Annotated in this window: 94 protein-coding genes, 1 tRNA gene and 1 pseudogene (2 of these 96 cut by a window edge); 32 read left to right on the forward strand and 64 right to left on the reverse strand. The window is 40.2% G+C overall.

Going from position 1 to position 115,343, the window contains the following annotated elements:
* From chrA to A33Q_RS10615, 3 genes are all read left to right on the forward strand, one after another.
* Window positions 1-546: the 3' end of a chromate efflux transporter gene (gene chrA / locus A33Q_RS10605; protein WP_009033945.1), read on the forward strand. The gene continues 651 nt to the left of window position 1, outside the view; 546 of the gene's 1,197 nt are visible here — the last part of the coding sequence; the start codon falls outside the window, past its left edge; it ends in the stop codon at window positions 544-546.
* Between the two features lie 121 nt (window positions 547-667).
* Window positions 668-742 (forward strand) — tRNA-Val (locus A33Q_RS10610).
* Between the two features lie 204 nt (window positions 743-946).
* Window positions 947-1,156 carry a hypothetical protein gene (locus A33Q_RS10615; protein WP_009033946.1) on the forward strand — a complete coding sequence of 70 codons (210 nt, stop codon included), beginning with the start codon at window positions 947-949 and terminating at the stop codon, window positions 1,154-1,156.
* A 32-nt stretch (window positions 1,157-1,188) separates the two neighbouring features.
* On the opposite strand, the gene A33Q_RS10620 is transcribed toward A33Q_RS10615, so the two are convergent.
* Window positions 1,189-3,117 carry a hypothetical protein gene (locus A33Q_RS10620; protein WP_009033947.1) on the reverse strand — a complete coding sequence of 643 codons (1,929 nt, stop codon included), beginning with the start codon at window positions 3,115-3,117 and terminating at the stop codon, window positions 1,189-1,191.
* Between the two features lie 219 nt (window positions 3,118-3,336).
* On the opposite strand from A33Q_RS10620, the gene A33Q_RS10625 reads away from it, so the two are divergent.
* Window positions 3,337-5,862 carry a M14 family zinc carboxypeptidase gene (locus A33Q_RS10625; RefSeq protein ID WP_009033948.1) on the forward strand — a complete coding sequence of 842 codons (2,526 nt, stop codon included), beginning with the start codon at window positions 3,337-3,339 and terminating at the stop codon, window positions 5,860-5,862.
* Window positions 5,863-5,961: 99 nt separating this feature from the next.
* Here the strand turns inward: A33Q_RS10625 and A33Q_RS10630 are convergent, their stop codons facing one another.
* The 3 genes from A33Q_RS10630 to A33Q_RS10640 are packed head-to-tail and all read right to left on the reverse strand — an operon-like array spanning window position 5,962 to window position 9,858.
* Entirely contained in the window at window positions 5,962-7,317 is a 1,356-nt protein-coding gene (locus A33Q_RS10630) for a dicarboxylate/amino acid:cation symporter (protein ID WP_009033949.1), read from the reverse strand.
* A 17-nt stretch (window positions 7,318-7,334) separates the two neighbouring features.
* Entirely contained in the window at window positions 7,335-8,411 is a 1,077-nt protein-coding gene (aroC, locus tag A33Q_RS10635; RefSeq protein ID WP_009033950.1) for a chorismate synthase, read from the reverse strand.
* Window positions 8,404-9,858, reverse strand: a complete 1,455-nt coding sequence (locus A33Q_RS10640) for a BatD family protein (protein ID WP_009033951.1) — start codon at window positions 9,856-9,858, stop codon at window positions 8,404-8,406. Before A33Q_RS10640 ends, aroC begins: the two co-directional genes overlap by 8 nt.
* A 118-nt stretch (window positions 9,859-9,976) precedes the next feature.
* Between A33Q_RS10640 and A33Q_RS10645 the strand changes: the two genes are divergently transcribed.
* Window positions 9,977-10,168 carry a hypothetical protein gene (locus A33Q_RS10645; protein ID WP_040490356.1) on the forward strand — a complete coding sequence of 64 codons (192 nt, stop codon included), beginning with the start codon at window positions 9,977-9,979 and terminating at the stop codon, window positions 10,166-10,168.
* A gap of 53 nt (window positions 10,169-10,221) precedes the next feature.
* Here the strand turns inward: A33Q_RS10645 and queG are convergent, their stop codons facing one another.
* Together queG and ruvB are read right to left on the reverse strand one after the other, a co-directional pair.
* Window positions 10,222-11,151, reverse strand: coding sequence for a tRNA epoxyqueuosine(34) reductase QueG (queG, locus tag A33Q_RS10650; RefSeq protein WP_009033953.1), 930 nt, complete (start codon window positions 11,149-11,151; stop codon window positions 10,222-10,224).
* 376 nt (window positions 11,152-11,527) lie between these two features.
* Complete coding sequence (ruvB, locus tag A33Q_RS10655) at window positions 11,528-12,559, reverse strand: Holliday junction branch migration DNA helicase RuvB (protein WP_009033954.1); 1,032 nt, start codon at window positions 12,557-12,559, stop codon at window positions 11,528-11,530.
* Between the two features lie 150 nt (window positions 12,560-12,709).
* Between ruvB and A33Q_RS10660 the strand changes: the two genes are divergently transcribed.
* From A33Q_RS10660 to A33Q_RS10715, 12 genes are all read left to right on the forward strand, one after another.
* Entirely contained in the window at window positions 12,710-13,768 is a 1,059-nt protein-coding gene (locus A33Q_RS10660) for an FAD:protein FMN transferase (RefSeq protein WP_009033955.1), read from the forward strand.
* 10 nt (window positions 13,769-13,778) lie between these two features.
* Entirely contained in the window at window positions 13,779-14,558 is a 780-nt protein-coding gene (locus A33Q_RS10665) for a ZIP family metal transporter (protein WP_009033956.1), read from the forward strand.
* 134 nt (window positions 14,559-14,692) lie between these two features.
* Window positions 14,693-15,115 carry an IS1/IS1595 family N-terminal zinc-binding domain-containing protein gene (locus tag A33Q_RS10670; protein WP_009033957.1) on the forward strand — a complete coding sequence of 141 codons (423 nt, stop codon included), beginning with the start codon at window positions 14,693-14,695 and terminating at the stop codon, window positions 15,113-15,115.
* Between the two features lie 141 nt (window positions 15,116-15,256).
* Window positions 15,257-16,702 carry a hypothetical protein gene (locus A33Q_RS10675; protein WP_016255092.1) on the forward strand — a complete coding sequence of 482 codons (1,446 nt, stop codon included), beginning with the start codon at window positions 15,257-15,259 and terminating at the stop codon, window positions 16,700-16,702.
* A 20-nt stretch (window positions 16,703-16,722) separates the two neighbouring features.
* A complete protein-coding gene (locus tag A33Q_RS10680; protein WP_009033958.1) occupies window positions 16,723-16,986 on the forward strand; it encodes a DUF4212 domain-containing protein in 264 nt (87 codons plus the stop codon).
* Between the two features lie 13 nt (window positions 16,987-16,999).
* Window positions 17,000-18,685 (forward strand): sodium:solute symporter family protein, encoded by a 1,686-nt coding sequence (locus A33Q_RS10685; protein WP_009033959.1) that lies wholly within the window; start codon window positions 17,000-17,002, stop codon window positions 18,683-18,685.
* Window positions 18,686-18,791: 106 nt separating this feature from the next.
* On the forward strand, window positions 18,792-19,001 hold the full coding sequence (locus A33Q_RS10690) for a hypothetical protein (protein WP_009033960.1): 210 nt from the start codon (window positions 18,792-18,794) through the stop codon (window positions 18,999-19,001).
* Window positions 18,994-21,753 (forward strand): ATP-binding protein, encoded by a 2,760-nt coding sequence (locus A33Q_RS10695; protein WP_009033961.1) that lies wholly within the window; start codon window positions 18,994-18,996, stop codon window positions 21,751-21,753. Before A33Q_RS10690 ends, A33Q_RS10695 begins: the two co-directional genes overlap by 8 nt.
* Complete coding sequence (locus tag A33Q_RS10700; protein WP_009033962.1) at window positions 21,728-22,084, forward strand: response regulator transcription factor; 357 nt, start codon at window positions 21,728-21,730, stop codon at window positions 22,082-22,084. The genes A33Q_RS10695 and A33Q_RS10700 overlap by 26 nt, the downstream gene beginning before the upstream one ends.
* Before the next feature lie 30 nt (window positions 22,085-22,114).
* Window positions 22,115-24,007, forward strand: a complete 1,893-nt coding sequence (gene acs, locus A33Q_RS10705; RefSeq protein WP_009033963.1) for an acetate--CoA ligase — start codon at window positions 22,115-22,117, stop codon at window positions 24,005-24,007.
* A gap of 90 nt (window positions 24,008-24,097) precedes the next feature.
* Window positions 24,098-26,044 (forward strand): DUF294 nucleotidyltransferase-like domain-containing protein, encoded by a 1,947-nt coding sequence (locus tag A33Q_RS10710; protein ID WP_009033964.1) that lies wholly within the window; start codon window positions 24,098-24,100, stop codon window positions 26,042-26,044.
* Window positions 26,034-26,717, forward strand: a complete 684-nt coding sequence (locus A33Q_RS10715; protein ID WP_235062795.1) for a 3'-5' exonuclease — start codon at window positions 26,034-26,036, stop codon at window positions 26,715-26,717. Before A33Q_RS10710 ends, A33Q_RS10715 begins: the two co-directional genes overlap by 11 nt.
* A gap of 4 nt (window positions 26,718-26,721) precedes the next feature.
* On the opposite strand, the gene A33Q_RS10720 is transcribed toward A33Q_RS10715, so the two are convergent.
* The 20 genes from A33Q_RS10720 to A33Q_RS10810 form a co-directional block, all read right to left on the reverse strand.
* Entirely contained in the window at window positions 26,722-27,309 is a 588-nt protein-coding gene (locus A33Q_RS10720) for an HD domain-containing protein (protein WP_009033966.1), read from the reverse strand.
* A 6-nt stretch (window positions 27,310-27,315) separates the two neighbouring features.
* Window positions 27,316-28,218 carry a YitT family protein gene (locus A33Q_RS10725; RefSeq protein WP_009033967.1) on the reverse strand — a complete coding sequence of 301 codons (903 nt, stop codon included), beginning with the start codon at window positions 28,216-28,218 and terminating at the stop codon, window positions 27,316-27,318.
* A gap of 39 nt (window positions 28,219-28,257) precedes the next feature.
* The gene (locus tag A33Q_RS10730; RefSeq protein ID WP_009033968.1) at window positions 28,258-29,298 is read right to left on the reverse strand and encodes an adenylate/guanylate cyclase domain-containing protein; all 1,041 of its coding nucleotides are present in this window, start codon (window positions 29,296-29,298) and stop codon (window positions 28,258-28,260) included.
* A gap of 4 nt (window positions 29,299-29,302) precedes the next feature.
* Window positions 29,303-29,680, reverse strand: a complete 378-nt coding sequence (locus A33Q_RS10735) for a response regulator (protein WP_016255093.1) — start codon at window positions 29,678-29,680, stop codon at window positions 29,303-29,305.
* A gap of 68 nt (window positions 29,681-29,748) precedes the next feature.
* Window positions 29,749-31,518, reverse strand: a complete 1,770-nt coding sequence (locus A33Q_RS10740; protein WP_009033970.1) for a patatin-like phospholipase family protein — start codon at window positions 31,516-31,518, stop codon at window positions 29,749-29,751.
* A gap of 21 nt (window positions 31,519-31,539) precedes the next feature.
* Window positions 31,540-32,901 carry a sensor histidine kinase gene (locus A33Q_RS10745; RefSeq protein ID WP_009033971.1) on the reverse strand — a complete coding sequence of 454 codons (1,362 nt, stop codon included), beginning with the start codon at window positions 32,899-32,901 and terminating at the stop codon, window positions 31,540-31,542.
* A 61-nt stretch (window positions 32,902-32,962) separates the two neighbouring features.
* Complete coding sequence (locus A33Q_RS21545) at window positions 32,963-36,622, reverse strand: two-component regulator propeller domain-containing protein (protein ID WP_016255094.1); 3,660 nt, start codon at window positions 36,620-36,622, stop codon at window positions 32,963-32,965.
* 336 nt (window positions 36,623-36,958) lie between these two features.
* Window positions 36,959-37,390, reverse strand: coding sequence for a hypothetical protein (locus tag A33Q_RS10755; RefSeq protein WP_009033973.1), 432 nt, complete (start codon window positions 37,388-37,390; stop codon window positions 36,959-36,961).
* A gap of 168 nt (window positions 37,391-37,558) precedes the next feature.
* Complete coding sequence (locus A33Q_RS10760) at window positions 37,559-38,665, reverse strand: sensor histidine kinase (protein ID WP_009033974.1); 1,107 nt, start codon at window positions 38,663-38,665, stop codon at window positions 37,559-37,561.
* Window positions 38,666-38,892: 227 nt separating this feature from the next.
* Complete coding sequence (locus tag A33Q_RS10765) at window positions 38,893-40,032, reverse strand: FIST signal transduction protein (RefSeq protein ID WP_009033975.1); 1,140 nt, start codon at window positions 40,030-40,032, stop codon at window positions 38,893-38,895.
* A gap of 4 nt (window positions 40,033-40,036) precedes the next feature.
* Window positions 40,037-41,200 carry an FIST signal transduction protein gene (locus A33Q_RS10770; RefSeq protein WP_009033976.1) on the reverse strand — a complete coding sequence of 388 codons (1,164 nt, stop codon included), beginning with the start codon at window positions 41,198-41,200 and terminating at the stop codon, window positions 40,037-40,039.
* Window positions 41,197-43,275: an ATP-binding protein gene (locus A33Q_RS21550; RefSeq protein WP_009033977.1), complete on the reverse strand. Its 2,079-nt coding sequence runs from the start codon at window positions 43,273-43,275 to the stop codon at window positions 41,197-41,199. Before A33Q_RS21550 ends, A33Q_RS10770 begins: the two co-directional genes overlap by 4 nt.
* Window positions 43,276-43,280: 5 nt before the next feature.
* Window positions 43,281-52,079, reverse strand: coding sequence for an ATP-binding protein (locus A33Q_RS10780; protein WP_009033978.1), 8,799 nt, complete (start codon window positions 52,077-52,079; stop codon window positions 43,281-43,283).
* 34 nt (window positions 52,080-52,113) lie between these two features.
* Complete coding sequence (locus tag A33Q_RS10785; protein ID WP_009033979.1) at window positions 52,114-52,497, reverse strand: response regulator; 384 nt, start codon at window positions 52,495-52,497, stop codon at window positions 52,114-52,116.
* 221 nt (window positions 52,498-52,718) lie between these two features.
* On the reverse strand, window positions 52,719-52,853 hold the full coding sequence (locus A33Q_RS22495) for a hypothetical protein (RefSeq protein ID WP_016255095.1): 135 nt from the start codon (window positions 52,851-52,853) through the stop codon (window positions 52,719-52,721).
* A 43-nt stretch (window positions 52,854-52,896) separates the two neighbouring features.
* Window positions 52,897-53,787, reverse strand: coding sequence for an alpha/beta hydrolase (locus A33Q_RS10790; protein ID WP_009033980.1), 891 nt, complete (start codon window positions 53,785-53,787; stop codon window positions 52,897-52,899).
* 12 nt (window positions 53,788-53,799) lie between these two features.
* Window positions 53,800-54,579, reverse strand: a complete 780-nt coding sequence (locus tag A33Q_RS10795; RefSeq protein WP_009033981.1) for a hypothetical protein — start codon at window positions 54,577-54,579, stop codon at window positions 53,800-53,802.
* Between the two features lie 2 nt (window positions 54,580-54,581).
* Window positions 54,582-55,358, reverse strand: coding sequence for a hypothetical protein (locus A33Q_RS10800; RefSeq protein WP_009033982.1), 777 nt, complete (start codon window positions 55,356-55,358; stop codon window positions 54,582-54,584).
* Window positions 55,359-55,362: 4 nt separating this feature from the next.
* The gene (locus tag A33Q_RS10805; RefSeq protein WP_009033983.1) at window positions 55,363-55,806 is read right to left on the reverse strand and encodes a DUF4440 domain-containing protein; all 444 of its coding nucleotides are present in this window, start codon (window positions 55,804-55,806) and stop codon (window positions 55,363-55,365) included.
* Between the two features lie 44 nt (window positions 55,807-55,850).
* The gene (locus A33Q_RS10810) at window positions 55,851-57,155 is read right to left on the reverse strand and encodes an APC family permease (protein ID WP_009033984.1); all 1,305 of its coding nucleotides are present in this window, start codon (window positions 57,153-57,155) and stop codon (window positions 55,851-55,853) included.
* Window positions 57,156-58,108: 953 nt separating this feature from the next.
* Between A33Q_RS10810 and tnpA the strand changes: the two genes are divergently transcribed.
* The gene (gene tnpA, locus A33Q_RS10820; RefSeq protein WP_040490359.1) at window positions 58,109-58,555 is read left to right on the forward strand and encodes an IS200/IS605 family transposase; all 447 of its coding nucleotides are present in this window, start codon (window positions 58,109-58,111) and stop codon (window positions 58,553-58,555) included.
* A 440-nt stretch (window positions 58,556-58,995) separates the two neighbouring features.
* Here the strand turns inward: tnpA and A33Q_RS10825 are convergent, their stop codons facing one another.
* From A33Q_RS10825 to A33Q_RS10880, 13 genes are all read right to left on the reverse strand, one after another.
* Window positions 58,996-59,436: a nuclear transport factor 2 family protein gene (locus A33Q_RS10825; RefSeq protein WP_009033987.1), complete on the reverse strand. Its 441-nt coding sequence runs from the start codon at window positions 59,434-59,436 to the stop codon at window positions 58,996-58,998.
* 84 nt (window positions 59,437-59,520) lie between these two features.
* On the reverse strand, window positions 59,521-60,471 hold the full coding sequence (locus A33Q_RS10830) for an alpha/beta hydrolase (protein ID WP_009033988.1): 951 nt from the start codon (window positions 60,469-60,471) through the stop codon (window positions 59,521-59,523).
* A gap of 59 nt (window positions 60,472-60,530) precedes the next feature.
* Window positions 60,531-61,700 carry a DmpA family aminopeptidase gene (locus A33Q_RS10835; RefSeq protein WP_040490384.1) on the reverse strand — a complete coding sequence of 390 codons (1,170 nt, stop codon included), beginning with the start codon at window positions 61,698-61,700 and terminating at the stop codon, window positions 60,531-60,533.
* 84 nt (window positions 61,701-61,784) lie between these two features.
* A complete protein-coding gene (locus tag A33Q_RS10840) occupies window positions 61,785-62,297 on the reverse strand; it encodes a hypothetical protein (protein WP_009033990.1) in 513 nt (170 codons plus the stop codon).
* A 111-nt stretch (window positions 62,298-62,408) separates the two neighbouring features.
* Window positions 62,409-62,549 (reverse strand): hypothetical protein, encoded by a 141-nt coding sequence (locus tag A33Q_RS22185; RefSeq protein ID WP_016255099.1) that lies wholly within the window; start codon window positions 62,547-62,549, stop codon window positions 62,409-62,411.
* Window positions 62,550-62,570: 21 nt separating this feature from the next.
* Window positions 62,571-63,080, reverse strand: a complete 510-nt coding sequence (locus tag A33Q_RS10845; RefSeq protein ID WP_009033991.1) for a YybH family protein — start codon at window positions 63,078-63,080, stop codon at window positions 62,571-62,573.
* A 214-nt stretch (window positions 63,081-63,294) separates the two neighbouring features.
* Window positions 63,295-63,831: an ester cyclase gene (locus tag A33Q_RS21555; protein WP_009033992.1), complete on the reverse strand. Its 537-nt coding sequence runs from the start codon at window positions 63,829-63,831 to the stop codon at window positions 63,295-63,297.
* A 364-nt stretch (window positions 63,832-64,195) separates the two neighbouring features.
* A complete protein-coding gene (locus A33Q_RS10855) occupies window positions 64,196-65,689 on the reverse strand; it encodes a S9 family peptidase (RefSeq protein ID WP_009033993.1) in 1,494 nt (497 codons plus the stop codon).
* 38 nt (window positions 65,690-65,727) lie between these two features.
* Complete coding sequence (locus A33Q_RS10860) at window positions 65,728-66,204, reverse strand: TolB family protein (RefSeq protein ID WP_152527402.1); 477 nt, start codon at window positions 66,202-66,204, stop codon at window positions 65,728-65,730.
* Window positions 66,205-66,284: 80 nt separating this feature from the next.
* The gene (locus A33Q_RS10865) at window positions 66,285-66,473 is read right to left on the reverse strand and encodes an alpha-hydroxy-acid oxidizing protein (protein ID WP_152527403.1); all 189 of its coding nucleotides are present in this window, start codon (window positions 66,471-66,473) and stop codon (window positions 66,285-66,287) included.
* A 478-nt stretch (window positions 66,474-66,951) separates the two neighbouring features.
* The gene (locus A33Q_RS10870) at window positions 66,952-67,890 is read right to left on the reverse strand and encodes an NAD-dependent epimerase/dehydratase family protein (RefSeq protein WP_009033996.1); all 939 of its coding nucleotides are present in this window, start codon (window positions 67,888-67,890) and stop codon (window positions 66,952-66,954) included.
* A 187-nt stretch (window positions 67,891-68,077) separates the two neighbouring features.
* Complete coding sequence (locus A33Q_RS10875) at window positions 68,078-70,021, reverse strand: tetratricopeptide repeat-containing sensor histidine kinase (RefSeq protein ID WP_009033997.1); 1,944 nt, start codon at window positions 70,019-70,021, stop codon at window positions 68,078-68,080.
* A 447-nt stretch (window positions 70,022-70,468) separates the two neighbouring features.
* Window positions 70,469-71,236, reverse strand: coding sequence for a hypothetical protein (locus A33Q_RS10880; RefSeq protein WP_009033998.1), 768 nt, complete (start codon window positions 71,234-71,236; stop codon window positions 70,469-70,471).
* Between the two features lie 514 nt (window positions 71,237-71,750).
* Here A33Q_RS10880 and A33Q_RS10885 point away from each other — a divergent pair.
* Window positions 71,751-72,485 carry a response regulator gene (locus tag A33Q_RS10885; RefSeq protein ID WP_009033999.1) on the forward strand — a complete coding sequence of 245 codons (735 nt, stop codon included), beginning with the start codon at window positions 71,751-71,753 and terminating at the stop codon, window positions 72,483-72,485.
* 22 nt (window positions 72,486-72,507) lie between these two features.
* Here the strand turns inward: A33Q_RS10885 and A33Q_RS10890 are convergent, their stop codons facing one another.
* Together A33Q_RS10890 and cysQ are read right to left on the reverse strand one after the other, a co-directional pair.
* Window positions 72,508-72,714: a sensor histidine kinase gene (locus tag A33Q_RS10890; protein WP_009034000.1), complete on the reverse strand. Its 207-nt coding sequence runs from the start codon at window positions 72,712-72,714 to the stop codon at window positions 72,508-72,510.
* Between the two features lie 57 nt (window positions 72,715-72,771).
* A complete protein-coding gene (gene cysQ / locus A33Q_RS10895) occupies window positions 72,772-73,548 on the reverse strand; it encodes a 3'(2'),5'-bisphosphate nucleotidase CysQ (RefSeq protein ID WP_009034001.1) in 777 nt (258 codons plus the stop codon).
* A 226-nt stretch (window positions 73,549-73,774) separates the two neighbouring features.
* Between cysQ and A33Q_RS10900 the strand changes: the two genes are divergently transcribed.
* Entirely contained in the window at window positions 73,775-74,860 is a 1,086-nt protein-coding gene (locus A33Q_RS10900; protein WP_009034002.1) for a serine hydrolase domain-containing protein, read from the forward strand.
* Window positions 74,861-75,392: 532 nt separating this feature from the next.
* Here the strand turns inward: A33Q_RS10900 and A33Q_RS10905 are convergent.
* The 3 genes from A33Q_RS10905 to A33Q_RS10915 form a co-directional block, all read right to left on the reverse strand.
* Window positions 75,393-76,154 carry an SDR family NAD(P)-dependent oxidoreductase gene (locus tag A33Q_RS10905; RefSeq protein WP_009034003.1) on the reverse strand — a complete coding sequence of 254 codons (762 nt, stop codon included), beginning with the start codon at window positions 76,152-76,154 and terminating at the stop codon, window positions 75,393-75,395.
* Window positions 76,155-76,224: 70 nt separating this feature from the next.
* Window positions 76,225-76,527, reverse strand: coding sequence for a DUF6922 domain-containing protein (locus A33Q_RS10910; RefSeq protein ID WP_009034004.1), 303 nt, complete (start codon window positions 76,525-76,527; stop codon window positions 76,225-76,227).
* Window positions 76,528-76,806: 279 nt separating this feature from the next.
* A complete protein-coding gene (locus A33Q_RS10915) occupies window positions 76,807-78,210 on the reverse strand; it encodes a DUF4403 family protein (RefSeq protein ID WP_009034005.1) in 1,404 nt (467 codons plus the stop codon).
* A 102-nt stretch (window positions 78,211-78,312) separates the two neighbouring features.
* Here A33Q_RS10915 and ytxJ point away from each other — a divergent pair, with 102 nt between their 5' ends.
* Window positions 78,313-78,651, forward strand: coding sequence for a bacillithiol system redox-active protein YtxJ (gene ytxJ / locus A33Q_RS10920; protein WP_009034006.1), 339 nt, complete (start codon window positions 78,313-78,315; stop codon window positions 78,649-78,651).
* Window positions 78,652-78,764: 113 nt separating this feature from the next.
* Here ytxJ and A33Q_RS10925 read toward each other — a convergent pair whose 3' ends face one another.
* Window positions 78,765-82,040, reverse strand: coding sequence for a TonB-dependent receptor (locus tag A33Q_RS10925; protein ID WP_009034007.1), 3,276 nt, complete (start codon window positions 82,038-82,040; stop codon window positions 78,765-78,767).
* A gap of 360 nt (window positions 82,041-82,400) precedes the next feature.
* Between A33Q_RS10925 and A33Q_RS10930 the strand changes: the two genes are divergently transcribed.
* Window positions 82,401-83,102 (forward strand): lysoplasmalogenase, encoded by a 702-nt coding sequence (locus A33Q_RS10930; RefSeq protein WP_009034008.1) that lies wholly within the window; start codon window positions 82,401-82,403, stop codon window positions 83,100-83,102.
* Window positions 83,103-83,269: 167 nt separating this feature from the next.
* Here the strand turns inward: A33Q_RS10930 and A33Q_RS10935 are convergent, their stop codons facing one another.
* Window positions 83,270-83,836: a fasciclin domain-containing protein gene (locus tag A33Q_RS10935; protein ID WP_009034009.1), complete on the reverse strand. Its 567-nt coding sequence runs from the start codon at window positions 83,834-83,836 to the stop codon at window positions 83,270-83,272.
* Window positions 83,837-83,966: 130 nt separating this feature from the next.
* Between A33Q_RS10935 and pheS the strand changes: the two genes are divergently transcribed.
* Window positions 83,967-84,995: a phenylalanine--tRNA ligase subunit alpha gene (gene pheS, locus A33Q_RS10940; protein WP_009034010.1), complete on the forward strand. Its 1,029-nt coding sequence runs from the start codon at window positions 83,967-83,969 to the stop codon at window positions 84,993-84,995.
* 254 nt (window positions 84,996-85,249) lie between these two features.
* Here the strand turns inward: pheS and A33Q_RS10945 are convergent, their stop codons facing one another.
* The 4 genes from A33Q_RS10945 to A33Q_RS10960 are packed head-to-tail and all read right to left on the reverse strand — an operon-like array spanning window position 85,250 to window position 87,387.
* Complete coding sequence (locus tag A33Q_RS10945; protein ID WP_009034011.1) at window positions 85,250-86,014, reverse strand: phosphoglycerol geranylgeranyltransferase; 765 nt, start codon at window positions 86,012-86,014, stop codon at window positions 85,250-85,252.
* A complete protein-coding gene (locus A33Q_RS10950) occupies window positions 86,007-86,375 on the reverse strand; it encodes a hypothetical protein (RefSeq protein WP_009034012.1) in 369 nt (122 codons plus the stop codon). Before A33Q_RS10950 ends, A33Q_RS10945 begins: the two co-directional genes overlap by 8 nt.
* On the reverse strand, window positions 86,372-86,722 hold the full coding sequence (locus A33Q_RS10955; RefSeq protein ID WP_009034013.1) for a phage holin family protein: 351 nt from the start codon (window positions 86,720-86,722) through the stop codon (window positions 86,372-86,374). Before A33Q_RS10955 ends, A33Q_RS10950 begins: the two co-directional genes overlap by 4 nt.
* A 53-nt stretch (window positions 86,723-86,775) precedes the next feature.
* The gene (locus A33Q_RS10960) at window positions 86,776-87,387 is read right to left on the reverse strand and encodes a YkgJ family cysteine cluster protein (protein WP_009034014.1); all 612 of its coding nucleotides are present in this window, start codon (window positions 87,385-87,387) and stop codon (window positions 86,776-86,778) included.
* Window positions 87,388-87,583: 196 nt separating this feature from the next.
* Between A33Q_RS10960 and A33Q_RS10965 the strand changes: the two genes are divergently transcribed.
* From A33Q_RS10965 to A33Q_RS10995, 7 genes are all read left to right on the forward strand, one after another.
* Complete coding sequence (locus tag A33Q_RS10965) at window positions 87,584-88,318, forward strand: LOG family protein (RefSeq protein WP_009034015.1); 735 nt, start codon at window positions 87,584-87,586, stop codon at window positions 88,316-88,318.
* A 2-nt stretch (window positions 88,319-88,320) separates the two neighbouring features.
* Window positions 88,321-89,271: a lytic transglycosylase domain-containing protein gene (locus tag A33Q_RS10970; RefSeq protein WP_016255107.1), complete on the forward strand. Its 951-nt coding sequence runs from the start codon at window positions 88,321-88,323 to the stop codon at window positions 89,269-89,271.
* Window positions 89,272-89,423: 152 nt separating this feature from the next.
* Entirely contained in the window at window positions 89,424-91,223 is a 1,800-nt protein-coding gene (locus A33Q_RS10975) for an AsmA family protein (protein ID WP_009034017.1), read from the forward strand.
* A 97-nt stretch (window positions 91,224-91,320) separates the two neighbouring features.
* A complete protein-coding gene (gene uvrA, locus A33Q_RS10980; RefSeq protein ID WP_407635782.1) occupies window positions 91,321-94,167 on the forward strand; it encodes an excinuclease ABC subunit UvrA in 2,847 nt (948 codons plus the stop codon).
* A 93-nt stretch (window positions 94,168-94,260) separates the two neighbouring features.
* Window positions 94,261-95,313: a sensor histidine kinase gene (locus A33Q_RS10985; protein WP_009034019.1), complete on the forward strand. Its 1,053-nt coding sequence runs from the start codon at window positions 94,261-94,263 to the stop codon at window positions 95,311-95,313.
* Window positions 95,314-95,326: 13 nt separating this feature from the next.
* The gene (locus tag A33Q_RS10990) at window positions 95,327-96,064 is read left to right on the forward strand and encodes a LytR/AlgR family response regulator transcription factor (protein ID WP_009034020.1); all 738 of its coding nucleotides are present in this window, start codon (window positions 95,327-95,329) and stop codon (window positions 96,062-96,064) included.
* Window positions 96,065-96,212: 148 nt separating this feature from the next.
* A complete protein-coding gene (locus A33Q_RS10995) occupies window positions 96,213-96,971 on the forward strand; it encodes a LytR/AlgR family response regulator transcription factor (RefSeq protein WP_009034021.1) in 759 nt (252 codons plus the stop codon).
* A 69-nt stretch (window positions 96,972-97,040) separates the two neighbouring features.
* Here A33Q_RS10995 and A33Q_RS11000 read toward each other — a convergent pair whose 3' ends face one another.
* The 11 genes and pseudogenes from A33Q_RS11000 to rfbC form a co-directional block, all read right to left on the reverse strand.
* Window positions 97,041-97,391 carry a hypothetical protein gene (locus A33Q_RS11000; protein WP_009034022.1) on the reverse strand — a complete coding sequence of 117 codons (351 nt, stop codon included), beginning with the start codon at window positions 97,389-97,391 and terminating at the stop codon, window positions 97,041-97,043.
* A gap of 371 nt (window positions 97,392-97,762) precedes the next feature.
* Window positions 97,763-98,269, reverse strand: a pseudogene (locus A33Q_RS11005) (nitrilase-related carbon-nitrogen hydrolase); the annotation flags it as partial.
* A 208-nt stretch (window positions 98,270-98,477) separates the two neighbouring features.
* Complete coding sequence (locus A33Q_RS11010) at window positions 98,478-99,824, reverse strand: PhoH family protein (protein WP_009034024.1); 1,347 nt, start codon at window positions 99,822-99,824, stop codon at window positions 98,478-98,480.
* Between the two features lie 287 nt (window positions 99,825-100,111).
* On the reverse strand, window positions 100,112-101,362 hold the full coding sequence (locus A33Q_RS11015; RefSeq protein WP_009034025.1) for a pyridoxal-dependent decarboxylase: 1,251 nt from the start codon (window positions 101,360-101,362) through the stop codon (window positions 100,112-100,114).
* A 25-nt stretch (window positions 101,363-101,387) separates the two neighbouring features.
* The gene (locus A33Q_RS11020; protein WP_009034026.1) at window positions 101,388-102,128 is read right to left on the reverse strand and encodes a shikimate dehydrogenase family protein; all 741 of its coding nucleotides are present in this window, start codon (window positions 102,126-102,128) and stop codon (window positions 101,388-101,390) included.
* Window positions 102,125-103,060, reverse strand: a complete 936-nt coding sequence (locus A33Q_RS11025; protein WP_040490389.1) for a polyprenyl-phosphate transporter — start codon at window positions 103,058-103,060, stop codon at window positions 102,125-102,127. The genes A33Q_RS11020 and A33Q_RS11025 overlap by 4 nt, the downstream gene beginning before the upstream one ends.
* 70 nt (window positions 103,061-103,130) lie before the next feature.
* Window positions 103,131-103,901, reverse strand: a complete 771-nt coding sequence (locus A33Q_RS11030; protein WP_009034028.1) for a phosphosulfolactate synthase — start codon at window positions 103,899-103,901, stop codon at window positions 103,131-103,133.
* 32 nt (window positions 103,902-103,933) lie between these two features.
* The gene (locus A33Q_RS11035) at window positions 103,934-105,349 is read right to left on the reverse strand and encodes a tetratricopeptide repeat protein (RefSeq protein ID WP_009034029.1); all 1,416 of its coding nucleotides are present in this window, start codon (window positions 105,347-105,349) and stop codon (window positions 103,934-103,936) included.
* Between the two features lie 147 nt (window positions 105,350-105,496).
* A complete protein-coding gene (locus A33Q_RS11040; protein ID WP_009034030.1) occupies window positions 105,497-106,456 on the reverse strand; it encodes an NAD-dependent epimerase/dehydratase family protein in 960 nt (319 codons plus the stop codon).
* Complete coding sequence (locus A33Q_RS11045) at window positions 106,453-107,202, reverse strand: tyrosine-protein phosphatase (RefSeq protein ID WP_009034031.1); 750 nt, start codon at window positions 107,200-107,202, stop codon at window positions 106,453-106,455. Before A33Q_RS11045 ends, A33Q_RS11040 begins: the two co-directional genes overlap by 4 nt.
* The gene (gene rfbC / locus A33Q_RS11050; protein ID WP_009034032.1) at window positions 107,202-107,753 is read right to left on the reverse strand and encodes a dTDP-4-dehydrorhamnose 3,5-epimerase; all 552 of its coding nucleotides are present in this window, start codon (window positions 107,751-107,753) and stop codon (window positions 107,202-107,204) included. The genes A33Q_RS11045 and rfbC overlap by 1 nt, the downstream gene beginning before the upstream one ends.
* Window positions 107,754-107,862: 109 nt before the next feature.
* On the opposite strand from rfbC, the gene hflX reads away from it, so the two are divergent.
* Window positions 107,863-109,128 carry a GTPase HflX gene (gene hflX / locus A33Q_RS11055; RefSeq protein WP_009034033.1) on the forward strand — a complete coding sequence of 422 codons (1,266 nt, stop codon included), beginning with the start codon at window positions 107,863-107,865 and terminating at the stop codon, window positions 109,126-109,128.
* An 83-nt stretch (window positions 109,129-109,211) separates the two neighbouring features.
* On the opposite strand, the gene A33Q_RS11060 is transcribed toward hflX, so the two are convergent.
* The 3 genes from A33Q_RS11060 to A33Q_RS11070 all read right to left on the reverse strand — a co-directional run bounded on the left by A33Q_RS11060 (window position 109,212) and on the right by A33Q_RS11070 (window position 113,337).
* Window positions 109,212-110,105, reverse strand: a complete 894-nt coding sequence (locus A33Q_RS11060) for a hypothetical protein (RefSeq protein ID WP_009034034.1) — start codon at window positions 110,103-110,105, stop codon at window positions 109,212-109,214.
* Window positions 110,106-110,369: 264 nt separating this feature from the next.
* Entirely contained in the window at window positions 110,370-110,879 is a 510-nt protein-coding gene (locus A33Q_RS11065) for a hypothetical protein (protein WP_009034035.1), read from the reverse strand.
* Between the two features lie 13 nt (window positions 110,880-110,892).
* The gene (locus A33Q_RS11070) at window positions 110,893-113,337 is read right to left on the reverse strand and encodes a CHAT domain-containing protein (protein WP_009034036.1); all 2,445 of its coding nucleotides are present in this window, start codon (window positions 113,335-113,337) and stop codon (window positions 110,893-110,895) included.
* A 532-nt stretch (window positions 113,338-113,869) separates the two neighbouring features.
* On the opposite strand from A33Q_RS11070, the gene A33Q_RS21560 reads away from it, so the two are divergent.
* Window positions 113,870-115,343, forward strand: the 5' portion of a protein-coding gene (locus tag A33Q_RS21560) for a glycine-rich domain-containing protein (RefSeq protein WP_009034037.1). It continues 746 nt past the right edge of the window; the window shows 1,474 of its 2,220 coding nt (coding positions 1-1,474); it begins with the start codon at window positions 113,870-113,872; its stop codon lies off the right edge, out of view.

The following is a 115,343-nucleotide window of genomic DNA, read 5'->3' on the forward strand; positions in this document are numbered from 1 at the left end:
AACCAGTCTGTCTTACTTTTCGAAAATTTTTATCGAAATGGATCTTTGATTTTTGGTGGGGGGCAGGTATTGGTACCTTACTTATATACTGAATTTGTAGAGTTCAAAAAATTCCTCAGTTCCCAGGAATTTCTGACAGGATATGGAATCGCTCAAGGTATTCCTGGGCCTACTTTCAGTATAAGTTCCTACGTAGGCGCATTGTCTATGCGTGAATATGGCATTCCAGGCTTGTTGACAGGCGGATTTATTGCTGCGGCAGGAATATTTCTTCCCGGTACATTTTTGATATTCTTTGTGATCAGATTTTGGGATCAGCTCAAAAAATACAGACCTATTCGGGCTGCCTTGGAAGGCATCAATGCAGTGAGTTGCGGGATGCTGATTGCGGCTGCTTATCTGCTTTTTGAACCTTTGGACAATAACCTTTTCAATGTCCTGGCCATTTTTGGCACTTATCTATTACTTCAATTCAGCAAGCTGCGTTCACCTGTAATTATCATTATCGGGGTTCTTGCCGGAATTGGGTATAATTGGGTATTTTGAAAGTATTCCCACTGAGGATATACAAAAATCATTTTATCAAAATTGTCCTTTTAAAATCCGAAAGCATTTGTCATTTTAGCAGCCTGAAAGGGACGTTTTCGAAGCGTCGCTTTATTCTATTGGAACTTTAGCTCAGTTGGTTTAGAGCGCTGCCTTGACAGGGCAGAGGTCGTGGGTTCGAATCCCTCAAGTTCCACAACAAATTTGTTAAGGAAATCGATAATCTTTCATCTATTTTTCGCTGCTTATGCAATGCATGAGCCTTATTGGTTTCATAATATAAAAGCTTTTTCTGGGACGAAATTGTATTGGCAGACCAAATTACCCATGGAAAACCACAACAATAATAACTCATATCAGTAAACATTAAGGAGAACTAAACTTTAAACTTTTAATCATTATGGATATTACAAAAAAAGCAAAAGATGAAATTGATGCGAGACTCGACAAAATCGAAGACTTTATCGCTAAAAACGGAATCGGGTCCAAGTATCTTCAAAAAGCAAAAAAAACTCATAGAGACGTAAACCTGGCACTTGCCGCAAGCAGTATTTTGGCGGTTGTTGGTATTGCCCTCTGGTTTAAATTAAAAAGTAAAGAAGAAGAGTAAGATCAATATTATTTCTAAATTAATCAAATCAACTAGCCTGGCAAAAGTCCAGGCTTTTTTGGGGAATCAGTTTTAAAATCCATTGTTTTTTTCTTCAATAAGGCAATCAACTCGGAAGCCTCCTCAGGCATTGGAGCATCATTGCGTACAGGAACAGAAGGGTTAAATTCATTCCCAAATCCTGAACATCCTATTAAACAATAAAACTCTTCACCCTTCCCAGCAGCTGTCTGTCTATAGTACCCTTTATGGATAAAATCTTTTGCCCACAATCGGATCTGTCTATGATTATAAGAAAGATGTCCAATTAGATCACTGCTTAAGATTTGCTGATCTCCAAACTGCGTCTGAAGTGTAGTCGGATAATGCCTGTTTGATTTATAAATCAAGAATGCAGGTTGCTCAGGCAGATCTCTTTCTACCGGTTCAATTTCAAATTCCAGCCAACCTTCCTCGATTGGAAGTACTTTATCCAAAGTAGCAATTAATGCATGTGCTTTATACATGTCATTCCCGTTTAAAAAAGATGCCCATTCCATTGAAGGTGATCTATCTTTAGCAATAACAGTGTAACGAATCCCTTGATGAAATAAAACGTCTCCTGCATGTAATTCCTGATTTTTTGAATAAATGGAGTTTTTTGATCTCACCAGATATTTTCCTCTTGATGGATTTAATCGCAGTTGAATGGTTTTGCCATTGATAACCGAAGAAGGTCCGTCAATTTGGTATGTAAACCTGCCAATATGAAGAATTGTAGAAAGATTACTACCAATCCCAAACTCATTTGTGAATATTTGGAAAGCAGTTTGATCACTTGTTATATGAAATTGATTGCCCAAAACAAACCCTGACACCTTAAAAGAAGTATTTCCGAATTTTTCTTCAGGTTCAAAATCAGTTCTAACATTTTCAAAAACAGCGGTAATATTTCTTCCGTAGGGGGACTTAAAATCCATAAACGAACCTCCTGAATGGACTATATTTTTCCCAACAATAACTGTTTCATTATCATAATGAAAGCCAAATCCCCAGCCACAAATATTTTCTGAAGGATGCCCCTCCTTAAGAGAATTCGTATTACAATCCATCAATATGATCTTGTATGGCTGGGGATTTTGTTGCCCTCTGAAAATTGGGGTCATTATCGGGTTTGCATCAGGTACTCTCCTGAATGGAGGGCATATATTTACCCTTAGCCCTACTTTTGTTTTTGCAGATCCAACCACCATCAGACAATCGCCTTGTTTTATGGTTTTCTTTTCAGACCATCTAAAGTAATCTTCTCTACCTATTAATAAATTACATCTCTCTCCAATCACAAAAGTATCATTAGTGATTTCTATACTTTCATAATCTGGGATAACAAAAGTTTTATCCATGCCTAAGAGTAAGGTATCATCTGAATTTTGCTTTGATTGAATATGTCTTACCGCTCTTTTCCAAGCCAGAGAATTATCAAAAAAAACATAGGCCGGACCACTGGACTGGTTAAAATCAAAATCAACCTCTATTTCGTTTTCGGAAATTACTCTTAAAATTTTTGCATAACGAGAGCCCTTTATCCCTGGATAAAATAGGTCATTCTCAGGAGTCTCAGGATTTTTATGGAAGAAAAGTCCACAAAAAGTTTTTCCTAAATCAGAATTTTGAAACAAACCGTTAGGCGATCTAATCAATTTCCCATTGAAAGCAAGATTCTCAAAGTATCTAAAATAGGCCTCCCCCCCAAACCTTTCTAGAGTTACTGTATTTTCAGAAATTATTTGATCTGAAATTATTGAAGCCCCAATTTTTGATGTTGAAAAAGTATCAGCCTTGCTTTGAAGTGATTGCTCTATTGCAGGAATTAAGATGGTTGTATTAATATGCTTAACAATTGCATTTAGATCTATTTCCCCATTTTCATGGAATTCTTCAATTTTCAATGTACCTGAAAAACTAATTTTAATTTCTTTCATAGACTTTAAATTAAAAAACCTCTAACATTTGGTTTTTCAACCTCATTTAAATTAATAACTAAATCACCCTCTTAATGTACTGAATTAGAATTGACTTCTGAAATCCAAATCCAAAATAATCCATTTAACTACCTGTAGAAACAAACCTGGACCATTTACATCTAGCTCTTGTAGGCTATAACAATTCCATTTAAATTGCCTTCTGGAAAAATTAGAATTATGAAAAAAATATACTGTTTACTGGCTTGCTTCCTAATTCTTGGGGCAGCCTTAGCCCAAAAAAGCCCAGAGGAATTTCTTGGGTATGAATTAGGAGAGCGGTTTACACCACATCATCGGGTACACGCTTATTTTGAGCATCTCGCAGAAACACTCCCAAACGTGGAATTGGAATACTATGGAGAAACTTATGAACATAGACCACTATTCATAGCCATCCTCTCTTCCCCGGAAAACATGAAAAACCTTGAAAACATCCGCAAGGATAATCTTCGGAGAACCGGTATGGAAGAAGGAACCCCATCAACCAAAGCTGCCATCAACTGGATGCAGTATAATGTACATGGAAATGAGGCTGTAGCTACTGAAGCCGCCATGATGACTTTTTGGGAAATGGCAAATCCATCCAACGGACAAGCTAAGGAATGGCTCCAAAATCAAATCCTAATCATAGATCCCTGCGCCAACCCTGATGGAAAAGACCGCTATACCATGTGGTACAACCAAAAACAAAACAACAGGCTACAACCAGATCCGCAATCTGTGGAACATTTTGAACCTTGGCCAGGAGGCAGACCCAATCACTACTTGCTTGACCTCAACAGAGATTGGGCATGGCAAACACAAAAAGAAACCAAACAGCGTCTGGAGCTTTATCACAAGTGGATGCCACATCTTTTTGTAGATTACCATGAGCAAGGAATCAATGATCCATTTTATTTTGCCCCGGCAGCAAAACCTCTGCATGAGCTGATATCTCCTTTCCAATATGAATTTCAGGAAATTTACGGTAAAAATACAGCTGAAAAGTTCGATGAACAGGGATGGTTTTATTTTACAAAAGAGAGATTTGATTTGTTATACCCTGCTTATGGAGACACTTGGCCAACTTACAATGGTGCCATAGGAATGACCATAGAAAAAGGCGGTTCAGGAAGAGCCGGACTCGGCATGTTGGACGCCATGGGTGACACTGTGACCCTAAGAGAAAGAATTGAACACCAACATATTGCAGGAGTTTCTGCTGTGGAAGTTACTGCTAAAAATGCAGAAAGACTTGCTGATGAATTTGCAAAATACTTCAAAAATAACAGTAGTAACCCTTCAGCCAAATACAAAAGCTTTGTCATCAAAGGAGACCAACATCCTGAACGGGTAAAAGCATTGCTCAGCTTGCTTGACAAGAATAAAATCCAATATGGTATGGCCGGAAACAGAAGCGGGCTAAAAGGTCTGGACTACGAAACAGGAAAGTCTGCCAACTTCAGCACTTCTGACAAGGACATCATTGTCAATGCCTACCAACCCAAAGCTGTATTGACTGAAATTCTTTTTGAGCCGGAAGCCAAGCTTCAGGACAGCTTGACTTATGACATTACAAGCTGGGCACTTCCCTATGCCTACGGTGTAAAAGCTTATGCTATGGAGAGTAGACTTGACGCAGCTAAGCCTTTTGAAGCTGCGGTTTTTGAAGAAAACAAAGCACCTGGTAAAGCACTGGCTTACATCGCACCTTGGAATGCAACAGTACATGCCAGGTTTCTGGCTGCACTGCTCAATGAAGGCATAAGGCCGAGATTTGCCGAGTTTCCATTCGAGATAGGAGGTAACAAATTTGAAGCAGGTACATTGATCATACACAGAAATGGCAACCAGTATGTAGCAGACTTTGATCAGAAGGTAGCCGATCTTGCCAACAAATTTGAAATCAGGCTTACTGCTTCCAATTCAGCCTATGTGGATGCCGGAAAAGATTTTGGGTCCCCTGATGTAAGGCCTATCAAAGCCCCAAAAGTAGCATTGATCGGTGGTTCAGGTGTTTCATCCCTTAATTTTGGGGAAATCTGGTACTTTTTTGAGCAAGAGCTGGACTACCCGTTATCCATATTGGAAGCCGAAAACTTGGGCAGGTTTGACCTGAGCCAGTATGATGTCATGCTGTTGCCATCCAGCTGGGGTTCTTCTTTGAACGGATCTGCCAAAAGTAAAGTAATGGACTGGATAAAAGCCGGAGGTAAGTTGATTGCCTTTGAAAACGCCCTGAATGCATTTGCAGATCAGGAAGGTTTTGATCTACGCAGGTATGATACTGAAGAAGAGAAAAAAGCAGCCGAAAAAGCCAGCCAAGAGATTCAAAGTTCAGAAAGGTTAGAGCCTTATCAGGAAAGAGAGCGTCTTTACATTTCCAACACCGCAGCAGGAGCCATCTATGAAGTAAAAATAGACGGCACCCATCCTCTTGGCTTTGGAATGGGAGGTAAATTCTACACCCTCAAAAACAACGGATCAAGATATGCCTACCTCAATAATGGGGTCAATGTAGGAACCATACCTTCTACAGATGCATATAGATTTGGCTATATAGGAAAAAATATTAAGCCTAAAATGGCCGACACCATGGTGTATGGCTTAGAAAATCAAGGAAGTGGACAGGTAATTTACATGGTGGATAACCCGATGTTCAGGGCTTTCTGGGAAAGTGGGAAACTTCTTGTTGCCAATGCGGTATTTTTGGTAGGACAATGATCTGAAAAATCATACAGTTTCTAAAAAACGTAAAAGCCCGATGAGCCTGTGAGTTCACCGGGCTTTTCTATTTTGATCCATTGATCAATTCTATTGGAATCAATCCTTCTGAGCTTCCACTACCTCTGCTTCAGTATTGGTAAATGGATTGCTCTGACGGATCAAGCCATCCGGCAATTCACCTTCAGTACTTGCCACCACGCAGCAAACCGTAGCATCACCGGTCACATTGACCACAGTCCTGAACATATCCAATATCCTATCCGGTGCAATAATCAATGCCACACCTGCACCTGGTACTCCAATGGCCTCCAATACGATGATCAACATGATCAGTCCCGCACCCGGCACACCTGCCGAACCAATGGCCGCTAATGTAGCGGTCAAAACGATGGTCAATTGCTGAGAGAGTGTCAGGTCCATTCCCAATGCCTGTGCAATAAAAACTGCCGCCACTGCCTGGTAAAGACTGGTACCGTTCATATTGATTGTAGCACCCAATGGAAGTACAAAACTGCTTACTTCTTCAGATACGCCCAATTCTTCTTCAACCAACTTCATGGTAACAGGAAGTGTTGCCGAACTTGATGAGGTAGAAAAACCCAGCAACATAGCAGGCCTCAGAGCTTTTAGAAATTCTCCAAAAGGGATTTTGGTAAATGACTTAAGCATGATGGAATAAACGCCTACTATAATCAATACCAAGCCCCCCATTACTACCAAAGTGTACTTCAGAAGAGCCAAAAGCAATTCAACAGCAGAATCCGGATTATCTCCGGCTATTTCTACAATCAGAGAAGCCATCAACGCAAAAACACCATAAGGAGCAATCATCATGATATATTCCACGATTTTGATAATGACATCATTCAATGCATCAAAAAAATCCGTAAAAGTCTTTGCTTTGTCCTTAGGAATCTGGAGCAATGCTATTCCTGCAATGATGGCAAAAAACACCACCTGTAGCATACTGCCATTATCTGCTGCTGCTGCGAAGAGGTTTTCTGGGACTATGTCTACCAAAGGCTGTAATGGCCCTTGGTCCTTGATGGCAGCCGCAGTATCAGCTTTAGAGCCTGCCTGGGAATCAAACTGAGCCATCAATTTATCTCTTGTATCCTGAGGTAATTGCTGACCAGGTTTGAAAAAATTCACCAAAAGAAGCCCCATCGTAATCGCAATCACTGTAGTGATCAGATAAGCAAGTATGGTTTTCCCCCCAATTCTGGAAAGCTTAGAAATATCCCCAAGATTGGCTACTCCAACAATCAAAGAAGCCAGTACCAAGGGTACCGCAATCATCTTCAAGGCATTGATGAAAATGGTACCAATCGGTTTGATGTAGAATACCGTAAACTCCGGAGAAAATCCAAACTGGATGATCACTAATCCGAAAACCAGACCTAAAACCAGCCCTGCAATGATTTGCGTGTGCAGTGGTATCTTTTTAAACATATAATTCGGGTTATATTTTACAATTTATTTGTCCTGCTGATGAGCAAATAATCAGCAAGTACCAAGGCACACATAGCCTCTACGATTGGCACTGCTCTGGGTACTACACAAGGATCATGTCTTCCTTTCCCAGATACCAAGACTGCATCCCCGGATTCATTTACAGATTCCTGATCCTGCATAATCGTAGCTACGGGCTTGAAAGCAACATTAAAGTAGATGTCTTCTCCGTTGCTAATCCCACCTTGAATCCCGCCTGAATGGTTGGTTTTGGTTCTGACCTTGTCTCCATCTCTGTAAAAGGTATCATTGTGGTCAGATCCTCGCATTTTTACACCTTCAAAACCAGAGCCATATTCAAACCCTTTCACTGCGTTGATGCTGAGCATGGCCTTACCCAATTCAGCATGTAGCCTATCAAATACCGGTTCTCCAATTCCTGGAGGTACACCTTGAGCAACACAGGATACTATGCCGCCAACTGTATCACGGTCTTTTCTTACGCCATCAATGAAGGAAATCATTTCTTCTGCCATTTGAGGATCAGGGCAACGTACAATATTGCTTTCTGTCAGAGTCAAGTCCAAGTCTCTATAGTTTTTCTCAAGCTTCAGATCACCAACCTGACTTACATAAGCATGGATAGAAATCTCAAAATGTTTCAACAACATTTTGGCTATAGCTCCTGCGGCTACTCTGGCAGCAGTTTCTCTTGCACTGCTCCTTCCTCCACCTCTATAATCACGAATACCATATTTTTCGAAATAGGTGTAATCTGCATGTGAAGGTCTGAACTTATCTGAAATATGGCTGTAATCTTTACTTTTTTGGTCGGTATTCATGATGACCATTCCTATAGGAGTGCCTGTAGACTTACCTTCAAAAACCCCCGAAAGAATTTTGAAATCGTCTTCCTCTTTCCTTTGGGTTGTGATTTTGGATTGGCCAGGCTTCCTTCTCTGCATTTCTTCCCGGATAAAGTCCTCATCGATAGCTACGCCTGCCGGACAACCGTCTATTACAACCCCTAGGCCTAAACCATGGGACTCACCAAAGGTGCTTATTCTGAATATTCTTCCAAACGAATTACCCATTATTACTTTTTCTGATAATCAACACGGCCAGCAGAATTACTGAAGCCAGCAATAGTAAATTAATAAAGATCGAAAAATAATACTTATATCGCTGGTATGAAAGTTTATTGCTTTCTACCTCTATCAAATCATAAAGACCACCCAGCCTTTGTCTTGAAATCGCCTGATTGACTTTGGACTCTCCCACCACATTGACCACTGCCGAAGGCCTCAATGTGTCATACTTGGCAAGTGCAGGGTTAAAATAAATCCATTCAAAATGATCCTTGAGGTTGACTTCGCCAGGTTCGTTCACAGTGAGGTAATAATTAAACTCCTTGATACCTGTGATCTTTCCTGCACCCCTATTGATTTGTTGCCTTACGTTGGGGTCAAATGTATTCAACTTGTGGATTTGCTGAGTCTTAGGAGGAGAGATGGAATTGATATTCCCTTCTCCGCTGATTCCAAAATTGTAAGAGAAACCTTCGCCTGTCTGTGCTTCAAAGTCCTTGATATTTTCCCTAAGTTGAAATACACCAACACTCACCTCATTTCTAAGTGGATGTGGAGGAAGAGGTTTTACCTTTACACTTTTGGCTGAGGAGTAGAATGTTTTGAAATCTTCCATTCTATTACTTCCAAAAAATGTAGGATTTCTTGCTACTCTATATTTAATCATCTCCCATGCAATAGAGGGAATGGTAATTTCTCCATCAGAAAATGGAAAAAATGTAGCTTCATAAACTTTATATTTTACCCAGTTTTTACCATTAAGAGTTACCCTTTCCGGTTGAATATTGGTGATGTTAAAATTTTCTTCCCAGGCATTAGAGGGCTTCATCTTTTTCAGGATATCATCCAGCTGCCTTCCCGGTTCGTAAAATTGAAAAGGAGCCTGATTGGTTTCAGACATGTAAAATGCCAAACTTACATTGAACCCTTCTCCTACAAAAACCTCGGATTTGTCTACAGAGGAAGCAAAAAAAGCATCATCTTCAATTTCAATAAACTCCGGCTCCTCTCTGGTTTCCCTCCCAAAAAGATCATCAAAAGCATCAAAAGCTCCGGAACGCCTTTGACTACTTCTGGGGTCTACTACGTTGACTGTTTTGCCTGGGTGACTTACATCATTTCCATTGATTTTTACAATGAATGGATCAATTGTAAAAGTACCTTTTCTATTAGGTTTGTAATATTGAATTATACTATTGGTACTTGTTACCTGACCGTTGATCACATTCATGGATGATGATTGTGAAAGTCCTTGTTTCTGAAATCCAGTGATATCAGGAAACTCATCGTATGACTTTATTTTATCATTCGAAATAGTTACTTTTATACTGAAAGTCTCATTGAGCCCGATCTCATCGGGTCCCAATTCTATAGTCACTTCCTGTGCCTGAACATTTACAGAAATAATGTATGTAAGGCATACAAGAAATAGGGTGACAGTCGTTCTAATCATAACTAGGTTTTAAACTTAGTGCCGCAAATTAACTTTATATTTTAAACGCAACAAACCATTCATAGTATCGTAACTAGGATAGTTGTTGTTTTAACTAACCTTAATAATTCTTTAAGATATGCTAGAGTACGTAAAGACCATTTTAATGAAAGTAAGTTTCGACCGAAGACTCTTCGAGAAAGAGTTGCGCAAGGCACTGAATCTTCTTGTTCCTGCAGAAATTCAGTTATTCAAAGAATGGTGTTACAGCAAGTTTTCCAGCAAGTATGAACCTGTCCTAAACAAATATTTCATTGGACTGGCAGGTTGAAAAAAGCTCCGCAAAGGAGCTTTTTTTATTACCTGGATTTTAAGCTTTTTAAACTATCCCTCCAAAAACTTGATATTTCTCTTCAAACCTTCAAACTTAGTGCGCTTTAAAGCTGATTTTTTAAAGACCTTCCCAAAGGTCTCTGCAGTCATTTCCTGCCAATCACTTTTCCCAAAACCCAACAATTCCGGGTTTGGCAAAAATTCTGGCTCAGAATGGTTTTGGGAAAATCTATTCCAAGGGCATACATCCTGACAGATATCACAGCCAAAAACCCAATTTTCCATTTTACCCCGAAAGTCCTCCGGAATGGCATCTTTCAACTCTATAGTAAGATAAGAAATGCATTTAGAAGCATCCACTACTCCATTTTTCACTATGGCATCTGTGGGACAAGCATCTATGCATTTGGTACAGGTTCCACAATAATCCTTTTGCAATGGAGCATCAGGACTGACTTCCAAATCAATAATCAGTTCTGCCAAAAAGAAAAAACTTCCCATCTCCCTGTTGAGTAAAAGACTGTTTTTCCCCAACCAGCCCAAGCCTGCTTTCTGTGCCCACTGTCTTTCCATCACGGGTGCGGAATCTACAAACACCCTTCCCCCAAAATCTCCAATCTCCAGCTGAAGATTTGCCAAGAAGCTTTTTAATTTATCCTTAACCACAAAGTGATAATCTTTACCGTAGGCATATTTGGCCAGCTTGAAATCATCTTTTGCCTCAGGTAGTTTTTTCTCTGGATAATAATTATAAATCAGGCTTACCACGGATTTGGCGCCTTCTACAAGTTGGGTAGGGTCTAGCCTTTTATCAAAATGATTGGCCAAATAGGCCATTTTCCCATGGTAGTTTTGTTTTAACCAGTTTTCTAACTTCGGAGCTTCTTCCTCGAGAAATTCAGCTTTTGCTATACCACAAAAATCAAAGCCCAAAAGCCTAGCCTGGGATTTTATGATCTGGGCATATTTGTCCTTTTTCATCAATGGTATTTTTTTGGGAATTACGAAGTACGATATACGATTTACGTGGCCTTTCGATTATCAAACCCTTTTCTACCTACTCCAACCTGTCTCTTGTCTCAAATCTCACGTCTCATGTCTGGACAATTTACGAAGTACGATATACGATTTACGAGGCCTTCCGATTATCATACCCTTTCTAACTACCCCAACCGTCCTAAATCTTAAATCAATGTCGTTTAGTTTAGGGTAACTTTTCCAAAGTTCAGATTTGAAAACAATGTTTATTTTTACTTTTAATCCAACTTTGGAAAAGTTTAAATTCAACTTGTAGTCTTATCTAAACGACATTGAATCTTAAATCATAAATCTATGTCTCATATCTCACCTCTCGCCTCTAAAAAAGACTTCCAGTCTCTCCTCCCATATTGGGTTTGAGTTTAAGGTGTTTATATGCCAGTTCGGTGGCCATTCTTCCACGGGAGGTCCTTTTCATATAACCTTCCTGAATCAGAAAAGGCTCGTAAACCTCTTCTATGGTTTCAGCTTCTTCTCCACAAGCAGTGGCTATGGTACTGAGACCGACAGGACCTCCTTTAAATTTTTCAATAATGGTCAAGAGAATTCTGTTATCCATTTCATCCAGCCCATTTTCATCTACATCTAAGGCCTCAAGAGCAATTTTGGAAATATCCAGTGTGATCTTGCCATTTCCTTTGATTTCTGCAAAATCCCTTGTTCTGCGTAGCAGCATATTGGCAATTCTTGGTGTTCCTCTACTTCTTCTGGCTATTTCATAAGCAGCCACATCATCTATAGGAGTTCCTAAAATCCCAGCTGACCTACCTACAATATCTGTAAGCAATTTGGCATCATAGTACTCCAGTCTGGAATTGATACCGAATCTCGCCCTAAGAGGAGAAGTCAGCAAACCTGACCTAGTGGTCGCACCGATCAGCGTAAATGGATTCAATGAAATCTGAACTGAGCGTGCATTTGGACCTGAGTCCAACATGATATCAATCCTGAAATCCTCCATCGCAGAATAAAGATATTCCTCCACCACAGGATTAAGCCGATGGATCTCATCAATAAAAAGCACATCTCCTTCTTCAAGATTGGTCAACAATCCTGCAAGATCCGAGGGCTTGTCCAATACTGGTCCGGAAGTGATTTTGATTCCTGCCTCGAGTTCATTGGCTATAATATGGCTCAAGGTAGTCTTGCCTAAGCCTGGAGGACCATGTAAAAGTACATGATCCAAAGGTTCATTACGCCGCTTTGCAGCCAACACGAAGACTTTAAGATTTTCCACAATCTTAAACTGTCCAGTAAAATCATCAAAACTCAAGGGTCTAAGTGCTCTTTCAATTTCTCGGTCAGAGGAATTCATGTCTTCCCTTTCACCACTCAGATAGTCTTCTCTCATATAATTTCTTGCTCTCTCACAAAGATAGAAAAATAGACCAAGGCATAAAGGGATACAAATACATCATGATTTTGCAATTTTGTTGCATTTTAGGGAAAATGGAACTTTATTTTGAAAATAAGCTTTAACTTTCGAAAAAATTGCCAATTCATGCAAAGTAACGCCAGTAAAAACATCATATATTCTATTGTTCTTCTATTACTAGTTGCAATAGTCTACCTCTACAGGCAAAATCAACAACAACCTGAAGTGAAAGTAGAAGAGGTGGGTAGCGGAAAGGTGACTTTTTCAGGCAATACCATGGGTACTAGCTATAGAATTGTGTACTTGGACCCAAATGAAAGGGACTTTAAAAAAGAAATTGATTCGCTTTTGGCGGTTTTCAATAATTCGCTTTCTACTTATATTGAGGATTCTGAGATAAGCAGGTTCAACAGGCAGGACACTTTACAGTTTGAGTCCGCATATTTTTATCCGATTTTAAAATCAAGTGATAAAGTTTACAATGAAACCCAAGGGGCATTTGACCCTACCGTTGGACCTTTGGTCAATCTATGGGGCTTTGGTCCCGGAGGACCTCAGCTCAAAGACAGTGTAAATATTGATAAAATGCTGCCTTTGGTCAATTTCAAAGCAGTGAGCTATGATTCCTTGGAAGTGAGAAAAAAAGAGGGAATGTATTTAGATTTCAGTGCCATTGCCAAAGGCTATGGGGTAGATATCATTGCTGATTTTCTTTCAAGTCAGGGGATTGAAGATATGCTCGTGGAAATCGGTGGTGAATTGGTAGCAAAAGGGGTAAATGATAAAGGTGAGCTTTGGAAAGTAGGCATTAACAGGCCTGAGGAACTGGGACGTGCAGACCAGCTTGTCAGCATCATAGCGCTCGATAATAAGGCACTGGCTACTTCAGGTAATTACAGGAATTTTTATGAAGCGGACGGTATGAAAATTTCCCATACTATAGACCCTGCAACGGGCAGACCTGTAAAACATGGTTTGCTCAGTGCGACAGTCATCGCCAATGATTGTATGGCAGCAGATGCTTATGCAACTGCCATGATGGTCATGGGAACTGAGAAATCCGTTGCTTTCCAAAAATCCTTGAATGATATAGAGATATTTCTGATTTACAACAACGAAGATGGTGAACTGGACTTTTATGCCAGTGAAGGTATCAAGCCCTACCTCTCTTTTATAGAAGAATAATCATAACAACATGGCATTAAACTTTACTCTTTTGTTTTTCACAGCCCTTTTGGCTGGCGGTATGGCTTATTTTATACCCAATTGGGAAGAAAGACTCTTCAAACTGGTTCTAGTGTTTGCGGGCTCTTACCTTTTTGCGATAACGGTACTTCATATCCTACCTGAATTATTTGTAGAGTCAGTCAGTCCTACTAGAATGGGGTTGTATATTTTATTGGGATTTTTGTTGCAACAGATACTGGCACTCTTGTCTACCGGCGTAGAACATGGGCATATTCATCACCCGAGCCATGTACATCAAGGTGCTAACTTGGGTGTTTGGACCATAATGATCGGATTGTTTATGCATGCTTTTTTGGAAGGAACACTTCTTTCACATGACGGCGCATTGATGCACCATATGCATGATCATGGGGACCATGGCCATCACCACCACCATCATGGAAACAACAATTTGCTTTTCGGTATCCTCTTACACAAAGGGCCTGAAGCTTTTGCCTTAGTCGCTGTTTTGATGACAGCCCTCAAAAAAAGATGGGTTTTTGTCCTGTTGGTAGTATTTGCACTTGCTTCTCCTTTAGGTATGTTACTAAGCAACTTTCTCTATGAAAGTAAGCTGTTGGGAGGCGAGACTTTGAATGTTTTCTATGGCATGGTAGCAGGGGGATTCTTACATATCTCAACCACTATTTTCTTCGAAAGCAGTCCAGATCACAGATTTCATTTCAACAAAGTACTGGTCAGTATCTTGGCTTTCGGCCTAGCCATTTCGCTGGAAATGCTTTTGTAGGTTTTTAACTAAGGTATTTTAATTTTTTCCCTTATATTATTTGGAATTGAAATTCAATGAAGCTAAGTCAGTCTATTTATTGCTAATATGGTATACTTTCGCTAATTTGATATATCAAACCCAAAATAAGCCTTATGGAAAAAGCAATTTGTCCAAAATGCGAACATACTAAAGTTGTAAAAAGTGGAATCATAGGAGGTAGACAAAGGTTTAAGTGCAAAAAGTGCGGCTATCATTTCACTGTCAATAAGCTCGGGAAATCCATCGATAAATACTATGTAGTAAAAGCTTTGCAGCTCTATATCGAAGGAATATCTTACAGGGAAATCGAAAGAATATTAGGTGTAAGCCATGTTTCTGTCATGAACTGGGTAAAGCAATATAAAATTAAAGCTCCAGAAAATTACGATTACAGACCAACCTATAAAGTGCTCAATCATACCGAATTGGTCAAATTTATGGCTCAAAAGGAAAATCTGACTGATACGGGAATGCTTATTACAGAACTCGGTGACAAGTTTATGATCATCAAGTGGGAAAGGTTCAAAAACCGGTAAAACAGAATTTTATTCTTTTTGCTATATTTTTTTAACAAATATATATGCTCACTTTTTGTTTTGAAAAATGAGCTTCCAAATTGGGTCATGCTTGAAGGAAATGTTTTTCTTTCAGGTGATTAACAAAGAACCCAAATACCCATGTTGCTCAAGTCCAAATGGTCTTTCCTGCTATTTTACAGTCTTGTCATTAGCCTTCCGGCCAAAGCACAGGACACTTTGGCAAATTTTATTTCTGCCAAGGATGAAATGATGGCAGACCACTCCTACAAACCGCTCACCTTATCCCTTTCGGATGACGGAACCAAATACGTGAGATTTTTGGTCTGGAACCAAATATGGGCACGGGCCACACAGAACAACCCCGGCACACTCAATGTCAATGGTAATGCTGCTCCAAGAACCTCCGACATTGGAATCAGAAGAGCCAGATTCCTAGCCTATGCACAGGTATCTCCCAGGTTTTTGGTTTTGACCCATTGGGGCATCAACAATCAGACATTTACCAACGGAGGAGTACCTGGCGGCGGACTTACAGGAAACCCCGGCCAAATCCCTGTTAATGTGGATCCTGAATCAGGATTAGGTTCTGCCTCGGGCATGTCAGCCAAAAAACCACAAATGTTTTTTCATGACGTATGGACAGAGTTTAAAGTAAGCGAAGCCATTTATCTGGGAGCCGGATTGCATTACTGGAATGGTATTTCGAGAATGAGTAGCCACAGTACACTTTCATTCATGACCATTGATGCACCAATTTTCAACTGGCCCTTGATTGAACTTACAGATCAGTTTGCCAGACAGTTTGGATTTTATGCCAAAGGTCAGTTTTCAAAATGGGACTATAGATTGGCTTTGAACAAACCCTTTTCAGTAGGAGCTGGAGGACGTTTTGATGAAGTGAGGCAAACTCCACAAGCCAATAACCTCGTCAATGACAATTGGGCAACACAAGGCTATATTGCTTATCAGTTTCTGGAAACTGAAAACAATAAGCTTCCCTTCTTTGTCGGCTCATACCTGGGCACCAAGAAAGTATTCAACCTGGGGGCCGGCTGGCACTACCATCCAAAAGCTACCTCATCCAATTCCGTAGACGGAACACAAAATTTGCACGATATCACACTTTTGGGAATGGACGCTTTTTTGGACCTCCCTATCAACCCGATCTCAGGAACAGCTCTTACTGCCTATGCGGTATTCTACAATTATGACTTTGGTCCCAATTATATCAGAAACGTTGGAATTATGAATGTTGGCTTTGGTGCAGGCAGCAGTCAAAATGGGGCAGGCAATGCACAGCCTACAATTGGGACTGGAAATATTTTCTACACGCAAGCCGGCTACTTACTCCCGAAAAGTATCTTGGAAGATCATGGTAGGCTTCAACCCTTCGCAGCTTTTACCTACAAAAACTTCGACTACTTCGACACCGGGAGTTCTCAATACGACTTTGGTATCAATTACTACATCAATGGGCATCAGGCCAAAATAACCGCTCAATATAGCACGCGTCCTGTTTTCCAAAACTATAGAACCAATGGTTCAGCAGGAGAATTTATTCTGCAAACCCATCTCTTTCTCTAAACACAATAACCCAAAACAATATGTCAGCACACAAAGACAAAATGAAAGCCTATTGGAAGCGCAACCTAAAGTTGCTGCTTGTATTGCTCAGTGTATGGTTCACCGTCTCCTTTGGATTCGGAATCCTCTTGGTAGACCAGCTCAACCAATTTAGGATTGGAGGATTCCAGCTAGGATTCTGGTTTGCTCAGCAGGGTTCTATTTATTCATTTGTCATTTTGATTTTTGTCTATGTATATGGAATGAATCAATTGGACAAAGAATTTGATGTAAACGAAGAATAACCACTAAGAAATCATGGAAATATTAACCTGGACATACATTTTAGTAGGAGCTTCGTTTGCCCTATATATTGGGATCGCCATTTACACTAGGGCAGGATCGACCAAAGAATTTTATACTGCTGGAGGCGGAGTGTCTCCGTTGGCCAACGGCATGGCAACTGCCGCTGACTGGATGTCGGCTGCTTCATTTATCTCCATGGCCGGGATCATTGCCTTTTCTGGTTATGATGGCTCAGTCTATCTAATGGGTTGGACTGGCGGCTATGTTTTACTCGCTCTTTTATTAGCTCCTTATTTGAGAAAATTCGGAAAATTTACTGTTCCCGATTTTGTAGGGGACAGGTATTACTCAAACAAAGCCCGTGTGGTAGCTGTAATTTGTGCTCTCTTCATCTCCTTTACCTACGTTGCCGGCCAGATGAGAGGAGTAGGTATAGTTTTTTCGCGCTACCTGGAAGTGGATATTGAATGGGGAGTGGTGATAGGGATGTGCATTGTGTTCTTTTACGCCGTATTGGGTGGAATGAAAGGAATCACCTACACGCAGGTCGCACAATATTGCGTGTTGATCTTCGCTTATATGGTTCCTGCAATATTTATCTCCATGCAACTTACGGGGAATCCTATTCCTCAGTTAGGACTGGGAGATACAGTAGCTGATGGTACTTATCTTTTGGACAAACTGGATGGGGTACTTTCCGAGTTGGGGTTTGCCGCCTACACAGACGGCAGAAAAGGCACTGCTGATATTTTCGCCATTACACTGGCTTTGATGGTGGGAACTGCAGGACTGCCACATGTGATTGTGAGATTTTTCACCGTACCAAGGGTAAAAGACGCAAGACTTTCAGCTGGGTATGCCTTGGTATTCATCGCTATTTTGTACACCACTGCACCGGCAATTGCAGCTTTTGGAATTTATAACGCCATAGATACTGTAGCAGGTCAACCAGTAGACCAACTGCCGGAATGGGTTGCCAATTGGCAAAAGACAAACCTGATCAGTGTTGAAGATAAAAATGCGGATGGGATGGTTCAATATACTCCATACAGTGACACGAATGAGTTGAATATAGACAAGGATATCATGGTTCTGGCCAGTCCTGAAATCGCCAAGCTCCCCAATTGGGTAATCGGGCTGGTAGCTGCCGGTGGGATGGCAGCGGCGCTTTCAACAGCCGCAGGTCTGCTTCTAGTCATTTCCACTTCAGTATCCAGAGATCTATTCAGGACTTTCAAACCTGATATGACTGAAAAAAGAGAGCTGGCTATCGCAAGAATTTCGGCAGCCGGAGCAGTAGTACTGGCAGGCTATTTTGGCATCAACCCTCCTGGGTTTGTCGCTGAGGTAGTTGCATTTGCATTTGGATTGGCAGCGGCTTCATTCTTTCCGGTCATCATCATGGGGATTTTCTCTACTAGGATGAATAAGGAAGGAGCCATCGCAGGGATGATTTCAGGGTTGCTCTTTACCATGGCATACATTGTCTTTTTCAAATTCATATCTCCCGAACTGAATAGCATAGAAAATTGGTGGTTTGGAATTTCTCCAGAGGGTATTGGCACTGTAGGTATGCTCATCAATTTTATCGTTTGCTATGTGGTATCCAAAGCAACTCCTGCCCCACCTAAAGAAGTACAGGGAATGATAGAAGAGATAAGGATTCCAAGAGGCGCCGGAAAGGCACATGCACATTGATCCAATCATTCAATAAACAAGGGCATACTCCGGCGAAGTAATTGTCGGAGTTTCCCTTTTTTCCCTCAGCCAAATGAAGTAATTTGAATAAAATAAGCATTCAGAAATGAAAGAAACATTGAAAAGTCAATATTTATGGACTACCTTTTTCATGGGGTTATTCCTTTTGAATTATCCGGTATTGGCTCTTTACAATTTAGAAAAAAAACTCATGGGCATACCACTCTTATACCTTTTGGTATTTTTCATTTGGGTATCCCTGATTTCAGCCACTTATTTCATCATCAGAAAAACAAAAGGACAGAAAGATGCTTGAGAGTAGTCTCATCATATCGTTCACTTTTGGATACTTGGCTATTTTGTTTGCCATTGCTTGGTTCTCTGAAAAATCTGCCGAGAAAGGGAACAATCTTGCTTCCAGCCCTTACGTTTACGCACTTTCCCTAGCTGTATATTGTACAGCCTGGACCTATTATGGATCGGTAGGAAGAGCTGCCACCAATGGTCTGGAGTTTTTAACTATATACATAGGACCCAGTTTGGTAGCACCACTTTGGTGGATAATCATGAGAAAAATCATTCGCATCAGCAAGGTGCAACAGATATCCTCCATAGCTGACTTTATCTCAAGCAGGTATGGGAAAAACATCACATTGGGAGGATTAGTGACCGTTTTTTGCCTTCTGGGCATACTTCCCTACACCAGTATTCAGATCAAAGCCATTGCAAGCTCTTTTGAAATACTTCAAAATGATCAAATTGGTGCCCAATTGCTAGAACTACCTTTTTATCAGGATACTGCATTTTACTTGTCATTGGGCTTGGCACTTTTCACCATTCTATTTGGCACCAGAAAGCTAGAAGCCACAGCCCAACACGAAGGGATGGTGATGGCTGTAGCATTTGAATCAATCTTCAAACTGTTGGCATTTCTGGCGGTAGGCTTATTTGTGACTTATTTTGTATTTGATGGATTCCAGGACATATTTCTACAGGCTGAATTGCGGGATTTAGGGCATTTGTTTGTGATGTCTGAAGAAAACAGTGCCTCCGAGTGGTTTTGGCTAAGTGTTTTATCTATGATGGCCATTATGTTTTTGCCGAGGCAGTTCCAAATGACAGTCATTGAAAATAATGACGAAAAACATTTGGATAAAGCCATGTGGCTCTTTCCTCTGTATTTGCTTTTGATCAATGTTTTCGTCATCCCTATTGCTCTAGGGGGCTTAGTCCATTTTGATTCGGCATCAGTAGATGCTGATACTTATGTACTGGCATTGCCCATTGCTTATGATCAAGGTTGGCTGGCGCTTTTGGTTTATTTGGGAGGGTTTTCTGCTGCTACAAGTATGATCATTGTTTCCACCATCGCATTGAGCAATATGGTAAGCAACAATTTGGTCATGCCAATTATTCTCTTCAATGATCAACTCAAAAACAAATATCAACACAAGCTTGGAGATATAGTAGTGATTATCAGACGGGCTACCATCATATTGATCATACTAGCGGCATATTTGTATTACAGGGAAGTCTCAGGTTATTTTTCATTGGTTTCAATTGGCTTGATTTCATTTGTAGCGATAGCCCAATTTACCCCTGCAATCATTGGAGGTATATTTTGGAAAAAAGGAGCCCGGCCCGGTGCATTGGCAGGAATAGTCGCTGGATTTATCATCTGGTTTTTCACACTTGTAGTCCCAACCATGGTCATGGCAGGCTTTTTACCTCAGACTATAATGGATGATGGGTTATTTGGCATTGCTGCCTTGAAACCCTACAGTCTCTTGGGAATGGAAGGGATGAGTTATGTCACGCACGCCTTGTTTTTCAGTCTTTCTGCTAATACCATCCTTTATGTAGTCCTTTCTTTATATTCCAGACAAAGCTCAAAAGAACACAATCAAGCTGTGGTTTTTGTGGATATTTTCAAATACAGCACCACCTTAGACAGCTCGATTATCTGGAAAGGACAGGCTTATCTTCCTGATATCAAATCCCTTTTAGATAATTTTCTGGGGACTGAAAAAGCAGAAGAAGCACTTAGAAATTTTACAGTAAGAACAGGCCGGGAACCTGGACAGAACAACTATGCAGACCCTGAGCTTGTCAATTATTCTGAGCGGTTGCTCTCAGGCATTATTGGAGCAGCTTCTGCGAGGGTGATGGTAGAGTCAGTCGTCAAGGAAGAAGAAATCAGTATGGAGGAAGTACTCAGTATCTTGAAAGAAACCCAAGAGCTGAAAAACCTTAATTTAGAATTGAAAAAGAAAAGTAAGGCCCTAAAAAAAGCATCAGAAGACCTTCGGGAAATGAACGAAACCCTGCGGCTCAATGACATGCTGAAAGATGAGTTCATTTCTACTGTAACTCATGAAATGAAAACTCCAATCACATCCATCCGGGCTTTTTCCGAAATACTGATGGATGAGGATCTTCCCGAAGAAGAAAAACATAAATTTCTGGATATTATCATTCAAGAAACCAAACGAATGAGCCGATTGATCGATCAGGTGCTGGAATTGGAGAAATTTGACTCGGGAAGACAAAAACTTAATATGGAAAATACCGAAGCCCGCATTTTGATCCTTCAATCAGCGGAAAGTATGCTTCAGGTATTCAAGGAAAAGTCCCTAGAATTTGAACTTGACTTACAATTTGAAGAACTTTATCTCAATTTGGATGAGGATAGAATCAAGCAGGTAATCCTAAACCTACTTTCTAATGCCTCCAAATTCGCAGTTGACAAAGTAAAACTAAGCTCCTTCAAAAAGAACCAACACTGGATCCTTCAGGTCTGCGATGATGGAAAAGGAGTTCCTAAAGAGGAAGTTCCTTTTATTTTCGACAAGTTTTTCCAAGCTAAAAATCAAACAAGTAAGAAGCCCATCGGCAGTGGTCTTGGGCTGGCTATTTCTAAAAAAATCATAGAATATCATGGAGGAGAAATAGACATAATTCAAGAACCAGGGAAAACTTGTTTCCAGTTTTCCCTTCCCATAAACGAATCTGAATCATTAAACCAATATTCCACAACCACACATGAACAAAATATTGATCGTAGATGACGAACCCAACATCTTGCTTTCTTTGGAATTTCTATTCAAAAAAGAGGGCTTCCAGGTATTCATTGCCAGAGATGGGGAGGAAGCCTTGAGCATCATTGAAGAAAGCATCCCTGAATTGGTGATTCTGGATATCATGATGCCAAAAGTAGATGGCTATGAGGTCTGTCAGCACCTCAAACAAAACCACAAGGAAGTGAAGGTGATTTTCATCTCTGCAAAAAGCAAACAACAGGATATCCAAAAAGGGTTGGCCATGGGTGCAGACCTTTACCTCACCAAACCATTTTCCACAAGAGAGCTTGTCCAAAAGGTCAAAAATATAATGAATTAATCCAAACAAAAACCTATAAATAACAATAACATGAGTGATAGAATACATACCCTTAGCGGTTACTTTCATGAATATCAAAAATCGGTAACAGAGCCCGAAAATTTCTGGGCCAGGATTGCGGATTCATTCCATTGGCAAAAAAGATGGGATAAAGTCCTGGACTGGGATTTTGAAGGGCCTGATGTCAAGTGGTTTGTCAACGCCAAACTCAACATTACCGAAAATATCTTCGAAAAGAACCTTTTCACCCACGGAGATCGGACTGCCATTATCTGGGAGCCGAATGACCCAAATGAAGAAGGCAGAAAAATCAGCTATAGAGAGTTGTATGAAGAGGTTTGTCAGTTTGCCAATGTATTAAAATCAAAAGGAATCAATAAAGGTGACAGGGTAATCATTTATATGCCTATGATCCCCGAAGCTGCTGTAGCCATGCTGGCCTGTGCGAGAGTTGGAGCAATTCATTCTGTAGTCTTTGCAGGATTTTCTGCCTCAGCATTAGCGGACAGGGTCAATGATTGTGAAGCCAAGGCCATTTTGACTGCTGACGGAAATTTCAGAGGAAACAAAAAAATAGCAGTCAAGGCAATCGTCGATGAGGCTCTGGAAAAATCATCCGTTGAGACTGTGATAGTTTGCAAGAGGACAGCCCAAGATGTAGAAATGAAAGATGGCAGAGATCATTGGTGGCACGATTGCATTGAAGGGGTATCTACAGAAAACAAAGCAGAAGTGGTGGACAGTGAAGACCCATTGTTTATTCTCTACACATCCGGTTCCACCGGAAAGCCAAAAGGAGTGGTCCACAGTACGGGAGGCTACATGGTGTACACCAAGTATTCCTTTGAAAATGTGTTTCAATATTCTCCAGGAGATATCTATTGGTGTACTGCCGATATTGGATGGATTACAGGTCACTCTTACATTGTTTACGGTCCTTTACTGGCAGGTGCTACTTCAGTGATGTTTGAAGGCGTACCGACCTTTCCGGATGCAGGTAGATTCTGGGCTGTAGTTGAAAAATATAAGGTCAATCAATTTTATACTGCTCCAACAGCTATACGTGCACTTCAAGCCCATGGAACAGATCCTATTGAGCCATACAACCTGGATTCTTTGAAAGTATTGGGCTCTGTCGGTGAACCTATCAATGAAGAGGCTTGGAGATGGTACTATACTCACATTGGGCAATCCAGATGCCCTATAGTAGATACTTGGTGGCAGACAGAGACGGGTGGCATTATGGTTTCCCCAATTGCGGGAATCACTCCAACCAAACCTGCCTATGCAACACTTCCGCTTCCAGGTGTACAGCTCTGCATTGTAGACCCGGAAGGTAAGGAACTAACGGGAAATTCCGTAGAGGGTAATCTTTGCGTAAAATTCCCTTGGCCTTCCATGATCAGAACTACTTGGGGTGATCATGACAGATGTAAGCAAACTTATTTCTCCACCTACAAAGGCATGTACTTTACAGGAGATGGTGTGAAACGCGACCATGATGGCTATTATAGAATATTAGGCCGTGTGGATGATGTCATCAATGTATCTGGACATAGGCTAGGTACGGCAGAGGTTGAAAATGCCATCAATGAACATCCATTAGTAATAGAATCTGCCGTGGTGGGGTACCCTCACGAGGTCAAAGGACAGGGCATCTATGCCTATGTAATCTGCGACATGACCAACAGAACAGAAGAAAACCTTGTCAATGAGATCAAGGATACTGTCAGCAAAATCATCGGGCCAATAGCAAAACCGGATAAAATCCAGGTAGTATCAGGGCTGCCAAAAACAAGGTCAGGAAAAATCATGAGAAGAATCCTAAGAAAAGTAGCCGAAGGTGCCACAGACAGCTTAGGAGACACTTCTACTTTGCTTGACCCTGAGGTAGTCAAGGAAATAATTGATGGCCGAAAATAAAGTGAACCCAAAAGAAATTGCGGTTTTGGAAAATTCCAGGACCGCAATTCTTATTTTACATTTTCCATCCAGTTCATAATCTGAAAAAGCATGTCCAACGTCATTGTCAATAGGGTCAAAGAGTTCTTGAAAAATTACCCACCCTTTTCTTTTTTGACAAGTACTTCCTTGGAAGAAGTGGCAAAGGCTGTGGATATTAAGTTTTATGGAGAGGGGGAAATGCTTTTTGAAAGGGGAGAACCGGCTCAAGACTGTTTTTTTATTTTAAAGGAAGGTTCTGTAAGCCTTTACGACTTAAAAGAGGGTAGGGAAAATATCATAGAAGTCTGTGACGAAGGGGATGTATTTGGGGTATTGGCATTATTGGGGAAAAGACCCTACATCCTCAATGCCAAAGCCAGTGAAGATGCGCTTGTATATGCAGTTCCCGTAGCTATTTTCGAAAAACTGGTTCAGGAAAACAGCAGGGTAAGCCTCTATTTTGCCGCAGGATTTGCTTCGGGTCAAGTTGTAATCAGGAATGACCTTTCACAATCCCAAAAAGCCCGTTCAGTATTCAACCAAGGTTCCGAAGACAATGGACTGCTGATTTTTACCGGTCAATCTGATTTCAACTATTCTAAAGAAGTACTCACCTGCCCCGAATCTACGGGAATTCAGGAGGCTGCTTTCTTGATGTCAAAAAAAGGTGTCGGGTCTATTGTCATTGTGAATGAGCATAGGCATCCATTGGGAATCCTGACGGACAAGGACCTGAGAAATAGACTGGTCGCTGCAGGATTACCCTATGAAACCCCAGTAGTTCAGTTGATGTCCACGCCTGTGATGACCAAGAGTCCATCTGCCGATTTCTCTGACCTCTACCTCACTATGGTCAAAAACCGTCTGCATCATTTGATCTTTACAGAGGATGGAAGCTCAAAAAGTCCTGTAACGGGAATTTTATCAGACCATGACATTTTACTTTCTCAGGGAAACAGCCCTGCAGTGCTGATCAATGCCTTGATGAATACCTGGGAAGTCCCTGCCATGGCGAAAATCAGAAACCGGGCAGAATACTTGCTAAAATACTATCTGGAAAATGAAGTCTCCATGGATTTCGTCGCCAATATAGTATCCGAAATCAACGACATCATCATCCAAAAAGCTGTCCAGATTTCTCAAAAAAAACTCGAGGAATTATATCCCACAATACCCGCTGTGAAGTTTTGCTTTGTATCCTTGGGTAGTGAGGGTCGGGAAGAACAATTACTTAGAACTGATTTGGACAATGCCTTGATTTTTGAGGATGTTCCCGAAGCAGAATTTCAATCCACACAACAATATTTTCTGGATCTGGGAGCTGAGGTGATAGAAATCCTGCTTTCCTGTGGATTTCACCCTTGTCCTGCCAAGATGATGGCCAATAATCCTAAATGGTGCCAGCCTATTTCTATTTGGAAAAAATACTTTTCTGATTGGATTCTCACACCCAATCAGGAAGCTTTAATGAACGCTACCATATTCTTCGACTTCAGGGCTATCTACGGCCAAAAGCAATTGGTACAGACACTCACAGACCATATCTACAATGAGATCAAAGGAAAAAGCATTTTTCTGAATTTTCTTGCAAAAAATGCACTCCTTAATCCTCCACCCTTGGGTTTTTTCAGAAATTTCATCCTTGAAAAATCAGGAGAACAAAAGGATAAGTTTGATATCAAATTGAGAGCGATGATGCCCTTGGCTGATATTGCCCGGATTTTGGTACTCAGTCATAAGGTGGTAGGAATCAATAATACATTCAAAAGGTTTGAAAAACTAGCAGAACTGGAGCCAAACCATGAAGAATTATTGAGAGAAGCAGGAAAAGCTTACGAGATCCTCATGCGTGTCAGAGCAATTGAGGGATTGAAAAGTCAAAATTCAGGAAGGTTTATCAGTCCCGAAAACATTGGAAAATTACAAAGACAATTATTGAAAAATACCTTTTACCCTATTGATGAATTGCAAAAAATCATCCGGGTAAGGTATCAGTTAGATTATTTTGGAAGTTGATATGGGCTGGTTGGACTTTATTTTCAAGAAAAAGGATAAAGCTGAATTTGTTCAGCTTTATGAAGAATACTCTAAGGAAATTATTCCCGCCCAACGGCCTATAAGCCAGTTAAGTTTTATAGTATTAGATACAGAGACAACTGGTCTCAATCCCGAAAAGGCTGAAATGGTTTCTTTCGGAGCAGTGAAGATTACACGGTCCAAAATTCAGGTGGAGTCGGCCAAAGAGCATTATTTCGATACCTCAGCCAAAAATCAGGAAGCTTTAAAAGTCCACGGAATTTTATACCCTCAAAATCCCACAAAACCTGAAGTCTTTGCAAAGGAGCTTCTACCATTTTTGCATAACCACATCCTTGTTGGCCATCATATTGGATTTGATCTGAAAGTTTTGGGGAAATTTCTTGCCCCATTCGGATTAAAAAAAATAACTAATCCTGTCTTGGACACCCAATATCTGGCAACAAGGCTGGAAAAGGGTTATCACTACGATGTAGGAATGGGTAAACCAGGAGAATACACTTTGGATAGTCTGTGCGAAAGGTACGGCATACAGCTAGACGACAGGCATACAGCTGCAGGAGATGCGTTTCTCACTGCGCAACTCTTACTCAAATTATTAAAAAAAGCAGAAAAGATCGGTATTGCCGATTACAGAACATTGATGAGATAGGCTGCTAAACCAAAGTCTCTAGTTCTCTTCTGAGTCTTTGGAGGTTTTCCTTTTTTTTGGGCTCTCTATTTTGAATACAAAAGTCCGTATGATAATGGTGTGCGGAAATAAAGCTTATTTGTATTTCAAGCCATTTTTTCCTGGAAAGGTCAGCGCTGAAGTGCTTTAATTCTCTGTATAGCCGATCACTTCCAATATCAAAAAGGTCTGTTCCCAAATATTCCAAATCAGCGTCTGCTATAATTTGTTCCAAAAGGGTTTGAGGATTCTGAGGAATTTTCGTTGCCATGATCATCCCGCAAATGGTATCAATTTGCTTTTTATGGAAACCCAAATCTGGAAATTCCCTATTTACTATCTGGCAACCTACTTTTTCATGCTCTTCTTTCTGAATCAAAAACCCGGCATCATGGTATAAAGCTGCATACTTGACCAGCAAAAGCTCCTCCCCTAAAACACCCTCTTCCCTAGCTATTTCGACAGCCCTATTGACTACATATTGGGTATGGGCAGCATTGTGATAGGTAAGATATGCCGGAAGTTCAACTTCAAGTTTTTTCAAAAAATAGGATTTCTGTTCTTCAAATTCCATTTTAGGTCAATGTTGTCCACTTTTACGTTTGATTAAACCGCCTTTAACTTCCTTGATGCTCTGCACATAAAAAAAAGCTTTTGGATCGATTTCAATTACAGCTTCCCTGATTCTGTGAATTTCTAGCCTTGTCACAATCGTCATGATTATATCTACATCTGACTTTACCTCGAAAGCACCTGGAAGATATCCTCTTTCACCTTTATACACAGAGATTGCTTTTCCAAAGTCATTTACGATCAGTTTTTTGATATCTTCAAAATCCTTGGAAATAATAGTCATAGCAGTATACTCTTCAAAGCCATCCACTACATAATCCGAAGTCTTCATGGCAGTGAAGTACACTAAAATAGAATACATCCCTGTTTCTATCCCAAAACGATATGCCGCTCCTAAAATGATCAAGGTATTTAATGCCAAAATGATCTCCCCTGAAGTAAAACCTGATTTTTTCTGGGTGTAATAACCTATTACTTCCAATCCGTCTATTACTCCACCTCCTCTGATGACAAAACCAATTCCCAAGCCGATAAAGAATCCTCCGAAAACAGCTATGAGTACTTTATCTTCTGTCACGGGCGGTATATCTATCAAGTACATGCCCAATGCCAAGAGCAAAACAGCAATCAGGGCTTTTAGACTGAAAGTTTGACCTATTTTACTATATCCTATGACCAGAAAGGGAAGATTGAAAAAAATCAATAACAAACTTATGTGAATGTTGGAAAAGCCCTTCACCAATATGGAGATCCCTGTAACTCCACCGTCCAAAAAGTTGTTGGGTACCATAAACCCCTGGAGTCCTACTACCGCAAAAAGAACACCTAGTATTGTGTAAATGATAGACTTAAGTGAAAATACTGATTTCCAGTTTATTTTTTTGAAGGTGCCATGGATTGGATTTAGCAATTGAAGTTAGGCTTTATTTTGGTTTTGCAAAAACTAAATCTACTCAAGTACCTCATAGGCCATCAAAGGTGTTTGTTTGTTTTTAAGCTTGAGTAAGCCCACCTCTTGACATTGAAATGAATCTTTAACAAGGGAATAACTCTTATCTGAAATCAAGATCTGGTTTCTATTGGCAGCAGCCTGAAGTCTTGCTGCAACATTTACTGTATCTCCTATCACTGTATAATCCAATCTCTTAAGTGTTTTGGAGCCAATATTTCCCCAAACCATATCTCCTGTATTGATTCCTATTGAAACTTCCGGATGATAACCTAGAGAATTGCCTTCCATACCACTTATTTTGATCTTATTCCGGATTGAAAGACAGGTCTCTATGGCCCTATCCAAGTGATATTCCCCTTTGAAGGTAGCCATTACAGCATCCCCCATAAATTTGTCCACCACTCCGTTTTCCTTGATAATCTCCTGTACCATGATGTCAAAATAAGCATTCAGCATATTCACCACCACATCAGCGGGTTCATTTTCACTGATCGAAGTAAAACCACAGATGTCAATAAAGCAGACTGTTCCTTCTTGGATTTCACTTTCTGTCAGTGCCCTTTCAATCTCCTTCCCTCCCATAAAATTCAGAACAGTCTCATCCACATACATTTTTAAGATATTGTTTTCTTTGACTGCCCTTAGAGTTTCCCGGATCTGGTAAACATGCTTGATGGTCTTTTCAATTGTGATTTCCAAATCGGAAAAATTCACAGGTTTGGTTACAAAATCAAATGCACCTCTATTCATGGCGGTCCTGATATTGTCCATGTCACCATAAGCCGAAACAATTACTGACTTCATCAGGGAATTCTGCTCACCCAATTTACTTAACAAAGTTAATCCGTCCATTTCAGGCATATTGATATCACTCAACACCATATCAATATCTTTGTGAACTTCTAATTGTTCCAAAGCGTGCCTACCGTTCATAGCAAAAATAAATTCGTACTCCTGTTGCCTTATCTTTTGCCTGAATTTTTGCCTGATCAAAACTTCCAAATCCTCCTCATCATCAACAACTAATATTTTCGCCATTTTTTTATTTATTAATCAAACGGTTGATTTCTTCTTTTAAAGAAACAAAATCGATTGGTTTGGTAAAAAAATCCTTTGCTCCTGAATTAATAGCCTTTTCATAATTTTCTTTATCTCCGTAAGCAGAGATCATGCTTACCTCAATCTGAGGAAACCTCCCTTTGATCTTTTCAAGCAATTCCAGTCCTGTCATCCCTGGCATATTGATATCTGAGAAAACATATACAAATTGGGGCGGGTCTTCAGAGCCCAAGATATCCAAAGCTTCATTACCGGAGAAAGCAAACTCTAGGGTCAAATCTCCCTTTCTTATTTCTTTGCGGAATTTTTGCCTGAACAGCATCTCCACATCTTTCTCATCATCTACAATCAATATTTTCATATTCATACTTTCGCATAGTTGGAGAAGTCAAAAAACCAGCCTACTTGACATCAGGCCGGATAGCATTTTTAACTCCAAAATTTCTCTTCTTCTTTTAGCTCAGTCAAAAAATCCCGGGTTTGATCATATCCTTTTTTGACTACTTTTTCCCATTTGCTGTCATCCAACAAACTTACCGCCCCCAAATTCATTTCAAAATATAAAGAAACCTTTGATTTGGTAATTTCCTCTTTTTGCCTGCTATTAAAAGTCATAGAATTGACCATCACCGAGGTAAGGGCAGGGCTATCGTATTTCTTCTTTTTGGCAAAAGTCTCCTTCAACTGTGACCAAGCTGAAGAAACATCTTTGGCTTCTACCTTTTGAGGCTCAGAACCTGTCAAAGAAATCGCAACAATATGCTTGATCGGGTATCTATACATGGGATCCACAGGGATGTTGTCAGAGACTCCCCCATCTACATAAACCTGATTGTCTATGACAACAGGAGGGAAAATCCCAGGTAAAGCGAAACTCGCCTGAACCTGCTTCCAGACTGGGCCTTTGGTATGTACCCTCACTTCGGAGTTGGAAATACTGGTAGAAACACAATAGGAATTGATCCAAAAATCTTCCAGTTGGGTATCTTTGAAAATATTTTCTACAAAACCGGCAATATCCTTTTCAGAGTCTTTGGAAAAGAAATTCAGGAAAAAGTCATTGATACCTTCTTCATTTTCCACTGATTGCCTACAGATGGTATCCACTTTTTCAAAATCGAAATCTGCATAGGTCATGGCCATTCCGTAAAGCGCACCTGCGCTGGTGCCTCCTACAAAATCTATTTCCATTCCTGATTTGAGCAAAGCTTTGACTGCGCCTACATGAGCGTAACCTTTGATGCCACTACCTCCCAAAACCAACCCAACCGCTCTATTGGTAATGATCCTGCAAAGCCTTCTAAGGTCTTTTGCATTCGTTTTTCTGACGTGAATGTGCAAGTTCACATTTCTAGGTTCCAGCCATTTGATGGTTCCTCTCGGTGACTTGCTATCTTCATCGTGAAGCAGTACCAAATAGGTCTTTTTGTTTAGAACTGAATCTCCATACAATTCTTGCGATTCTTCTACCGGGTGCAAACTTGGATCAGCTTCCGCATCAGCAAGCAATACAATCAAATCTGCATGAAGCAGACATTGCTTGGTCCAAGCTTGATCTTTGCCACTGCAAAGCATCAGATTGACTCCTTTGTGATTCTCCAGTTCTTCTGTTAATCCGTCTGGGCCATACTTTTCCTTGTGGAAAACTTTGGTGGAAATAAAATCCTTACCCAAAAACTCCTTAAGACCTTCTGCAAGCTCTCCGACAGGATTACTGTCATGCATATTGATCAAAGCAATGTTGGATGGAGCAGCTTGAAGGTTTTGTTGAAGAAGATTTCTTCTCAGCCTATTGATCACAAATCTTGTCAATGATGCTGCAAAGCCAGGATTATTCCTGACAATTTCCCCATACATTTCCTGGCTGATTTCAAGTACCAAAGATTTTCTCATAGCAACAATTGATGCCATCCTAGGTTCATTGGTGAAAAGGGCAATCTCTCCTACCGGCTCACCGGCACCTATATCACCAAGAATCGCTGTTCCCGCGCTATCTTGGTTCAAGGCTCTCAACCTTCCTGATAGCACAATAAAGAGCTCATTGTTACCATCGCCCTGTTTGAAAAGGTAGTCCCCTGAATTTAACTCGGTCTTTTTACCGGATTCAAAAATCTGCTTCAACAAAGCCTCATCCATATCCCCGAAGAGGTTTTTGAGAAGCTTTTTAAAGTGGTCATCAAAATTGTATGTGGGTTCCATGATTGATTTTTGTATAAGTTATTATGAATTTTCTAAAAAAGGTAGTCTAATAATAAAAACGGTCCCCTCTTCCCTGTTACTTTTCACTCTAAAATCTCCTCCATGTGCTTTGATGATGTCATAGCTCAGAGACAAGCCCAGTCCAGTGCCCTGACCCGTAGGTTTTGTGGTGAAAAAGGGTTGGAAAATCTTTTCTTTAATGTGATCAGGAATTCCTTCCCCATTGTCAGAAACTGTGATTTCCACGTACTTTTCTTTTGTCCTGGTACCTATTTTCACTTCGGGCTTGTAATCAGAAGATTCACCTTCTTTCTTTTTCCTTTCTGCACAGGCATAAAAAGCATTGTTGACAAGATTGAGAAACACCCTTCCAAGATCCTGTGGAACAACTTTTACTTTGGGCAGATCTTTTTCAAAGTCTGTGGAAAAATTGGCATTGAAAGACTTGTCCTTGGCCCGAAGCCCATGGTAAGAAAGTCTTAGAAACTCATCTGCCAGTGCATTGATATCAGTCAGTTCCTTATCACTTTGACTGTTTCTGCTGTGCTGTAGCATACCCTTGACAATCCCATCTGCTCTTTTCCCATGGTGATTGATTTTCCCCATGTTCAACTTCAAGTCTTCAAATATAGCTTTGACCTCTTCTAAATCTCCTTTAGCCAACTCTTCCTCCATCTCTTCAATCAACTCAGTACTTACTTCAGCGAAATTATTGACAAAATTCAATGGATTTTGAATTTCATGGGCAATTCCAGCAGTAAGCTCTCCCAAACTTGCCATTTTTTCGGCATGTATCAACTGGCTTTGAGTGGCTTTCAGCTCTGCAAGTGTTTTTTCCAGTTCCTCCTTTTGGTGCATCAAAGCTTCAGTTCTTTCAGCTACATCCTTCTCTAATTGCTTTTTGATCTTTTGGGTGATTTCGAATTCTCTCTCTCTTTCTATCGCCACCAACCTTTCAGCTTCCCTGATTTTTCTTTGCTTTCTGTAAGTGAAATACATCACTATAGCCCAGACAAAAGCAAAAAATGAGGCTACATCAAAAACGGTTTCCACACTATTATACCAGGACTTATTGATAGACTCCAAGAAATCTCCCAAAACCGAGATTGCAATCAAAGGAATGACCGCAAAAAACAGGGGTTTAGTCTTCTGAAATTCTTCAAAATTCAAGACTAGGTATGCTACACCACCCACCAAGGTCAAACTTAAGATGGAAGTCAGCCAAAGTGGAATCAAACTAGAGCTTCCTAGAATTAACAAAAGAATGGCTCCAATAAACCCGAACCAGATATATTTTTTCCATTCTGCGGAAACCTGGGCATCCTTGGCATTTCTATGGAGATAATAAAGAAGAACAATAGTAATGATGTTTTCTAAGCCCATTTGCTATTGAAATTTAGTGCTGGATAAGAATGAATAGGTTAAGTAACTAAATTAATGCGAGTTAGTCTAGCATTTTTGGAAGAGTGATAGAAAAACATGTGAAAGTTTGTTTTTTCTCATTTGAATCATCTCCATCACTTTCCGCAAAACTGTCTACTTTTATGTTGCCTCCATGCGCCTTCACAATATCATAGCTCAGGCTCAAACCCAATCCAGTCCCCTGACCAGTAGGCTTGGTAGTGAAAAATGGCTGGAAGATTTTGTCTTTGATGGAATCGGGGATGCCGGGACCGTTATCCGAGATCGTGATTTGAATTTTATCGCCAAGATTTTTGGTGGAGACGGTGACTAGTGGCTGAAAACTTTCCCAAAGTTCAGAACTTTGGGAAAGTTGGCCCTTTTGCTCAGCACAAGCATAAAATGCGTTGTTGATCAAATTGAGCAGCACCCTGCCGATATCCTGTCTTACAATCTCAATTTTTGGTAAGGTGGGGTCAAAATCATTTTGGGTTGTTCCTGTAAAATCCTTGTTTTTGTTCATAAAACTCTGATAGGCAATTTTCAGGTATTCTTCCGCCAAGGTATTGATGTCGGTCTGTTCTTTGACCCCGGAACCAGTCTTGCTGTGCTCGAGCATTCCTTTGACAATCAAGTCGGCTCGCTTGCCATGATGCTGGATTTTCTCCAGATTTTGCTTGATATCCTCCAATATCTCATCCTCCAATTCTTCACTTTCGCCCACTTGATTCTTGTCTCTCATCTCTCGCTTCCCCTTATTAGCCTCTCGTCTCTCGCTTCTCGCTTCCCGTATCTCATCTATCAACTCCGCACTCACCTCAGAAAAATTATTCACAAAATTCAGCGGGTTCTGAATCTCATGAGCAATGCCGGCGGTGAGTTCTCCTAGTGATGCCATCTTTTCAGATTGGATAAGTTGGGCTTGGGTTCTCTGTAGTTCTTTGTAAGCTTTTTCTATTTCTTTGGCTTGTTCCAACTCCTTCTGTCGGGACCGTTCTCTTTCTTTGCGGATTGTTTTGTTTTTCTGATAAACATGTATCCATTTGATGGCCATTAAGAAAATGATGAAGTAAATGAGATATGCCAACCAGGTTCTGTGTACAGGGGGAAGAACAGAAAATGCGTAAACTGCTTCTTCAGACCATTCTTTTCCGTCTCCTTCTGATGGCCCTGTATATCTCGCAATAACTTTAAATACATAATTCCCCTCTCTGATATTCCCGAAAGTGGCACTGGTTTTCCTGATAGAAGGACTCCACTCTTTGTTATACCCTTCTAGAATATACCTGTACTCCATTAAGTTGGGCCTGACCAACTCATCTGTACCAAAATCTATCGCAATCTGATTTTGGGTATATGGTAGGGTTAGATTTTTAGGGAAATTTTCAAACCTTCCAATTTCTGAATATTGAACTTTGGAGTATTCTTTAATTTGTGATTCTCGCTCCTCAGCAGTGAGTTCCCTCCCGAATACCCGAACTTCATCAGCAAGGAATTCACTGACTTTTGAATTACTATTGACATTTTTTACGTCGGAATTACTGTGCAATGACATCCAACTGATAGGCTTTTCATAAATGCTGATGCTTTTAATTTTGATCTGCGGCTTTTCTTTCTTTTTTCTCAAAGCTCTGTAATTCATTTTTACCAACCCTGTTTTATCACTCCCATTTCCAGCCCAAATATTCCCTTTACTGTCCAAAAAAATTCCTTTGTTGACATCTTTAATAGGAAACCCATTAGAAGTATTGTAATATTCTAATTTCCCTCTCATTCCTTCGAAAGAAAGGGGGACTACATGTGCCGGAACTACAGTATAGCCCCTATTGGTACCTATGAATACGTTTCCGGTTTCATCTTCTAATAAATCATAGACTGTATCATCAATCAGTCCCTCTCTTGTCGTTATGGCTTGGAAAGATTGTCCGTCAAATCTTGATACCCCGCCGCCTTGGGTGGCAAACCATAAATTACCTGTTTTATCTTCTAATATGCTCCAAACAATATCATTTGAAAGTCCATGTTCAGTGGTGTAGTTGGTGAAGGATTTACCATCAAATTTGGAAATACCTCCTCCACCTGTACCTATCCAAATATTCCCTTTACTGTCTTCTAGGATGCTGTAGATATAATTATTGGCCAAACCCTGATCTGTAGTGTAAGCAGTAAATCCTGCCTCACTTTCAGGCAATGTGTTCCAATCAAATTTGACCAAACCGCCACCCCCTGTACCTAACCAAAGGTTGCCAAACCTATCTTCTGTTATGGCATAAATGATCTCGTTTTGCAAACCATGTTGGGTATTGAAAGTGGTAAAGCTTGCTTTTTTATTGCCGGGAGACACTTCCTTGTAAAGTGCCAGGCCACCACCGCCTGTCCCAAACCAAAGCTGATCTTTTTTGTCTTTAATAGCACTGATTATCAGTGGATGGGGGAGTCCCTGATCTGTGGTATAATTTGTAAATGATTTGCCATCGTATTTTGAAACTCCTCCGCCATCTGTTCCAAACCATAAGTTGCCGTCTTTGTCCTCAAGAATACCATATACCCCATTATTAGCCAAGCCAACATCTGGGGTGAAGTTGGTGAAAGCAGCGCCATTGTAAAGGGCAACACCTCCTCCGGCTGTTCCAAACCAGATATTTCCTGATCCATCTATTGAAATACTATAAACCACATCTTCGGGCAACCCTTGAGCTGTGGTATAGCTGGTGAATTTTTTACCATCAAATTTCGAAACTCCATTTCCGCCTGTAGCAAACCAAATATCTCCTTTTAAGTCTTCCTTGATATCCCAAACATCATTGTGACCAAGTCCCTCTGCTACGGTGAACTTTTCGAAGTATCCTTTTTTTGTCAAATCAACATTATCTCGATACTTAAAAACCCCGCCACCATCTGTACCAAACCAAATGTTTCCCGCTTGATCTTGGGTAATACAATGAATTGGATTTTCGGCCAAGCCATCTTCTAGAGTGAAATGCAGGAATTTGCTACCGTCAAACCTAAAAACCCCATTATCACCTGAGCCAAACCAGACAAAACCATTTTTGTCTTCTACAATTTTTATAATTGAATTGGCTTGCAAACCATTTTCTTTATTGAAATTGATGAAATCAACGCCATCATATTTAGATGCGCCACCATTGCCTGCTGCTATCCAAATATTTCCTTTGCTGTCTGGTGAAATTCCATAAACCACATTATTGGCCAACCCGTCGGACTTGGTTTTAGTAGAGAAAGAAAATCCATCATAAATGGATAGTCCACCTCCTTCCGTACCAATCCAAATGTTGCCATTTGCATCCTCTGCCAGACAATGAACCAAATTGTTGGAAAGTCCATGAGCGGTGGTGAAACTGGTAAAGGATGTACCATCAAACTTAGAAATCCCTCCACCCCATGTGCCAAACCATAAGTTTCCTGAACTGTCCAGTATTGAAGATGTAATGTTATCCAAAGCCAACCCATCGTCAGTGGTGAATGTTGAAAAATGGGAAACGCCGCCATCTCCGAAATAGTAATAATCTCCTTTTGGGTCTAAAACAGGTTCACCCTTTTCGTTTTTGAGGTAAGGTCTTTGGATTATAATAGGAGAGGAAATAATCCTGATTTGATTTTCCTCATCTCGATAAATGTATTTTTCCTGCTGATTTCGTGGGATATTTCTTGGAACAGGATGTTGAAATTCATGGAGAAACACCTTACGGGGTTGAATAGAATCGCTGAGGCTATCTAGAAATATAATAGTAGGGTGGGTAAGCGTTTTTAGTTTTGTATTTATCGGAGTTTCTGTTTTAATACCATCTTTACAAGACAGAGTAAATATCAGAAAGCAAAATAGGCCCAGAGTTGAAAATGTACATTTATTTACATCAACTTTGGACCTATTTCTGAATGCTATTTTTTTAGCAAGCATATTATTAAGATTGGAGCATAGATATTTTCAACAAGACATTTTTCGCTCTCACTTTCTGTATATTGGAATAAAATTTAAACTTACCCGGTCAGAAATACCCAACCGAATGAGTTCTACTGTTCAGTTTGTGACAATAATTCTAGGTGGTGACTGTCCCCTTGCATATGTCATAGATTCGTGAATAAATACAGAATAGGCAAAAGTACCTTTTGGACTATTTGCTGATACAGCCATGACAAGTGGATTGCCCGCCCTTACTTCTCTTGTTTCATGACCAAAAATACGTGAGTCGGGAAAAGCAAAAGAAGCATCAGAGCCTTCCACTACCCAACGAATACGATCTCCTCTTCTCAGTCTGACATCACTTTTAGAATCATCACCTTCTAAAACAACCCTCCATTCATCGCCTATAACTTTAACTACTACTCTATATTCCGTTCTACCCTGATCCGTTTGAGCTAGAAAGAGGTCACTGGTATTTTGGAAGTCTTGACCAGAAAAGAATAGAAGGGGACTTAGCAATACGAAAACTAATTTTTTTTTGAAGTACATAATCTGTGTATTTAGGTTAAGGATGGATTGGATGATCTTTCATTAATGATGAAATATTGGGAAAAGCTATTGTCTTGATTATCATAAATATACTTAAACAAATTGTTTTAAATCATGTAAAATGTAATTTATAAGTCAATTAAAGTAGGTGATGAATACTCCTTATAATCATGGACTACTGGGAAGTTTGATTATAAAATTTGATCCAATATCCTTGGATGATTCAATTTCCAACACGCCCCCATGGGCTTTGATAATATCGTTGGTAATACTAAGGCCAAGCCCCGTTCCCTCCGTACCCTTTTTAGTGGTAAAAAAAGGCTGAAGGATTTTGTCCTTGATCTCATCCGGGATACCGGGGCCGTTGTCCTTAAAAGATACCTGAACCCTACCATTTTCGAGAATAGTGGACACCCTCAATTTTGGAACATAGTTTTCACCAACAATTTCCCCATCATTGTACTTGGTACCTGCCTTGCCGGCAGGCAGGCTTTGTACTTCGTACTTTATCCCCCGCATGGCATCAAAGGCATTATTACAGAGATTCACGATTACCCGCGAAAAGTCTTCCGACACCAACGGTACATTACCGATGGATTCATCCAATTCAAATTTCAATTCTACATCAATCGGATTCTTCCCTGCCCGCATCCCGTGAAAACTCAGGTTGACATATTCCTTGATCAGCGCATTGAGATCTGTAGGTTCTTTTTTCCCCGACCCTCCCCGTGAGTGCTGCAGCATGGAGGTGACGATGCCATTGGCACGCGAACCGTGTTCATGAATTTTCTGCAAGTTTCCTTTTATATCCTCCAAAATCTCATCCTCTTCACCTCTCAGATTCACATCTTGTGTCTTGCGTCTTATGTCTTGTATCTCTTCAACCAATTCCAAACTCACTTCCGAAAAGTTATTGACAAAATTCAGCGGATTCTTGATCTCATGGGCGATGCCTGCTGTCAGTTGACCGAGGGAGGCAAGTTTTTCCTGTTGGATTAATTGATCCTGAGCAGATTTTAAATCCTCAAGCGATTTTTGCAGGGCCAGATTGCTCTCTTCAATGGCTTGCCTTTTGTGCTCCAGCTCCTCGATGGTTTCTTCAAGTAAAATGGCAGTGGTACGCTTTACTTTTTCCGTCCGATCCAGTTTGAATTCCAAAATAGTTAACTCTTTATCCGCATCCTTCAACGATTTGGTGATGGCGGCTTTCTCTTCTTCAGAAAGGTTCTCTATCTGTGGAAGGGTGTCTAGGATATTTTGAAGGTTTGCGTTCATTTATTTGTCATTTTGCTCTGCGTGATTTGCCTTTGGCGTCATTAGCTTCGCGTGATTTTGCTTCGCGTCATTGGTTGTCATTTGCCCATCGCGCGTTATTAGCTTCGCTGTCATTGGTGGTTATTAGTGCTATGCGCATCATTTTTGGTCATTTGCTTCGCGGTATTTATAGGTAATGACCCTCAATGACTATAAATTACCACAAATGACCATCAATAACCACCACTTCACTTCTCCTTCAGCGCCACACAACAGGTAGTAAGATTGTGCATTTCCAAATTTCCTCCGGCCATTCTTCCGAGTTCCGCATAGGAAAACATGCCTGCCATCGGCACATTCCAAACCTTATTAACCCCTTCAATTTCTGCGTTCATCATCGGGCCAAATGATAGCAACCTGCCGCCGCAACTGAACACCACCAGGGCATCTGCTTCTGGCATTTCGGTTTCTTTGAGATTTTGTACACCTTCGACCACCTTTTCCATCACATCCCAATCGGGTGGCAGGGAAAACCGTACTTTTGATCCTTGCGGAACCGTACCGCTTGTGTAAAATGAGTGGTCAGACCAGTCTACGACCAGGCCAGGGCGCATCACTGGGTCACCTTTTTTACGCTGCAATTGCAAAGGGAAATTGGTAGCGAGTTCCAATAATAAATCTTTGTTGTCCGGTGTGATATTTTCAAGTCCCCCATATTTGGTAGTTACATCAAGTGCCGGTTCATTATCAATAGTGAACACATGATTCCCTTTGCTTTTGGTTACCGTTTTTTCGGTCCCCATGGCTTTCCAGCCACAAGTGGCGATGCCTGCGACCAATACTTTCTCTTCATCAATAGCAATACATACCATCCCATGATCGCTTTCCCAATCGTTTGTAAAAACAAATGTTTTATCAAAAGACAAGTCATCACCGGCAGCTCCACCAAATGCATTTACCTCTTCACCCGCGATTTCCTGAAGTCCCAGCAACACTTCTTCACCATCAGTTGCGGCATTGCTGACTGCCAAAAGGAAAGCAACTTTTTCAAAGTCCTCTTTGGCTTTCAAGGCGATGGATGTTGATGTTTCCCGATAGTTGTTGTTCTGAAATTTCGCTGTATGGATTCTGAAATGTTCTTTTTTCATATCCAGCAGAAGGATGGCCGCAGCACCTGATTCAGTCTCTTCATCAATAAACTCCCCATTGGTGGTAGAGCCAAAGACGGCGATTCCTGCTTCGTCAAGCAACCTGCAAATTGCATTGCGGTCTTGTGCTACAGACAGGAACACGATAGCAAGGGTGGGCTTAAAACCATCTGCCATACTTTCAGCGAGGGCCGTTTTGATTTCTGCCGTTGATTTACCTTTTATTGATTTTGCTTTCATAACTTCAATGTTTTTTGGTAAAATTATTTTCTTTAAGTGTTACCCAGCTACAGGTGGTGCCCTGAAAAGTGGCTTTGCCTCCCTTTGTTGCGCCAAACTCTCCGAGACTGAAATAACCGATCATCGGTACTTTCCAAACTTCATTCAGCCCATTGATCTCGTCTTCGATCATGGGTCCTAGGGACATTTGTCGCCCTATACAGGAAAAAACGAGTAAAGCGTCGGCCTCTGGTAACACCTGTTCTTTCACATCACGGGCACTATCAATAACAGTTTCAACTATATCGAAATCAGGGGGCAGGGAAAATCGGATTTTTGCCCCTTCAGGAATTTGACCACCACACAATACAGCACCGGTCTCCTTGTTAAACATAAGAGGAGGCTTCATGGCCGGGCTTCCTTCGTTCCCGATAACCTGCAATGGATACGTTCCGATTTGCATCAGCAGATCATCGCTTTCATTCATATCGACTTTTGCACCGGTAAAACGTAAAAGAACATCCAATGCTGGTTCGTCGTCGATGGTATACACCCAGTTACCTTCACTGCGGGTAACCGTTTTCGGAGTTCCAACGGGTTTCCATCCGGAGACCGCAAGCCCATGAACTTCTACTTGGTCCTGATCAACGATGAGGCATATTAGGCCTTGCTGACTTTGTTCCTTATTGGTAAAAACGGCATGATCCGACCAATATGGTTTTCCACCCGAAAACCCTCCTATAACTTTTGCATCATCACCGGCGCCCGACAAAAACCCTTCCGCCAAAGCTTCACCGGGCACTTCGGCCTGGGCTACGGATAATATAAAGGCTGGCCTTTTGAACTGTGAACATCCGGTTTGGCCAATTTTCCGGGCTGTATTTACTCCAGCTTCATAATCACTTACAGGAAGTGATTCTATAACAATTCGGAAAAATGTGGGGTCTAGATCTAATAAAAGAATGGTAGCTAGTTCATTTTCCATGCCCTGATCAGTAAACTTATCGGGCGTATTAGCCCCGAAAATGGCGATGTTGTGTTCATCAAGTATATCTACGATGCCATTGTATTGAAAGTGAGTGGGCACGAAAATAAAACCGAGGGTAGGCTTGAATCCATCGGCCATACTTTGAGCGAGTGCCGTTTTGATTTCTTCCGTTGACTTTCCTTTGATTGATTTTGCTTTCATGGTTTTAGCGTAATTATGAATGTTGAACCAGCTCCCGAAGTTGAATTAATTGACAATTCTCCCCCGTGCGCCTTCACAATATCATGCGTAATGCTCAGGCCTAGCCCCGTTCCTTCCGTGCCTTTCTTCGTGGTAAAAAAAGGTTGCAGGATTTTGTCTTTGATTTCATCGGGTATCCCTGGCCCATTGTCCTCAATGGACAATCTAACCTTACCATTATCTAGAAAAGTGGACACCCTCAATTTTGGCACATAGATTCCATTATCAATTTCCCCATCATTGTTCTTGGTACTTTGTACTTCGTACTTTTTCCCCCGCATGGCATCAAAGGCATTATTACACAGGTTGATGATTACCCGGGTAAAATCCTCTTTGATCAGTGGGACGTTGCCCAATTCAGGATCCAGATCTAATTCTATATCCACATCGATCGGGTTCTTTCCTGCCCGCATTCCATGAAATGATAAATTGACATATTCCTTGATCAAGGCATTGAGATCTGTAGGTTCCATTTTCCCTGAACCACATCTGGAATGTTGTAACATCGAGGTCACAATGCCATTTGCCCGCGAACCATGCTCATGTATTTTCTTCAAGTTTCCTTTTATATCCTCCAAAATCTCATCCTCTTCACCACTCAGATTCACATCTTGTGTCTTGCGTCTTATGTCTTGTATCTCTTCAACCAATTCCAAACTCACTTCCGAAAAATTATTGACAAAGTTCAGTGGGTTCTTGATCTCATGGGCAATTCCTGCTGTGAGCTGGCCTAGAGAGGCAAGTTTTTCTTGTTGGACGAGTTGGGCTTGGGTAGATTTGAGGTTTTCATAGGATTTTTCAATAATAGCTTTGTTCTTTTTTTGTCGGATGTTGTTTCTATAGATAATCATACTTATTAAAAACAATACACCGATTCCGGCGGCCAGCCCATACATCCGTATGCGACTCTGAAGCAATACCTTTTCGGTTTCCATTTCATTAAGCCTTAACTGCTCATTTAGCCCCAGAACTTGGAATTCTTTTACTCTTTCTTCCCTGTTCATTGCCGATTTAAGCGCCGTTTCTTTTTTCATATAGTAATAGGCGCTATCAATTTGACCCCGTGCATCAAATACTGCAGCAAGAGTTGAATACGAATTCATGAGGCCTACTGAATCGTTTATGAGCATGTATGTTGATAGGCCATTATGGGCTGACTGATAACCTGAGTCAAGTGAACTTTTCTTTATATATAAATTAGCCAAAGCCAGATATGCCTCTCCAAGAAAATCAGGACTATCAGATTCGATATTGGTAGCTACACTCAATTCATAATACTTTTTTGCTTCTCTATAATTATTTTCTTTTTCATAGATCTTGCCGATATCCCAGTAAATAAGTCCTCTGTATTTATCATAACCGGAAGACTGTGAGTAATCAAGTGCGGTTCTTAATTCGGTTTTTGCCAGATCATTTTTCCCCAAGGGAAAATAAGATTCCCCTTTGTTCATATGCAGCAATACAAACATTACTTCATCCTGAATGACTGAATTCAATTCGGCCGCTTCTTGATAGTAGGCAATGGCTTTTTCAAAATTGCCAACGAAATAATTAAGTACTCCGAAATGGTTGATGTTATCTAATAGGATTGTCAACCGAGCACTGTTTGCAATACCATCATCAGTCAGTAAATGAACTCCCCACATGTTCAAACTGGAATTAGGATCTGAGGCAATTTCACGGGCTGCGAGAAGGTAATTTAATGCCCCCGGATAATTTTGACTCAAACTTGAAATATAACCTAGCTGGTTTAATGCGCCAGCTTCCCATATTTTTTGTTTCAGGTTTTTAGCCTGTAGTAATTGTGCTGTAAAATATTCGAAAGCAGTATAACGGTTTCTTTCCTGATAAAACCAACCTAGTTGCCAGTTGATATACATCTTTACTGAATCATTTTCAGTGGATTGAAGCAAAATCTTGAGACTGTCGGCTTCAGCTGCTGTAGGTTCTTGCCAGTATGGATTTTTTTGACCCAACACCATCAATGAATTAGTCAGGATGAAAAACAGAATGATATTGATTTTAAAAATTTTCATAGACTTCATTTTGGCAGTTGAATGATAAATGTGGAACCCTCACCAGGCGAACTCTTAATCTCCAACTGCCCCCCGTGCGCCTTCACGATATCATGCGTAATGCTCAGCCCAAGTCCCGTACCTTCTGTGCCTTTTTTCGTGGTGAAGAAAGGCTGTAGGATTTTGTCTTTGATGTCGTCGGGTATCCCCGGCCCATTGTCCTCAAGTGATATCCGAACCCGACTCATTTCAAGCATTGTGGTCACCCTCAATTTTGGTATATAGTTTCCATCAACAATTTCCCCATCATTGTACTTGGTACTTTGTACTTCGTACTTTTTCCCCCGCATGGCATCAAAAGCATTATTACACAAATTGATCACCACCCGGGTAAAATCCTCTTTGATCAGTGGGACGTTGCCCAATTCAGGATCCAGATCTAATTCTATATCCACATCGATCGGGTTCTTTCCTGCCCGCATGCCATGAAATGAAAGATTCACATATTCCTTGATCAGCGCATTGAGGTCCGTAGGTTCCATTTTCCCCGAACCTCCTCGCGAGTGTTGGAGCATGGAAGTCACAATACCGTTTGCCCGCGAACCATGCTCATGTATTTTCTTCAAATTGGCTTTAATATCCTCCAAAATCTCATCCTCAATTTCATCAGCCTCAGTCTTGTGTCTTGTGTCTTGTGTCTTGAGTCTTGAGTCTTGTATCTCCTCAATCATCTCCATCGACACCTCCGAAAAGTTATTCACAAAATTCAGCGGGTTTTTGATCTCATGGGCGATGCCGGCAGTAAGTTGCCCAAGTGAGGCAAGTTTTTCCTGTTGGACGAGTTGGGATTGGGTAGCTTTGAGTTCGCTCATGGCCGATTCTACTTCAGCTTTGGCTTGCTCCAGTTTCACAAAATCCTCGTACCGGGCATAGGCTATGGCAAAGGACCTGGCCAAAGCTTTTACCAAATCAATCTGTTCTTCGTCCAAAGTTCTGGGTGAACCTACATACAGCAATCCTTGAGCAAAAGGGACAAAGTGTAGATGAAGTGATTCAGGTGCAGCGTCCGTTCCCTGATAGGTTTTAAGGTCTTTGACATGTCCTTGTTCCTGCAGGGATTTACTCCAATTGATAAAATCAGCCTTGTCCCAATGCTGAATATACACCTGCTCCCTTTTCCAGGCTTCCACCGATCGGGCAGTCATCTCATTTGCCTCAAAAGGAAGGTTCATCGCTGCCAGGGACTTGCCCTCAGATGTGGAAAGGTAAATCTCTACATTTCTCTCTTTTTCATGTACAATAAATACTCCGCAGCGGATAAAGGGAATACCCAGTGTAGTCAATTCATGAAAGAAAAGCGGGGTAATTCTGTCAAGATCATCGGCATTGCGCATGGATGAAATGTCAGCGCGAACCCGATCCAAAGAAGCCTGTCGCATGGCGGTTCGGGCGCTGGCTTGGGCCATTTGCAAATCCCTGAAACGGGTATAGGCAAAAGAGAATACTGCTGTGGCCCTTTTCAAAAGTTCCCAGCTTTCTGTTGAAATCTCTCCGGGAGCTGCGGCACCGATATAGCCGTTGGAAAATTTGTACAAATGATAGGTACGATCGGGAATAGTCTCCCCATAAAAATTACTGCTTCCAAACAGGTCAGATTTTTCTTCACAATATCGGATCCATTCTATCCTTTCCTCACCCTGCATCAGAATGGAAGTTTGTTTTGCTTTGGACTGGTAAAATTCATCCATCTTCCGGCCCACCCAGGTACCCTGAAGGTCAATATCCATTTGGTCCGTTATCGCTTTGTCAGGGTTATCCGGATTCTTAATGGTAAACCAACATTGGGTCAATCCGCTGCTTTCATCGTGGATGTAGATGGAGCTGGTCTCCAATTCCTCTACACCCAATGCACCCATTTCATCCCTAAGCAGTTGCGCTACCTCAATCAGTTCATCAGGACTTTGCATGGCCAAAGACCGGGATCGGACTTTTTCCAAGGCATTTTCGATCTGTGCTTCTCTGGTCTGAGCTTCAGCTTTTTTTAGATCTAAAAACCGAGTGTAGGTCTGGTCAAATACCGAGGTAAAGCGTTTAAATAAACCATGGGCATCCGGAACCGGCTCATAGGTGATGAACAGGAGAAATCCGTGGCCGAATTTGCAGAGGTGGTTGATCTGATAGGTGGGAAGAGAGAGTCCCTGCTCCTCAATGTTCTTAAATGTAGATTGCAGGTCGGGGAAGGTTTTCATGTAGGCATAGTGATCTTCCAACGCTTTACCACCGAGTTCCTGAACAAACATTGTATGATCACTCGGGATGAATTCACCCATTTCATCAAAAGATGCTTCACCAAACAAGCGAAGCTGAAATGGCGTTTGCATGATTCCTTCGCTACTCATCCAGGCAGTAGCTGTTTTTTTATCTTCTTCAAGAATATTGTACCCACAACTCCAGGCAGGGATACCAAGCGACCTCACTTCTGTAAACAACAGGTTGGCTACTTCAGGCAATTCCTCACTGCTTTGCATTCCCATTGTACGGGAGCGAACTTTTTCTAGAGCGGTTTCAATTTTTGACTCTCTGGCTTGTGCCTCTGCTTTTTGCAAGTCTAGAAAGCGGGTGTAGGTCTGGTCAAAGACCTTTGCAAATCGCTTAAAGATCTCCTCTTCAGGGCAAGGCTCACGGGTAATGATGACCAAATAGCCTTTTGAAAAGTAGGCCGCATGCAATTTTTGCCATTCCGGCCGTTGCATACCCGCCGCTTCCATATCATCAAAAATATTTTTGGCAACCGGAATTTCCATGAGCCAGTCATAGTGCTCTTGCAATTTATCCCCATCCAACTGAACCGTCCGAAATGAATCTCCCTCAAGCCAGCCTTTGTAAAGTGTGGCATGGGCATAATCGTTTACATTGGGTAAAAAGAAGCCTCGAGAAAAGCCATCTTCCAGGCTCAACCACCATTCATCTTCTTCGCGACCTTTTTCGCACAGCACAAATCCGCAAGTCCATAGATTGTGCACCAGATCATTCATTTCTGCAAAAAGCACATTGGCCACTTCTGCCAATTCATCAGAGTTCTGCATGCCCATGGTTCGGGAGCGGACTTTTTCAAGGGAGGTTTCAATTTTAGCTTCTCTGACCTGAGCTTCTGCTTTTTTGATATCAAGAAAGCGGATATAGGTTTGCCTGAACTCTTTTGCAAAGCGTTCGTAAATCTCAAGTTCCTCAACTGTATAGGGTTCTGTATTCCATTTAACCATAGAAACAGTTATCTCTTCCAAAAACGCATCTACTATTATTGAACCTGGAGTGGCATTAACATAATTGACAAATTCATCTGACACAACTGGTGCATGCTTCCAATAGTGGTCGGGAAATTCATTCTTCTCTTTCTTTGTGAATGTTTTTACTTGGATTGGCTGGCCGGTCTTTTGGTACTCTTTTACAGCTTTTGCTGTTTTTGTGAAATATGGAGTCTCTATGTAAGGAATGAGAATTTTATCGGTTGTATTTTCTGCCTCCGGCGCATAGCTCCATAAATCCCAGTCTCTTTTTTTTGTGATGGGTCCTTCGATAAACGTGACGTTATCAAACCTTATACCTACAGCATTCAGTTGTTCGCCAAATAACTCAATGATGCCGAGGAGATCAGACTGGGTTTTCATGGCCATGGTCTTAGCTCTCACTCTTTCCAACGCCAATTGGATTTCAGCTTCCCTGGCTTGTGCCTCTGCTTTTTGCAGATCGAGAAAGCGGGTATAAGCCTGCTCGAAGACTCTACCAAAACGTTCGAGGATTTCAAGTTCGTCTTCAGATATAGGATTAACACTCACTGTTTGTAGTCCGCTATACTTGAAGAATGTAAAGCCGGCTACATAGCGTTCTAGGGATTTATTTGCTTTTTGAACGTTTTTCGGGAAACGTCGAAATTCAGTATCATTATAAAGATATTCATCATAGGTTTTTTTCTCTTCTCCTGCTATGGTGTACACAAATCTTTTTTTCTGAGCTTTCCAGGCATCCCACATGGCATGATGAAAGGGATAATCTTCAAATTTCATGTAATAGGATTCTGGGTCTTTCCCGGTTTCGGGGTTAGCTGCCCACACCGTATTGCTCATGTCTTGTTCATCGATCAAATTGATAATACAGAAGGTAAGGGTGAATTCAAGACTTGTGAACTCCCGCAGCAGCGTATCTACTACAGCGGATAACTCGGTTGAATGATGCATGGCCAAACTACGGGATCTTACCCGTTCCAATGCTGCTTCAATTTGAGCTTCTTTAGCCTGGGCTTCTGCTCTTTGAAGATCAAGGAAGCGGGTATAGGTCTGTTCAAATACTTTGGCAAATCGCTTAAAGATTTCAGGTTCAGGATAGGGTTCCAGCGTGATGATCAATAAATAGCCTTTTGAAAAATAAGCGGCATTCCACTGCTGCTTTTCTGGAAAGGAAAGTCCTTGGTCAATGATTTTTTGGAAAAAAGTCCTAACGTCCGGTAAGGATAACATGTAATCATAATGCTCCTTGAGCGCAGCTCTCGACTTTTCAATGGATAGAAAATCAGTTTTTTTCAGCCATCCCTGATACATTTGCTTATGTGCAAGATCAGTGGTGTTCGGAATAGCAACAGGTGGGAATACCCCATTTTCATTGGCGAACCAAAATTCATCCTTTTCAACATTCTCCTGGCACAAGCCAAATCCGGTGCCCCAGAGATTGCCTCCCAAAGCTCTAAGCTGTTCGAAAAGAACAAAGGCTGCATCTGCAAGTTCTTCGGACTTTTGCATGGCCATGGTGCGGGCTCGAACTCTTTCCAAAGCCAATTGGATTTGAGCTTCCCTAGCTTGATCCTCAGCTTTTTGCAGATCGAGAAACCGAATATAGGCTTGTTCAAACACATTGGCCGAGCGACGCAATAAATTTCGTGATGATGCATCCGGTTCGCCATAGGTTACCATAACTAACGCCCCACCGGAAAAATCAGCAACCGACCAGTTGGCTTCGAGCTTATTTACTGAAGCATTACCTATTGCGTGCATAATGGATGCGTGCAGTTCCGGTGCATTATTTTCCATCACCTTAAACCATTCCGCAATTTTTTCTCCATCATTCACCAGGATATAATCCATAGTTCCACTGGAATAATGTTGCATCAATTCATCAACAATACGAATACCCTTTTTTGGAAAGTTGGCCTGCGTCTGAACTATTTCAGTTTCAGAATCCGGTGATTTCATAGCACTCCACGATTCAAATGAATCTTTATCATCGCCATACAAATGGATAGCACATACTTCCAGGTCCTTTTGACCAAGCAACCCCATTTGTTTTCTCAACTCCATGGCCACTTCTCTTAATTCCTGCGAGCTGTGCATAGCCATTGCCCTGCTACGTACCCGTTCCAGTCCCGCTTCAATCTGTGCTTCTCTGGCTTGGATTTCAGCTTTTTGAAGATCGAGAAAGCGGGTGTAGGCCTGATCGAATACCCGCGCAAAACGCTTGATGATATCAATTTCATTTTCGGCTAAAACCTTCCCTTCAAAATCATTGACATTAAACACTGCATTTTTAACCGCAACCATGGAAATGGTATAGTTGGTGCTATCGAATATCATGCGCTTGATATCTTCAGGCAAATGCCTGAATTCAGCAGTGTGTTCAATTACATATTTATAGAAGGCATCTTTTTCTTCTTTTGAATAATGGCCCACAAAATAATCCAATTGCTCTTCAATGGCGCCGTATAAATCTTTCGGTACCGGATTATCAAAGTGATGAAGACGATAATTAGTGATGACCAGGCCAGCTTCATTCTGACCGCAGACATAGGCATTTAAATCTTTTGAGCCTTCAATGTTTGTGGCGATGCCAATGGCTGTAAATGGAATTTGAAGCTCCTTTAATTTTTCGAAAAGAACGGAGACCACCTCATTCAGCTCCTCGCTCTTGTGCATGGCTAATGATCGGGAGCGAACTTTCTCCAGTGCCGCTTCTATCTGCGCTTCCCTAGCCTGTGCTTCTGCCTTTTGTAGATCGAGGAAGCGTTGGTAAGCCCTTCCAAATTCATTGGCGAATTTTATGACAATTTGTTCTTCCTTTTCGGTTGCAGGTCGCACCTGATTCATTCCTATGTAACCAAATGGATGCTTACCTGCTGTATGGTAAATACCATCCGGATAATCATCAGGCGTAATCTTTGAACCTTCAGGCATTGAAGCAAATGACTCATGAAATACTTCCCAAACCTGAGCTAGTGTATCTTTTGGGAAATGCAGCCTGTTGATGGAATAAGGTTCGGCGCTTTTCCAACTTTCCACCATGTCTTTCCAGGTATCCATGGCGTCCAAAGCAACGGTTTGTTCGCCAAAACTCCTGTTTCCGAATTTTCCGGTTTCCCTGAAGGTAAATTTGTTTTTGGCAATATCAAGTACGGTCATGTGTGTTGACATCGGAAAAATACCGAGTGTGTCAAACTGCTCACATAAAACGGCCAATACTTCATCCAACTCATCTGAATGATGCATAGACATCGCTTTGGCACGAATTCTTTCTAGTGAAGCTTCGATCTGCGCTTCCCGTGCCTGAGCTTCTGCTTTTTGCAGGTCGAGGAAGCGGGTGTAGGTCTGTTCGAATACTTTGGCAAAGCGTTGGAAAATGGCATGTGATTGGGGAACCTGCTTATAGGTAATGAAGAGGAGGAACCCATGCTTGAAAAAAGCAATATGGTCATACTGCGACTCGGGCAAAGAGGCACCGGAAGCCACAATTTCACGAAGTGCATCACCCATGACTGGAATAGTCATCAGGTAATCATAGTGGACTTTGCAATCCTCGCCTAAGAATTCTTCCACATGGAAAGTTTCTCCGGCTTTGCCTTTTTCGTAAAATTTCAAGAAGAAATTTTCCCTGGGAGTTTTGTAAAATGGCAAAGAGCCTTCACGGCTGCTAAACCATTCATAGTCACCCTCAGGATCATCTGCATAAATATGAAAAGCACAGCCCCAGGTTTCGATACCCAATTCGCGGACTTGCCGGTCCAAAACTTCTGAAGCTTCAGTGAGTTCGTCAGAGTGCTGCATGGCCATGGTCCTTGCCCTTACCCGTTCGAGCGCCAACTCGATTTCTGCCTCACGGGCTTGACCTTCTGCTCTAACCAAATCCAGATACCTTCTGTAGGTTTGTTCAAAAAGCGCACTGAACCGCTTGGTAATGTGAATTAATTCGGGTTGAAATTCACGGGGAGTGAATGCATAAAAAAATCCATGCTCGAATATGAAACAGTGTTGTATTTCTTTTTTGGGTAATTTTTCTATCGGTATCTGAATTTTATAGTCAGGGGCATTATTGAGCATTTGGTAGTAATTCAGTAAATCTTCCCCTTCCAATACATACTTGTGAAATGGAACCTGCTCTAGCCAAGCCTGACGGGCTCTCTTTAGCATGGGGTGCCAAGCCATATCGATGTTGCCGATATGCATGTTGACTTCCTCTCCGGTTTTGCGGGCCGTCCAAAGCTGATTGTTTTCATTGTCATGGTTCAGGATGCCGATACCGAATCGGGTACCTTCATCCACCCCTAAGGCTGTAAGTTCACTGAACATTTTGACAACACATTTCCCCACATCCTCACTGCTGTGCATGGCCATGGTCTGAGCACGGACTCTTTCCAGCGCTGCTTCAATCTGCGCTTCCCGTGCCTGCGCCTCTGCTTTTTGGAGGTCGAGGAAGCGGATATATGCCTGATCAAAAACTTTTGCAAATCGCTTCAAAATATCTATTTCACCATCCGCCAATGATTTTCCTTCAAAATCATTGAGCGTAATCATGGTGTGTTTTGTGGATACCACTGAAATAGAATAAAAGAGGCTTTGAAAAATAAATTGCTTAATCTCCTCCGTCAATTCATTTTTCAACTCCGTATGCTCAATTACATATTCATAGAAACTGTCCTTTTCCTGCTTTGAATAATTGCCTACAAAAAAATCAAGTTGCTTTTCCCGGGCTTCAAAAAAATCATTGGCAATTCTGTGATCAAAATAAGGCAGGCGGTAGTTATTGATGGCAATTCCGCTTTCTACCTTTCCGCACGTATAATTATCCAGATCTTTTGAGCCTTCTATGTTAATACTAATGCCCACAGCTGAAACCGGAATACTTAGGTCACTTAGTTTTTCAAAGAACACCGTGACCACTTCAGTCAATTCATCGCTTGAATGCATTGCTAGAGATCGGGACCGGACTTTTTCCAAAGCCCCTTCTATCTCTAACTCCCGGTTCTTCTGCTCCAGTTCAATTGTCCGGCGCTTGATGGCGTCACGCAGTTCGAGATTTTCCTTGCTGATTTTCTCCAGAGCCATGGTTTCACCTTCCTGCACCCGCATATCCGGTAATGACCCGTGCTGCTGGATGACCTTCCAACCTGATCCGGTTTCACTAAGAAAAGTGGAGATCCTGATCTTTGAATAGAAATTCCAATCCTGCCTGCCTGCCGATAGGTATCCTCTGTCAGCAGACTTGTCCATCCCTACAAAAACATAAATATCACATTGCTCATTGACCAGCATCAAATTGTCCACAGGAATCACATCAATTTGCCTGTTTCGCATCTCTACTTTACCAACTACCTCATGCAGTTGGGCTTTCAAAAATTCGATCCCTTCAGTTTTGGAATGGCAGACTTCAGTTTCGGAGGTGCCGATCATTTCAAAGGTATCATCCAAAGTGGAGGCAAAAGTTTCCAAGTCTCCGTTTTGGTAGCTTTCCCAATAGGTCTCGTAAATCTTTCTGGCAGCTGACACCTTATTTAATATTTTTTGCATGAGACGGGGAATTTTATTCGAAAAGATAAATGGCTTAGGTTTGTTCTTTGAGCATTTGTTCTACTTCATTCCTGAGGGTATTAAAATCTATAGGTTTGATAAAAAACTCCTTTGCACCTGAGCTCATGGCTTTGTCGTGGTTTTCTGTATCTCCGTAAGCTGAAATCATGCTTACCTGGATTTCGGGAAATTTTTCTTTGACTTTTTCCAGTAGTTGTAGCCCTGTCATACCTGGCATATTGATATCCGAAAAAATATACATTACCTCTGGAGGTTGGGTATTTTCCAAAATATCCAAAGCTTCCTGACCCGAAAAAGCAAATTCCAGTTCTACTGCACCACTTCTGATTTCTTTCCTGAACTTTTGTCGAAATAACATTTCAACATCTTTCTCATCATCTACGACTAAAAACTTCATGTTTAATAAATTTATATGTTGGCTTATTGAAAAGATTTACTTTTTACTAATTCATTCAAATTAATAAATTGAAGGTGTCTAGAAATTAAGTTGGGACGAAAGCAGTGTTTTATTGTCCCAAAGTATTGAAAAAGTTTCCGAAGAGATTATTAGACATTTTTTAGAGGGGGTAAATGATGTCTCATAAAAAAGCATCTGGAAGCCCATGTTCCAAATGGATTTTATGAGATTTTGATAGGCCTTGCAATCAAAATACCAATGACCACAAGGATGATTTCTCCCAACGCGTAGACAAAGTAGCGGGTGACCCTGTTTCCTGCCTTTCCTGCGGGCAGGTTGCGGAAAAATTTTAGCATTTACAAAGTTCTTTTATAAAAAGATGTTTTTTGTTCCTTAAAGTTATTTTCCATACAAAACCCTGATCGTTCTGCTGATGGAAGCGGCTACCACTGAATTATGGGTTTCATCTTCGAAAATATGGGAAGTTAATTTTAGTCCTTGGTAATTTCGGTTGTGGAGGGAATCAGTAAAAGCTTTCATCTTTGGGACCATGCTTGTCCCCTCCTTGCTTCCTACCGAAATAAATACCTTGGCATTTAAATCCTGGTTTTGCTGAGAATACAGCTGCTCCAAAGCAAAAATTTCATCCTTATTCCACCAAAATGAGGGACTTTTGATGCCAAATCTGCTGAAGGTATTTGATGCTTTGAGCAAACAATAACCTGCAAATAAACCTCCAAAGGAATGCCCTGCTATCCCTCTGTCCTGATTGGTTTTGTATTGTCCATCGATAAATGGGATAATTTCATTTTGGATCATATCCAAAAAAACAGGGCCTCCTCCTGATAATAATGCTCCTTCCCTTAGGTCAAAAAGGTTTAAAAAAGCAGGATTGGAGTCACTTGCCGGATCAGCGGATGGGGTATAGTCCGTCCACCGACTGCTTATCCAAGGAGAATAGGATTGCTCCCATTCATCTCCTATGCCAACTATAATCACTTTCTCAATCTCTCCAAACATGTCCAAAAGGGTCCGTGCAGCATGGGCAATTGGAAATGAAAAACTTCCATCCAAGAGGTATAATACAGGGTACTGTGAGCTGTCTGTAGCAGAATAATTTGGCGGCAGGGATACGGCTAAATGGTAACTTTTTCCATTGGTTGTGGAGTGGAACAGGTGTTGTTCCTGCTGATTGATAACAGGGACAGGAGGTTTTTGTGCCGTCACCTCAAAGGAAACGGTGATAATAAAAATTATTGGAAGGAAAATTGTGAAGAAAAATTTTATCATATCATTCCTTATTTATGGATTATCGGCATAATGCAATTGGTATTTACCTCTGATCTCTTTGATGAGGTCTTCACTCTGAACTAGCTGCGCTTCATATTCTTGTATTGACCGTCCCATCATCGTTCGAACCACGGCTATTTTGTTGATGAAAATATCTAGGGTTCGTTTGTCCGGAATTTTAAGATACATTTCCCGGGTGATAGACTTGTTGAACCGTAACTCTCCCGTCACTTCAAAATTCAATATCTCAGCACCTAACGGGACAAGTTCCCACTCCGCTTTCTCAATAAGTTCGTCCCGAAATAGGGTTTTCCTAAGTTGATTGTCATAAGCATTCATTTGATTCACCAAACTCTGTTCAAAGAATCGGAGTGTTCCGGAGGATTTCATTTGGGTATAGGTCCCATCTGTGGGAGAAAAAGGGAAAGTGGCGAAGGTTGCTGTCATTTTCCGGTAGATGGCCAAAGTATCCCACGTATTTTGGGGACTGTTGAAAATTTCCAACAGAGATGAAATTTCGACTTCTTTTTCTTTGTTGAATCGTATGGCTGAGTTCAAGGCGACTTTATCCTGTTCCAGATCTTCCAACATGGATTGCGCGAGGACTTTGGCACTTTTGTTTTCGACGTAGGCTTCCCGCTGATTTTCCACAAAAAAGCCAAGGGAGATGGCGAGAAAGAGCATAAAGAATTCCTTGAAATAGGATGTCCAGTTTCTCTTTTTAGAGACCTTTGACTCTATTGCATTGGATTCTTCAATAGTCTGATCTTGATCTAAAGGCTGCTTTTCCATAGTCAATTGAGTTTATATTCTGAATGAATTAATTCCAATAAGCGGCCTGCATCAGACTTTAAGAATTCCGCCCGGAGGCTATTGCCTTTTGTCATTTTGGATAGATAGTGGATTTGAAAAGCAATCTCATTGATGACCCCAAAATCAGCTGTGATCAATTGAGGATTGGTGGTCGGCATGACAAATCTCATTTCTGAATCCATCGTAGCGTTCAATTCTGCGGAATGGAAGACCTTCCCTCCCATTTCCCGAAAGGTGGATTTGGTCCGGTTATCATTCTCATCCCATTCATTTAGTATTTTGACTTTTTTCTCATAATTAAGTAATTCATTGACGACGTTTCTTTTTCGAAGCAGCCGTAGGTTTCCTGCATTTTTGAGCTGCTGTATGGTACCATCCGAATAGAAAAATGCCTTTTCATTAAATACTTGTCTGGCCAAAAAATAAATCTGATTCCCCATTACACTCCGGTTGTCGGAAAGCATCATTTCTGCCAAAGAATCCATCAAAATGCTCTTTTCTTCCCGGAATTCGATGTATGCGCTTAGATTGGTCGTGTCTGTTTTTAAGTCTTCTATCAAAGAGAGGATGTATTCTTTTTCAATCTTTTTTGCAGTCAAAGACTCTCTGTAATTCTCCGCAAGAAATCCACAGAAGACTGCCAGAAAAAGCATAAAGAACTCCTTGAAATAGGATTTCCAGTTCTTCTTTTTCAGGGAGTTAATTACCTCTTTGTTGGAAAGGTCTTTCTCAGTTTCGGGGGCTTGATTCTCTTCCATAGCTTTAATTTTCCAATGTGACAAACAACTGCGAGTGGATCAGCCAAACCCCCGATGCTTTGGTCCATTGGGCCGAGTACTTTCCTCCCACTACTGCCTTATCTGACCCTTCTACATATCCTTTCCAGGTTCCCGTTTCCCAGGCCAACTTAGTTTGGGGATTGACCAACACTTCGTCAGGAGTGCGAATCCAATACATCTTCGGGCCTGTCGATTCTTGGATATACTTCATCAATTCCTTTTTTCCGGAAATCAGTGTTCCTGCACCGGTGGTGATCAAGGCATCTTCTGTGGAAAAGCTCGCATTCAACTCCTCATCAAAAGCACGAAGTGCCTGATTGGAAGCTTCTCTTTGGGATAGGATTTTAGAGATCTCCTCATTTTGACTAAAAGAAATTTCCGGAAGTAAAAGGAGCAAAACGATTATGGGAGTAACCAAAATTTTCATTTTCTTCTATTTTTTTTTTTGATTTGATCAAAATATCCAGATTTTCAGCGATTCTTCAATTTTATATAGACCTTTCCCAAAAAATAAAAAGCCGTTAAAACCGCAATCAAAGTCAGCATTCCCCTAATCTCAAATTCAGTCAAATTGGAAAGGAAAAAAAGGATGATCCCTGCTGAAAGTATAGGAACGGTATAACCAAAAGGAATTTTGAAACCCCCATTGTCCAAGTACTTCTTTCTTCGAAGACCTATCACCGAGAGCGAAACGCCAAAATAAAGCAATAGTGCCATGGCAGAGGAAATGACCGCTAAGGTTCTAAATCCCCCTACACAAGCGAGTATAAATCCTATTCCCGCATAAATCAAAATTGCCAAATAAGGGGTTTTGAATTGATGGTGGATGGAAGCCAACCTGCTGATAGGTATCATGTTATCCCTTGACAATCTAAATATCACTCTTGGTGTGTTCAGAACTGAACCACTGATCATCCCAAACATGGATATTCCGGCCCCGACAAAAAGCAGGGTATATCCCACAGGGCCAAAAACAAGTTGCGCTGCTTCTGCTAAAGGTGTTTCGGTAAAATTTGGCAGATCCTTGCCCAAAATCCCCTGAGAAACCAATTGGATCAGAATGTATAAGGATAATACACCCGAAATCCCTATAAAAATTGCTCTGGGAACTGTTTTTTGTGGATTTTTGATTTCGCCACCTATGGTCAATCCAACCTCCACGCCCATAAATCCAAAAAATAAAATCAGGGAAGCCTCCCCTAGATTTTGAATGGTCGGTTCGGTCTCCCAAGCTAAATTGGCCCATTGCACATCTTTCCATCCTATTACAATCAAAAGGATCAGGGGAATCAATTTGGCAACTGTAATGATTTTTACTAATCCAATTCCCTGTTTTACTCCGATAATATTAAGAACAGCCAATCCTGAAAAGAGAATAAACAAAAAAGTGACCCTCATTGCAGGTTGTTTAAAAATGGGAAAAACCAATCCGATGATTTCCACCAAGGCATTGGAAACCGCCGCATTCGCAAATATATTTCCAATTATACCAAAGATGGCAACCAAAAATCCAGGATACGGTCCAAATGCGGTCTCTACATAGGCATAAGCTCCTCCGGAATGGGTGACCTTACTTCCGGCTTCCGCAAAACAAAGCGTAACCAACCCGATAAGCAATCCGCAAAACAGGTAAGCCAAGACCCCTGAAGCCCCCATAGTTTCGGCGATGATCGCCGGTAATACAAAAATGCCGGCACCGATCATGATATTGACAATATTGGCCGAAAGTCCCCATACGCCGACTTCTCTTTTTAATCCTTCTTGGGTGGTTTGCATAAGGGGGTTGTAAAATGGGGATGGATGGATTTTTTGACCATGTTTAAGTTAAATACCAATGCAATTTGTTCTTGTAATCCTTGAAAAGGATCTTAGTTGATGAATGCATTTGAGGTTAAGATAAAAAAATCAATGGTTCGAGAACGTCGAGTTAGGACGAAGCATAGGATTTTCTTCCCCAATGAGGGGATTTATTTCCCGAAGGAAGGTTTGGGAGGAGAAGGGGATTCAATTTGATCCGAAGTATTTGTTTTGGTTGTGTTTTGGTAAATCAGGTTTTTTCAAATTCAACCACGTTGTGGTTGGGAAAACCAGGTATGCATATCCATTCTCAACCCCACATTGGCATGTGGGGCTAATCGAATTGATTCCCGTTAGGAATCACAACAAACCAATCAATTCAAAGGCTTTCTAACTTTTCCCCTACCATGGCAGGTTGGATCATAAGGAATTACCTAAAAATTGTCATCCACACCAGACAAACAACCAAAAAGTAATTGACTAACGGAAGGCAGGGTTGAATTTGATTAGCTATATACGAAATGTGTGGATCCAAAATTGACCTTCCTTTTTTATTCTATCAATCACAAAGTGATTGAATCTGATTATCCATACATCGCCATGTGTGGTCATGAAATCACGGAATGAATTTATCCTTTCAACCCTGCTGGGCCTGTCTTCCTACAGGTGGAGTTGAATTTGATTTACCGAACAAGATGACGTTAAGATCCAAAATTGAAGGTCCAATTCCATCTAACAACCACAAAGTGGTTGAATTCGATTAGCCACATATCATGATATGTGGTTGAAATAACCATATCCAATTATCCTTTCAACCCTAAAGGGGTTGAATTTGAAAGACCTTCCCAAAATTATCCGTTTATTTTTACTGACATCTGAATATCAATTTTTAAATTCACTCAAGAAGGATTTTAACCATACAATTTTTCACTATGAGCACCTACACGCAACTCCTCTACCACATCGTATTTTCAACTCATCAACGTAAACCAACTCTTTCAGAAAATGGACGGTCTGAATTGTTCGCATTCATCTTGGGTCTTCTCAAAAACAAAAACTGTCATCTCTATCGGATCAATGGGATGGAAGACCACATTCATATTTTCACACATATTCACCCCGCCATTCCGGTTTCATCATTGATCAAGAATATCAAACTGGCCAGTTCAGATATGATAAAGAGGAATAGGTTATTTGATCATTTTGAAGGCTGGCAAAAAGGGTACGGCGCATTCTCTGTCAATTATTCTTCAAAAAACAATCTGATCGAATACATCAAAAACCAACAGGAACATCATCAAAAAATTAATTTTATCACGGAATATAAAAGGGTTTTGGAAGAGAACGGGATTGAGTTTGATGAGAAATATTTGTTTTGATAACATGTTGATCAGGCCGTTTTTTGAAATTCAACTCCTTCAGAGTTGAGAAGATCATGAACAGGTTATCATTATTTACCCCACATTGGTATGTGGGGCTAATCGAATTGATTCCCCTTGGGAATCAAGATGAGCCAATTATTTTAAAAGTGTTATCTTGATTTCCCCGTCACGTCTGCAAATTATTTAGGATTCATGGATAAGAAATTTACAACCACAAAGTGGTTAAATATGATTAGCCACACAAGAATTGTGTGGATCTAAGATTAATGGGATATTTCGATCCATCAACTACAAAGTAGTTGAATGTAATTAGCCACACATCGCCAGGTGTGATCTAATATTAAAATCCCTATCCTTTCATGTTGATGGCATCTTTCCAAATTTTTATCAAAGCCGAAGTCTCCTCTTTTATTTCTTTCGGCATGATAATACAATCTTTATGGATTCAATTTTAAATCCTGTGCTGCTACTATCTGCCACTTTTTATCTCTGTATATCCAGGTATCTGTCCAGATATTGGTTGTGCTGGTAGAGTCGGCTTTTTTTGTCCAGGTCTCATTACCCTGTGCCACAGCAGCCTCTCCGTAAAATCTTATGGTAACATTGAAAACCTTGGGTTTGTAAGATTGATTGGCTTTCATTTTAGACTCACGAATCAAGGTTTGTTTGTCATAAAGATCACCCCTTAAACTTACCCCTACGAAGTCATCTGCTACAATCTTATCAATTACTAAAGAATCGCCCTCATTTATCGCTTCTGCCCATTCTTGTGCAGATTTTAAAATATAGGCGTTGGCTGCTTCATAATCTATTTTCTCAGAACAGGAGAAAAGCGTTAAACCTGTTAGAATTATTAGAAAATTTGATTTTATTTTCATAGTTATGGTTTGCTATTTAATAATAAGATGATGACTGGCTTTTGCTGTCGTTCTTTATCCAATTCTGGGGTTCGTATTCTTGTCTCATATTTCATGATTTATCAAGGGTATTTGTGCAATCCGGCAGGTATTGGATTTACTATATAATCCCTCTAAAAATCTAAATATTTCCACATAAGCAGTGGCTAATTCTTCCTCTGTAGGACTATGCTTTCCGTTAGGGATAAACATCCTGGTATCTTTCTCCTTCCTCATGAGGGAAACAAACTGCTCAAAAGTTGCTGGCGGAATCTGGTCATCCAGGCCTCCATGCCAAAGAAAAATAGGAGGGTCATTGGCATCAAAGTAGCTAACTGGTGCATAAACAGATAATACCTCATTGCTGGTATAGCCTTCTGAGGGGAAGAGCGCTTTACCGGCATTACTAAATAGCTCGTATTCGTGATCTATGAATATTTTTTCTATAACATCTAAGCCATCTACAGGACCGGAGAAGTTTATGATACCCTTAATGCTTATTTTCGTATTCAATTTATCCGGAAAGGATGGGTTGTTTTGTCCTAAACCTACATTCGTGGCAATTTGCGCCCCCGCAGAAAAGCCGGTCACAATCACCTTGTCCAGATTCAAACTATAGTCAGCATTGTTGGCTTTGAGAAAATTCAGGGCATTGGTCAAGTCACTTGTGGCCAATGGAATTCCTCTTTTTAAGCGATAATTCATGTTGACTACATTCAGGCCTTTCCTCAGGTAAGGTTCTATGTACCTTTCTTCCTGACTTTTGTCGCTCAAATAATAAGCTCCTCCATGAAGGAAGACAATAGTGTAATTCCGTTTACCAAAGGATGTAGCATTTTGAGAAAGGTAAACGTCCATCACCTGTTCTGCATCTGAACCGTAGGAGACATCTTTCAATACTTTGTAAACTGTTTCCATTTCAGTGGCCGACAGGTCTGCTATGGATGTCAATTTTTTGGAGCAGGAGGAGAGAATTATTGAAAATATAAGGATCAGGTATGATGTGGTTATTTTCATGGCAGTAATGGTTCTTTGCTCTAAATATATTTTTGAAGTTTTTCGAAGTAAATACCACGTTATTTTTTTATTCTTCCATACTTTTTTAAGATGTCTACTACTTCATTCTCAGGAAGTTCATAGACTGTAGTATTGTTTTTCCCAACCATGGTCTCAGCAGCGACAAGTGCATTTAAAATAGATTCTTCGGTAGCCTGAGCAACTGCTTCGAAAAGAGGAGATATTTTGTCATTGGGAAGCATATTAACTTGCTGATTATTTACCCGGTGGGCAGCACCTTCGTTGGCGGTAGAAAAAGCGATGAAAATATCACCCGAGTCATTTCCTCCATATCCGCCCAGCCTACTGATTCCAATAGGGACTCTCCTGGTAAGCCTTTTCAGTTGATGGGGAAGTAAGGGTGCATCTGTGGCCACTATTACAATGATGGACCCTCTTTCTTCTAGGCGTTTTAATGGATCACATTGGATTTGCCGATCGGAAATTTCCTTGCCTAATGGGACCCCCGCGATGGTCAGCGTCTTACGTGTTCCATAATTGGCTTGCACGATGACCCCTAATGTATACATGGTATTATTAATCACTACTTCCCGTGAGGATGTGCCAATTCCACCTTTAAACTCATGGCAAATCATTCCTGTACCCCCACCGACATTTCCTTCTTCTACGGGGCCAGCCTGTGCATTATCCAATGCTGAAAAAACATGTTCTTTTTTGACGTGAAAACCATTGATGTCATTCAAGTCTCCATCATAAGTTTCAGCAACTACAGGCAAAGACCAAAATATATCGAGTTCGTCAGGAAGTGGGTCAAAGTGCTTATTCTTAAATTGCCATTCCACCACGGCATCACGTACCACGCCGACACTGTGGGTGTTGGTAATGGCAATCGGTCCTTCGAGAAAGCCTGATTCTTCCACCCATGTGGTTCCTGTCATTTCTCCATTTCCATTGAGACTATACCAGCCTGCAAAAACCGGATCGTAAGTTTTACCTCTTGGGAAAATTGCCGTTACTCCCGTCCGGACGGGACCTTCTCCCACGACCAATTCTCCTTCTCCTGATATCAGCGTGGTATGCCCAACTTCAATGCCCTTGACATCGGTGATGGCATTCAATTCACCTGTTTTTCCTTCAAGAGGTATCCCCAAATCTCTTGCTCGGGGTTTCTGGCCAAAGGATGGATAACAAATTAAGATTAAGAGGAAAATTAAAAATAATCGGTTCATATATTTCATTTTAAATTTTAGTCGTTTCTATTTGGTTTATTTATAGAAAATTAAACTTATCCAAACCGATTAAAGGTGAACTCCTTACTTGTCGGCCATAAACTCTGTGACCACCCGACTTCTTTCAGTTTCCATTTCACAAGTCCAACTGTCAATCCACCACCTCTCATTTTCATAATGGAGCTGAATGCTATTCAATCCACGTACAGGGGATTCAATTTTGGGATCATTTCGGATCTCAAAAGCACTCCAAACCTGTGCTATATTTCCAAACTGGCTTACTGTTCTTTTCAGTTCTATCTCATAAAAATCTTGCTTTGGGGATAAAGCAAGCGGGATATATTCCGCCTCCAAAGCATGCGATTCCGCTTTTCCATTTTCATCTAATCTGGTAATTATGGCATTTTGGGAGTGGATATAGCGGTCTCGTTCAAATTGCCAAGGGTCTTCACTTGATCCTGAAACCACTTCATAGTAAGCAGTAATAATGGCATCGATGGATTGTACATCTTGAGCGTATCTGTCTTTTGGACTTTGAGCGAAAACAAGAGGGCCAGTTAACAATAGGATTGGGAGTATTATGTTTTTTATCATCATCCAGATTTTGTCTTTATATAAATGTTATGAGTTGCAATTATCCTTTAATTTTATTTGCTACTTCCCGTCCAAATCCATGTAATCTACGACCAAATTGACCATGGCAGCAGTTTATTTCTTATTCAGCAAATAAATTGCATCTGCAAATTTTTCTCCTAAATAGGAAACTCTAATTGAATCTCTTTCAGCTTGCTGACAAATGCCGATAAACGGAAGAAGAAATGCGATTAATGTGAATGCTGTTCGGTTCATAATTTTTTTGGTTAGCAACTGTTATTTTATGTCTTCAACATCGTTAAAAATATCCCATACAGACTCCCATTTACCATTTGGTTGTTTCTTACTCAATATTATCCATTTGTAAGTTCCGCTCGCCCCTTCTGAATCTCTTGTTTCAAAGCCAGAACCTCTAATTACAGCCCAATCGTCAAGAACAATTACTTCCTTTACAGTTTCGGTCATTTCTATTCGAGTCGAATCATTCCTCTGATTAAACATTTCTTCGTAACGATCTTTAATCGCGGCTCTTCCGTGATATGATGGTTGGTCTGGAACCATAAATACAGCATTTTCCGAGTATGTGTTGGCACACCCTTCAGCGTCTCCATTGATCCAGGCGGTTACAAATTCGTTCGTTACCTCTTGAATCATTTCAAAGTCAGAACCGCTTGTTATTATTTCATTTTTGGATTGATCAGTAGATTTGTTGTAGCATGTACCTCCTATGAAGCCTATGATAAGCAAGCCAATAGATGCAAGAATTTTAAAGATTGGTTTATTCATAATTGGTTGGTTTTAATAATTGATGCTAACAATTGACTAATGGCTTAAAAGTTTTCATCATACCTTTTTATGCTTTCGCAATTTTTCGTTTTCTCTTCCTTCCGATAATTATTTGACTAAAACATCGATGCTCCGAAAACCTGTAAACTTAATTACTCAAACTAATTAAGTACTTATCTATAAATTTAGAAACCGATCAAGGACTAAGCCCTTTTTATTTTTTTCCTGAGAGTTGATTTTTCAAACTTAATGCATCAGGAAAACCCCATTGCTCTGCTATTTTACCATCCGCTATTCTGTATATGGAAGTTTCATAGATGGTTACTTTAATACCGGTAGAGTCAAGTCCTTCGAATGCACCCTGATGAGTGCCTGTCGATTTATATCGTGTTACCACTTTGTCGCCTTCACTTACCATATCGACTATTTCTTCATTCCAGTCCGGAAATATTTTTCTATGACTTGAAATGGAATATTTTGCTCCTTCAATTCCTTTCCACTCAATCCCGTTTATAAAGTGGCAGACGAAATCGAATGCCAATATTTTATCCAATTCGGCTATTTTTCCGTCGGTCCAAATCCGGTGATAATGCCTTACCACATCGCGATTAGCGTCCAGGTCTATTTCTTGTTTATATGAACTACAACTGTTTATAAACATACAGGCGGTAAGCATCAGGACTGCACAGCGTGATTTTTTCATTTGAAAATATTTCAATTCCATGCCCATAAAATATTGATGATCTTCCATTCCCCGTTGATTTTTCCAAGATGTATATAGTCAAAAAAGGCAAACCGGAATAAATGATTGAATGGTGTAGTCTTTCTCATAAGCTGAAGGTTAGGGATAAAACATGGGCATACCTGTCTATGGTAAGATAGGAAAATCAATGGTGGCAAAGCTTTAACTTAGGACGAAACGCACCTTTTTCTTCCCCAATGAACAGGATTACTTTCCCGAAAGAGTTTTTTGTAATAAGCTTTGAAAAAAATCAAAAAAAAGGCGACTTCAATTTTTTGCTTTTGGCTTTGAATCCAGCTAATTGATTTTTTCATAATTATTTTTCTTTGATTCATTTATTGTAAAAGTGATTATCAATCGGTTGAGTAAACACCTATTTTAAATAAGTATCCAGCCATCCTAATATGTACTTTTGTATTTCCTTTTGTCTTAAAGGATCAGCCGGATAATGACCTGAAACAGGAAATGCCATAAATTTTGTTTCTGTACCAATGTCTTGAAGCACTCTAAAATATTTATAAGATTGCGATATAGGCACGCGTTCATCTTCAGTATTGGATAGGATAAGCGTAGGTATTTTTACATTTTCAGCATAAGTAATCGGTGAGTTTTTTATCCAGTTTTCCTTCACTTTTTTATCTGTAAATGGGGATTTTCCATTGCCAACCTCATAGTGATAAATAGCTCCCACATCACTTTGTGTATACTGCTCAAACCAATCTGTTACTGCCGCACCTGCAACGGCACATTTCCAGCCTTGGTAGTTTCCAATAAGCCAGGTAGTCATAAAGCCACCGTAAGACCAGCCTGTAACTGCCATGTTATTGCCGTCTATATAAGGTCTTTTCTTTAATTCTTTAATGCCCTGCATCACATCTCTTCCTGGCCCTTCACCCATATCACCATTTATGGCTTCCGAGAAGCCATAGCCCATATTATCGCTTCCTCTATAATTAGGTTGAAAAACAATATAGCCTTGGGCTGCCTTTAATTGTGCAGAAACATTAAATGTCTCCTTCGATGCAGATCTTGGTCCACCGTGGGGTTCAACTACCAATGGGTATTTTTTCTTTGGGTCAAAGTCTGGAGGAAAAGTAAGAATACCGTTAGGTGTAAATTGGTCCGATTTCCATGAAACTGTTTCCTGTTTTCCAAAAGTAAATGCATCCATTTCTTTATTAAAATGGGTCAATTTTTGAGGAGCTGCATCTGGGTTGGAAAGATAATAGAGTTCGTTAGGCGATTGCGAGGTGCTTGCTATTAAGGCGATTGCGTTATTTTTACCCACCGAAAATTGATACCCATACGCCCCATTGATACACAAATTACCTAAACTTATTTTTTTTGCCATACCGTTTAGTGGTTGCATCCAAAGCGAAACCGTATTATAATCATTGGCCGCTACAAACAATGCTTTGCTATCGCTACTCCATTCAGCATTAAAAAAACAGCGGTCTATTGCAGCGGTTAAATTCTTCTCTTCACTGCTATTGAGCGACTTATAAAGTATATCTGAGCCATATCCTACGTTCTTTAGGTTAAACTGATAGGAGATAGAGTTGCCATCTGGTGAAAAAATAGGTTTACCTTCAAGGTGAATGGCATCTTTTTGTACCGTTTTTGTTGTAATTCTGTTTATTTTTTTAGTTGATATATCAACGGTGTTAATAGTAGAAATAAGATCTCCAGAATAGGGTGTTTCAAAGCGCTTAAATGCTATTTTTTCGCCATCGGGTGACCAAGATATTTCTGACATTAAAAACCCAGTAAATAGAGACCATGTACCAGAGGTTAACCGTTCTGCTTTGCCGCCATCTGTTGCTATAAGCCACAAATGTGTGGAACTAGGCTTGGCTTTCACAAACATGCTATGCTTGTTTACCTCAAATGCATCGTAGCCTTTTTCTATTTCTTTTTATTGGCCACCTCATCAAATTGCGAAAAGGCGATCATTTTTCCATCTGGTCGCCAGCTAAACACAAGCACACCAGTGGGCGAGTTTGTAATTTGTTTGGCTTCTCCACCAGCCATGGTAAGCACAAATATTTGTGATTTTTTTTCAGCATCAGCAGCAATAAAGGCCATTTGAGTTCCTGATGGTGACCATTTTGGCGAACTAACCGAAACCCTATCAAAGGTGAGTTGTTGACTGCTTTGTGTAGCAATATCCACTTGATGTATAGAAGATTTGAATTTATTTGTAAGCGTATCTGGTTTTGCCACCACTACCAAAATTGATTTTCCATCGGGTGCGATTTGCGGATCTGATAGGGTATACAATTTATCCATATCGTTTAATTCAAAACGCTTTTGGGCTGAAACCGTAATGGAAAAAAAGGATATGAATGCGATAAAGAGTATGCTAGTTAGTTTTGTTTTCATGATTGTTGTATTCTTTTTAGTATCCAATTACAAAATCCCTTGTAATTTTTTCAATTGAAGCAGTTCCGGCAAGTTGCATATTACGGACCAACTCCCCCTTGAGAATGTCCAAGGCGATTTAAACGCCCTCTTGACCAAAGTCCCCAACAATATGGCCTTCCTATACAGACCGCATCGGCTCCAAGAGCCAAAGCTTTGAATATATCGGTTCCTCTTCTGATACCTCCGTCAATCAAAACCGGAATCTTGCCATCAATCTCTTCCACGATTTCAGGAAGACATAAGGTTAAGGTTTACTTTTTTCATATTAACTCTACCTTGTCAAGTTATGGAATCCTGATTTAAAAATTTTCAATAATAATTATTTTCTGACATTGGCTAAGTGTCCCTTTAGGGACTATATATGGGTAGTAAGAGTTTAATTTTAATAGGGTTCCGTGCCTTTAGGTACGGGATATATGTTGTACCTAAAGGCACAAATCCCGTTTGATTGATCATTTGTTTTTACCCATATTAGGTCCCTAAAGGGACATTTTCTTCATTCAGTAGCATTATTGAATAGAAATGTGAATTGTCGAACCGCTCTTTAAATTTGACAAAGTTGAGTAAAGTCGTTTTTATAAATATTAAATTTCAATCTCCCTTTACCCCCTACTGAATTTTCCTCCAGGGAGCCTGGTTTTGATGTACTTGAATTGCCCGTTGTGGTTGGACTCATGTTCGCAGACATGAAACCATTTGCAGTACTTAGGAGGAATAGTTATTCAAAGGAATACTGACAGGCTTAAATGCTATTCCCAAGTCCTTTGTTGCCAACGCAGAGCTGTAAACAATTTCAGGCTTGCCTATTGGAGGTTGATTGTTGAGCATCAATGTCACATCCGATACCCTGTAACTTTCCCCTGATAAGAGATAGTTTTTCCCATGGATGTTTTTGGTGGTAGCGGCTTTGAAAATCGCTTCGGCAACATCTTCTACATCTACCAAAGCCCATAATACATCCACATCATAGATCATTTGAATGAAGGGATTGGGAGCAATTTTATTTTTAAACAGAAACTGTATCCCCGTCGAAGTAGAATCTTTTCTGTTTGATAATGATTTGCCCATTACACCCGTCGGTGAAACAGAAGTAATTTCAAAACTTAAATCAGGGTGGTCGGCAATGAATTTATCAACGGCCTGATTGGCGATAAACTTTGCCTGGGCATAAGGAATGCCTTCTTCGCTCATAAATGGCGCATCTTCTTCGGTGATTTGCTCGCCTTCAGTTTTTCCTGCAGGTAAAAATGGAAAGCTTGTGTTGTATGCTGCCACAGATGCAATGAAAACGACTTTTTCAATCCTGGTAGTCTTGAGAACTGCTTCAAGGAAGTTTTCTGTTCCCTTAATGGTCGGGTCAAACAGTTCTTTCTGAAGGTCTTTCACATCCAATTGAAAGGGAGTTCCTCCGTGAATCACAATGTCACAGTCTTTCAGAAAATCCATAAGCTCCTGTTTGTTTTCCACATCCAATTGAGCGATTTCAAGGTTCTCAGCATTCTTGAGGCTGAGCAAATGTTCATACTTTTCTTTTTTGGAAAGGTCTGTGGTAGATACTTTTACCTTGTATCCTTCATTTAAGAACTTTTGGGTATTATAGCTTCCTATAAAGCCGGAGCCTCCGATAATGCCTACAGTGTTCATTTTTATTTTGTTTATAATATGTAGCCATAATTTACATTTTGGATTTTTACATTGAATCCCATCAAGGACGAACAGGCTTAAAAAATGTCCGAATGATATAATTAACTTCCCGAGTGTTTTTTGGAAAAATGATGGAGTTGCTTTTTATGTGAAAAAATTCTGATTTTAAATGCTAATGAAAAATCAGTTAAGCAATATTTGTTTTCTTAAAAAGCAAAGAAACTACTGTTCCATTATTGTTTTCGTAAGTCAATTTTCCACCCAATTGCCTCGTTAAGAGATCGACAAGCTGGGTGCCAAACCCAGTCCCTTTGGAGGGTTGATTGTCCGCTTTCCCAATACCATCATCCCTGATGATCAGCTGAAGATCAACTTCATCTTCCTCTTCGTTGGAGATAGGGCTTAAACTGATTTTGATCGTTCCTGAATCTTTTCCCTCAAAAGCATACTTTAGAGAGTTTGTCAATAGCTCATTTGTAATCAGACCAATAGAAATTGCTGTGTCTACATCAAGAATTAATTTCGCCATGTTACACTCCACTTTGATTTTACCACTGGCATTGAAAGAGTCTAAGATGTTTTCACTCAAATTGATAAAATAATCACGCATTTCAATCGAAGAAAGGTGCTCTCCCTGATAGAGTTTTTGGTGAATGATCCCCATGGAGTGAACTCTGTTTTGGCTGGAAATCATGGCCTCTTGTACCGATGGATCATTTATCTGAGAGGACTGTAGTTGCAATAAGCTTGACACGACTTCCATATTGTTTTTCACTCGATGATGAATCTCCCTCAATAGCAATTCATTTTCTGCATTACGCTTGTCAAGCAATGTATTTTTTTGAGCTAATTCTCCATTCAGTACTTCTAATTTTTGATTGCTCCTTTGTTTTAGCCTATAATTTCTATATAAAAGCCCGAGCAATAGTGTACCTATAAAAAGAGCAACAATATAAATGGTTTGTTCTTGTTGTTGGGCGATCAGCTCTTTGTCCTGTTGGAGAAGATTCACCTGTAATTCACTTTCGCGAAGGCTTCTTTCGTTTCTTTCTACTTCGATAATATTGTTAGCTTCAGAATACTCAATGTAGTGTTCAAGTGCTTTTTTGTAGTCGCCCATTTGTTCATAAACGCTATATAATTTCATGATAAAATAGGCCGTATTTGATTTTGTGTCGATTGCAATAGAGGAATTCTTAGCTTTTTGATAATAGGCAATTGCATCATCATATTTGCCTTCTTCTTTAGCAATGTCGCCCAAACGGGAATGTGAAAATTGATAAGTATCAATAGTAGTCAAGTTATAGTCCTCCAAAAGTTTTATGTTTTCAATCAGGTAGGGTTTTGCTTCTAAAAATTTGCCCTTATCAATTAAGTTATTTCCTATGGAGTAATAGTACCAAGCATGATGAAAGGGATTGGTCAGCTCAGGTAGGAGCTCTTGAAATCGATCCATATAAAAGTCAGTAGAATCTGGATTTGAATTTCCAAAATGATAAGTCAAAAGTTTATAGGCAACTACTAAGGCTTCTCTTTTTTCCGGGTAATCTGAATGCAGATAACCATTCATACTCTCCTTGAGATATTGAATTCCTATTTCTTCTTCTTCAGGCAATCCATATTGATAATAGAATCTTCCTTTATTATTCAAAACCTTGAGCTGAATTTCAGGTCGGGGATCATCTTTAAGCAAATTCATGGCTTTTTCAAATAGCTCAAGCCCAGGTTTTGGTTCACCTCTGATAATTTTGATCAAAGCCCAATTGATCAACAAATCATAACCTAACACTTTATCTTTTTGGTCGTCAGGGATTTTTTCATAGTAGGACCAGCCAATCGGTGCGAGCGAATCTACAACTATAAAATTATGCGATCGATTGGCTCTATCAGTGATGTCACGGTACAATTCTGCCAAAATCTTGTATTGAAGGGGTTCACTATTTTGAAGTAAAGCTGTTGCTTTATCAAAATAATAAACTGTGCTATCTCGATCAAAATGGGGCATTTCTCTAAAATATAATCCCTTTTCTTGGTAGCTTTTGCTCAAAGCAACAACCTGCTCAGTAGAGAGACTTTGAGCAGTGGTTTTGGTTATTAAGAGAAAAAGAATGAAAAATAAAGGGGTTTTCATTTGAGTTTGTTGATTGCGTGGGTGAAACTCATTATGGGCTTAAATAACGCTTCAATGGCGAATTGATAAATATAGTAAAAAAGCGTAGGTGAATTTTTTAGGATTACAAATAGTTTTTTTCTCTTTTCATTTAAAGATGCCTTTGTTTTTGAAATTTATAACCAAATCAGTTTCACTTTATTCTTGAAAAATTAATTAAAATTTCTTTTTAACTGTTTAATTATCAGCAAGATGATTTTTTTATTTAAACTTCAATATAAAAAAATTGGAATTTTGGAGCGTATTAATTGTGTTTGTATTTGTTTGTGTTAATAAATAAAAGGCTATAAACAAGCTGGGTTTTGGCAATAATATTTTGCCCAAACCCAGCTATTTGATTAAAAATCATTTAAGGGATTAATTTAATATCGAACTTTGGTGTTCAACAGGGATCAAATTTCATAGATGTTATTTTGATGTTCTACTGATTTCTTTATCCAATTTGTACACATAAGACCAGCTACTTTCCAAAGCGGATCTGAATGCGGCCTGTAGTTCATCTCGCTTGGTCTTGCCTGCTTCTTTTTCCACCGTTTCCCAAACTCCTTCTTGTACAATATCCATGGCTGCAAAATCCTTGTAGGCTGTTATAACGTGATAATTGGGACTTTCAGGGTCTGCTGTTAACCAAGTATACCAATATCCCCTTATGTCCTTTCCTGCCTTTTTTCGGATAGCCTCTACCTCTTTTACTACTTCCATCATTTTGTAGCCATTAGTAGGATTTACTTTGTACAATCCCACTTGGATGATTTCTCCATCTAAAGGATTTGCGTTACTTACATCAAGTTGAAGCTGTGAAATGTGGTTTGTAGCCTTTTCAATATGTGGATTGATCATGTTCATGGCCAGCAACTGACAATTTTTTCCTTGCTCATCAGTTTTATCCATCTCTGCCCAATTCAGCATTTGAGATGCCAATACATACACATTGCCTTCTCCTTGTTGTCTGCTCCACATGTTCCAAGTCCAATCTCCATTGTTTTCAAGATAACAGGCCTTCCAAGCTTTCACTCCTTCGCGGAACTGCATTTCATGTCCAGGCTTGACAGTGAATTCAGTCATTGACACTAGAGGACCACGCAGCACTTCCTGTGCTACGGCAAAGGGAATTAGGATCGTAAAAAGAGCTATTCCCAAAGAGGTTTTTAATAAATAATTCAAAAGTGTTTTCATATTCTTTGTTTGAAGTGGTTTTAATAATGATTGAAATTTCTATGAATTAAATTCGATTTAAAAAACATCAGGGACGAATGAGCTTGTTTATTGTCCCAACGCCTTTTTTTTCTTTTCGAAAAGATTTTAAAATGAAATAAATTGATTTTAAAAAACATTTATATTACTATATTTAAATAATAATATGGTTTTAATTAGTATTCTGCTTTTTCACCAAATATGCTGATTGCTAAACTTTCTTTTGATTACGAAAATTATGAGTATCAGCAATTTTTTGTTGAGACTCATGTCCATGTGTCTGATTACTATGATTGAATTGAATCAGTTAATACGACATTCAGAATGACTCTTGAAAGCTTTTTCAATCACAAAAGATGGAATTGGAGTTCAAAAATTAAAAATAAGATAAAGGCACTGAGTTAGCCATCCGATTGATAAGTTTATTGATCAAACAATTTGAGGCTATATTGACTTTGACAGAGGTATATTTAGAATTTTATTAGAAGAAATTAGCATGAGTAAAAGCATCAAAATTTTGATCGTAGAGGATGATATGATCATTGCTGCAAACATTTCTCTCCAACTTTCTAAATTGGGTTATGAAGTGACTGGTATTGAGTCTCGAGGGGAAGATGCAATCAATCATAACAAAGAAAATCATCCTGACATTATTTTGATGGATATTAATTTGAAGGGTGAGATTAATGGAATTCAAACCGCCAGGATAATTCAAGAAGAAAGTGATGTTGCCTTGATTTATCTTACTGCAAATACAGATGAAGTGTCTTTTCAAAAAGCCAAAGAAACCCATCCCTACGCCTTTATTTCGAAGCCTTTCAACAAACTGAACTTAGAAAGGACGATTGCTTTGGTGGTAGATAAAATTAAGGATCACCATCATATTTCATCAGAGCACAATACCTTGGTTGAAAGTATGGAGGATAGGATATTTATCAGAAACAATGGTAAATTGATTAAACTGATGCTAGAAGATATTCATTATGTCGAGGCGGATAGAAACTACTGTAATATTTATACTTCCAAGGAGCATTACATTTTGGTGAATACTTTAAATACATTTTGTGAAAAAGTGATGGATAAGTCTTTTTTGAGAGTTCACAGGTCATTTGTAGTAAATCTCAAAAAACTCGATGCTGTTTCTGAACACTATTTAGAAATCAATAGAAAGATCATCCCAATCAGTAAGATGTATAAAGATGATCTGATGAAAAGTATAAGGAAGTTATAAAGAGAATCCGCTAAAAAGGTGTTCATTTAGGCAAGGAGATGGTAAATACTGTCCCAATTTCCCCAGAAAAGCTTTCCACCCTAATCTCCCCACCATGTGCCTTCACAATATCATAACTCAGACTCAACCCTAATCCGGTTCCCTGTCCTGCCGGCTTGGTCGTGAAAAAGGGCTGGAAGATTTTTTCTTTAATGTGATCAGGAATGCCTGGACCGTTATCCGAGATCATGATCTGAATTTTATTTTTTTAAATTATTAGTTAAAACAGTAACTAATGGTTTCAAATCTAAATTCTTAAATCTAATATCTTCGTCACCACAAACCAAGGGTTCAATAAATCTTCCTTATTATATTCCAGTTCTTCATCAAGTCCCCATTTCAGGACCTTTCCTCCAGCAGCATTAACTATAGCATGTGCAGCAGCGGTATCCCACTCCATGGTCGGTGCAGGCCTTGGGTAAAGTTGGGCTTTCCCTTCGGCCACAAGAAGTAATTTCAATGATGAACCCATGCTGACCAGTTCGGCTTCAGGGTAGTTTGCGAGAAACTCCCGGGTAGCTTCGTTGAGATGAGAACGGCTGGCCACTATCCGGTTGACGGTTTGGACGCCACTTGCCTGTATGGCTTGAACTGCCCCAAATGCATCTCTTTTCCAAGCCCCATTTCCGACTTTTCCCCAATACAAATCCCCAAGAACAGGGGCATATACCACTCCAAAAACGGCTTTTCCATTATCTATCAAAGCAATATTGACGGTAAATTCCCCATTTCTTTTAACAAACTCCTTGGTCCCGTCCAATGGGTCCACCATCCAAAAATAACCCCAGTTTTTGCGGTTCTGAAAAGGGATTTTTTCACCCTCCTCAGACAGTATGGGTATTCCGGTATTGGCTAATCCTTCCATGATGACTTTATGGGCAGCCTTATCTGCCAAAGTCAGAGGTGATTGATCCGACTTCAATTCCAATCCAAGGTCGGTCTTTTGATAATACTCTAAAATCACTTTCCCGGCCTGTACGGCAGTTTTCTTTACAGCTTCAAGGTCAAATTCAAGATGAGGCATCAATACTATTTTAAAGGAATATTTTCTAATCCCCAAGCTAATCAGTATTTTGAATAATATTTAGTCTTACCTTGTCAAAGTAGCAGATTAGGTCAAACCTGCCAGGTTTATGAGCTAAATCAGTTTTGAAATTTATCGTGTCAAAAAAACCTGGCAGGTTTTTTCTTGTCATTTTGTAAGATGACAAAGTAGGGCTAGACGCACAGGTTAGTTTTAAATGATGACTATGAAAAAATTGATTTTCCCAATAATTGCCATCTCTCTAGTGTTTTCGGTCAAGGCTCAAGAAAAAACAGAGACAATCAAACGCATTTTTGAAAAAGCAGGAACAGAGGGTTTTTCCGGTGTATTGCTATTGGCAGAACAGGGAGGAGCTTTTTTTGAAGAAGCAGTAGGATACAGGAATTTTGAAAATGAGGTAGAACTACTGACCACGGATATTTTTGAAATGGCCTCGGTCTCCAAACAGTTTACCGCCATGATGGTAATGATGTGCCAGGAAAAAGGCATGTTGCAATTTGATGACCCCATGGACAAATACTTGGATGTCCCCTACTCGGGTATAAGCATCAGGCACCTTTTTACCCATACCTCTGGTTTGCCGGACTATCAGGAAGTAATGGATGAGCATTGGGATAAAAGTAAGGTGGCAGGAAACGAGGATATCTTGGAATACCTTCGGGAATACAATCCTCCCATGTTATTTCAGCCAGGTGAGCGCTACGAATACAGCAATACTGCCTATGTTTTTTTGGCCAGCATAGTAGAAAAAGTGACGGGTGAAGACTTTATTGACCTTTCCAAAAAATGGATTTTTGAACCACTGGAGATGTATGATACGGGCATCCGTACGCTGGAAGAAAAGGCAGAAACCTCAAATTTTGCTGCCGGTCACCTGAAGGACGAAGATCGAAATTATGTCAACGCCAATAAATTTCACGATTCCGACTATACTGTATGGCTGGGCAACAGGAAAGGTCCGGGCAGGGTCAGTAGTACAGCACAGGATCTCTTGAAATGGGATCAGGCACTTTACACTGAGCAATTGGTTTCAAAAAAAACGCTTGATGAAGCTTTTTCACCCATGAAGTTAAACGATGGAAGTGAAAGCAATTACGGTTTTGGTTGGGACATCAGCGATGATGATCAAGTGGGGAAAATTGTCTCTCATGATGGAGATAATCCGGGATACAAAACCAAAATCATCCGCCTGATCGATCAGCAAAAGACCTTGATATTACTCAACAACAATGCCCATCCTTACAAAGACCAATTGATAGAGGAAGCCTTGGAGGTATTGAAAAAATGGTAAAACTTGTTTCGGCCAGACATTTTACACCTACCATTGACATAAATCTTAGTAATACGTCACCCTGAGAATTTAACATTTAGGGGAAAGTTCAGAAAGGGTAATGACAAAATTACGTGTCATGCTGAGATTTTAAAATTTGGCATTTACAGATAATCAAATGACAAATGGTTTCACGCAGCGTGCGCAGCGAGGTCGCAGCGAGAAATAGCTATTTGGCATTGGAAGCGGAGCTTGCGGAGTCGAAAGCCTGTCCCACAGCATTGCGGGGCATCTCCTAAACTATGGGCGATTCTTCCTTTCTACCAATGACAGATATGGAGGGATCGTCATTCTGAACGTAGTGAAGAATCTCCTACTTTTAAAGAGAGGAGATCCTTCATCTCCGCAAGCTCCGATTCAGGATGACGTACCCCAACTGTCATTCTCTTTCCGTAAATGTCAATGTTAATAACTTAGCATAAACTAAGAAAAAATTGAACCACGACTTGTCCCGAAAATCGGGAAAAGCATACAAAAATCACATAAGAAAATCCTAGCTTTTAACCATTGCCCCTCCATCAATGGTGTAGACGGCTCCGGTAATCCAAGATGCATCTTCAGATGCTAGAAAAAGTGCTAAGTTGGCTACATCTTCCGGTCGCCCCAACCTTTGGAGTGGGGTGTTTTTCCCAGCATCTTCCACGGCTTTTTCAGGGTCCGGAAAGGCTACCGCAGACGCATGGATAAACGGTGTATCTACAGGGCCCGGACAAATGCAGTTGACCCTTACTTCAGGTGCATAATCTACTGCTGTCTGTTTGGCTAAAGCCACAAGGGCCGCTTTGGAAGCACAATAAGCCGGGTGGTTCGGGAAATTTTTAAATGCCGCAATTGACCCATTGATAAGTACATTGGCCTTATTGCTTTTTTTCAATTCCGGTAATCCTGCCTTCAACAGGTAAAATGCTGCATCAACATTGACAGCAAAAGTTCTGTGCCAGCTTTCTGAAGGCAATTCTGTCAACGCACCCAGTCCAAGGGTACCTGCATTGATGGATATCCCGTCAATTTTGCCAAATTTTTCTAAAGCGGTTTTAACCAAGTTCTGATTGTAAGATTCCTCGGCCACGTCCCCAGAGAGGAAAAAAGCTTTAGCACCCAATCCTGTGATTTCATTGAGGAGAAACATACCCCTTTCTTCATTTCTACCGCCCAAAATCATTTTGGCCCCTTCTTTGGCAAACTTTATGGCTATCGCCCTTCCCATTCCTGAAGTAGCTCCTGTAATGATAAAAACCTGATCTTTAAGTTTCATAGTGGCTTATTGAAGGTATTCTCTGACCTTTTTCTGGATAGATTTTTTCACTGACTTCCAAGTTTGTCCTTTAATAAGGAAAAAGTTCCGGGTTTGACTGTCTCAATTTGTAGCATCTGAATTCAGTTATAGGCTTATCGATTACAGCTGCAGCGAAATACATCCTTGTTTCGGGGAGGAATTTAGCATTTAAAAGCACCTCTGAGATTTTTTCATCACCATAGTAGCGCCTGCAATTTCTGATATCCGGCACATCTCCCCGCTCAAACACACGCTCAATGACAAACTTAGCCTTGGCATCATAGTCCAGGTTTTCAAAGTGCACATCCCAAAAAATCCTTTTTTCGAATACCGGTTTTTCTTTATGTCCCATTTGATTCAAGTTTTTTTAAAATTACGAAATACGATATGCGATTTACGAGGCTGTCCGATTATCTTACCTTTTCACTTATTTCCAAGCCCATCTCATTTCCCCGATACTCAGGGCAGGCTTTGTTTCTCGTCTCTCGCTTCTAGCCTCTCGTATCTCCCGAGGCAAACTTTGACTCTTGATTCTTGTCTCTTGTCTCTCACTTCTCATCCTTCCTCCTTTTATTTACACCTTAACAACTCCTACCTCATCAGTTAATCAATTCAACAATTACACAATTAATCACTCCCACTTTTTCAACCTCACGTCAACCTCTCCCAAAGCCCTAATATGAACGGTGATGGCTTCCTCATCGGGATAGATCCCTTCGATTTTCAGATCGGGATGAACAATACTGAAATCCGCAAAGTCAGTAGTGATATTGCCTTGACTTTGAAGTTCATTTTTAGCACTGTCCATAATATCTCCTATAGCTAATACAGCCATTTTTTTGATCTGTCTCTGTACTTTCCCTTTGCGTAGCCTGATACCCAAGTTAGTCAAAAAATCGCCTGTGTCCACATCAAACTTTGGGTCGGTAAAAACCAAAGTCTGGCTCTCTTCATCATATTCCGGCTTTCCGACAAAGAACATCCTTCCGCTGATGTCATTTTTATTGTCTCTAATGGCTACAAAGTCCATACTGAGCAGGGTATTGTCGCCAAACTGCTGGGTTCTCAGATTGGTAGGAAGCAATACCGTATTTTTGTTGGTTCTTATCTGCTGACCATCAAAGGTCTCATTCAGGTATGCATCCAAATCGGAATAGGGAATTTTCAAAGGCAAAACCAAATCAAGGTAATTGTCATTTTCGGCTACTTTGGAAATTGGAGGAAGGGCTGTTTTGGCCACATCTGGCTTTTGTCCCAGTTTAGAATGCATCTCTCCCTCTATTCCCATGTACAGGACAAGGTTTTGGTCTTGGGTAAACTCTTCCTTAATTGAAATACGCTTGGGGACGGAATAAAAATGTGCTGTGATCCCTGCTTCTTCAATCGTATAAGGTTCAGAAAAAGCATCCCAAGTAGATTGGGCTATCTCTTTAAAGTCAAAACTGGTCAGGTTTGCAGCTTTGAGCTGGTTGTCAAGCACGTTTTTCAACTGCTTTTTCACCAAAGGCTCCAGATTGATTTCAAAACCTAGCAGGTTGTAGCTGAGGGATCTGCCCCAATTGTCTATATCTATATTTCTTACATTAAGCTGCCAATCTGTTGCGATTTCGGGTCTAAAGCTGATTTCTGGAGCCAGGTTTTCATTGAAAGGAAAATTGGTCGAGAGGTTTTGTCCAAAGACCCGCTTTTCTATTTTGAGGTCACCTCTGGCATTCATGGGCACTTTAACTTTGATCAGGTTGTTTTCCTCTGCCCGTATACTGAGCAAGCCCGTTCGGTTGATATCCAAGTCTGCCGTCAGACCTGACCCAAGATCCAATCCCCGATCGGCAAACAGTTTGCTTCCTACTTCTTTATTCAGATTGTCCTGCAAAAAAGAGAGGGGAATAACCACAGGCACATTGATCTTGGAGACAGCCTGAGGAGCAATTTGCAATTCACTGACAGCAGGTGGACGGTCCGGTCTAATGCTTCTACAAGAGAAAAAGGAGAGGATAATAAGAATATAAAATATTCTGGTGGTAAAATTTATCATTTATATGCAGCTTGGATTGTAATCCGTGAAGTCTTCACTGTAAAGGAACTATTTTTAGGCCAAATTTATTAATCCCTTACTTGAATTAAGAAATATTAAGAGATGAATTGGGATAAAATTGAAAACCTCCTCCAACTAGAGGAAATCATTGAAGAAAGCAAGAGCAAGCCTGTATTGATTTTCAAACACTCCACCAGCTGTTCCATCAGTAGCATGGCACTCAATCGCCTGAGCCGAAACTGGAAGTCTAAGGACTCCGAAAAAGTAAAAGCTTACTACTTGGACCTTATCAGCTACAGAGAAATATCAAATAAAATTGCAGAACAATTTGGGGTTTACCATCAATCTCCTCAGGTCATCCTGATCAAAGACGGAAAAGCCGTATACGACAATAGCCATATGGGGATCAATTATGGGGATATTATGGCAGAAGCCGAATAATTCCCTTTCAATACTTTTAAAATCAAAAAACCTGATGCAATTAAATACATCAGGTTTTTATATTGAAAAAACGCCAGGTAAATACCCAGCGTTTTTTTTGTTACATGTTATTCTTAGTTAAAAGAATATCTCACACCCACTTGCATTCTCCAAACGTTAGCAATGCTGTTTGAAAGTCTGAAAGTATCATTGATGATTTCAGAAGTACCAGGGTTAGTAGTGATTCTGTAAACTGGCTCGTTGTTTTCATTTCTTCTTATGAAGTTCAAAGGGTTTCTTTGCCACTCAATTTGAGGTACACCCCACTCAGAGTTCAACAAGTTACCCACGTTCATAAAGTCAAGTCTGAATTCCAACCTGTTTTTGTCATCTTTTGTGACATTAACTCTTTGGATAAAGCTCAAATCAAATGTATGAACCCATGGCCTTAGGCCAGCATTTCTGTCTAAGACGCTACCTCTGTTCTGGCTCAATACTGCATCTTGATCGATGAAAGCATCGAACAATTGAGCTTGAAGCTGAGGAGTATAAACCACGTCATTTAAAGTAAACTGCTCAAAATTCAATTCACTTGCAGAGTTTGGAACATAAAGTAATCTGTTAGATGCATCTCCAAAGTTGCCTGCATAAGTATAGCTCCATCTACCAGCATTACCACCTTCGTAGAACATGGAGATAGTCGTGTTTTTGGTAGTATATGATAAGTTAGCGATCAATCTTTGAGGCTGATCATGTTGTGCAAAGCCTAGCTCTGGATTGTTTCTGTCAGTCTGCACAATTGAAGGCCATAAAGAAATAGCCTGAGAACCTCCTGCTGCATCCAAATCTCTAGCTCTAGAAAGCGTGTAGGCAACACTTGTGTAGAAACCACCTTCAAAGATTTTTTCCAAACTTACAGTTCCTGAGATATAGTCTGCCCTTCTGTTGGCATTGGTCAGGAAGAAAGCATTTCGGAAATCAGGATCATTAGAGTAACCTGCCAGTCCTGGCTGTGTAGTCCAAAAAGGTCTTTGATCAGGACCATTCAAAGTTCCATCAGGATCTCTCAAAACCAAATTGTTGGCAATCGGGGTAGTCACATCTCTTGAGTAGATGAAGTCAAATGCTCCAATAATTCCAAATGGCAACTGCTTATCCACACCTAAGTTAGTTCTCCATACTTGAGGCAATCTGAAGTTTCTGTCAGTCAGGTTTAGCTCATTTGACAATGTCTGACCTGGGTTTTCAGGGTTGTAAGCAGTAACATCAGGATTGAAAGTAATTCCTGCATCAATCACTTCCTGACCTTCAAGCCCATAACCACCTCTGATCACACCAGAACCATTAACCTGGTTTGACAACCATACAAAAGGAATACGTCCTGAGAATACACCTGTACCACCTCTAATTACAGTAGATCTATCACCATTAACATCCCAGTTTACACCGACTCTTGGAGAAAACAAAGGATTTACCTTAGGGAACACGGAGACATCAGGGGTAAAAGTAGATCCATCAGGAGCAGTGAATGTCTTGTTCAAGTCATTTAACAACTCATTCTGAGGAATATCAATTGGGTAGAATGGAAGATCGACTCTCAAGCCACCTGTAACTTTCAATTGTGGAGTTACTTGGTATTCATCCTGTACATAGAAGCCTAACTGGCCGAATCGAGTAGCATCGGTTGGAGGAGTGGTGGATCCATCCAATGCAAAACCTTTAGCAAAAGCATCAGGGTAAACATTGGGATTTCTGTTAATGACAGCCTCTACAAAATTGTCATAACCGATAAATCTGTAGAACCCGTTGAAAGTTGGGTTAAAGGCATTATCGAATGTCATATACTCGAAGTTACCACCAAATGTATATGTGTGTTTTCCTTTGAATAAAGAGAAATTATTGGTGATGTTAAGGATGTTGTTTTCCAATAGGTTTCCTACTGTAAATAACTCATTACCCATTGACATGTAGTACAAAAGGTTTCCTGCATCGTCTGGTTCAAGTACCTCTACAAACGGGAAGTTCTGACCACCTGGAATACCTCTTCTTGGATCAGTTACTGCTGTATAACCAATATTCAATTGATTGGACATATTAGAGCCAATTCTGGAGTTCAATTCAGCCACTACAGATCTAACTCGTCTGTCATTGGTATAATTTGCATTTCTGAAGTTAATCCCTTCTACTCCAGTTCTATTGGTATTAAAATACCTGGTCTGAATATATCTGATTGAATTTCCGTTTGTAGGAACATCCGTAAAAGCACTGTAATCATTATACCTTACCGTCAGTTTGTTGCTTTGATTAATGTTATAATCCAACCTTACATTCAATCTTGTTTGTTCTGAGTTGAAAGGATAAGAATCAGGAGCTCCTGTATCATAACCATAAATGCTGTTTATCCTGTCTCTAACGAAGTTAGCTTCTGATAAAGGAACTCTTGAAATAAACTGACCATCAGGAGTTTCTCCATCTCTGGCAGCTCTTCTTAAGATAGAAGGGCTTAATTCTGTTTCAGTCTCATAATTAACGAAGAAGAACAATTTGTCTTTGATGATTGGACCACCCAATCTAAAGCCCATAATTTCGTTTCTGGCATCATTTTGAGGAATGAAGTTCTCTCCGATTTTAGTACCCTGCATCTGGTCATTTCTTAAGAAATAATAAGCAGAACCTTTGAAAGTATTATCACCAGATCTTGTAATAGCATTTACACCAGCTCCAGTAAATCCACCCTGTCTTACATCATAAGGAGCAAGGTTTACCTGAATCTCTTCAATAGCATCAAGAGAAACAGGATTACCACCTGCAAACTGTCCTGAACCAAGTCCGAAGTTGTTGTTATAAATGTTACCATCAATGGTAAAGTTGTTAAACCTGGAAGAAGTTCCAGCAAAAGCATTACCGTTTGACTGCGGAGTCAATCTGGTAAAGTCATTCACACTTCTGTTTACCGTAGGCAATGAATTGATTCTTTCGCTACCTAAATTAAGCGCTGCACCAGTACGGTCAGCATCCAAAATACCACCTTTTGTTGTGATAACTTCCACAGCTTGTAGCTCCATGCCGTCAGTCATCACAGCATTGATATTATAATTTTGTCCCAGAGACAAATTAATATTATCAAAAACTCTGTCTTCAAAACCAACAAATGTAACAGTAACCGTGTAAGGACCACCTACCCTTACATTCGGTAGAACGAAACGTCCGTCCACGTTGGAAACCGCTCCGTATCTAGTTCCTGACGGCGTGTGAACCGCCACAATGTTAGCACCGGGAAGTGTCTCTCCGGAATCATCCGTGACAGTACCCTGCATGCTAGCAGTCGTAACCCCTTGCGAATATGCTGTACCGGCCGCAAAGACCAGCATCAACACTGCAAAAAGACTCTTTAGTAATGATTGCCTCATAATTTTTGTTTTTTGTGGAAAATTGAAATATAGTTTAGAAATAAGATTTGTTTTCCGAGTACAAATGTAGAGGTCTTATCCAAGTTTTTATTTTAGGAATTGTTAAGTTTTAACATTTATTCACAGCGTTACTTAACAATTTCTTAACATTGGAATGCGAAGGAAATTTCATTTATCCCCTATTTCAGCCTTTTCAATCGGTTTAAATCTAATAATTTGGGGTCAAATTCGAAATTAATTTTTCCTGACATTTTTTATGTTAAGAAATCTTTATGGGAATGTTAACTACAAACTTTGTGTAAAAATCGGAAGTTTTGGGGTATTATCTCCCTATATTTAGCAACAAAACACATTACAATTATGAAAAAAAGAAATATACTTTTGTTATATGTTTTTTTGTTGGTCAGTATATTGGATATACTTTTTACAGCCAATGGAGAATCCGACCTGAGATATTTTTCAAAGCCTCTGATAATCCTTTCCTTATGGGGCTATTTCATCACATCTTCTGTAGCCATCAAAGGAACCACATTGAGAAAAGCAATCAGTGCCGCACTCCTTTTCTCTTGGGCCGGTGATGTTCTGCTTCTTTTTCCCAACTTGTTCCTCTATGGTCTAGGCGCTTTCCTGATGGCACACTTATGCTATATATTTTCCTTTAAAATTGCTCAGATCAATCCATTTGCTATTGGAAATGTAAACTTCATCCAACTCTTCTTCTACAACCTCCCCATATATTTCATCGCCGCTTTTGTTTACTTCCTTATCAATCCGGGGCTAGGTAATATGAAAATCCCCGTAATCATATATCTGATCGTGATTGTCCTTATGGCCACTGTGGCGAGGGAAAGGTTCGGCAAAACCAATGCAATAAGCTTTTGGCAGGTATTTATAGGAGGTATATTCTTTTTGATTTCAGATGGAATTCTTGCTTTGAATATGTTTTACTCCTCATTTCCAGAAGCCGGAGTCTTGGTAATGGGCACTTATATATTCGCCCAGTTTCTAATAATCCGAGGCATCATGGCACATGGTCAGGAATATAAAGTGGCAAAAAAATAAAAAACCACTCATCAGAGTGGCCTTTAAAATAATCTTGTCAGGTTTGAATTAAAAAAAGCCTGCCAGGTTTCTTGCTGAACTGACATAAATAGGCTTATGTTGGCCCGGAACCTGGCAGGCTTGATCCTTCTTACTCTACTTTTACAAATCAGGAATCAAAACCCTAATTACCCCTTTGGAAGTACCACAGTGTCTATGACATGGATCACACCATTAGACTGGAATACATCTCCTATGGTCACTTTGGATTGGTTACCGCTTTCGTCCGAGATATAAAGGTCTTTTCCTTTCATCCATGCAGTCAACTCACCACCACTGACTGTTTTGAAAGTAGCTTTACCGTTTCCTTTTTTGATTGCTTCTGCGATTTCTTTGGACCCGAATTTCCCTGCTACTACATGGTAGGTAAGGATGTTGGTCAAGGTGTTTTTGTTTTCAGGCTTCACCAAAGTCTCCACGGTACCGGCAGGTAGTTTTTCGAAAGCTGCATTGGTAGGCGCAAACACTGTAAATGGACCTGCAGATTGTAAAGTTTCCACTAAGCCTGCAGCCTGTACTGCTGCTACCAAAGTAGTGTGGTCTTTAGAGTTCACTGCGTTTTCCACAATGTTTTTAGAAGGGTACATGGGTGCTCCACCCACTTCTACTGTTTTTTCTTTTTGACCGAAAGCTGTAAAAGCATTCAGTACAAACATGGCCAAAATGGCAAATTGAAAGAATCTCATGGTTTTCATAAATAATATTGGTTTAAATGTTATGGTTGGATTTACGGATATGTTCCATAGATTGGATTTTGGAAGATCAAAAAAATGTATTTACGGGCAATTGTTTTAGATTTGTGCCTCTGATAAAAAAAACCAAAACATGCATCAGGAAAAAATCGAAGCTATCAAGTCATCCATTGCTGCCGCAGACGCAACGAATGCCGATGAACTTGAGGCTTACCGAATGAAATATATCAGTAAAAAGTCAGTTGTAGGAGAGCTTTTCGCAGGCATGAGGGATATCCCCAATGAGCAGAAAAAAGCCTATGGACAAACAGTCAACGAGGTCAAGCAATTGGCAGAGGCAAAGTTTCAGGAACTGATAGAAAAAGTAAACAGCTCCTCAACCAAGTCCAAGTCCAGTGATCTGGACCTGACCTTACCCCCAAGCAATATTTCAGCTGGCGGAGTGCACCCTTTGACCGCAACCCGTCAACGTATCATTGAGATCTTTGAAAGAATAGGTTTCAATCTTTCTGAAGGACCGGAAATAGAAGACGACTGGCATAACTTTACAGCACTCAACTTCCCTGAAAACCATCCAGCCAGGGAGATGCAGGATACTTTCTTTATAGAAAAAAATCCGGATATAGCCTTGAGAACCCACACTTCCTCTGTGCAGGTAAGGGTTATGGAAAATCAAAAACCTCCCATCCGGACTTTATCACCAGGTAGGGTCTTTAGAAATGAAGCCATCTCAGCAAGAGCCCATTGCATTTTCCATCAAGTAGAAGGTCTATACGTGGATGAAAACGTAGGATTTGCAGATTTGAAAAATACGCTTTATCATTTCGCCAAGGAGATGTTCGGTAAGGAAACCAAAGTGAGGTTCCGTCCTTCCTTTTTCCCATTCACAGAACCCAGTGCTGAGATAGATATTTCCTGCCAACTTTGCGGAGGAAAAGGCTGTAATGTCTGCAAAGGCACCGGATGGGTAGAAATCGGAGGTTCAGGAATGGTGGATCCGAATGTATTGGAAAACTGTGGCATCGACTCCAAGAAATATACAGGCTTTGCTTTTGGAATGGGTATTGAGCGGATAGCTATGCTCAAATACCAAATCAAGGATTTAAGGCTCTTCACTGAAAACGACGTACGGTTTCTGAAACAGTTCAGGTCTATGGTATAAGCGTGTTTGCCACGAAGAAAATCACGAAGCACTTTTGAAGTTTCGGTAATTGGGGACAGTAATCTAGACGAAGCGTAAAAATTGATATTTATAGATATTAGATACTGGTAGATATTTGAACCTGGACTTAGCGAATCCTTTGGGTCTTTGGGTCTTTGTGGCTCATTCCTTTAATTGCTTCTTTGTGACAAAAGAATAACCACATAAAACTTGGGAAACTCTTTGTGTGTTAGCGTCTTTGTAGCTAAGAGTTGTTAATTGACTCTAACATGTACGATTTCTAAAAATGAGGAAACCTCTTCTAAAAGCTCCATATTTTGTACTACTGCATTGCCAAGCACTACCAGATCAGCACCTGACTGATAGGCTAGTTTAATTTTTTCCAAAGAGTTCAGTCCTCCTCCCACAAACAAGGGAGCCTGGATAGCATTTTTCACAGCTTTAATAATTTCAGAGGACACAGGGTCTGGGGCACCGCTCCCTGCATCCAGATAAAAATATTTCAATCCCAAAAACTTCCCTGCTAAAGCAGTCGCGACGGCGAGTTCGGGATGGTGATTGGGTAATGGAATGGTCTGACTCACATAGTGGACGGCTGTTTTTTCGCCCCCATCTATCAGCAAATAGCCCGTGGGAAGTACTTCAATGTCACTTTTCGCCAATTCAGGAGCTATGCTGACGTGCTGCCCAATAAGCAGTTCGGGATTTCTTCCGGAAATCAGGGATAAAAACAAAATCCCATCAGCTTCAGGAGAAAACTGTATGGCACTGCCGGGAAATAGAATTACAGGTATTTGAGTGTGCTTACTTTTTATGAGCTGTATGATTTCATGGATGTTATTTCTTTGAATCAAGCTACCGCCCAAGAAAAAAAAATCAACATTAGCTCTGGAAACAAGCTCAAGTTTTTCGCTGAATTCCCTTTCGGATTTGAAATCATCGGGATCAATCAACCATGCCAAAGCCTTTTTCCCGGATTGGTTTATTAAAGCTAATTTATCGCTTATCAGCTTATTCATCTTCTGAATGTCCTTCTTTTTTGGACATTTGATCCAAAAACTGCTGTTTGCCATAGCTGATCAAAATAGGCAGCAATAATGCCCCAAATCTGCTCATGAAGCCTGACTTTTGCTTTGAAGTCAGTCTCTTTTCAATTTCCTCGTCCAATAGTCCTTCCCTCTCAAGGATCTGAAGAGCTTTCTCTGTCTTTTTATTCTTTTTCCCGGAAAGTATTCTGATAAATGTAAAAGCTACTACACCTCCTAAAAGAACGCCTGCACCTACCTTGACCCAATCCTCAGACTCTTTTTTAGCCAAGCTTAGCTGCATCCCCAGTGTCTGCTCAAGTTCTTCAGCTTTTTTCTTCAGGTCCTCTTTCATTGTTTTTTAGATTTTCTTCCGAAAACAAAACCGGTAACAAACTGCTTGATCCCATTGATCAAGCCCCTAGCATCTTTGATGAATAGCAGCAGAAAAAAGAGCAACAGGTAAATGACAGCCACATATAAAAACCCCTTGTAGGTAGAATAAAACAGTTCACTCAGATAAAAGGCCAAAGAAATACTGGCGAAGAGCAACATGAGCAAGGAGGCAATAACCATAGTAATCAGAATCACGATTTTGGTCATGATGGCAGAAACCCGGTCACTCAATTCATCCTTGATCAGCTCAATACGTACCTCTACAAGCTGTTTGATGGTTTGAACTATTTCAGAAACATTGATCATAAAAAGCTATTTTTTTTGAAATGATGCTTCCAATATACAGCAAAAAGCTGGCATCAAAAATTTTCAGCAGCTTCCGGTTCCTGGTTTTCAAAGTAATACATGTAGTCCATCACCTTTTCCAAAGCTGCCCGGATTGCCTGATTGATAGGCATTTGATCTTCTGCCAGACGGCTATCGATATTATTGAGCCTCCTGTAAGTCCCTGAGCTGGAAGGAACAGGCATATCCTTTTTGATTTCTAAGGCTGCATGTTGATAAAGATCAGCCTTCTCTGTTTTGATTTTTTTGCAGGTGATAACCTCTCTTTCTCCAAGTCTATTGACTCTGGCAGATGATCCAAAAAGCCTACATATCAATCCTCTGTTCACATAATCCGAACAAAAACCTGATTCACCATCAGCGGATAGGCTTTTATAAACTATACAAAAATCATTTTCCGAGGAATTCTCAAGTAGCTCCAAAGCAGATTCTGCCTTGCCTTTTTCATAAAGGTCAAATGCCAAGGGTAAAAACTCCAAAATAGATGCGCTGACTTTGGGGTTGGCGCAGCAGCGACCGCAACCTGCAATGCAGCCCAGCTGGCTCTGATCTAAAAAAGCCTTGATTTCCTGGTCCAGCTCATCAAATAAAACCCTGACCTCCTGTGACTTTTCCCTTAAGTTCATATGATATTTTATAAAAGCCTGCGAAAGTAAGCAGAGTTTAATTCACTTACAATATAAATCTCTCTGCCTCATGCATTTGTTTGTCTCTTATCTATAAATTCATATCCTGCTTTTATTATACTTCGTTTATATCCTATCTTTATTGGCTTAAAGTTTACTTTTAAGCCTTTATCTTTTGACATTAACAGGAAGCAGTATGAGCAGCAGATTTGAAAATTTTGAAGAAAAAAGAGAGGAAAAAATCAGAAAAGCTTTTAAAGAAAGAGATTGGAATGAGATCAAGAGTACAGACTCTTGGGTAATTTTTAAGGTAATCTCCGAGTTTGTAGAAGGTTTCGAGAAACTTTCAAAAATAGGCCCCTGTGTCTCTGTCTTTGGTTCAGCGAGGACACCGGCAGATCATCCGCATTATAAGGTGGCTGAAGAGTTATCTGCCAAACTTGTCAGGCATGGGTATGGGGTCATCACAGGAGGCGGGCCGGGCATCATGGAAGCTGCCAATAAAGGCGCAGCCTCTGAAAACGGGCGTTCTGTTGGTCTTTGTATCAAATTACCCTTTGAAGCAAAAGGAAATATCTATATAGACCCTGATAAGATGATCATGTTTGATTATTTTTTCGTCAGAAAGGTCATGTTTACCAAGTATTCTCAGGGTTTTGTGGTCCTGCCAGGAGGTTTTGGCACCTTAGATGAATTGTTTGAAGCCATGACTTTGATACAAACCATCAAAATCGGCAGGTTCCCTATTGTGCTGGTCGGAAAAGAGTATTGGTCAGGACTGATGGATTGGATCAAAAGCACCTTACTCGAGCAGTATAACTATATCAATGCTGAGGATCTGGATCTATTTATTCTCGTGGATGATGCCACAGAAGCTGTCAAAGTGATTGATGATTTCTACAGCAAATATTTACTCACTCCAAATTATTGATTTTGAATAGAGCTCATTTATTTCTGATTTACGGCCTTATCGGACTTCTTTTCCTGTTATGGTTTTTTCAAAACCCAGAAGATTCCAGAAAAGAATTGCATGCTGAAGAAATCACACTTGAATCCAGTTCTGGCGAAACCATGACCTTTAGCATACCTGAACCCAAGGTCAGGATTTTTGAATTGCCCGAAACCATTTCATTCGCCGATGAGACCGTTCCTCTCAATGATGCAGAGGTCAAAGAAAGGTTTGAGCGGGAAATCTATGTAAATGCCTACTGGCAATCCAACATGATCTTGCTGATGAAAAGGGCCGGAAAGTATCTTCCTACCATAGAGCGAATTCTAAATGAACAGGGGGTTCCCGATGATTTCAAATATTTGGCAATGGCAGAATCAGGGCTGATGAATGTAGTCAGTCCTGCAGGTGCCAGAGGTTTTTGGCAGTTTATGCCAGCTACGGCCAAGGAATACAACCTGGAAGTAAGCAATGATGTGGACGAGCGCTATCATCTGGAAAAATCTACAGAAGCTACCTGTAAATACCTGAAATCGGCTTTTGCAAAGTTTGGAAATTGGACTGCAGTGGCAGCGAGCTACAATATGGGTATCAATGGCTTTGGCCGAAGGCTGCAGGAGCAAAGACAGGCGAGCTATTATGACTTACTTCTCAATGATGAAACCAGTAGATATCTTTTCCGGATATTAGCCTTCAAGGAAATCTTCGAAAACCCGGTCAAATATGGCTTTGAGCTAAAGGAAAAGGAGATTTATCAACCAGCCGTCTACAGAGAGTTGATTATCGATAGTAGTGTAGATAATCTGGCTAATTGGGCTATTCAGCATAACAGCAATTACAAAGAACTCAAAAACAACAATCCCTGGCTAAGGTCATCAAGCCTGAATGTGAAAAGGGGAAAAACCTATACAATTCGCTTACCTGTTCAGAATTAAATGATTTGCTTCCATAGTTCTCAGACAATTTCATATCTTCAGGGCATAGACATAATTTTTTTGAAAATCTGGGGCATAACTTTCATTCAAAGCCAATCAGACGGTCAAAAAACCCGGTGTCCGTGATGCTCAAGTACTGAAAGTTGAATCAAATGAAAAAAATTCTTATCGGTGTCCTCATTTTTTTTCTGCTTGTAGCATTTTTCATGCGCGCAGTACCTTTTTTGATCAACTTATACCTCAATCAGAATGCCGATAGGATTGTCAGCAATATGATTACCCGAACCAACACTTTTGGAGATCATGAAGTACATTTTGGGGAAATCCAGTTGGATTATAATTACAGAGGTACCTTTCTAAACCTAAAAGACGTAGAAGTGACCCCTCCTTCTTTGTCCACTGAAGATCATGTAAAGGTTCAACTCCACATCGACAGGCTAAATATCAGCGGTTTTAGTTGGTATTCCTTCTTATTTCAGAACACTATTGCTGTAGACTCTGCTTTTGTCGACAACATCAACCTCTTGTCCTCAAGCCCCCCCCTGGATACTCTAGCCAATGACCTGGAGGAAGAAGGAGAAATCAGCGAGTCAAAAACTAACGGCAACTATGAAGCCATCAAGGTAGGTTATTTTGAGCTACGTGATCTTAATATTCGACTTACGGACAGTTCCAACGATTCGCTGAGAGTTTCCATGATAGATATGGATCTGCAAGCAGAAGACTTTAAGTTGACTAAGGAATACATTGAAGACTCCAAAGCGCTTTTCGAAATTTCTTCTGTACACGGTACCATCGAAAGTGTAGAATTCCACTTCGATCAATTCAGGCAATATACCCGGGTAGAAGAAATAGAGCTCGATACCAAGTCTGAACAAATGACCTTTGGGTATATTGGCCTATTGAATAAAGAGGGTAGGTATGAATACACCTCCCAATTTGATTATGAACAGACTTGGATTGAAATTGACAAAACCAGCATGAAGCTCAAAGGTGTCAATTTTCAGGAATATTTATCCCAAGGAGTCCTGGAAGTAGACTCTATATTTGCCCATGACATGCACTTGGAAGCCTTCAAAGACAAAAGAAAAACAGAGGATAAATCCAGAAGGCCTAAGATGATCAATCAGGTCTTGGAGGAATTGGATCAGAAAGTTCACGTAAACAATCTATTTATTGAAAATGCATACATCAAAGTAGAAGAAAGGCCTGACAATGATGCCCCCACTGCAGGTCATGTCTATTTTTCAGAGGTAAATGCGCACATCACCAATATTTCCAACATTGAAGATAAAGTAGATGAAAACAATGAAATGTTGATCGATGCCTCTGGCAAACTCATGGGGGAAGGTGAACTCACTACCCAAATCACTTATTTTCTGGAGACCGAGATGCACGATTTCAAACTCAAAGGCACCTTGAAAAACTTCACTCTTCCCTCTGTCAACTCTATGGTGGAGCCTGAAGCAAAAATAGGTTTGAAATCAGGAATGATCAACCGATTAGATTTTAACATTGCTGCCAATGACTATGAAGGCAGTGGTGACCTGATTGTCCGATACGAAAATCTGGAAATAGAGATATTGAATGCTGACTTTGAGAGCGACAATAACTTGTGGAGAAAACTTGGGGCTTTTGTAGCCAACAAATTGATCATCAAATCCAACAATCCCGATAACAGGGGCAATCTGAAAGAAGGGAAAGTTTACTTTATGAGAATCCAATATAAGTCCATGTTCAATTATTGGTGGCAACTGTTGTTTTCTGGTTTAAAATCCACACTTACTGGAGAAGATATCAGCGATATGAGAGAAAAAGCCAAGGCTGAACGCTCAGGTGAAGAAGAATCCGGGGGGATACTCAATATTTCTTTTGGGAATAAAGACAATGAAGACAAACCCAGCCGGAAAGAGAGAAGAGCAGCCCGGAGGGTAGAAAAACAAAAAGAATAACCTCCTAAATCAAAACCTTGATTGGACAACTTGGTTTTAAGCTTAGAATCGCTTCGGAATCCCCGTCTATTCTGCGTATTTTTGCAAGCTTCAAATCATGCACACATCCTCCATGTCAGACCTATTAGTAGAGAAAAAAGAAGAGTTGATTGAAATCTTCGGTGCCAGAGAACACAATCTGAAAAATATTGACATTTCCATTCCCCGCAACAAGCTGATTGTACTTACAGGGCTAAGTGGAAGCGGAAAAAGTTCGTTGGCATTTGACACGATCTATGCTGAAGGGCAAAGAAGGTATATGGAAAGCTTTTCGGCCTATGCCAGGTCCTTTTTAGGAGGCATGGAGCGTCCGGATGTGGATAAAATCAACGGATTGTCACCGGTGATTTCCATTGAGCAAAAGACCACTTCCAAAAACCCCAGATCTACTGTAGGCACGGTCACTGAAATTTATGATTTTATGAGATTGCTCTATGCCAGAGCTGGAGAAGCATTTTCCTATCTCAGTGGACACAAAATGATCCGACAGTCAGAGGATCAGATTGTAGAGCAGCTATTTGAAAATTTTGGCGGGAAAAAACTATTTATTCTCGCACCTGTAGTCAAGGGTAGAAAAGGGCATTACCGAGAGCTCTTTGAACAGATCAGAAAAATGGGTTTTTCGAAGGTGAGAGTAGATGGTGTAGTGATGGAAGTCCAACCTAAAATGCAGGTAGACCGATACAAAATCCATGATATTGAAATCGTCGTAGATAGAATCATTGCTGACCAGGAAGATAGATTTAGAATAAGCCAATCTCTCAAAACAGCATTGCAGCACGGAAAAGGCATTATCATGTTGAGAGATGAGGAAGGAAATATCCATCATTTTTCGAAATACCTGATGGACCCCACTACCGGCCTTTCTTATGATGAACCTGCTCCCAATACTTTTTCATTCAACAGTCCATACGGAGCCTGCCCTACTTGTAATGGGCTCGGTGTAATAGATGAAATCACCAAAGAAAGCATCATTCCGGATCCAAGCTTAAGCATTACCCGTGGAGGTATTGCTCCTTTGGGTGAATACAGAGATGTGTGGATTTTCAAAAAAATTGAAGCCATACTCAAACATTATAAATGCAGCATCTCCACTCCTATTGCCAAACTTCCGGAAGAAGTTGTCAATATTCTTTTGTATGGAGACAAAGTTGAAGTAGCTGTTGATTCTGTCAAGTATCCGGGCACCAAGTGGCACACCACCTTTGAGGGTATTGTCAATTTTCTTCAAAAACAACAAGAAGGAGGCACTGAAAAAATCCAGGATTGGGTGAGTGAGTTTACCATCACCAAAACCTGCCCGGACTGCGAAGGGTATCGCTTGAAAAAAGAAGCCCTTCACTTTAAACTGGACAATACCCACATTGGAGAGTTGGCCATGATGGATATCAGCACATTGGGCAAATGGTTCGAAGATCTGGAGGAAAGGTTGGACGAGAGGCAGAACATGATTGCCAAAGAGGTGCTCAAAGAAATCAGAAAAAGAATCGGATTTTTGCTGGATATAGGGCTGGATTACCTCACTCTGAATAGACCGCTTAGGACACTTTCAGGAGGAGAAGCCCAGCGGATCAGGTTGGCCACACAAATCGGGACCCAATTGGTAGGCGTACTTTATATTCTGGATGAGCCGAGTATTGGCTTGCACCAAAGGGATAACGTAAAGTTGATCAAAGCGCTACAGGATTTGCGGGATTTAGGCAATTCAGTGATTGTGGTGGAGCACGACAAGGATATGATGCTAGCAGCTGATTTTGTCATCGATATTGGACCCGGTGCAGGTAGACATGGTGGTCAGATCGTCGCGGCAGGTACTCCCAAAGAGATTTTGAAAATGAATTCCCTCACAGCCAAATATCTCAATGGTGAAGTGAATATTGCTATTCCTGAAAAGAGAAGAAAGGGGAATGAAAAGTTCCTGACATTGAAAGGCGCATCAGGGCATAATTTGAAAAATGTAGATTTGAAGTTACCCTTGGGTACGATGATCTGTGTCACCGGAGTATCCGGATCAGGAAAAAGCTCCTTGATTCACGAGACTCTTTATCCGCTTCTCAACCAGCATTTTTACAATTCCAAAAAAGAACCTCTGCCGCACAAAAGCATAGACGGGTTGAAATACCTTGATAAGGTCATAGAAGTTGACCAATCCCCTATCGGAAGGACTCCAAGATCCAATCCTGCCACTTATACAGGGGTCTTTACAGATATCCGCGCACTCTTTACAGAGTTGCCAGAAGCCAAAATCAGAGGTTATAAACCTGGCCGTTTTAGTTTTAATGTAAAAGGAGGTCGCTGTGAAGACTGTGAAGGAGCAGGAATGAAGCTGGTCGAAATGGATTTTTTGCCGGATGTACATATTCCCTGCGAAACCTGTAAAGGAAAAAGGTATAACCGGGAAACTTTGGAAGTCAGGTTCAAAGGCAAATCCATCTCTGATGTGCTGGACATGACAGTGGAACAAGCAGTTGAGTTTTTCGAAAATCAGCCTAAAATCCTCAGAAAAATAAAAACCCTGAATGATGTCGGCTTAGATTATATTACATTAGGACAGCATGCCACCACACTTTCCGGTGGAGAAGCGCAGCGTGTCAAGCTGGCAACCGAGCTTTCTAAAAAAGACACAGGAAATACCTTTTATATATTAGATGAGCCTACCACGGGACTTCATTTTCAGGATATTGAGCACCTTCTGGAAGTCTTGAACAAGTTGGTTGAAAAAGGCAATACTGTCCTTATTATTGAACACAACTTGGATATTATCAAAGTAGCAGACTACATAGTGGATTTGGGCCCTGAAGGAGGATCTAATGGAGGAACTATAGTCTGCAAAGGCAGTCCAGAGGAGGTCGCCAAGCATAAAAGTAGTCATACGGCCCGTTTTCTCAAAGAAGAATTGAGTTGAGCACCGAATATAACCCTCCATTGCAGATTAGCCACCCTTCTGTAAAATTAATAGTCCGGCATTCACAAGCTTGACTATATTTGGGGTCAGGTTATGAACAGGATACGCTTATATTGGAGTCTTCAGATACTGGGATGGTCAAGCCTGGCTTTGATCTATCTTTTTTTTATCTCTTTGGATAGGGGGATTTCTTCTGTACAGGTGGGAGCTTTCTTTTCATTGTCGGCCTTTTACCTTTTTTCCACACATATTCTAAGAAACACCATCAAAAAGTATGGCTGGTTCAATCTGAATTTTGGAAAGCTTCTCTTCAATTCATTCTTGGCTTTGCTTCTACTGAGTGTTCTGAATACCATAGCCCAGATCATCATCAATCTTCTTTTTGACATCCTGGACACCGAAGTAGATTTCAGGCCCGTAGTCATAGCCGGTAATATTTTCGTGAGCTTCCTTTTTTATGCCCTTTGGGTAATGATGTACTTCCTTTTCCATTTTCTGGACAATTACAACCAATCTCTAAAGTACCAGGCCAAAATCAACGAAATCCAGCTGAATCACCTCAAAAGCCAGCTCAATCCCCACTTTATTTTCAATGCACTCAATAGCGTCCGCGCACTTGTAGATGAGGATCCCTCCAAAGCCAAAACCGCAATCACCCAATTATCCAATATCCTTAGATTTTCTCTGATGATGGATAAAAAAAGGACCATAGATTTTGAAAATGAATTCAACACAGTGAAGGATTATCTCAACTTGGAATCCATCCGGTTTGAGGAAAGGCTGGATATCAAATACAGCGTAGACCCTACAGCCTACGAATACAAAGTCCCCCCCATGATGTTGCAGACAATTGTGGAAAATGCCATCAAACATGGTATTTCCAACAGGGTAAAAGGCGGACTTATAGAAATCAAATGTCATGAGGGAATCAGAGATGGCCTGATCATCCAGGTCAAGAACAGCGGACAACTGAAAGCCAATGCATTAAGCAAGAAAAAGGACGGAGAAGGGCATGGGATTAGCAATACCATACAGCGGTTGAAACTGATCTATGGGAGCAGGGCTTCCTTCAAAATTTTCAATTCGGGTAACGATTTTGTTATAACTGAAATAAAAATTCCAAAACAAAACCTTACATTAGGTTAAAATTTAACGAAAAATGCGCGCACTAGTAATCGACGATGAAAGGTTAGCCAGAAAAGAGCTGATCAATTTACTCTCACAATTTGATCACGTAGAAGTGGTCGGTGAAGCAAATAACGTAGATGATGCCAAGGATAAAATAGAATCCATGAACCCTGACGTTGTCTTCTTGGATATTCAAATGCCGGAAAAAACCGGTTTTGATTTATTGGAAGAGTTAGACAATGTCCCACATGTGATATTTACTACGGCGTACGATGAGTATGCTCTTAAAGCATTCCAGGTAAATGCCTTGGATTATTTGCTCAAGCCAGTAGAACCCAAAAGATTGGGTGAAGCTATTGAAAGACTTCAAAAGAAGCTAGCCGACAGCAATGAAAGACAAGAAATCGCCACTGATTCCCACCAAAGCAAAAAGCTTACCTTGCATGACCAGGTCTTTGTAAAAGATGGTGACAGGTGCTGGTTTGTCAAACTTCAGAATGTCAGGCTTTTCGAATCTGACGGTAACTATATCAAAGTTTACTTTGACAACAATAAACCAATGATTCACAAATCCCTGAACGCATTGGACGAAAGGCTGGATGAGAAATCATTTTTCCGTGCCAGCAGAAAACACATCATCAACCTAAGTTGGGTAGAAGCAATAGAGCCTTGGTTCAATGGTGGACTAGTAGTCACCCTTAAGGGTGGTGATAGAATTGAAGTAAGTAGAAGACAAGCTGCCCGTTTTAAGGATATGATGAGCCTTTAATTGTATATATCTCTATTTTGAATTAAGAAATACGATGTATTTATTGATTCTCAGAACCAAATTTTGTAAATAGAGCTATATATTGGTTTTATATCTATAAAAATCTACTTTGTTAAAATTTTAACGCTTTATTTCGAACAAAGCACCTATGAAAGAGGAAAGGATTTTAATCGTCGAAGACGACATCAATATTGCAGAAAATATTGAGGAAATATTAGAGCTTTTAGGGTATGTCAATATAGACACTGCCAATTCTGCGAATCAGGCCATCAAAGTGGTGAAAAAATATCGCCCTGACTTGGTTTTTATGGACATCAAGCTAAAAGGAGACAAAGACGGCATTGAGCTGGGAGAGATCATCAAGCAAATGGTAGATGCACCTTTGGTATTTGTAACTTCTTACTCTGACCCTACCATCATTGAAAGAGCAAAAAGAATAAACCCTGCAGGGTTTATTGTAAAACCTTTCAATACAAATGATATCCATGCAATCGTAGAGATCGTGCTCTACAACAAAAGAGCTAAGCCCGCTCCAGCTACTGCCTCCACAGTCATCAATAAAGACGAAAGTCCTTACCTGGTCAATGATGCAGTATTTATCAAATCTGACAATGCATACGAAAGGGTTCCGTACAAAGAAATCTATTACGTTGAGGCCAATGGCAACATGGTGACCATCTACTGCAAAGGAAGAAATTTTACAATCAGAAAATCGATGAAAGATATGGAAGAAAAACTTCCTTCCCATCTTTTCATGAGAGTCCAGAAATCCTTTATCGTGCAGTTAGCACAAATAGAAAGCTTTAATACAAAAGACATTTCACTCATTTCAGGACCAGTAGTACAGGTCGGACGACAGTATTACAATGGCTTCCTCGCGAAGTTAAACACCATCACGGAAAGTTGATAACAATAAAAAAGGTGAGCAATGCCCACCTTTTTTACTTTTCAAAAAACCAAACAATCAACTAAACTGTCAAATCAGATAGATTTCCTGTTTGCCTGAAGCAACCAATAGACTTCCTTTTTTGACAAGTTCTTTGAACTTCCCTTCGATTTCTGATTTCTCTCCGTAAAATTCAGCTACCACTTCACCATACTTATTGATGAATGTCAGTGTTGGCTGTACTTTAAGATCTTTTAGATCTACCTCCAAAACCTGAAAGGCCTCTTTGGCTTCAATTGTATCATTTACTCCCTTCACGGTAGCCACCTCTCCGAAAGATTGATCTTTCGCTTCCGCACTGGCAGACCATAAAATAGTCATTGCCATCATTAGGCCTAATAAGGCACATACATTTTTTTGAGTCAAAATAGTTGGTTTCATTTTTATATAATTTAAAGTTTTCAATTGTTTCTCAACCAATCAGTTACGCTTGCATGACTAGTATATGCCAAATTTGAATCCAAATTTTTAATACACTGATTTTCAATTGCTTATAATTATCAATGAAGCGAGACCTGTTCGGTTTCGTACACAAAATATTATTTTGTGATACAAGTCAATTGATACGGATTTGGAAAAAAAGGTTGCATGAAAAATGAAAAATAATATTAGCTAAACAGTAATTAAATGTAAAAATTGATTTTATGAAGATTAGAAAAATCTTCGTCAACGTCCAACAAAGTATTTGCTCATCAGTACTTAATTCCTAAGAGGAGCAAATTCTGAATTTTTAGGCATTCAGTATCCTTTTCTTATTCGATTTCTTTTTCTCCCTTCAACCAAGCCACTTTTTGCTCCGATTGATGGGAACCACCGATGATATCCTTATAAAGCTCCGGCCTTCTTGCCATTAAGTATCTATGTCCACCAGCCTGTGTTAATTTTTCAGCCTGTACGGAAGCAATCACAAAACTATCTTCTAACTCCCTGCATTCTACCAAGATATCTCCAAAAGGGTCTATGATCATTGAACAACCGTTTTTCAACTGATCATCATCCATTCCTATTGGGTTGGAAAAAACTGCATAAACAGCGTTGTCATACGCTCTGGCAGGAAGCCACTTCATCAGCCATGCCCTTCCTTTTAAGCCATCAAACTCCATTCTCAGGCTTGTGGGATCATTTTCCCTGTTTTCCCAAAGCTTAGGATCCACAAATCCAGCTCCAGGACGTGTAGACGGAGTACACATGGTCACATGCGGCATAAATATGATATCTGCTCCCAGAAGTTTAGTGGCTCGGACATTTTCCACGATGTTGAATAAATCTAAGGACTTTTGAAAAAGGACGAAAGATAAATGGGATAAATGGACTGGCTGCCCATCAAGCCATTGTCCTCAAACCATATAATTGATATTCAGATCGCTTGGTACTGGAATGACCATCCGGATTCAAAAACCAAAGATGTAAAATAAAAAAACCGATGGATTGCCAGTTTCCATCGGTAATACTCAATTATGAAACTGCTTACAAAAGGTCATTGGCCAAATTAGCCAACTCTGATCTTTCTCCCTTTTCAAGTTTGATATGGGAATAAAGTGGATGATCCTTTACCCGATCTATCAAATAAGATAGTCCATTACTCTGAGAATCAAGGTAAGGGGTGTCTATCTGGAAAATATCTCCTGTAAAAACAATTTTTGTGTTTTCTCCAGCCCTACTGATAATGGTCTTAATTTCGTGAGGAGTGAGGTTTTGGGCCTCATCTACAATAAAGAAAATATTAGACAAAGAACGCCCCCTGATATATGCCAAAGGCTGAATGACCAGTTTTTCCTGGTTGACTAATTCTGTGATTTTCTGATACTCTTTGTCGGATTCTTTAAACTGATTTTGGATAAATTTCAAATTATCCCATAATGGCTCCATGTAGGGATTGAGCTTGGATTTGATATCTCCTGGGAGGTAGCCAATGTCCTTATTGCTCAAAGGTACAATGGGTCTTGCCAGAAATACCTGCTTGTATTCCCGTCTTTGTTCCAATGCTCCTGCTAGTGCCAGTAATGTCTTTCCTGTCCCTGCTACACCTTGAATAGATACCAACTTCACCCGGGGGTTGAGAATCGCATGCAATGCAAATGTTTGTTCGGCATTCTTAGGTTTGATATTGTATGCCAGCTTTTTATCTACTCTTTCCAAAGTATTGTCTTCTGCATTAAAGTATGCCAAGACAGAATTTTTATCACTTTTAAGGATATAGTAAGCATTGGCTTTCCTTTTTCTGGTTCCAAGAATCAGTTTTGCTTCCACATGATGCTTGTCGTAGAGTTGATTGATCATCTCGGGATCCACACCATCAAGGACGAATCTTCCTGTATTTTCCAGCTCGGAAATATTCTTAATCTTGCCGGTTTCATAGTCTTCCGCATAAATGTCCAGGGACTTTGCTTTGAGACGAAGATTAATGTCTTTACTGACCAAAATTACTTTTCTGTTTTTCTCGGTCTCTTTGAGGTGTAGAGCCGCATTTAGGATTTTGTGGTCATTTTTCTCTTCTCCGAATACAATATTGGCGTTGATATTATTCTCCGGGTTCATGAGCACTCTAAAGTTGCCTTTGGTCTTGCCATTGAGCGGAGTCCAATTGTGAATCATGTTGTCTTTGGAGAGTTTATCCAAGAGTCGGATAAATTCTCTGGCCTCAAAATTTTTGGTATCGTTACCCTTCTTAAACTGATCGAGCTCTTCCAATACAGTGATAGGGATGACCACATCATGCTCAGCAAAGTTCATGATGGAATTATGTGCATATAGGATTACAGAAGTGTCCAGCACAAAAATTTTACGGTCTTTATCGGATTTAGCTCTTGGCATAAATGGTAAAATTTTAGCGGTTAATAGTTAGGAATAAGTTAGAAAAATAAAAATAAGATTACCATTTAAATAAGATAAAATAAGAAAGATTAAGAATTCCGCAATGTTATTCAATTGAAAGTCAAGTCAATAAATTTTAGATTATCCTCTGGGTAAACCAACTCTCAAAAAAAACATTGTTTCAAAAATACCCTGTATAAAAAAAATCACCCTATATGATACTTAAAAATAAAAAGGCGTATTTAAGATCTCCCTTAAATACGCCTTTAAAAATGCAAAGCTAAAGGCTACTTTCTACCTCTTACCTCTGAATCCAAATCCATCAAGAACGCATCAATAGTACCAGGCTTGACATGGGGCATCACCACAATTTTGAACCATTTTGGCTCAAATTCATAGGAATCTGCAACGAGATAATATTTATTCGCCAATTCCATACTCATATATTTTGCTTTGATGGCAATGATATTCAGGTATTGGTTTCGGAAGTATTCCACCCCCATCCTATCCAGCTTTTTACAAATCCGTTCGGTCTTATCACAAAGGGTTTCCATTTTGTACTTCCACCCCTCAGAACCATGAATCTGTAAAATCATCCACATGGAAATCGCATTGGCTCCTGATCGACTCCCACTGATCGTATAGTCTTTGCCGGGTATATACTGAGCTTCTTCTGTTTTGACGTAATCAAAATACCCTTTCCTGATCAAAAACAAGCCTGTACCATAGGGTGTCTGCAACATCTTGTGCCCATCTACAGTAATGGAGTTCATGTAGGGATTTTGGAATGTAAACCTGCTGGTAGTATTGGTAAAGGGGTATATAAAGCCACCGTAAGCAGCATCTACATGTATCTTAAAATCTACATTTAGATTGCTAAAATAGTCTCCCAACATATCAATATCATCCACTGAACCAAACATGGTCGTAGAAAGGTTGGCAATCACAATAAAGTACTTGATACCATCTTTCAAGGCTTCTTTTACCTTTTGATCCAAGGAGTCTTTGCGGATTTCTCTGGTTTCTTGATCGACCTCTACAATAATATTGTGGAGATTGAGGATATTGGCGCCTTTAGGCATGGAATAATGAGAATCCTGAGAGTAAACCAAGCCAATTTCTCCAATTCTGGCCCCCATTGACTTCCGGAAATAATTCCTGTAAATCCACATAGCCTGAATATTGGCCTCTGTGCCTCCAGTGGCAACATATCCGTCTTGTTTTCCCGAATCACCATTGAATATTTCTTCGGAAACAAGCTTGATCAGTTCCTTTTCTATTTTCTGAGTACCTTCAAAAACCTCCAAAACAGATTCTTCACTCAGAGTATGAACCCCTATATGGTTAGGATTCCTTACCATTGCGGACATGAATGGGGCATCTTTGAGGAATGGGGCATCCGGATAAAACTCTGTGGTGTCCAGGTATGTGCCTGGAATGCCTAGAATCGGCCTGTCTCCTCTATAATCCAGGTTATGATCCAAGGCCTTGAAAATATATTCTTTTACTTGTTCGTGTGTTTTTTTCTTCCAATACATAGTGTAAATAATAATAGATGTGAAATTAATTCCAAATCTTCCAGGCAGCTTCTGCCTGTAGTTCGAGCATTTCCAATCCATTTTTCACCAAGGCTCCCCTGGCTTCCAGGGACCTCATTAAAAAAGTCTTTTCAGGATTATAAACCAAATCATAAACTTTATGCTTGCCCGAAATATGGGCAGGGTCTATCTCTGGCATTTCTTCCGTATTGGGATATGTCCCCAAGGGTGTAGTATTGATAATCAGATGATATTGTGAAAGTAAGCCGGGCTTTTCTTTCAAGTCCTGATAGGTGATAAATCCAGGATGATCAGAAGCTGTCCTGCTCACCATCAGGTGGTCTATGTGCAAGTCTTTTAGGGCTTGCACTACCGCCTTGGAAGCGCCGCCTGTTCCCAACACCAAAGCATTCGGTCTCTCATTTCCCAACCATTTTTCAAGTGAATTTTTAAAGCCAATGTAATCTGTATTAAAACCGGTCAGCTTTCTTTCCCGGATCTGAATGCAGTTCACTGCTCCGATTTGTTTGCAAGCTGGGTCAAGGAAATCTAAATAAGGGATGACTTTTTCTTTGTACGGAATCGTAACGCTTAGCCCCTTCAATTCAGGATTATTGCTCAGGATATCAGGAAATTGGGTGATTTCAGGGATTTCATACAAGTCAAAACGGCAATCATCAATCCCTTCCTTTTCGAATTTTGAAGTAAAATACTTCTTCGAAAAAGAATGACCCAGTGGAAAACCTATCAACCCGTATTTTTTCATTTTTTGCTGATGTAATATGCTGTTCTTTCAATTCCCAATACCAACAGGATTCCAAAAGAAAATGCCAATATTGCCAGCAAAATTAAGGATTCTTCCCCAGTAACACTTAAATAATTTTGAGGAAGCACATTTTCTGTAATGAATGGTTTCTGCACCCCACTGGAGGATAGTCGGTAAGAGATCACTTTTTTCCAAGGCCAGATTTTATTGATCGACCCAAGCATAATTCCCGACAGGAAGGCAATGGTCAGGGCATGATATTTCTTTAAAAACCAGGAAATCAACCTACTAAAAGACAATAACCCGACTACGCATCCCAAAGCAAACAATGCTAAAGTGACTATATCTCTTTCATTTACTGCCTGTAAAACTCTCTCGTACTGCCCAAGAATCAGTAAGAGAAAACTCCCCGAAATCCCCGGAAGAATCATGGCACTGATAGCTATGGCACCTGCAATAAAAGTAAACCAAAGTGCATCGGGAGATCCTGTGGGCGGAAGCCCGGTTACAAAATAGGCGAAAACTATCCCTATCAATAAAAACAAGATAACGGCAATTGTCCAGCCTTTGATATCCCTGAGAATGATAATTGCTGAAATTATGATTAGCCCACAGAAAAATGACCACAAGGGAATGGGGTGCTCTTCCATCAGGTAAGTGATCAGCTTGGAAAGGGAAAATATGCTGAATAGAATCCCTGCTAACAAAGTCAGCAAAAACTTTCCATTGATGTGCTGCCAAAATTCCACAAACTTGGCTTTGAAAAGTAACTTCAAAGCCTCTGCATCTATGGATTTGATACTATCAAGCAACTGTTCGTAAATCCCAGTGATCAGCGCAATGGAACCTCCGGAAACGCCGGGAACAATATCTGCAGCTCCCATCCCCATCCCCTTGAGAAAGGTTAGGATTGTGTTTTTTAATCTACCCATAGATTGAAATGAAAAAGATGCCGAAAAACCCGGCATCAATACTTTTTGAGCTTTTTATAAATCTCGTTAATCACAGTTTGTGATCTCCAAGGAAATGGTCAAAGGTGTCTCCTCTCAACCCAAGCCTGATAGTCTCTAGTGGAATCAATTCATTGGGTGCGATATTACCCAAATTGACATTTGCCCCTAGGAGTTTGACAAACCAAACCTGTTGTTCCTTTTGAGGTGCTTCCCAGATAATTTTTTCTTCGGGAATTTTGGTGAGAATTTCTTCCACCAAACCTTGCCTCACCTCTCCGGAATCTCTGAAAAGCCCGACTGTACCCCCTTCTCTTGCCTCACCAATTACCTTCCAAGAACCCGCATCAAGTTCGCTTTGCATCTGTTCTATCCACTTGTAGGGGGGAATAATTTTGGCGGCATCTTTGGACCCTACCTCAGAAAGTACGGTCACATCCTTTGCCAGCGTCCTGATAAACTCACACTTTTTGTCATGTGGCAAACTGATAGAGCCATCAGACACTTCCGCAAATTTAAGGTCATATTTTTCCAGCACTTTCCTGTAATCGTCGAACTGATCCCTAATAACAAAAGCTTCAAAGAGTGTCCCTCCAAAATATACAGGGATACCTGCATCTCTGTAAAGCTCTATTTTTTCAGCCAAATGCTTGGTAAGGTAAGAAGTGGCCCAGCCCAGCTTTACAATATCAGCAAAATCACTGTTGGCACTGATGAAATTTTCCACTTCTTTAAGGCTCAATCCTTTGTCCATGACCATGGTAAAGCCTGCAGTACGTGGCTTTTCAGTCCGCACAGGGAGATTCTTAAGAAAATAATTCATTCAAATAAATTTCTGATTTTCGATAATAGGTCTCAGGAAGCTGATGAGTCTTCCCTATACTGAGAGATAATTTTGAAAATCGCCTTCTGTTTTTTAATGTCAGGCATCAAATCATACAAAATTATATGCTTCTCAAAGTTCAAAGTTAATGCATTTTCTAAATATGAAAAGGCTTCCTTGTATTTCCCCATTCTAAGCAAATACACAACAAGTCTATAATAAAGCTCTGACTCCTCTGGAAGTTCTTCTATCCCTTCCTTCATTACATCTACAGTCTCTTCAAACCTGTTTTGGTCAAAATAAATTATAGCAAGATTGACATAGGTTTCCATGATGCCCGGTTCCAGATTAATCGCCTCCTCATAGGCTTCTGAACTTGCCTGTAAATTACCAAGGTTATATTCAGCATCTGCTAGGCCTACCCAGTATGTAGCATTATCATTACAAAGCTTAATGGCTTTTCTAAAATAATGTATAGCCTCAAAAAACTTTTCTTTCTTGAGCATACACATCCCCAGACCAAACCAGGCATCATCATATTCAGGGTCCAGTTTTGCTGATTTTTTAAAATATTTGAACGCCATGTCAATCTGCCCCATTTTTTCGTAAGCAGCGGCCAGATAGCAGCAGTTTTCAGCGTTGGCACCTTCACAATTGATGGTGTTTTGATAAGCTTCAAGTGCAAGTTCAAATTGTTCGGTATTCATGTAGGCATTGCCCAAATTGAAATAGGCCGATGCAAATGAATCATCTATGATCAAGGCATAATCATAAGCTTGAATGGCTTCTTCATACCTACCAAGCCTATTATACACCACTCCCATATTGTACCACGCTCCGGCACTATAGGGATCTTGGTCTATAAATTCCTGATAAAAAATGAGTATTTCATCAAATGACCCTTCTTCTTCGGTAATCATGGCGAGCTGAAAAAGAGCATCTTCATGATTGATCCTTAATTTGACACATTGCTTGTAATGAAAAATCGCTTTCTCAGAATCATTCTCCGCTCTGTAAAGATTTCCCAAAAGATAGTGCACCTCAGCTTTATCCTCTGCCAAGGGTAGAAAATCCTCAAGCATCCCAATCGCCTCTTTCATATTTCCTGCGATCATCAGGGCATTGGAATAGGCCAAGACGATGTCCTCGTTATTGGGAGAAAGGTTGTTGATGCTTTCCAAAATATCCAAACCTTCATCCAGCTCATCATTGAATATCAGGCAGTTGGCTTTTAGAAGCTTTATTTCTACACTAAAGGGGAATTTTTCCAAAGCATGCTCAGAGGCTTTCAATGCTTTGACGAACTTTTGTTGGTCGAAGTAAAACCGGACGATATTCTCTAATTCTTCTTCTTCAAAGTACAAGTCAAGGTTGGATTTGAGCGAGTTTTCGAATCTCTCTACTAACTCTCTGTCCTCATCCCATTCGTTATCAAAGTCTCCGGTCATCGGCTGTATTTATTTGTTATTTAAGATACCAAAATAATCGGTGTCCTAAAAAGTATTCTTATTTATTTTTTCTGAATCAATCATCGCATTTAATAAGGCTGCTTCAAAATGCCTGTTTTTTGATTCATTTGACAAAACGGCAAAGGACTATGAATCGTTCGAACCAGCCCATTCAAATGTTTTTTCTATGGGAGTGAATTGGAATGAAAGTAGATTTTTCACTTTGGTATTGTCCATATGATAAGACAATTGAGAAATCATTGCGGTTTGTTTATTGAGGGGGCTCTTACTTAAACCTAACAATTTTGCTATTTTGATGAAAAATAGCCCAATGGTCAACATGCCATTTGTAACAGCTGTATCGGGAGCTTTTTTGCCCAAAGCTTTGGCCATTTTCTCAAAGAACTCCTTATAAGATATGCTATCTGCGCTTAGAATAAAACGCTCGTTCCACTGGGATTTTTGATAGAGTTCATAAATCAAATCTACAGTATCCCTTAAATCAATATAATTGACAGTACCAGCCGGGTAGTATTTTTTCTCTTCCAATACATAATTGTAAATTTCTGTACTGGATCTTCCGGTCCCAACTTTTCCCAAAATAATGCTGGGATGAACGACCAAGGCTTTTAGTCCTTCTTGAACTGCTCTCCATACTTCTAGTTCACTGAGATATTTGGAAATGGCATAAGGCGTGTTCAGGTCAGAGTTCACCCATTTGTGAGTTTCATCAATGACTTTGTTGTCAGGACTTTTGCCCAAGGCAGCCACAGATGAAATATGGATCAACTTTTCCACACCTTTGGTAAGCATGGCATTCACCAAATTGGTAGTGCCCTCTACATTCACCCGCATCAACTTCGACTCATCTTTTGGGTCATAAGACACCAAAGCTGCCGAATGGATCACCAAATCCATTCCCTCCAATGCATCTTCCAGAGATTGAATATCTGATAAGTCTCCTGTATGCCATTGTATGGCAAGCCCATCAGTAAGCGAAAGGTCACTTGTTTCTCTTTTTATCCCATTTATTTCACCCAAGGGAGCGAATTTTCTCGCTAGACTACTTCCCAAAAGACCTGTAGCTCCCGTGATTAGAATTTTCATAGATTTCTGTTGAGTAAATCCAACTGTTGGATCTTTCCAAAATACTTACTGGCGGGAAGAGATTCCAGCATATCCAAATACCTGTGATTGTGACAGTCTGTTCCAAAAAACCTCACCTTCCCTTCATCTACAAGCATTTCTGCAAAAGACTTCACCGGTTTGGAATAAAACCCCGTCAAAGACAAAAGGTTGATCTGAAAGTAAATTTCTCTATCAAAAAGATCTGAAAGTAATTTTTTGTCTTGGATAAGGTATTGATATCTTTCTGGGTGAGCAAAAATTGGCCTATAACCATTCATCTCCATCGCAAAAAAGATCTCTAAGAGCATTTGGGGCCTATTGATAAAACCGGTTTCTACCAACACAAGGTTGTCCTTTACCGTGAGCAGCTTTTCTCCACCTTGGACTTTTTCCAAAAAAATCTCATCCAAGTAATATTCAGCGGCAGCATGAATCTCTATATCAATCCCCTCTTTTGCTAATCCAAGCCTCAAATCCTCTAAACCCAAGCCAATAATTTCGGGGGTATTCCTGTAAAATTCCGACATAATATGCGGTGTCGTGATCAACTTTCGAAGACCATAGCCATGGAGCCTTTTGACCAGTTCTATAGATTCTTCCAAAGTCTTTGATCCATCATCTATGCCTGGAATCAAGTGAGAATGCATATCCACTTCCAACCATTTCAAACTCAGGTCATCGGTTATTTCAGTCTTTTTCCTTTTAAACAGGTCTAATAATCCCATTACAATCCACCTCCACTTTTTTCTTTAAACTCTTTGAGGGTAGGCCAATATTGATCTTTTTCAGACAATACCGGTGAATCTACCCCCCAATCTATATTTAACTCAGGGTCATTCCAAAGAATCCCTCCTTCGCTTTCTTTATTAAAATAATTAGAACATTTGTAGGAAAAAACCGCATCCTCCAAAACAGAAAATCCATGAGCAAATCCCGCAGGAATATAAAGCATGTTTGCTTCCTCACTGTTCAGTTCCTTGACAAAAGCCTTTCCAAAAGTCTCTGATCCTTTTCTAAGATCTACAGCCACATCCAAGACAGTACCAGAAAGCACCCTCACCAGTTTGGCTTGGCTGAATGGATTATTCTGAAAATGGAGGCCCCTAACTATTCCCTTTTTTGAAAAGGATTGATTTTCCTGTAGCCATTCTTCATCTATTCCGCTCTCCTGAAGAATATCAGCTCTGTAAGATTCAAAAAAGTAACCTCGGTTGTCCTGCCATTTTTTGGGATAAATTTCAAAGACTCCTTTGATGGGTGATTCAATAATTTTCATGTGCTCAATTATATGAGGCTCAAATATAACAGGATTTCACGCTAGGTTGGTAACTTTGCAATATAATCCTTGATGAACTAATTAATCTATCCCTGCATTCTACTTATACATGAGCAAATATTCAAGAAAACTTCAAAAACTTTACGATACTGCGCCCAAAAAAGACACTGCTGTTCTTGTGGCATTGATTAAACAAGGTCAATCTGACCAGCAAGCTGCTGAATACCTGGATGAGCTCGCATTTCTAACCGAAACTCTCGGTGCCAGTACAGTATACCGATTTACACAAAGGCTTGAAAAACCTGATGTAAAAACTTTTGTAGGAACAGGAAAGCTTGAGGAAATCAAATCATACATCGAACACTTTGAAGTGGACATGGTCATTTTTGATGATGATCTTTCTCCATCTCAGATGAGAAATCTCGAGAATGAACTCAAGATAAAAGTATATGACAGATCTTTACTGATACTGGACATATTCCTCAACCGGGCCCAAACTGCCCAGGCCAAGACCCAGGTAGAACTGGCAAGGTTCCAATACCTCCTGCCAAGACTTACAAGAATGTGGACTCACTTGGAACGTCAGCGGGGAGGAACAAGTACCAGAGGCGGTGCCGGTGAAAAAGAAATAGAAACAGATAAAAGGGACATCCGCCAAAAGATCACTTTGCTGAAAAACAAGCTCAAGGATATTGAAAAACAAGGTGTAACCCAAAGAAAGGGAAGAAAAGGCATCGTTAGAGTGGCTTTGGTAGGATATACCAATGTGGGCAAAAGCACCCTCATGAATTTGATCACCAAATCAGAAATTCTGGCTGAAAATAAGCTCTTTGCGACAGTTGATTCTACTGTAAGAAAAGTTGTTTTGGACAATATACCTTTTTTGCTGTCCGACACAGTGGGCTTTATCAGAAAACTGCCTACTCACCTGATAGAATCATTCAAGTCAACACTTGATGAAATCAGAGAAGCAGACCTTTTGGTACATGTCATCGATATCTCCCACCCAGGATTTGAAGACCATTTTACAGTGGTTAACAATACCTTGAATGAAATCGGGGCCAGGGATAAACCCATGCTTTTGGTATTCAACAAAATAGATCTGATCCAAGAAAAACCTTCGGAAGAAGAACTTCAACATATGACTGAAATTGAGGTAGAGGAAAACAATTACCTGGATCTTGAAAAATTATCCGAAGCTTATGAAAAGAAAACCGGAATTACTCCTGTTTTCATGGCAGCGCAAGATGGGACTCACGTAGAAGACTTCCGAAAAGCACTGGTAAAAGAAGTTAAAAAACAGCATCTTAAAATTTACCCCCATTATTTAGAATCAGAGGTATTTGACCTTTCACAGTTTGAAGACTTAGACTAAGTCTTCAAACTGTTTTTACTTGAATCTTTGGTCAGAGTCTTTTTCCACACCAACCCCGACTTCAAGTATATAAAAAAAATTGATCATTTTTGAACCAAAGAGAAGCCTAATCCCACCTGTACTCTAAGATGATTGTAATCAAAATCAGTCATGACCGTGCCGATTTTCAGATTTACTCCCATTAAATTCATTATCAAGCCAGATTCCAAAGCAAATACATTCAAATTATTTTGGGGGCTTTTGGCCCAGGATGTCAAGTTTGGATTTTCCTCCGGGTTCTCCATTTCATAGAAAACTCTGGAATGATTCAGGCCTGCCCCTGAATACATCCATAATGGTCCTATCAATTTCCATGTCAAACCCATAATTCCTTCAATCGACCCGGTTCTTGTAATTCCAGTAGGCTCAAATCCAGCATCGGATTCATATGGCTTGCCATTTCCCCTAACTTCAAAACCATTTGTTGCTGTAAAAAGACCTTGATTTGAGCGAACAGCCATGTAGCTTCCAACACCTCTGGGCCTAAGATTTCCCATAGAAATCCCGATTGGCATCGATTGATGAAAATCATAACTAAAATAGAACCTGTCCTTTAGTTTGGGAATACGGATATCACTTGAGGTTTCACTTAAACCTGTGGAATCCGGCATGGATTTTCTCCTACCCATTTCAAACTCCAGTTGGGAGATCTTGTATGCGAGATTTTTGTCTTTTAGCCTTTTTGCATGCTTGATATATGTTTTTGCCTTACTTTTCATTTCCAAATGGTGGTATGCGAAAGCCATATAATAATACCCACCTGCTTCGTAAGGTGATTCCAAAATCAAAAAATGTGCATTGGAAAGAACTTCTTCCCATTTTGAGTTTTTGGCCAATTCTTCAATGATTTCATCAGCCCTGTTGTCTTCAGAATAAGAAAAAGCTAACATAGGAAACAGCAAAATTCCCACTAATAAATTCAAAATGACTCGCTTCATTTGCGCTGGGGTTATAAGTGAAATTGAGCAAATTTGGTAGGCCAAAATTACGCATCCCCATTCTGATTTACTAATTTATCCCCATATTTTATAAACTTAAATAACTGATTTTCAGTGCTTTAAAAAAATATTTTGGATAAAGAAAAAGATATTTTATATACCAAAAAATGTTGTAAAATTTACCAGCGTATTTGAATTAGGAAAAAGTGAATTTCATCACAAAAATAATTTTAAACTTTTGCTGAAAACCTGACCAAATCGCTATTAAAAACCCAGCGTTCGGCCAGGTTTTAGGACTTTGAACAATGCCTCGAAAATAGTCTTGATGGTTTCACTTTGATTATCTTTTGAAGCTCCAAGATTGAATTCCCAGCCATCGGCCTTATTGTATGAAACCCTAAAGGTACTCATGATCATTACGGCACTCAGGGCACCTCCCAAAGCCAGAATAGTCCCTGCTACCATTTCATTATCATTCCAGTTTTCAAGCTTATCTTTCAGGTAGTCTACAGTATCTGGATTTTTTGCCATGAGTTCCAGAGATTGTCGGGCTAATTTTACGGCAAACTCCTGTTGTAAAGGTTCTACAAATTTTTCTTCTGATACCTGGTCGAGTTGTCTCATTTCAGGCATATTTTTCACAGCATCGGGCAAATTATCGATGATATCGGGAAGATCGGCTTTGGCTTTTTGGACCATTTCCATTTCTATATGCCTGAAAAGTCTAAGGGCTTTAAAATCATCCAGTGCTTTTACTTTTTCTAATGTTGTCATGGTATGAGTGGTTTTATCTGAAATCTCCGATTAAGGAAAGGCCCGCCCAATAATATTCTGGGGGATGCGGCCCAACTGGTACAATTTTTTTTAGCTCTAAAACAGCATTTCTGTGGGCATCTTTTATTGGAATTTGCTCATTCATCCAAATGCTGTAGAATTTTTTGAAGAAAAGGTTGCTCCAGTCTACATCAATATCCCAACTTGCACTGATCATGCTGCTGACTCCACAATAAAAGAAAGCCCATTCCAGTCCTAAAGCATCCCCTCCATAACCTTCTTTTGATCTCCCACTTACACAGGCCTGCATGCTGACATGACTACCTAATAAACTTACTCCCGATCCTGTCAATACCTCCGGGCTTAATAAATGCTGACCTTGATGATAATTGAACATAGCTTCAAGTTCAGGCTTTTTTCCATCTGACATCAGCAAAAGTCCACTGTTATAATAAGGATTCAACTGTTTATGATCCGCATTAGCAACTGGCTTTGGAAAGACTCCGTGCGTAGAGAAATGATATAATTTGTGAGGAAAGAGTACCTGAAGCACCTTGGGAATGGATACATCCTCATCTTCTTTTGCCCCATCTTCCTCAGGCAACAAAAATTGAGGAATTTCTTCGAAGGCTTTGACTTTTTCTTCATCATCCTGAACAGCTGAACAAGTGATGGCTATGATTTCATTCAGATCCTGGGGTTCCTGTTCCAACAATTTTAAAAGCTGAGAGCCGGAATGGATTCTGGAAACAGAGAAACCCTCTATCAATGCTTCTCCTGATTGTAACTTGGCAAATTGAAGGGAAAATAAATTTAAAATTCCATCCGGTGAATAGGCAATATGGTCTCCTGCCTCAATCAATCCTTCTTCCAATGCAAAATTCAAAGGATCAATAAACTTCCCAAGCTCCAAAGGGATATCTGTTTGTTCTCTTTTTCCAAAAAGACCCGAAACCGGAGCATTCCAAGCCGAAGGGCTAGCATAATCCCTGCTCAGCCATTTTTGTAAAGCATCCTCTCCCGCTCCCTTTGCAGAGGCAAATAGCCTTCCCTGCTTGGTAAGAAGCACTGCATAGCTCCTGTCATAATCCACAAAAATACTCAGGTAGTGCGCATTATACTTCTGTAAATAAGGTAAAAGCTTTTCCTTCAATTGATCAGGACTCTGTAGTTCCATTTGCTTACCTGTTGTCTCCAGGAGTCTGTCTGATAGATTTCTTCCTTTAGACGCTTCAATTCTGTGAAACAAACGAGTGATATTTTTAGACATATAGTTTGTCAAAGCCATGGCTCCAAAAAGAGCAGGATATTGTCCAAAAACACCTGCCCTTTCATGAATATTACTGATAGAAGCTCTTTGTTTTTCTAAATGGTGGTAAACCTTGTCCAATGCATCCGCCGCTTCCTGAAAAGACTCCAAGCGATTGTGACAGATATACTGGCAATAAGCTATAAAAGCCAGGTCAGAATGTAGAGATTTTTCAAAAAACCATTGATAGTGTAGACCTAAATCCATCAAACATTTTCTAAGCAGCTCTTCCTTATGACCAAGTTCTTCATTGTGAAAAAAAGAAGTTTGTTGGGTCAATAGATGCCTCTTGGCCTGGGGAGTATCAGAATTATCAATCCCTCCGAGTTTAGCTTGACTTTCCAGAGTCTTGGCAGATATTTTCTGAGTAAGCTCAATGAGTTCTTCATTTGAGATACCCCCGGGCCCCTCATGCTTCGCTATTAGTTTTTCAATGGATGTAATATCCATTTGATCCTCATATCCGGCCATTACAATTTTGATTGATTCAAGCATGCGCTTGAGATCCTGGATTTTTCGATTTTTAGAAAAATCCTCAACTTCTGCTACCGACATAAATGTTTTGGAATTGATCAATTTCAGCTTGTTCATTAGCCGATCAAAAAGAATTCTTGATGCAGGAAGGACGAGAGATTCATCTACATTTTCAAGGATATCTTTGGCCCGATCCGATTGATTGTTTTCCAGATAGTTTTCAGCTGCCTGGAGATGAGTGGAAATAAAAACCTGCTTTTCCCAACCCGGTAGGGTCAGCCCTTTCATGGTTTCATATTGGGTGACAGCAGCCTGAAACTGTCCGGAGTCCAAAAGCCCTTTTTGAATCAGGTAGCTGTTATTTCCCAAATAGTATTCAAGATCATCATTGGAAAGCTCTATCCCTGAGGACCAGAGCTGTACTCCCCAAACCAAACAAGCAGAAGCAAAATCTCTTCCCTCATTCAGTTTTCCACCATGTGTCAGTGAGGTGGCCATGGCATCAAAGGCTGCTAAATCATAAATATGCTGTTTGGCTTCCAGGAAAAATAGTGCGTTCTCCAAGGAAGCATTAGGGTATTGCTTAAAAATCCCGGCCAACTGCTCCCTATTTTGGGCCTGAATGGTATCAATCAAAAGTTGATATAGCGTAGGAGCTGAATTTTGATTATCCATTTTACAAAATTTTGATTGAAAAATATCCAGAAGTCAGACCATTAATATATTGACAAACAATTGTTTAATAGGCTCTTACAATTTAAAAACAAAATTTCAGAGTACACAGAAGATTGAAATTAATCTGTTAAATAAATTGATGTATCCAAACAACAGTTGATTCTTGAATGAATTGAAATTAGAGGTCTAGTGGCAAATTGAGTTCAATCAGCACAAAAATGAAATGTGAATTTGTGAACACAAGCACCAATTGAAAAAACTCATGGTCAAATACATTTTTTTAGAAACCAATCATAAATGTATTGATCAAGGACTGTTTATACAGTTAAAATCCTTAATCAAATTAGGTTTTAAAGAAAAATATTACAAAATATAAACAAACTTTTTTGTTGATTTTATTAAATTTTACTAATATTCAATCCTTTTTATCAATAATTATAGAATTTAATTTTGATTTAAAGCTATTTGAATCAGAAAAAAAGTATTTCAAATAATTAAAAATGAGTTTAGTTCAATTTTGAAGCGATCACCCATGAAGCTCAAAGTTTTATTCGTGCTAGTTTTTCTTGTGAATTATTTCAATGCATTTTCCCAATGCGATGATTGTGATGTCACAATCAATGGCAATGGAAATCCATCTGGAAATTTTTCTCATGGGAGCAAAGTATGTATTAGTGGTATTCGGACAAATGCCATTAATTTTAACAACAGAAACAATATTATTATTTGCATAGCCGATGGAGCATCATGGAATGGTCAGGCAAGCAGTTTGTCGGGGTTAAGTCAAATTTCAAACTTTGGGTCATTAGAAATAAACAATGATTTCAATGGCAACTGGTCAATAGATAATTTCGGAGAAATATCATTTAGCATCAATCTTAATTCAAATAAAACAATTAATAATTACGGGGCATTTTCAACTAATGGAGATTTTGTCATATCAAGTAATAGTACATTTTACAGCAATGGGACATTTTATGCAGGTGGCTCTGTTAACTTCAATAGTAATGCACATGTAACTTTAGAGGGCAACAGTCTTATTGCAGGTTCTTCTGTTATCAATACCGAAATAAATTTATCAGGAAGCTATACAGTAAATGGAGCCTTACAGATAAACAGCAATGGTGGAGTCAATGCACTTAATGGATTTAATAATCCTAAAATCAATGTGCTAGGCAGTTTCAATAATAACGGGAAAATAACTGGAAATGGCTTAGATAAATTTGGGAACACCCTTTTTGTCAACAAAAGCCCGGGTAACAATCCGATAATTGGAGGTTTCAGCATAGGGGATGTATCAAATACCTCTTGTCTTGAAATAGAAGAATTACCCACTGCCGAAGGGGTGGATAGAATTTTCTATTTCAGTTGTTCTGATATTTTTATAGTGCCTAACTTAGACGTGAATGAGGAAATAATTGATGTTATGGTCAGTATAATTGGAGGCGGAGGCGGAGGCGGATTGGGTTCTTCCGCTGGAGGAGGAGGTGCAGGCGGTGTTATCAATGCTGACGGGTTGCCTTTGAAGGTTGGCTCTTCTTACCCGGTTGCCGTTGGAAGCGGTGGACCTGGAGCAATCACATCTAATAATCAAGGTATTAACGGTACCAATTCCGCTTTTTATGGAATAGTTTCCAAAGGAGGAGGTGGAGGAGGATCTACACACCCATCAGCTAGAGGCGGTGTAAACGGTGCGTCTGGTGGTGGTGGCGGAGCTAATAACAATCCTTCTGCAGGCCAAGGGAATGGAGGCTCAAGAATAGCGGGTATTGGCAATACTGGTGGAACTTCCTTAAGGCAAAATCAAAATCAACTCAATGGAGGAGGAGGGGGTGGTGCTGGGGGACCTGGAGAAAATGGAAGAAATAATAATCCAGGCAATGGAGGTGACGGAATTGGGCTTAATATTTTGGCTGGAAGTTCAAGATTTTCAAATGCTTTTGCTGGTGGGGGTGGTTCAACCGGCAGAAATCCATCTCAGGAATATGGAAATGGGACAGGAGGAG

The organism is Indibacter alkaliphilus LW1 (genome assembly GCF_000295935.2).
In the GTDB taxonomy this organism is placed as follows: Bacteria; Bacteroidota; Bacteroidia; order Cytophagales; family Cyclobacteriaceae; genus Indibacter; species Indibacter alkaliphilus.

Bases quoted from the DNA above. Each gene is read 5' to 3' on its own strand.
- A33Q_RS10615 (WP_009033946.1), top strand. From the start codon at position 947: ATGGATATTACAAAAAAAGCAAAAGATGAAATTGATGCGAGACTCGAC.
- A33Q_RS10620 (WP_009033947.1), bottom strand. From the start codon at position 3,117: ATGAAAGAAATTAAAATTAGTTTTTCAGGTACATTGAAAATTGAAGAA.
- A33Q_RS10625 (WP_009033948.1), top strand. From the start codon at position 3,337: ATGAAAAAAATATACTGTTTACTGGCTTGCTTCCTAATTCTTGGGGCA.
- A33Q_RS10630 (WP_009033949.1), bottom strand. From the start codon at position 7,317: ATGTTTAAAAAGATACCACTGCACACGCAAATCATTGCAGGGCTGGTT.
- aroC (WP_009033950.1), bottom strand. From the start codon at position 8,411: ATGGGTAATTCGTTTGGAAGAATATTCAGAATAAGCACCTTTGGTGAG.
- A33Q_RS10640 (WP_009033951.1), bottom strand. From the start codon at position 9,858: ATGATTAGAACGACTGTCACCCTATTTCTTGTATGCCTTACATACATT.
- A33Q_RS10645 (WP_040490356.1), top strand. From the start codon at position 9,977: ATGCTAGAGTACGTAAAGACCATTTTAATGAAAGTAAGTTTCGACCGA.
- queG (WP_009033953.1), bottom strand. From the start codon at position 11,151: ATGAAAAAGGACAAATATGCCCAGATCATAAAATCCCAGGCTAGGCTT.
- ruvB (WP_009033954.1), bottom strand. From the start codon at position 12,559: ATGAGAGAAGACTATCTGAGTGGTGAAAGGGAAGACATGAATTCCTCT.
- A33Q_RS10660 (WP_009033955.1), top strand. From the start codon at position 12,710: ATGCAAAGTAACGCCAGTAAAAACATCATATATTCTATTGTTCTTCTA.
- A33Q_RS10665 (WP_009033956.1), top strand. From the start codon at position 13,779: ATGGCATTAAACTTTACTCTTTTGTTTTTCACAGCCCTTTTGGCTGGC.
- A33Q_RS10670 (WP_009033957.1), top strand. From the start codon at position 14,693: ATGGAAAAAGCAATTTGTCCAAAATGCGAACATACTAAAGTTGTAAAA.
- A33Q_RS10675 (WP_016255092.1), top strand. From the start codon at position 15,257: ATGTTGCTCAAGTCCAAATGGTCTTTCCTGCTATTTTACAGTCTTGTC.
- A33Q_RS10680 (WP_009033958.1), top strand. From the start codon at position 16,723: ATGTCAGCACACAAAGACAAAATGAAAGCCTATTGGAAGCGCAACCTA.
- A33Q_RS10685 (WP_009033959.1), top strand. From the start codon at position 17,000: ATGGAAATATTAACCTGGACATACATTTTAGTAGGAGCTTCGTTTGCC.
- A33Q_RS10690 (WP_009033960.1), top strand. From the start codon at position 18,792: ATGAAAGAAACATTGAAAAGTCAATATTTATGGACTACCTTTTTCATG.
- A33Q_RS10695 (WP_009033961.1), top strand. From the start codon at position 18,994: ATGCTTGAGAGTAGTCTCATCATATCGTTCACTTTTGGATACTTGGCT.
- A33Q_RS10700 (WP_009033962.1), top strand. From the start codon at position 21,728: ATGAACAAAATATTGATCGTAGATGACGAACCCAACATCTTGCTTTCT.
- acs (WP_009033963.1), top strand. From the start codon at position 22,115: ATGAGTGATAGAATACATACCCTTAGCGGTTACTTTCATGAATATCAA.
- A33Q_RS10710 (WP_009033964.1), top strand. From the start codon at position 24,098: ATGTCCAACGTCATTGTCAATAGGGTCAAAGAGTTCTTGAAAAATTAC.
- A33Q_RS10720 (WP_009033966.1), bottom strand. From the start codon at position 27,309: ATGGAATTTGAAGAACAGAAATCCTATTTTTTGAAAAAACTTGAAGTT.
- A33Q_RS10730 (WP_009033968.1), bottom strand. From the start codon at position 29,298: ATGGCGAAAATATTAGTTGTTGATGATGAGGAGGATTTGGAAGTTTTG.
- A33Q_RS10735 (WP_016255093.1), bottom strand. From the start codon at position 29,680: ATGAAAATATTGATTGTAGATGATGAGAAAGATGTGGAGATGCTGTTC.
- A33Q_RS10740 (WP_009033970.1), bottom strand. From the start codon at position 31,518: ATGGAACCCACATACAATTTTGATGACCACTTTAAAAAGCTTCTCAAA.
- A33Q_RS10745 (WP_009033971.1), bottom strand. From the start codon at position 32,901: ATGGGCTTAGAAAACATCATTACTATTGTTCTTCTTTATTATCTCCAT.
- A33Q_RS10755 (WP_009033973.1), bottom strand. From the start codon at position 37,390: ATGTACTTCAAAAAAAAATTAGTTTTCGTATTGCTAAGTCCCCTTCTA.
- A33Q_RS10760 (WP_009033974.1), bottom strand. From the start codon at position 38,665: ATGAACGCAAACCTTCAAAATATCCTAGACACCCTTCCACAGATAGAG.
- A33Q_RS10765 (WP_009033975.1), bottom strand. From the start codon at position 40,032: ATGAAAGCAAAATCAATAAAAGGTAAATCAACGGCAGAAATCAAAACG.
- A33Q_RS10770 (WP_009033976.1), bottom strand. From the start codon at position 41,200: ATGAAAGCAAAATCAATCAAAGGAAAGTCAACGGAAGAAATCAAAACG.
- A33Q_RS21550 (WP_009033977.1), bottom strand. From the start codon at position 43,275: ATGAAAATTTTTAAAATCAATATCATTCTGTTTTTCATCCTGACTAAT.
- A33Q_RS10780 (WP_009033978.1), bottom strand. From the start codon at position 52,079: ATGCAAAAAATATTAAATAAGGTGTCAGCTGCCAGAAAGATTTACGAG.
- A33Q_RS10785 (WP_009033979.1), bottom strand. From the start codon at position 52,497: ATGAAGTTTTTAGTCGTAGATGATGAGAAAGATGTTGAAATGTTATTT.
- A33Q_RS22495 (WP_016255095.1), bottom strand. From the start codon at position 52,853: ATGCTAAAATTTTTCCGCAACCTGCCCGCAGGAAAGGCAGGAAACAGG.
- A33Q_RS10790 (WP_009033980.1), bottom strand. From the start codon at position 53,787: ATGATAAAATTTTTCTTCACAATTTTCCTTCCAATAATTTTTATTATC.
- A33Q_RS10795 (WP_009033981.1), bottom strand. From the start codon at position 54,579: ATGGAAAAGCAGCCTTTAGATCAAGATCAGACTATTGAAGAATCCAAT.
- A33Q_RS10800 (WP_009033982.1), bottom strand. From the start codon at position 55,358: ATGGAAGAGAATCAAGCCCCCGAAACTGAGAAAGACCTTTCCAACAAA.
- A33Q_RS10805 (WP_009033983.1), bottom strand. From the start codon at position 55,806: ATGAAAATTTTGGTTACTCCCATAATCGTTTTGCTCCTTTTACTTCCG.
- A33Q_RS10810 (WP_009033984.1), bottom strand. From the start codon at position 57,155: ATGCAAACCACCCAAGAAGGATTAAAAAGAGAAGTCGGCGTATGGGGA.
- tnpA (WP_040490359.1), top strand. From the start codon at position 58,109: ATGAGCACCTACACGCAACTCCTCTACCACATCGTATTTTCAACTCAT.
- A33Q_RS10825 (WP_009033987.1), bottom strand. From the start codon at position 59,436: ATGAAAATAAAATCAAATTTTCTAATAATTCTAACAGGTTTAACGCTT.
- A33Q_RS10830 (WP_009033988.1), bottom strand. From the start codon at position 60,471: ATGAAAATAACCACATCATACCTGATCCTTATATTTTCAATAATTCTC.
- A33Q_RS10835 (WP_040490384.1), bottom strand. From the start codon at position 61,700: ATGAACCGATTATTTTTAATTTTCCTCTTAATCTTAATTTGTTATCCA.
- A33Q_RS10840 (WP_009033990.1), bottom strand. From the start codon at position 62,297: ATGATGATAAAAAACATAATACTCCCAATCCTATTGTTAACTGGCCCT.
- A33Q_RS22185 (WP_016255099.1), bottom strand. From the start codon at position 62,549: ATGAACCGAACAGCATTCACATTAATCGCATTTCTTCTTCCGTTTATC.
- A33Q_RS10845 (WP_009033991.1), bottom strand. From the start codon at position 63,080: ATGAATAAACCAATCTTTAAAATTCTTGCATCTATTGGCTTGCTTATC.
- A33Q_RS21555 (WP_009033992.1), bottom strand. From the start codon at position 63,831: ATGGAAGATCATCAATATTTTATGGGCATGGAATTGAAATATTTTCAA.
- A33Q_RS10855 (WP_009033993.1), bottom strand. From the start codon at position 65,689: ATGTTTGTGAAAGCCAAGCCTAGTTCCACACATTTGTGGCTTATAGCA.
- A33Q_RS10860 (WP_152527402.1), bottom strand. From the start codon at position 66,204: ATGAAAACAAAACTAACTAGCATACTCTTTATCGCATTCATATCCTTT.
- A33Q_RS10870 (WP_009033996.1), bottom strand. From the start codon at position 67,890: ATGAACACTGTAGGCATTATCGGAGGCTCCGGCTTTATAGGAAGCTAT.
- A33Q_RS10875 (WP_009033997.1), bottom strand. From the start codon at position 70,021: ATGAAAACCCCTTTATTTTTCATTCTTTTTCTCTTAATAACCAAAACC.
- A33Q_RS10880 (WP_009033998.1), bottom strand. From the start codon at position 71,236: ATGAAAACACTTTTGAATTATTTATTAAAAACCTCTTTGGGAATAGCT.
- A33Q_RS10885 (WP_009033999.1), top strand. From the start codon at position 71,751: ATGAGTAAAAGCATCAAAATTTTGATCGTAGAGGATGATATGATCATT.
- A33Q_RS10890 (WP_009034000.1), bottom strand. From the start codon at position 72,714: ATGATCTCGGATAACGGTCCAGGCATTCCTGATCACATTAAAGAAAAA.
- cysQ (WP_009034001.1), bottom strand. From the start codon at position 73,548: ATGCCTCATCTTGAATTTGACCTTGAAGCTGTAAAGAAAACTGCCGTA.
- A33Q_RS10900 (WP_009034002.1), top strand. From the start codon at position 73,775: ATGAAAAAATTGATTTTCCCAATAATTGCCATCTCTCTAGTGTTTTCG.
- A33Q_RS10905 (WP_009034003.1), bottom strand. From the start codon at position 76,154: ATGAAACTTAAAGATCAGGTTTTTATCATTACAGGAGCTACTTCAGGA.
- A33Q_RS10910 (WP_009034004.1), bottom strand. From the start codon at position 76,527: ATGGGACATAAAGAAAAACCGGTATTCGAAAAAAGGATTTTTTGGGAT.
- A33Q_RS10915 (WP_009034005.1), bottom strand. From the start codon at position 78,210: ATGATAAATTTTACCACCAGAATATTTTATATTCTTATTATCCTCTCC.
- ytxJ (WP_009034006.1), top strand. From the start codon at position 78,313: ATGAATTGGGATAAAATTGAAAACCTCCTCCAACTAGAGGAAATCATT.
- A33Q_RS10925 (WP_009034007.1), bottom strand. From the start codon at position 82,040: ATGAGGCAATCATTACTAAAGAGTCTTTTTGCAGTGTTGATGCTGGTC.
- A33Q_RS10930 (WP_009034008.1), top strand. From the start codon at position 82,401: ATGAAAAAAAGAAATATACTTTTGTTATATGTTTTTTTGTTGGTCAGT.
- A33Q_RS10935 (WP_009034009.1), bottom strand. From the start codon at position 83,836: ATGAAAACCATGAGATTCTTTCAATTTGCCATTTTGGCCATGTTTGTA.
- pheS (WP_009034010.1), top strand. From the start codon at position 83,967: ATGCATCAGGAAAAAATCGAAGCTATCAAGTCATCCATTGCTGCCGCA.
- A33Q_RS10945 (WP_009034011.1), bottom strand. From the start codon at position 86,014: ATGAATAAGCTGATAAGCGATAAATTAGCTTTAATAAACCAATCCGGG.
- A33Q_RS10950 (WP_009034012.1), bottom strand. From the start codon at position 86,375: ATGAAAGAGGACCTGAAGAAAAAAGCTGAAGAACTTGAGCAGACACTG.
- A33Q_RS10955 (WP_009034013.1), bottom strand. From the start codon at position 86,722: ATGATCAATGTTTCTGAAATAGTTCAAACCATCAAACAGCTTGTAGAG.
- A33Q_RS10960 (WP_009034014.1), bottom strand. From the start codon at position 87,387: ATGAACTTAAGGGAAAAGTCACAGGAGGTCAGGGTTTTATTTGATGAG.
- A33Q_RS10965 (WP_009034015.1), top strand. From the start codon at position 87,584: ATGAGCAGCAGATTTGAAAATTTTGAAGAAAAAAGAGAGGAAAAAATC.
- A33Q_RS10975 (WP_009034017.1), top strand. From the start codon at position 89,424: ATGAAAAAAATTCTTATCGGTGTCCTCATTTTTTTTCTGCTTGTAGCA.
- uvrA (WP_407635782.1), top strand. From the start codon at position 91,321: ATGCACACATCCTCCATGTCAGACCTATTAGTAGAGAAAAAAGAAGAG.
- A33Q_RS10985 (WP_009034019.1), top strand. From the start codon at position 94,261: ATGAACAGGATACGCTTATATTGGAGTCTTCAGATACTGGGATGGTCA.
- A33Q_RS10990 (WP_009034020.1), top strand. From the start codon at position 95,327: ATGCGCGCACTAGTAATCGACGATGAAAGGTTAGCCAGAAAAGAGCTG.
- A33Q_RS10995 (WP_009034021.1), top strand. From the start codon at position 96,213: ATGAAAGAGGAAAGGATTTTAATCGTCGAAGACGACATCAATATTGCA.
- A33Q_RS11000 (WP_009034022.1), bottom strand. From the start codon at position 97,391: ATGAAACCAACTATTTTGACTCAAAAAAATGTATGTGCCTTATTAGGC.
- A33Q_RS11010 (WP_009034024.1), bottom strand. From the start codon at position 99,824: ATGCCAAGAGCTAAATCCGATAAAGACCGTAAAATTTTTGTGCTGGAC.
- A33Q_RS11015 (WP_009034025.1), bottom strand. From the start codon at position 101,362: ATGTATTGGAAGAAAAAAACACACGAACAAGTAAAAGAATATATTTTC.
- A33Q_RS11020 (WP_009034026.1), bottom strand. From the start codon at position 102,128: ATGAAAAAATACGGGTTGATAGGTTTTCCACTGGGTCATTCTTTTTCG.
- A33Q_RS11025 (WP_040490389.1), bottom strand. From the start codon at position 103,060: ATGGGTAGATTAAAAAACACAATCCTAACCTTTCTCAAGGGGATGGGG.
- A33Q_RS11030 (WP_009034028.1), bottom strand. From the start codon at position 103,901: ATGAATTATTTTCTTAAGAATCTCCCTGTGCGGACTGAAAAGCCACGT.
- A33Q_RS11035 (WP_009034029.1), bottom strand. From the start codon at position 105,349: ATGACCGGAGACTTTGATAACGAATGGGATGAGGACAGAGAGTTAGTA.
- A33Q_RS11040 (WP_009034030.1), bottom strand. From the start codon at position 106,456: ATGAAAATTCTAATCACGGGAGCTACAGGTCTTTTGGGAAGTAGTCTA.
- A33Q_RS11045 (WP_009034031.1), bottom strand. From the start codon at position 107,202: ATGGGATTATTAGACCTGTTTAAAAGGAAAAAGACTGAAATAACCGAT.
- rfbC (WP_009034032.1), bottom strand. From the start codon at position 107,753: ATGAAAATTATTGAATCACCCATCAAAGGAGTCTTTGAAATTTATCCC.
- hflX (WP_009034033.1), top strand. From the start codon at position 107,863: ATGAGCAAATATTCAAGAAAACTTCAAAAACTTTACGATACTGCGCCC.
- A33Q_RS11060 (WP_009034034.1), bottom strand. From the start codon at position 110,105: ATGAAGCGAGTCATTTTGAATTTATTAGTGGGAATTTTGCTGTTTCCT.
- A33Q_RS11065 (WP_009034035.1), bottom strand. From the start codon at position 110,879: ATGACAACATTAGAAAAAGTAAAAGCACTGGATGATTTTAAAGCCCTT.
- A33Q_RS11070 (WP_009034036.1), bottom strand. From the start codon at position 113,337: ATGGATAATCAAAATTCAGCTCCTACGCTATATCAACTTTTGATTGAT.